Annotated in this window: 113 protein-coding genes and 3 pseudogenes (1 of these 116 cut by a window edge); 66 read left to right on the forward strand and 50 right to left on the reverse strand. The window is 61.5% G+C overall.

Annotation, left to right across the window (positions count from 1 at the left end; all coding sequences use genetic code 11):
- Nucleotides 1-327 (forward strand): hypothetical protein (locus HOP51_RS21075; RefSeq protein ID WP_455423588.1); only part of this gene is annotated, 327 nt, incomplete at its 5' end.
- 252 nt (nt 328-579) lie between these two features.
- Nucleotides 580-1995: a hypothetical protein gene (locus tag HOP51_RS15305; RefSeq protein ID WP_234274781.1), complete on the forward strand. Its 1416-nt coding sequence runs from the start codon at nt 580-582 to the stop codon at nt 1993-1995.
- Nucleotides 1996-2065: 70 nt separating this feature from the next.
- Here the strand turns inward: HOP51_RS15305 and cml are convergent.
- The 11 genes and pseudogenes from cml to HOP51_RS15360 form a co-directional block, all read right to left on the reverse strand.
- Nucleotides 2066-3258 (reverse strand): annotated as a pseudogene (gene cml, locus HOP51_RS15310) (CmlA/FloR family chloramphenicol efflux MFS transporter); the annotation flags it as partial.
- A gap of 377 nt (nt 3259-3635) precedes the next feature.
- Nucleotides 3636-4877, reverse strand: a complete 1242-nt coding sequence (locus HOP51_RS15315) for an NAD(P)/FAD-dependent oxidoreductase (protein WP_234274782.1) — start codon at nt 4875-4877, stop codon at nt 3636-3638.
- Between the two features lie 259 nt (nt 4878-5136).
- Complete coding sequence (locus tag HOP51_RS15320) at nt 5137-6402, reverse strand: type II toxin-antitoxin system HipA family toxin (RefSeq protein WP_234274783.1); 1266 nt, start codon at nt 6400-6402, stop codon at nt 5137-5139.
- Nucleotides 6392-6655 carry a helix-turn-helix transcriptional regulator gene (locus tag HOP51_RS15325; RefSeq protein ID WP_234274784.1) on the reverse strand — a complete coding sequence of 88 codons (264 nt, stop codon included), beginning with the start codon at nt 6653-6655 and terminating at the stop codon, nt 6392-6394. The genes HOP51_RS15320 and HOP51_RS15325 overlap by 11 nt, the downstream gene beginning before the upstream one ends.
- A 172-nt stretch (nt 6656-6827) precedes the next feature.
- A complete protein-coding gene (locus HOP51_RS15330; RefSeq protein WP_234274785.1) occupies nt 6828-7370 on the reverse strand; it encodes an HD domain-containing protein in 543 nt (180 codons plus the stop codon).
- A 456-nt stretch (nt 7371-7826) separates the two neighbouring features.
- Nucleotides 7827-9131 (reverse strand): TRAP transporter large permease, encoded by a 1305-nt coding sequence (locus HOP51_RS15335; protein ID WP_234274786.1) that lies wholly within the window; start codon nt 9129-9131, stop codon nt 7827-7829.
- Nucleotides 9124-9588 (reverse strand): annotated as a pseudogene (locus HOP51_RS15340) (TRAP transporter small permease subunit); the annotation flags it as partial. The gene HOP51_RS15335 and the pseudogene HOP51_RS15340, both read right to left, overlap by 8 nt.
- Before the next feature lie 177 nt (nt 9589-9765).
- A complete protein-coding gene (locus HOP51_RS15345; RefSeq protein WP_234274788.1) occupies nt 9766-10788 on the reverse strand; it encodes a C4-dicarboxylate TRAP transporter substrate-binding protein in 1023 nt (340 codons plus the stop codon).
- Nucleotides 10789-11227: 439 nt separating this feature from the next.
- Nucleotides 11228-12736: a tripartite tricarboxylate transporter permease gene (locus tag HOP51_RS15350; protein ID WP_234274789.1), complete on the reverse strand. Its 1509-nt coding sequence runs from the start codon at nt 12734-12736 to the stop codon at nt 11228-11230.
- A gap of 7 nt (nt 12737-12743) precedes the next feature.
- Nucleotides 12744-13184, reverse strand: coding sequence for a tripartite tricarboxylate transporter TctB family protein (locus tag HOP51_RS15355; protein ID WP_234274790.1), 441 nt, complete (start codon nt 13182-13184; stop codon nt 12744-12746).
- 61 nt (nt 13185-13245) lie between these two features.
- Nucleotides 13246-14178 (reverse strand): Bug family tripartite tricarboxylate transporter substrate binding protein, encoded by a 933-nt coding sequence (locus HOP51_RS15360; RefSeq protein ID WP_234274791.1) that lies wholly within the window; start codon nt 14176-14178, stop codon nt 13246-13248.
- Between the two features lie 310 nt (nt 14179-14488).
- On the opposite strand from HOP51_RS15360, the gene HOP51_RS15365 reads away from it, so the two are divergent.
- The 9 genes from HOP51_RS15365 to HOP51_RS15405 all read left to right on the forward strand — a co-directional run bounded on the left by HOP51_RS15365 (nt 14489) and on the right by HOP51_RS15405 (nt 21485).
- The gene (locus tag HOP51_RS15365) at nt 14489-15298 is read left to right on the forward strand and encodes an N-acyl homoserine lactonase family protein (protein ID WP_234274792.1); all 810 of its coding nucleotides are present in this window, start codon (nt 14489-14491) and stop codon (nt 15296-15298) included.
- Nucleotides 15299-15309: 11 nt separating this feature from the next.
- A complete protein-coding gene (locus tag HOP51_RS15370; RefSeq protein WP_234251474.1) occupies nt 15310-15636 on the forward strand; it encodes an NIPSNAP family protein in 327 nt (108 codons plus the stop codon).
- A gap of 40 nt (nt 15637-15676) precedes the next feature.
- Entirely contained in the window at nt 15677-16549 is an 873-nt protein-coding gene (locus HOP51_RS15375; RefSeq protein ID WP_234274793.1) for an NAD(P)-dependent oxidoreductase, read from the forward strand.
- A 4-nt stretch (nt 16550-16553) separates the two neighbouring features.
- Complete coding sequence (locus tag HOP51_RS15380) at nt 16554-18005, forward strand: aldehyde dehydrogenase family protein (protein WP_234274794.1); 1452 nt, start codon at nt 16554-16556, stop codon at nt 18003-18005.
- A gap of 41 nt (nt 18006-18046) precedes the next feature.
- Complete coding sequence (locus HOP51_RS15385; protein ID WP_234274795.1) at nt 18047-18460, forward strand: carboxymuconolactone decarboxylase family protein; 414 nt, start codon at nt 18047-18049, stop codon at nt 18458-18460.
- 172 nt (nt 18461-18632) lie between these two features.
- A complete protein-coding gene (locus HOP51_RS15390) occupies nt 18633-19526 on the forward strand; it encodes an NAD(P)-dependent oxidoreductase (protein ID WP_234274796.1) in 894 nt (297 codons plus the stop codon).
- 10 nt (nt 19527-19536) lie between these two features.
- The gene (locus HOP51_RS15395; RefSeq protein ID WP_234274797.1) at nt 19537-19926 is read left to right on the forward strand and encodes a cupin domain-containing protein; all 390 of its coding nucleotides are present in this window, start codon (nt 19537-19539) and stop codon (nt 19924-19926) included.
- Entirely contained in the window at nt 19923-20678 is a 756-nt protein-coding gene (locus tag HOP51_RS15400) for a carboxymuconolactone decarboxylase family protein (RefSeq protein WP_234274798.1), read from the forward strand. Before HOP51_RS15395 ends, HOP51_RS15400 begins: the two co-directional genes overlap by 4 nt.
- A 120-nt stretch (nt 20679-20798) precedes the next feature.
- The gene (locus HOP51_RS15405) at nt 20799-21485 is read left to right on the forward strand and encodes a GntR family transcriptional regulator (protein ID WP_234274799.1); all 687 of its coding nucleotides are present in this window, start codon (nt 20799-20801) and stop codon (nt 21483-21485) included.
- Between the two features lie 355 nt (nt 21486-21840).
- Here the strand turns inward: HOP51_RS15405 and HOP51_RS15410 are convergent, their stop codons facing one another.
- Both HOP51_RS15410 and HOP51_RS15415 read right to left on the reverse strand, forming a co-directional pair.
- A complete protein-coding gene (locus tag HOP51_RS15410) occupies nt 21841-22746 on the reverse strand; it encodes a LysR family transcriptional regulator (protein WP_234274800.1) in 906 nt (301 codons plus the stop codon).
- Nucleotides 22747-22810: 64 nt separating this feature from the next.
- Nucleotides 22811-23665: an aldo/keto reductase gene (locus HOP51_RS15415; RefSeq protein WP_234274801.1), complete on the reverse strand. Its 855-nt coding sequence runs from the start codon at nt 23663-23665 to the stop codon at nt 22811-22813.
- Nucleotides 23666-23928: 263 nt separating this feature from the next.
- Here HOP51_RS15415 and HOP51_RS15420 point away from each other — a divergent pair, with 263 nt between their 5' ends.
- On the forward strand, nt 23929-24864 hold the full coding sequence (locus HOP51_RS15420) for an aromatic alcohol reductase (protein ID WP_234274802.1): 936 nt from the start codon (nt 23929-23931) through the stop codon (nt 24862-24864).
- Nucleotides 24865-24968: 104 nt separating this feature from the next.
- Here the strand turns inward: HOP51_RS15420 and HOP51_RS15425 are convergent, their stop codons facing one another.
- The gene (locus tag HOP51_RS15425; protein ID WP_234274803.1) at nt 24969-25376 is read right to left on the reverse strand and encodes a VOC family protein; all 408 of its coding nucleotides are present in this window, start codon (nt 25374-25376) and stop codon (nt 24969-24971) included.
- A 30-nt stretch (nt 25377-25406) separates the two neighbouring features.
- Nucleotides 25407-26057 carry a glutathione S-transferase family protein gene (locus tag HOP51_RS15430; protein WP_234274804.1) on the reverse strand — a complete coding sequence of 217 codons (651 nt, stop codon included), beginning with the start codon at nt 26055-26057 and terminating at the stop codon, nt 25407-25409.
- A gap of 105 nt (nt 26058-26162) precedes the next feature.
- Here HOP51_RS15430 and HOP51_RS15435 point away from each other — a divergent pair, with 105 nt between their 5' ends.
- Entirely contained in the window at nt 26163-27050 is an 888-nt protein-coding gene (locus HOP51_RS15435) for a LysR family transcriptional regulator (protein WP_234274805.1), read from the forward strand.
- A gap of 50 nt (nt 27051-27100) precedes the next feature.
- On the opposite strand, the gene HOP51_RS15440 is transcribed toward HOP51_RS15435, so the two are convergent.
- Nucleotides 27101-27679, reverse strand: coding sequence for a tetratricopeptide repeat protein (locus HOP51_RS15440; protein ID WP_234274806.1), 579 nt, complete (start codon nt 27677-27679; stop codon nt 27101-27103).
- A gap of 210 nt (nt 27680-27889) precedes the next feature.
- Here HOP51_RS15440 and HOP51_RS15445 point away from each other — a divergent pair, with 210 nt between their 5' ends.
- Nucleotides 27890-28492, forward strand: coding sequence for a TetR/AcrR family transcriptional regulator (locus HOP51_RS15445; RefSeq protein WP_234274807.1), 603 nt, complete (start codon nt 27890-27892; stop codon nt 28490-28492).
- Between the two features lie 104 nt (nt 28493-28596).
- On the forward strand, nt 28597-29289 hold the full coding sequence (locus tag HOP51_RS15450; RefSeq protein ID WP_234274808.1) for a type 1 glutamine amidotransferase domain-containing protein: 693 nt from the start codon (nt 28597-28599) through the stop codon (nt 29287-29289).
- 277 nt (nt 29290-29566) lie between these two features.
- On the opposite strand, the gene HOP51_RS15455 is transcribed toward HOP51_RS15450, so the two are convergent.
- Both HOP51_RS15455 and HOP51_RS15460 read right to left on the reverse strand, forming a co-directional pair.
- Complete coding sequence (locus HOP51_RS15455) at nt 29567-29935, reverse strand: hypothetical protein (RefSeq protein WP_234274809.1); 369 nt, start codon at nt 29933-29935, stop codon at nt 29567-29569.
- A 24-nt stretch (nt 29936-29959) separates the two neighbouring features.
- On the reverse strand, nt 29960-30610 hold the full coding sequence (locus HOP51_RS15460) for a TetR/AcrR family transcriptional regulator C-terminal domain-containing protein (RefSeq protein ID WP_234274810.1): 651 nt from the start codon (nt 30608-30610) through the stop codon (nt 29960-29962).
- Nucleotides 30611-30695: 85 nt separating this feature from the next.
- Between HOP51_RS15460 and HOP51_RS15465 the strand changes: the two genes are divergently transcribed.
- From HOP51_RS15465 to HOP51_RS15475, 3 genes are read left to right on the forward strand one after another with little or no spacing between them, the layout of a single operon-like run.
- Nucleotides 30696-32120 carry an efflux transporter outer membrane subunit gene (locus HOP51_RS15465; protein WP_267957766.1) on the forward strand — a complete coding sequence of 475 codons (1425 nt, stop codon included), beginning with the start codon at nt 30696-30698 and terminating at the stop codon, nt 32118-32120.
- A gap of 6 nt (nt 32121-32126) precedes the next feature.
- A complete protein-coding gene (locus tag HOP51_RS15470) occupies nt 32127-33266 on the forward strand; it encodes an HlyD family secretion protein (RefSeq protein ID WP_234274811.1) in 1140 nt (379 codons plus the stop codon).
- Between the two features lie 11 nt (nt 33267-33277).
- On the forward strand, nt 33278-34801 hold the full coding sequence (locus HOP51_RS15475) for an MFS transporter (protein WP_234274812.1): 1524 nt from the start codon (nt 33278-33280) through the stop codon (nt 34799-34801).
- 32 nt (nt 34802-34833) lie between these two features.
- Here HOP51_RS15475 and HOP51_RS15480 read toward each other — a convergent pair whose 3' ends face one another.
- Nucleotides 34834-35790 carry an AraC family transcriptional regulator gene (locus HOP51_RS15480; RefSeq protein WP_234274813.1) on the reverse strand — a complete coding sequence of 319 codons (957 nt, stop codon included), beginning with the start codon at nt 35788-35790 and terminating at the stop codon, nt 34834-34836.
- Between the two features lie 182 nt (nt 35791-35972).
- Here HOP51_RS15480 and HOP51_RS15485 point away from each other — a divergent pair, with 182 nt between their 5' ends.
- The 4 genes from HOP51_RS15485 to HOP51_RS15500 are packed head-to-tail and all read left to right on the forward strand — an operon-like array spanning nt 35973 to nt 41000.
- Nucleotides 35973-36716 carry an SDR family oxidoreductase gene (locus HOP51_RS15485; RefSeq protein WP_234274814.1) on the forward strand — a complete coding sequence of 248 codons (744 nt, stop codon included), beginning with the start codon at nt 35973-35975 and terminating at the stop codon, nt 36714-36716.
- Between the two features lie 26 nt (nt 36717-36742).
- Nucleotides 36743-37192 carry a (2Fe-2S)-binding protein gene (locus HOP51_RS15490; RefSeq protein WP_234274815.1) on the forward strand — a complete coding sequence of 150 codons (450 nt, stop codon included), beginning with the start codon at nt 36743-36745 and terminating at the stop codon, nt 37190-37192.
- A 59-nt stretch (nt 37193-37251) separates the two neighbouring features.
- Nucleotides 37252-39417, forward strand: a complete 2166-nt coding sequence (locus HOP51_RS15495) for a xanthine dehydrogenase family protein molybdopterin-binding subunit (RefSeq protein ID WP_234274816.1) — start codon at nt 37252-37254, stop codon at nt 39415-39417.
- A gap of 32 nt (nt 39418-39449) precedes the next feature.
- On the forward strand, nt 39450-41000 hold the full coding sequence (locus tag HOP51_RS15500; RefSeq protein ID WP_234274817.1) for an NTP transferase domain-containing protein: 1551 nt from the start codon (nt 39450-39452) through the stop codon (nt 40998-41000).
- A gap of 188 nt (nt 41001-41188) precedes the next feature.
- Here HOP51_RS15500 and HOP51_RS15505 read toward each other — a convergent pair whose 3' ends face one another.
- Nucleotides 41189-41953 carry an SDR family NAD(P)-dependent oxidoreductase gene (locus tag HOP51_RS15505; RefSeq protein ID WP_234274818.1) on the reverse strand — a complete coding sequence of 255 codons (765 nt, stop codon included), beginning with the start codon at nt 41951-41953 and terminating at the stop codon, nt 41189-41191.
- 194 nt (nt 41954-42147) lie between these two features.
- Here HOP51_RS15505 and HOP51_RS15510 point away from each other — a divergent pair, with 194 nt between their 5' ends.
- Nucleotides 42148-43080 (forward strand): AraC family transcriptional regulator, encoded by a 933-nt coding sequence (locus HOP51_RS15510; RefSeq protein WP_234274819.1) that lies wholly within the window; start codon nt 42148-42150, stop codon nt 43078-43080.
- 408 nt (nt 43081-43488) lie between these two features.
- Here HOP51_RS15510 and HOP51_RS15515 read toward each other — a convergent pair whose 3' ends face one another.
- Nucleotides 43489-43869, reverse strand: a complete 381-nt coding sequence (locus tag HOP51_RS15515; RefSeq protein WP_234274820.1) for a winged helix-turn-helix transcriptional regulator — start codon at nt 43867-43869, stop codon at nt 43489-43491.
- A gap of 155 nt (nt 43870-44024) precedes the next feature.
- Here HOP51_RS15515 and HOP51_RS15520 point away from each other — a divergent pair, with 155 nt between their 5' ends.
- The 4 genes from HOP51_RS15520 to HOP51_RS15535 all read left to right on the forward strand — a co-directional run bounded on the left by HOP51_RS15520 (nt 44025) and on the right by HOP51_RS15535 (nt 46799).
- Nucleotides 44025-44636: an NAD(P)-dependent oxidoreductase gene (locus tag HOP51_RS15520; RefSeq protein WP_234274821.1), complete on the forward strand. Its 612-nt coding sequence runs from the start codon at nt 44025-44027 to the stop codon at nt 44634-44636.
- 24 nt (nt 44637-44660) lie between these two features.
- Entirely contained in the window at nt 44661-44813 is a 153-nt protein-coding gene (locus HOP51_RS15525; protein ID WP_234274822.1) for a hypothetical protein, read from the forward strand.
- A 161-nt stretch (nt 44814-44974) separates the two neighbouring features.
- Entirely contained in the window at nt 44975-45568 is a 594-nt protein-coding gene (locus HOP51_RS15530; protein WP_234274823.1) for a TetR/AcrR family transcriptional regulator, read from the forward strand.
- Nucleotides 45569-45572: 4 nt separating this feature from the next.
- Nucleotides 45573-46799: a multidrug effflux MFS transporter gene (locus HOP51_RS15535; RefSeq protein ID WP_234274824.1), complete on the forward strand. Its 1227-nt coding sequence runs from the start codon at nt 45573-45575 to the stop codon at nt 46797-46799.
- Nucleotides 46800-46994: 195 nt separating this feature from the next.
- On the opposite strand, the pseudogene HOP51_RS15540 reads toward HOP51_RS15535, so the two are convergent.
- From HOP51_RS15540 to HOP51_RS15555, 4 genes and pseudogenes are all read right to left on the reverse strand, one after another.
- Nucleotides 46995-48395, reverse strand: a pseudogene (locus tag HOP51_RS15540) (efflux RND transporter permease subunit).
- Nucleotides 48313-50055 carry an efflux RND transporter permease subunit gene (locus HOP51_RS15545; protein ID WP_234274825.1) on the reverse strand — a complete coding sequence of 581 codons (1743 nt, stop codon included), beginning with the start codon at nt 50053-50055 and terminating at the stop codon, nt 48313-48315. Before HOP51_RS15545 ends, HOP51_RS15540 begins: the two are co-directional and overlap by 83 nt.
- Complete coding sequence (locus HOP51_RS15550) at nt 50052-51209, reverse strand: efflux RND transporter periplasmic adaptor subunit (protein WP_234274826.1); 1158 nt, start codon at nt 51207-51209, stop codon at nt 50052-50054. The genes HOP51_RS15545 and HOP51_RS15550 overlap by 4 nt, the downstream gene beginning before the upstream one ends.
- Complete coding sequence (locus HOP51_RS15555) at nt 51202-52707, reverse strand: efflux transporter outer membrane subunit (protein ID WP_234274827.1); 1506 nt, start codon at nt 52705-52707, stop codon at nt 51202-51204. The genes HOP51_RS15550 and HOP51_RS15555 overlap by 8 nt, the downstream gene beginning before the upstream one ends.
- A 155-nt stretch (nt 52708-52862) precedes the next feature.
- On the opposite strand from HOP51_RS15555, the gene HOP51_RS15560 reads away from it, so the two are divergent.
- Genes HOP51_RS15560 through HOP51_RS15570 form a run of 3 tightly spaced genes read left to right on the forward strand, consistent with a single transcriptional unit; the run spans nt 52863 to nt 55715 of the window.
- A complete protein-coding gene (locus HOP51_RS15560; RefSeq protein WP_234274828.1) occupies nt 52863-53687 on the forward strand; it encodes a MipA/OmpV family protein in 825 nt (274 codons plus the stop codon).
- On the forward strand, nt 53687-54373 hold the full coding sequence (locus tag HOP51_RS15565) for a response regulator transcription factor (protein ID WP_234274829.1): 687 nt from the start codon (nt 53687-53689) through the stop codon (nt 54371-54373). The genes HOP51_RS15560 and HOP51_RS15565 overlap by 1 nt, the downstream gene beginning before the upstream one ends.
- A complete protein-coding gene (locus HOP51_RS15570; protein WP_234274830.1) occupies nt 54342-55715 on the forward strand; it encodes a sensor histidine kinase in 1374 nt (457 codons plus the stop codon). Before HOP51_RS15565 ends, HOP51_RS15570 begins: the two co-directional genes overlap by 32 nt.
- A gap of 141 nt (nt 55716-55856) precedes the next feature.
- On the opposite strand, the gene HOP51_RS15575 is transcribed toward HOP51_RS15570, so the two are convergent.
- Together HOP51_RS15575 and HOP51_RS15580 are read right to left on the reverse strand one after the other, a co-directional pair.
- Nucleotides 55857-56555, reverse strand: coding sequence for a ZinT/AdcA family metal-binding protein (locus HOP51_RS15575; protein WP_234274831.1), 699 nt, complete (start codon nt 56553-56555; stop codon nt 55857-55859).
- Between the two features lie 196 nt (nt 56556-56751).
- The gene (locus tag HOP51_RS15580) at nt 56752-57414 is read right to left on the reverse strand and encodes a GntR family transcriptional regulator (protein WP_234274832.1); all 663 of its coding nucleotides are present in this window, start codon (nt 57412-57414) and stop codon (nt 56752-56754) included.
- 318 nt (nt 57415-57732) lie between these two features.
- On the opposite strand from HOP51_RS15580, the gene HOP51_RS15585 reads away from it, so the two are divergent.
- The 6 genes from HOP51_RS15585 to otnC all read left to right on the forward strand — a co-directional run bounded on the left by HOP51_RS15585 (nt 57733) and on the right by otnC (nt 64256).
- Nucleotides 57733-59163 carry a flagellar biosynthesis protein FlgA gene (locus HOP51_RS15585; RefSeq protein ID WP_234274833.1) on the forward strand — a complete coding sequence of 477 codons (1431 nt, stop codon included), beginning with the start codon at nt 57733-57735 and terminating at the stop codon, nt 59161-59163.
- 56 nt (nt 59164-59219) lie between these two features.
- Entirely contained in the window at nt 59220-60188 is a 969-nt protein-coding gene (locus HOP51_RS15590; protein ID WP_234274834.1) for a Bug family tripartite tricarboxylate transporter substrate binding protein, read from the forward strand.
- 104 nt (nt 60189-60292) lie between these two features.
- A complete protein-coding gene (locus HOP51_RS15595; protein WP_234274835.1) occupies nt 60293-60775 on the forward strand; it encodes a tripartite tricarboxylate transporter TctB family protein in 483 nt (160 codons plus the stop codon).
- Nucleotides 60776-60820: 45 nt separating this feature from the next.
- Entirely contained in the window at nt 60821-62338 is a 1518-nt protein-coding gene (locus HOP51_RS15600) for a tripartite tricarboxylate transporter permease (protein ID WP_234274836.1), read from the forward strand.
- Nucleotides 62335-63615 (forward strand): 3-oxo-tetronate kinase, encoded by a 1281-nt coding sequence (otnK, locus tag HOP51_RS15605; protein WP_234274837.1) that lies wholly within the window; start codon nt 62335-62337, stop codon nt 63613-63615. The genes HOP51_RS15600 and otnK overlap by 4 nt, the downstream gene beginning before the upstream one ends.
- Complete coding sequence (otnC, locus tag HOP51_RS15610) at nt 63612-64256, forward strand: 3-oxo-tetronate 4-phosphate decarboxylase (RefSeq protein WP_234274838.1); 645 nt, start codon at nt 63612-63614, stop codon at nt 64254-64256. Before otnK ends, otnC begins: the two co-directional genes overlap by 4 nt.
- Nucleotides 64257-64334: 78 nt before the next feature.
- On the opposite strand, the gene HOP51_RS15615 is transcribed toward otnC, so the two are convergent.
- The 5 genes from HOP51_RS15615 to HOP51_RS15635 all read right to left on the reverse strand — a co-directional run bounded on the left by HOP51_RS15615 (nt 64335) and on the right by HOP51_RS15635 (nt 69388).
- A complete protein-coding gene (locus HOP51_RS15615; protein WP_234274839.1) occupies nt 64335-65351 on the reverse strand; it encodes a proline racemase family protein in 1017 nt (338 codons plus the stop codon).
- 67 nt (nt 65352-65418) lie between these two features.
- Nucleotides 65419-66699, reverse strand: coding sequence for a TRAP transporter large permease (locus HOP51_RS15620; RefSeq protein WP_234274840.1), 1281 nt, complete (start codon nt 66697-66699; stop codon nt 65419-65421).
- Nucleotides 66696-67193 (reverse strand): TRAP transporter small permease, encoded by a 498-nt coding sequence (locus tag HOP51_RS15625; protein ID WP_234274841.1) that lies wholly within the window; start codon nt 67191-67193, stop codon nt 66696-66698. The genes HOP51_RS15620 and HOP51_RS15625 overlap by 4 nt, the downstream gene beginning before the upstream one ends.
- 60 nt (nt 67194-67253) lie before the next feature.
- A complete protein-coding gene (locus HOP51_RS15630) occupies nt 67254-68237 on the reverse strand; it encodes a TRAP transporter substrate-binding protein (RefSeq protein WP_234274842.1) in 984 nt (327 codons plus the stop codon).
- 152 nt (nt 68238-68389) lie between these two features.
- Nucleotides 68390-69388, reverse strand: a complete 999-nt coding sequence (locus tag HOP51_RS15635; RefSeq protein ID WP_234274843.1) for a GlxA family transcriptional regulator — start codon at nt 69386-69388, stop codon at nt 68390-68392.
- Between the two features lie 194 nt (nt 69389-69582).
- Here HOP51_RS15635 and HOP51_RS15640 point away from each other — a divergent pair, with 194 nt between their 5' ends.
- The gene (locus HOP51_RS15640; protein WP_234274844.1) at nt 69583-71757 is read left to right on the forward strand and encodes a TonB-dependent siderophore receptor; all 2175 of its coding nucleotides are present in this window, start codon (nt 69583-69585) and stop codon (nt 71755-71757) included.
- Here the strand turns inward: HOP51_RS15640 and HOP51_RS15645 are convergent.
- Nucleotides 71676-72563, reverse strand: coding sequence for an AraC family transcriptional regulator (locus HOP51_RS15645; protein WP_234274845.1), 888 nt, complete (start codon nt 72561-72563; stop codon nt 71676-71678). The two genes, HOP51_RS15640 and HOP51_RS15645, sit on opposite strands and share 82 nt — an antisense overlap.
- Nucleotides 72564-72673: 110 nt before the next feature.
- Here HOP51_RS15645 and HOP51_RS15650 point away from each other — a divergent pair, with 110 nt between their 5' ends.
- Nucleotides 72674-73483 (forward strand): sulfite exporter TauE/SafE family protein, encoded by an 810-nt coding sequence (locus tag HOP51_RS15650; RefSeq protein ID WP_234274846.1) that lies wholly within the window; start codon nt 72674-72676, stop codon nt 73481-73483.
- 63 nt (nt 73484-73546) lie between these two features.
- Here the strand turns inward: HOP51_RS15650 and aztD are convergent, their stop codons facing one another.
- Nucleotides 73547-74848 carry a zinc metallochaperone AztD gene (gene aztD, locus HOP51_RS15655; protein ID WP_234274847.1) on the reverse strand — a complete coding sequence of 434 codons (1302 nt, stop codon included), beginning with the start codon at nt 74846-74848 and terminating at the stop codon, nt 73547-73549.
- 52 nt (nt 74849-74900) lie between these two features.
- Complete coding sequence (gene aztC, locus HOP51_RS15660; protein ID WP_234274848.1) at nt 74901-75839, reverse strand: zinc ABC transporter substrate-binding protein AztC; 939 nt, start codon at nt 75837-75839, stop codon at nt 74901-74903.
- Nucleotides 75840-76038: 199 nt separating this feature from the next.
- Here aztC and HOP51_RS15665 point away from each other — a divergent pair, with 199 nt between their 5' ends.
- From HOP51_RS15665 to HOP51_RS15745, 17 genes are all read left to right on the forward strand, one after another.
- Nucleotides 76039-77121, forward strand: coding sequence for a CobW family GTP-binding protein (locus HOP51_RS15665; RefSeq protein WP_234274849.1), 1083 nt, complete (start codon nt 76039-76041; stop codon nt 77119-77121).
- Nucleotides 77122-77199: 78 nt separating this feature from the next.
- A complete protein-coding gene (gene folE2, locus HOP51_RS15670; protein WP_234274850.1) occupies nt 77200-78108 on the forward strand; it encodes a GTP cyclohydrolase FolE2 in 909 nt (302 codons plus the stop codon).
- Nucleotides 78109-78196: 88 nt separating this feature from the next.
- Nucleotides 78197-78721 carry an S-ribosylhomocysteine lyase gene (luxS, locus tag HOP51_RS15675; protein ID WP_234274851.1) on the forward strand — a complete coding sequence of 175 codons (525 nt, stop codon included), beginning with the start codon at nt 78197-78199 and terminating at the stop codon, nt 78719-78721.
- 186 nt (nt 78722-78907) lie between these two features.
- Nucleotides 78908-79681 (forward strand): RsiV family protein, encoded by a 774-nt coding sequence (locus HOP51_RS15680; RefSeq protein WP_234274852.1) that lies wholly within the window; start codon nt 78908-78910, stop codon nt 79679-79681.
- Between the two features lie 38 nt (nt 79682-79719).
- Nucleotides 79720-80205, forward strand: coding sequence for a DUF523 domain-containing protein (locus tag HOP51_RS15685; protein WP_234274853.1), 486 nt, complete (start codon nt 79720-79722; stop codon nt 80203-80205).
- Nucleotides 80206-80287: 82 nt separating this feature from the next.
- Nucleotides 80288-81286: a DUF2157 domain-containing protein gene (locus tag HOP51_RS15690; RefSeq protein ID WP_234274854.1), complete on the forward strand. Its 999-nt coding sequence runs from the start codon at nt 80288-80290 to the stop codon at nt 81284-81286.
- Entirely contained in the window at nt 81283-82368 is a 1086-nt protein-coding gene (locus tag HOP51_RS15695; RefSeq protein WP_234274855.1) for a DUF4401 domain-containing protein, read from the forward strand. Before HOP51_RS15690 ends, HOP51_RS15695 begins: the two co-directional genes overlap by 4 nt.
- Nucleotides 82365-82901, forward strand: coding sequence for a GDYXXLXY domain-containing protein (locus tag HOP51_RS15700; RefSeq protein WP_234274856.1), 537 nt, complete (start codon nt 82365-82367; stop codon nt 82899-82901). Before HOP51_RS15695 ends, HOP51_RS15700 begins: the two co-directional genes overlap by 4 nt.
- Before the next feature lie 27 nt (nt 82902-82928).
- On the forward strand, nt 82929-83684 hold the full coding sequence (locus HOP51_RS15705) for an alpha/beta hydrolase family protein (RefSeq protein WP_234274857.1): 756 nt from the start codon (nt 82929-82931) through the stop codon (nt 83682-83684).
- A gap of 43 nt (nt 83685-83727) precedes the next feature.
- Nucleotides 83728-84168 carry a hypothetical protein gene (locus HOP51_RS15710; RefSeq protein ID WP_234274858.1) on the forward strand — a complete coding sequence of 147 codons (441 nt, stop codon included), beginning with the start codon at nt 83728-83730 and terminating at the stop codon, nt 84166-84168.
- A gap of 75 nt (nt 84169-84243) precedes the next feature.
- Complete coding sequence (locus HOP51_RS15715) at nt 84244-84876, forward strand: LysE family translocator (protein WP_234274859.1); 633 nt, start codon at nt 84244-84246, stop codon at nt 84874-84876.
- A 299-nt stretch (nt 84877-85175) separates the two neighbouring features.
- Nucleotides 85176-86039 (forward strand): glutathione-dependent disulfide-bond oxidoreductase, encoded by an 864-nt coding sequence (gene yghU / locus HOP51_RS15720; RefSeq protein ID WP_234274860.1) that lies wholly within the window; start codon nt 85176-85178, stop codon nt 86037-86039.
- 194 nt (nt 86040-86233) lie between these two features.
- The gene (locus HOP51_RS15725; RefSeq protein WP_234274861.1) at nt 86234-86575 is read left to right on the forward strand and encodes a zinc ribbon domain-containing protein YjdM; all 342 of its coding nucleotides are present in this window, start codon (nt 86234-86236) and stop codon (nt 86573-86575) included.
- Between the two features lie 81 nt (nt 86576-86656).
- Complete coding sequence (locus HOP51_RS15730) at nt 86657-87643, forward strand: ABC transporter substrate-binding protein (RefSeq protein ID WP_234274862.1); 987 nt, start codon at nt 86657-86659, stop codon at nt 87641-87643.
- 2 nt (nt 87644-87645) lie between these two features.
- On the forward strand, nt 87646-89346 hold the full coding sequence (locus tag HOP51_RS15735) for an ABC transporter permease (RefSeq protein ID WP_234274863.1): 1701 nt from the start codon (nt 87646-87648) through the stop codon (nt 89344-89346).
- Nucleotides 89334-90380: an ABC transporter ATP-binding protein gene (locus tag HOP51_RS15740; RefSeq protein WP_234274864.1), complete on the forward strand. Its 1047-nt coding sequence runs from the start codon at nt 89334-89336 to the stop codon at nt 90378-90380. Before HOP51_RS15735 ends, HOP51_RS15740 begins: the two co-directional genes overlap by 13 nt.
- A gap of 94 nt (nt 90381-90474) precedes the next feature.
- Nucleotides 90475-90615, forward strand: a complete 141-nt coding sequence (locus HOP51_RS15745; protein ID WP_234274865.1) for a hypothetical protein — start codon at nt 90475-90477, stop codon at nt 90613-90615.
- Nucleotides 90616-90676: 61 nt separating this feature from the next.
- Here HOP51_RS15745 and HOP51_RS15750 read toward each other — a convergent pair whose 3' ends face one another.
- The 3 genes from HOP51_RS15750 to HOP51_RS15760 form a co-directional block, all read right to left on the reverse strand.
- A complete protein-coding gene (locus tag HOP51_RS15750) occupies nt 90677-90901 on the reverse strand; it encodes a hypothetical protein (protein WP_234274866.1) in 225 nt (74 codons plus the stop codon).
- Nucleotides 90902-91071: 170 nt separating this feature from the next.
- Nucleotides 91072-91452, reverse strand: coding sequence for a septal ring lytic transglycosylase RlpA family protein (locus tag HOP51_RS15755; RefSeq protein ID WP_234274867.1), 381 nt, complete (start codon nt 91450-91452; stop codon nt 91072-91074).
- 173 nt (nt 91453-91625) lie between these two features.
- The gene (locus tag HOP51_RS15760; RefSeq protein WP_234274868.1) at nt 91626-92453 is read right to left on the reverse strand and encodes a diguanylate cyclase; all 828 of its coding nucleotides are present in this window, start codon (nt 92451-92453) and stop codon (nt 91626-91628) included.
- Between the two features lie 762 nt (nt 92454-93215).
- On the opposite strand from HOP51_RS15760, the gene HOP51_RS15765 reads away from it, so the two are divergent.
- Nucleotides 93216-93605, forward strand: coding sequence for an HIT family protein (locus tag HOP51_RS15765; RefSeq protein ID WP_234274869.1), 390 nt, complete (start codon nt 93216-93218; stop codon nt 93603-93605).
- A gap of 184 nt (nt 93606-93789) precedes the next feature.
- Nucleotides 93790-94173, forward strand: a complete 384-nt coding sequence (locus tag HOP51_RS15770) for a nuclear transport factor 2 family protein (RefSeq protein ID WP_234274870.1) — start codon at nt 93790-93792, stop codon at nt 94171-94173.
- A gap of 65 nt (nt 94174-94238) precedes the next feature.
- Here the strand turns inward: HOP51_RS15770 and HOP51_RS15775 are convergent, their stop codons facing one another.
- The 6 genes from HOP51_RS15775 to HOP51_RS15800 all read right to left on the reverse strand — a co-directional run bounded on the left by HOP51_RS15775 (nt 94239) and on the right by HOP51_RS15800 (nt 98595).
- A complete protein-coding gene (locus HOP51_RS15775; protein WP_234274871.1) occupies nt 94239-95555 on the reverse strand; it encodes a glycerophosphodiester phosphodiesterase family protein in 1317 nt (438 codons plus the stop codon).
- A gap of 92 nt (nt 95556-95647) precedes the next feature.
- Nucleotides 95648-96256, reverse strand: coding sequence for a LysE family translocator (locus HOP51_RS15780; protein WP_234274872.1), 609 nt, complete (start codon nt 96254-96256; stop codon nt 95648-95650).
- Between the two features lie 73 nt (nt 96257-96329).
- A complete protein-coding gene (locus HOP51_RS15785) occupies nt 96330-97142 on the reverse strand; it encodes an AraC family transcriptional regulator (RefSeq protein ID WP_234274873.1) in 813 nt (270 codons plus the stop codon).
- Between the two features lie 77 nt (nt 97143-97219).
- Nucleotides 97220-97381, reverse strand: coding sequence for a hypothetical protein (locus HOP51_RS15790; protein WP_234274874.1), 162 nt, complete (start codon nt 97379-97381; stop codon nt 97220-97222).
- A gap of 169 nt (nt 97382-97550) precedes the next feature.
- Nucleotides 97551-97862, reverse strand: a complete 312-nt coding sequence (locus tag HOP51_RS15795) for a hypothetical protein (protein ID WP_234274875.1) — start codon at nt 97860-97862, stop codon at nt 97551-97553.
- A 421-nt stretch (nt 97863-98283) separates the two neighbouring features.
- Nucleotides 98284-98595, reverse strand: coding sequence for a hypothetical protein (locus tag HOP51_RS15800; protein ID WP_234274876.1), 312 nt, complete (start codon nt 98593-98595; stop codon nt 98284-98286).
- Nucleotides 98596-98824: 229 nt separating this feature from the next.
- Between HOP51_RS15800 and HOP51_RS15805 the strand changes: the two genes are divergently transcribed.
- Nucleotides 98825-101485 carry an AsmA family protein gene (locus HOP51_RS15805; RefSeq protein ID WP_234274877.1) on the forward strand — a complete coding sequence of 887 codons (2661 nt, stop codon included), beginning with the start codon at nt 98825-98827 and terminating at the stop codon, nt 101483-101485.
- A gap of 34 nt (nt 101486-101519) precedes the next feature.
- On the opposite strand, the gene HOP51_RS15810 is transcribed toward HOP51_RS15805, so the two are convergent.
- The 3 genes from HOP51_RS15810 to HOP51_RS15820 form a co-directional block, all read right to left on the reverse strand.
- A complete protein-coding gene (locus HOP51_RS15810; RefSeq protein ID WP_234274878.1) occupies nt 101520-101864 on the reverse strand; it encodes a zinc ribbon domain-containing protein in 345 nt (114 codons plus the stop codon).
- Nucleotides 101865-102016: 152 nt separating this feature from the next.
- Nucleotides 102017-103486 (reverse strand): dihydrolipoyl dehydrogenase, encoded by a 1470-nt coding sequence (locus HOP51_RS15815; protein WP_234274879.1) that lies wholly within the window; start codon nt 103484-103486, stop codon nt 102017-102019.
- 92 nt (nt 103487-103578) lie between these two features.
- Nucleotides 103579-103767, reverse strand: coding sequence for a DUF3008 family protein (locus HOP51_RS15820; RefSeq protein WP_159549396.1), 189 nt, complete (start codon nt 103765-103767; stop codon nt 103579-103581).
- 273 nt (nt 103768-104040) lie between these two features.
- Between HOP51_RS15820 and HOP51_RS15825 the strand changes: the two genes are divergently transcribed.
- The 6 genes from HOP51_RS15825 to HOP51_RS15850 all read left to right on the forward strand — a co-directional run bounded on the left by HOP51_RS15825 (nt 104041) and on the right by HOP51_RS15850 (nt 108137).
- Nucleotides 104041-104238, forward strand: a complete 198-nt coding sequence (locus HOP51_RS15825) for a tautomerase family protein (RefSeq protein WP_159549401.1) — start codon at nt 104041-104043, stop codon at nt 104236-104238.
- Between the two features lie 15 nt (nt 104239-104253).
- Entirely contained in the window at nt 104254-105006 is a 753-nt protein-coding gene (locus HOP51_RS15830) for a creatininase family protein (protein WP_234274880.1), read from the forward strand.
- A gap of 21 nt (nt 105007-105027) precedes the next feature.
- Nucleotides 105028-105864, forward strand: a complete 837-nt coding sequence (locus tag HOP51_RS15835) for an alpha/beta hydrolase (RefSeq protein WP_234274881.1) — start codon at nt 105028-105030, stop codon at nt 105862-105864.
- 253 nt (nt 105865-106117) lie between these two features.
- Complete coding sequence (locus HOP51_RS15840; protein WP_234274882.1) at nt 106118-106573, forward strand: hypothetical protein; 456 nt, start codon at nt 106118-106120, stop codon at nt 106571-106573.
- Nucleotides 106574-106635: 62 nt separating this feature from the next.
- A complete protein-coding gene (locus tag HOP51_RS15845) occupies nt 106636-107073 on the forward strand; it encodes a phage holin family protein (RefSeq protein ID WP_234274883.1) in 438 nt (145 codons plus the stop codon).
- Complete coding sequence (locus HOP51_RS15850; protein WP_234274884.1) at nt 107070-108137, forward strand: DUF3618 domain-containing protein; 1068 nt, start codon at nt 107070-107072, stop codon at nt 108135-108137. The genes HOP51_RS15845 and HOP51_RS15850 overlap by 4 nt, the downstream gene beginning before the upstream one ends.
- A gap of 61 nt (nt 108138-108198) precedes the next feature.
- Here HOP51_RS15850 and HOP51_RS15855 read toward each other — a convergent pair whose 3' ends face one another.
- Nucleotides 108199-108921 (reverse strand): YebC/PmpR family DNA-binding transcriptional regulator, encoded by a 723-nt coding sequence (locus HOP51_RS15855; protein ID WP_234274885.1) that lies wholly within the window; start codon nt 108919-108921, stop codon nt 108199-108201.
- Nucleotides 108922-109064: 143 nt separating this feature from the next.
- Here HOP51_RS15855 and HOP51_RS15860 point away from each other — a divergent pair, with 143 nt between their 5' ends.
- Nucleotides 109065-110270: a M24 family metallopeptidase gene (locus HOP51_RS15860; RefSeq protein ID WP_234274886.1), complete on the forward strand. Its 1206-nt coding sequence runs from the start codon at nt 109065-109067 to the stop codon at nt 110268-110270.
- A gap of 148 nt (nt 110271-110418) precedes the next feature.
- Entirely contained in the window at nt 110419-110640 is a 222-nt protein-coding gene (locus HOP51_RS15865; RefSeq protein ID WP_234274887.1) for a hypothetical protein, read from the forward strand.
- Nucleotides 110641-110667: 27 nt separating this feature from the next.
- On the opposite strand, the gene HOP51_RS15870 is transcribed toward HOP51_RS15865, so the two are convergent.
- On the reverse strand, nt 110668-111288 hold the full coding sequence (locus HOP51_RS15870) for a glutathione S-transferase family protein (protein ID WP_234274888.1): 621 nt from the start codon (nt 111286-111288) through the stop codon (nt 110668-110670).
- A gap of 72 nt (nt 111289-111360) precedes the next feature.
- A protein-coding gene (gene soxR, locus HOP51_RS15875) for a redox-sensitive transcriptional activator SoxR (RefSeq protein ID WP_234274889.1) crosses the window boundary here: on the reverse strand, nt 111361-111607 show its 3' portion. The gene runs 203 nt beyond the window's last position; the window shows 247 of its 450 coding nt (coding positions 204-450); the start codon falls outside the window, past its right edge; its stop codon occupies nt 111361-111363.

Below are 111607 nucleotides of genomic sequence, written 5' to 3' on the forward strand. Positions count from 1 at the left end.
CCGCGGCGTCGTGTGATCAATACAGAGCTGGCCAGCAGGGTAAAGCTGGCCCTGGAGCGCTTTCCCACCTACGGCTATCGCCGTCTGGCGTGTGTCCTGGGTGAGAATCGCAAGCCGATACAGCGAATCCTACAGCTGAAGGGTTGGCAGGTGCGCAAGCGGCCTCAGGGCTTTCGGCCTCGCGCGAGGAGCCTGCCGTCAGTCGCCTCAAGGCCCTTTCTTGAAGACGGCATAGGGCGTTGCTCCCATCATGTTGCGGGCCTGATGCAGTCGTCTCGTGTCGTAGGTGACCAGATGGTCGTCCAGGTCCTGCTGCATCTCTTCTAAGGCCTCGTACCACTTTTCCCCAGAAGAAAATATTACTCCGCCGCATTCGATGAGTCGGGCTTGGGCCTGTATCTCTTCGACCGTTGAGCCTGAATGGTGAATTTTGATGAGTGCGGCTACGCTGAATGAGAGAGGAGTGCTGACACACTAAGAGCTGAGCTGCTTGAGACTAACGTCTGACAACAGCTCTTAGTGAGACGCTGTGCCGCAGCGGTGCCTAAAAGAACAATGACAATACGCAGGAGATAGCTCATGGAGCGTCCCGATTTCGTCAAGCGGGCTGATGTGGCCCGGCTCATACCCGTCGTCGCCGATACCAGCCGTGAGCAGCGAGCCGCTTCTGTCTTGCTGGCCGCCCTGCGGGGTGTGCATGAGTTTCGTCAGCAGATGCTGGCGTCGCTGGGTGTGCGTGTGGGCAGCCGCGCGGCATTGGGGGCTTGGACGGAGATCGTTCTGGAAGCCGAGCCGGACGCCGCCAAGAATGACCGACCGGACGGCTTGCTTGTGCTGAAATCGGGCCGCAAGACCTGGACGGCTCTGATCGAAGCCAAGATCGGCAACGCCGAAGTGGGGGAAGAGCAGCTGAAGCAGTACCTGCTGCAGGCCAAGAAGCACAAGGTCGATGCTGTCATCACCATTACCAATCAGTTCGTGGCCATGCCTTCCCACCATCCGGTGAAGGTGCCCAAGTCGATGCTGAAGGGCATCGAGCTATACCACTGGTCCTGGATGTACGCCGTCACTCAGGCGACGCTATTGCTGGAGTCAGGTGAAATCGCTTCCCCAGACCAACGCTTCCTGCTGGAGGAGGTGCTGCGCTACTTGAGCCACGATTCCAGTGGCATTACACGCTTCGACAGCATGAATCGAGAATGGAAAGAGGTCGTCGGCAAGGTCAAGAGCGGCGCTGTGCTGAGCAAGAATGCGGAAGAAGTCGAGAATACGGTTTCGAGCTGGCACCAGGAGCAGCGCGATTTGTGTCTGGTGATGAGTCGCCAGCTAGGCAGGCCCGTAAAGCTGAAGCTGCCGAAAGCGCATCGCATTGACCCGGTTGTTCGACTCAAGGAAGACTGTGATCTGCTTGCCAAGCAGAAGGTGCTCTGTTGCTGCCTTGAGGTGCCCGATGCTGCCGCAGATCTCAATGTCACCGCAGACCTGACCAAGCGGACCATTGTCTGCTCCATGCGCCTCGCAGCCCCTCAGGACAAGAAGCGTAGCTCAGCGAGGGTGAACTGGTTGGCGAAGCAGCTCACTCGTGCGGAGACGGAGAGCATGTTCGTCAAAGCAGTGCGGCCAGGACGAGCGGAAGAAACCCAAGAAACCCTGGCGCGTGTGCTGGAAGACGCAACCACCTTGGAGTCACCCGCTACCGATGTGGTGCCTAGCGCTTTCGAAATCTTCTATATGGCGGATCTTGGGCACCGTTTCGCCGGGAACAAGATATTCATCGAGGAACTGGAGAAGGCCGTGCCGCATTTCTATCAGCAGGTTGGCCAGCGGCTCAGAGCCTGGGTAGCACCGCCGCCGAAGCTTCATCGACGCGACCCTGCGGCGCAGATCGATGAGGAGATCGATGAGCCGGTTGAGTTGGCCGCGGCCGACTTTCAGCCGCCAGGCGATAAAGAACTAAACAAGGTCGGGCCCGGCTTTGCTTGGCCACAGCTATAGCGTAGCTGGTCCACAAGTTTGCTGAGTGCCTGACACGAGCGATCCGGCCCCACTGGGCCGGATCGTTTTTTGGTGCAGCGCTTTTTTCTACCGCCGCTGGCGACTAGTCAACCAGAAGAGTGAAGCCAAGGTGAACGCCGCCATGCCCGCCGTATAGGCGGTGAGGGGCCAAGCGGTGTCGCCACCCAGCCCTATCACGACGCCCGTTCCTATCACACCGACGATGAGGCTCTGAACGCAGAAATGCAGGGCGACGGCGGTGCCCGCCATTTCACTGAATTCCTGAAGTGCACCATTGGCAGTAACGGCAGTGGTGAACACGATGCCGACGGCAGCTAGCCACATCGGCAAGATGAAGGACCAAAAGGAGGGCGGTAGAAATATTTCGCCCAGCCCTAGCAGGCCGGCACTGAGTAGTAGCACCAGCATGCCGCGTAACACGCTGCCGGGGACACCCCAGCGTGCTACGAAGCTCTTGGCGAAGCGCGTCGTGGCGATCATGGAGAGGGCTACTGTGGCAAAGGCGAAGCTAAAGCCCAGTTCTGAGAAGCTGGCCCTGTCGATCAAGACACGTGGAGCTGTGGAAAAGAACACGAAGAACGAACCCATGGCCGTGCCGAAAGCCAGCGTATAGGTCCAGAAATTAGGGCTCCTCAACACGGTCCCGAAGCCGGCTCTACTGGTTTGTGTCCTGATTTGGCGTGTCTCATGCCACTTGGGTAGTACGAAGACGAGCATTATGAATGCCGGAATCCCGAGCGCAAGGAAGATGGCACGCCAGCCGAGAGCGCTCGCGATCAAGGCGCCCGCAATAGGGCCAAGCGCGGGCACGAAGGCGAGCATGGCGTTCAACAAGCTATAGATAACCGCACTTTCAGGCCTCTCGGCATAGACGTCTCGAACTGTGGCGAAGACTGCTACCAACATGGCGGCCGCCCCGGTTGCTTGCACCAGCCGTAGCAGAACGAAAAGCCAGGCCGAGGTCGTGGTCGCAAGGGCGAAGGAGGTCGCAGCAAAGGCCAGTGCGCCACCAAACAGAATCGGGCGCCGGCCGAAGCGGTCTGACAGTGGCCCGAAGAGGATCTGCCCCACGCCAAGCATAATCATGTAGAGAGTGAGGGTTAGCTGAACCACCTCGGGCGTGGTTGCGAGAATGCCCGGCATAGCGGGAACGATCGGCAGGTAAATATCCATACCGAGGGAAGCGAGAATGTTGAAGGGAGCCAGCAGCAGCAGGGCCGCCGGCAGGCTGTACGTCCACAGCCGAGGGTTTTGAGCAGGCACGATGAAATCTCCGCGCAAATCGAGGTATTTGGCGGCGGCCTACATGTAATGGGTCAGGTGGGCCAAGCAGGCTGCCGCAACAACGAGGAAGCAAGGTTGTTGCGGCTTAGCGGTCTGACTTCTTAGAGTCCATGCGTGCGTGCCTCTGTGAATTGGCCTAACGGCGCCATGGATACTACCAGCCAAGGGAAGAGACTGGCCAGTGTCTCGATCTATCGAGCCTTTGCGGTGCTCCCTGCGCTGAAATTTCGTCACGCGACACTTGGGAATAGGCATTCCTACGCTAATTCCAACCAGTACGTGAATCTACAAAAACGGGCGCCTCAAGGGCGCCCGCTTTCGTTATGACTTGGCTTTCAGAATCTATCGACGCGAAACGGTGCCATATCCACCGCGGGTTCTTCGCCATCCATCATCTGGGCGAGCAGTTCGCCGGTGGCCGGGCCGAGGGTAAAGCCCTGATGGCCGTGGCCGAAGGCGAGCCACAGCCCTTCCTTGTTGGGGGCGGGGCCGATCACCGGCTTCATGTCGGGCAGGCAGGGGCGGGCACCTTTCCAGGGCTGGCTGTCGCGACGCTTGCCCAGCGGGAACAGCTTGCGTGCCACCTTCTCGGCGGCGGCCAACTGCTTGTACTGGGGCGGCGATTCCAGGTCGGCCAGCTCGGCGCCGGTGGTCAGGCGAATGCCGGCGCGCATGGGTTCGAGCAGGAAGCCCTTCTCGGCGTCCATCACCCAGTGGTTGAGCTTGGCATCCCCTTCGGCGGAGTAGTGCATGTGGTAGCCGCGCTTCACGAACAGCGGCACTTTCATGCCCAGCCTGGCCAGCAGCTCTCCGGCCCAGGGGCCCAGGGCCACCACCACCTGCTCAGCTTCCAGGGGGCCTTCGCTGGTATCGACTCGCCAGCCGCCCTCGACCTGGAGCACGTCCTCGACGCTGGCCTTCATCACATGGCCGCCCTGTTCGGCAAAGCTGCGGGCGTAGGCCTGCACCAGGCCGCCCGGGTCCGAGACCATCCAGGGCTGCGTCCAGTGGATCGCCCCGACCAGCCCCTTGCCCAGGTGCGGCTCCTTGGCGTAGAGCGCCTCGGCGTCCAGCACCTCATACTCCACCCCGAAGCGCTCGTGGTTTTCCTGGGCTTCTTTCTGGCGCTCCTCCAACTCCTTTTGGGTGCGGTAAAGCTCCAGCCAGCCGCCCTTGCGCACCAGCGCCTCGGCGCCGGCGGCCTCGATCATCGGCGCGTGGGCATCCTGGCAGCGCATGATCAGCGAGGCCCACTCGGTCACGATGCGCTCGTAGCGCTTACCGCTCGAGTTCAGCCAGTAGTCCAGCAGTGGGCCCGCCGCGCTCAGCATGCCGGTGGGGCGGTAGCGGATGTCCACCTGGCGGTTGGGCACCACTCGCAGCAGGGTGGCGATATCGCGGGGGAAGGCGTAGGGGCGCACCGCCTCGCGCTGGATGATGCCGGCATTGCCGAAGGAGGTCTCGAGCCCCGGCTCGCGGCGGTCCACCAGCGTGACGCTATGGCCGCGACGCACCAGATGCCAGGCCACGGATACGCCGACCATGCCGGCACCAAGAACGATGATTTTGCGGGCCATGAAGGTCTCCCTGCCGATGGAAAATGGAAAGCTCCGCCGGGGCAGAGTCTGTCATTGCGCGGAGTTTATCAGTACTTCCCGGAAAATCGGCTACCTGCTGAGAATTAAGATAAAGACACCATATCTGCATGTAATGGCAGAATATTTGCCCGTGTTAACTGGGATGAATGGGGTTTTGTTTGTGGCTGGCTGTTGGGCCTGCTTGCGCCATTACCGATAGTGTAGGTGCTGCACTGAGCTGAGGGCCGCCATGGTCCACTCAACCGCTCCCAATTTCCCACCGCTCCGGCAGCTTGCGGCAGTTGCTCAACAGGCGCTGGTGTAGCCTCTCCAGTAGCGTTTGCTCGGTGCCTTGGTGCGTTTCGGAACTCAGGTTTGCGAGGGTAGCGTCGATGGCTGCCGGCATTCGTTCGGCGAGTTCGAGGCCTTGCTTGATGAAGTAGCGCGGCTGGAACCGCATCGAACGTGCCAGCGCTTTGAGGTGTGAGCGTTCGATGCTGCCGGGACGATCCTCACCATTGATGCGAAACGCGAAGCGGCGGGCGAGGCCGCTATAGAGCGTGGTGCTCATCAGGTCATAGAACGGTGCCAGCCGGGGGCCTTCCTCGGTGTAGAGAATGGCGAGGTTCTTGGCATGGCTATCGTTGTTGCCGATCAGCAGGTTGAAGAAGAACCAGGCGATCAGGCGCTGCAAGTCCTGGGCTGGCGCTCCCACCTGCTGCATGAGCTCACGACAGCGCGCCAGGCCCGGGCCGCCGTCGCTTTCGTACTTGATCAGCGAGGGTGTACCGGCAAGCTGGCAGAAGTCGAGCTGATGCAGGCGACGCAACCGGCCCTGTTCGTCGGGCACCCGATCGTAGCGGCGCACGAGGCAGGCGCGGGTGTCGGGTTGGTAGCTGGCTTCGGCGACTTCGAGCCCGAGTTCGGCGGCCAGCTGCATGCAGAAGGTCTCGTTGATGGCGCTGGCCCATACGCCTCTCAGGCCTTGAATATCCGGCTTGAGGATATGGCTGGAAGGGGCAGATCCTTCCGGGATGGCGGGGCTTCCGTCTGCCTGCACCATCAGCAGCAACTTGTTCTGGGCGCCGGCCAGCGAGATCCGCGCCTCTTCGCTCTGCTGCGAGAGCAGAGGCCCCCGCTCCTTGTGCCGTAGGTGTTCCGCTAGTGCTTGCCAACTGGTGGGCCGATAGTGCGGCGGAGCGGGTGTTTCTCCTGGCGGCAGCAGGGTGAAGCCGCTGGCCGTGTCTCCGCCGGTGGCCTTCAGCAGCCCGAATACGGTAGTGGTGTGGTGGCGAAGCTCGAGGTGATGGCGCAGGTCGCCTTCCGGCAGCAGGTTTTCGAAATAGGCCAGTACCACATCGCCTACGTGCACCTGCTGCGAGAGGGGCAGGGTGGGTGAGAGACTCACCGCTTCAGGGTGCGCCAGCCAAGCGGGGGCATACTCGAAGCGCAGCGGTTGGGCGTCATGCAGCCGGCCGACATGCCTGTCGCCGTGGTAAAGCTCCAGGGTATCGTCACTCGCCATGGCGGTTGCCACCCTTGCGCCGCACCACCACCTCGAGCCCCATCAGGTCGAGTACGTCCAGCACCTTCTGCAATTGCAGTGTCGGCTTGCCGCGCTCCAGGTCGACGATGAAGCGATTGCCGGTGCCGGCGAGGCCGGCTAGGTCGATCTGCAACAGCCCCTGCTCGGCGCGCAACTGACGCACCAGCTTGCCGAGGTCTTCGCTGTGACGAATGGTAGCGGCCTGGGTAGGCGGGGAGTCAGTGGTCGGCATGGCAAATCCGCTGGCAATTACCGTTCGGTAATTCTAGGCATGGATTTACTGATTCGCAATGAGAAAATTACCGATCGGTAATTATTAAGATGATCAAGGCTCGGTTTGCAGTGAAAGTTACCGATCGGTAATTTTTTCAAGGTCGCTCTTGCTTTATGCAGTATTTCCCGGGTTATCGCGCAAGGCCGCGGATCTTGGCCTCGCCTTCCGTCAATACGCTCCATGCCTGGCGTCTCAGCGCCTCGTCTCCTGCTGTCATCACTTCCAGCAGCCGGCGCTTCTCGGTCAGGTAGACCCGGGCGAAGCCGCGGTCTCGCGCGACGATGCTGATGGTGTTGTCGATCAGGTCGGCGTACTTGATGGTCTGCGCCTCCGGGGAAACCTGAGCCAGCCTGTCGCGCTCCAGCGCCTTGCGGTGAGCGCGGTTGCCGATTTCCGGATCGATGAATTGATCCGTCAGTTCCTGAACCAGGACGGCGACCCGCTGGCCGAAGCACTCTTCGATGTCCAGCGCCGTCACGGCGGTATCCTCGAGCACGTCGTGCAGGTGGGCGGCGGCGATCATCTCTGCTGTTGCCGCCTCCACGGCCGCCACCATTTCTGCCACGGTCGCCGGGTGCTGCCAGTAGGGCTCGCCGGTGTACTTGCGTCGCTGGCCCACGGCTTGATGGGCGGCCCCGCTGAACAGCGCCGCCCGTTCGGCTATGTCGTCCATCGTGGTAACTCTCTCCGCGCCACCTTCTACTCTCATCTTTTACTATCATGATGCCAGAGTTCGCTCGGCCTCGGGTTTCCACGTGGGTGCACGCAGGGGGAGGGACCGAGTTACCTATCCCCGCCCTGAGACTCTTGGGCAGATCGGTCGGACCGACCGCAGGCGCGGTATCGGCGGTGCCAAACGCCTGGCTGATGAGCAGGGTGTCTTCGTATAGCTGGAGAGGGGTGAACTTGCCGTCATCCACCTTCAGATGCAGAGCAACGGGGGTCGTGAAGTTTTGCCATTCTGCTCGATGGTGCGGGAGAAGGTGCACAGGATAGGATGACGGCATTCTTATCGTCCGAACATAGTACGGCTACATATACCAGCCGGACTGCAGCCTATCCGGCACCTCAGGTTGGGGTTAGAGAGGGGGGGGGGCTCCCCTCCTAAGCGATCTAACTCGGATGGTACTTACATTTTTCCTGGCAGCCACAGGGCGATATTCGGGAAAGCCAGCAGCAGCGCAAGCATTATGAAGGCCGTAAAGATGAAAGGCACCAGTCCTTTGAAGATCTCCTCCAGCTTGACGAGATTCCCCGCCGCGCCTTTAACCACGAAGCAATTCAGCCCGATAGGGGGAGTCACGGCGCCGATCTCTGCGAGAATGATCACATAGACACCGAACCAGATTGGATCAAAGCCAAGGCTCATCATGACCGGATGCGTGATGGGCAAGGAAATGGCGAGAAGCGAAGGGGCGTCCATCAACATGCCGATGAGCAGGTAGACTAAGGTAACGATTGTCACCACCATCCAAACGCTCAAGGTGCCGTTGACAAGTATGTCCTGAATGAAGGAAGACACTCCGCTGAGCGCGAGGAAGCGGGCGAAGATGAGGCCGCCAATAATAATGGCGAAGATCATTGCCGTAAGCACTACCGTTTCTGTCAAGCACTGCCCTAGCTTTATTTCACGAATGTTGCAACGAATGAGCGCCATGATAAAGGTCGAGAAAGCGCCCACTGCGCCAGATTCGGTGGGGGTGAAAACGCCACCGTACAGGCCTCCCAGCATGATCGTGATGACAAGAACCAAGGGGCCGATCATCCGAAGCGACCAGAGCTTTTCCTTCAAGGTATAGACGCTGTCATTCGCTGGGGCTTTTTCTGGAGAAATCAGAGAAATTGTCAGTACAGTCGCCGCAAGCAGGACGGCAAAGATGGCGCCGGGTATGATGCCAGCTATCAAGAGTTTGCCTATCGCAGCATTGGTCAGGATGCCATAGACGACAATCAGTGCACTAGGTGGAATGAGTACCGCGAGCGTTCCCGCGATTGCAATGGAGGCCGCGGCAAATCCACGATCATAACCGCGCTGTACCATTTCCGGCATCGCCAATTTCGTGAACAGGGTTGCGGTGCCGACACTGGAACCAGAGGCCGCACCAAAAGCTGCCGTGGCACCTGTACTAGCAAGCGCGAGGCCTCCCGGCAAACGACCAAACCATTTTGAACAGGCCTCGAAGAGGTCGTCACCGATTCCGGCGCGAATAGCGAAGAAACCCATGAGAAGAAACATTGGGATGGCGCTGAAGTGAAAGGCACTAACCACTGGGTAGATGATTGTGCCAAGCAGTGATATCGACGGTATCCATCCGCTCATCAAGAGTATGCCACCGAACCCTATACTGAATAGCGCGAGCATGATCGGCGCGCCACACAAAATGAGAACGAAGAGGAGACCGGTCCCCGCAAGGCCGATGAATAGATCAGACATGATTTACCCTCGAAGATTCGTTCGAGTTGGTGTCCAGGGAGTCGTTTTCGACAGGCATGAATTTCGAATCGAGAATCGTCCCGATCGCTTCGAGTGCGAACTGGATGGTCAGAAGGCCGCAGCCTACACTGACAGCGAGCTTGGAGGGCCAAAGCGGAAATTGAATCGCTGCCCCCCAGACCATTTCATTCACTTGGTAGGAGCGCATTCCGTATCGAAACGTCCCCAAGGTAGCTGCCGCAAAAACCAAGCAGCCGAGGACCATCCAAAGTGCGTAGATGGCCCTTTGTACGCCAGCCGGGAAACGATGTGAGAAAGCTACCGTTCTCACGTGTTCGCGTTTCATCAGCGTGTAACCTAAAGGGAATGTGATGCACAGGACCAGTAGGGCCTGACTGATTTCGACCGATGCCGGAATGGGAGCGTTAAATACGGTTCGCAGCAGGGCGCTCAGTGCAATTAGCCACATGATGATGAAGGTGGCGATTCCAGAGATCAGCGCTGCCAGAAACAGTATCTTCCCGTACAGCCGATAGACCGTTTTGAACGTGCGTGCTAGCATCTGGCGATATCCTCCGCCATTGAGAATATGGAGCGAAGCCCTCGGCCTCGCTCCACGTGGTAGTAGTGACAATCACTCGGTGATGTCGTCCACAACGCGTTGAGCATCCTCTGGGGACATTCCAGCTGCTATTGCACGCTGGACCCAGCTTTCCCTTGCGGCCTGAACGCCTTCGGCTTGAAGGGCCACCTCAAGAAATTCATCGTCTGGGAAGTCGATGATTTCAACCAAGTTTTCCTCTTCCCAATGTGCCTTTATGCGAGCCTCTTCTTCTTCAAAAAGGCGCAGAAGCTCATCCAGATGTTCATGCTTTATTTCTTCCAATATGGCTTTATGATCTTCGGGAAGTGCATTGTATTTATCGAGATTCATCGCAATGATCTGACCCCAGTTGGCACCGAGGGGAACGTCGATAAAGTAGGATGCCACTTCATGAAGCTGGAACGAGTCCACGAAGCCAATATCGGAAGTCGTACAGTCGAGAATGTTGTTGCTCATTGCCTCGTACATTTCGACATCAACGAAGCTGACTGGAACACCGCCTAAGGCCTCGACCAGAGCCGGCAGGGCCACGCCGTAGGTACGAATACGCTTGCCTCTGAAATCTTCGAGAGTTTCGATCGGTGTAGTGCAGAAGAATCCGTAATTCGAGAGTGGGCGCACTGTGATCAATTTTGCGTTATAGCGTGCCAACTCTTCGGAGAAGGCTGGTATCTCTTCGTGCCATTCAAGCCAAAGCTCTCCGACCTCTCTCTGATTCCGCGTGTTCGGGGTGAAAAAAGGCAGTGCGTTGTTGATCGGCATCTGTTCGGGGAAGTAGGGGACAACGATGTTGCCCATGTGGATCATGCCGGTTTCGATGGCGGTGGGGGTTTCCTGGACAGAAGCTAGTACTCCGCCGAACTGAATTCGGAACTGTAGCTCCCCCTCGGTTCGTTCGTTCACTTCCTCTGCCATCCACTCGGCAGCCTTGGTGTACATGTTACAGCATTCCGGGAAATGATCTCCCCAACGCAGGGTTTCGGCAATCACCGTATTGCTCATGGTTGCCGTGAGCATGGCTGCACCGAGGGTTGTCGATTTTATGATTTTCATTACCCCTCCTAAAGGAGAACTAAACGGATTTTCATTGCCCCGCCTATTACTGCCGACGATAGCGCTCTGCGCGTTTACCGAGGCTGTGCGCAGTTTCGCGCGATACGCAGCATGGGTGGGTGCCGTCACTACGTAGGATTCTGTTGTTTTGCCCGGGACTTTGAGCCCGTCCCTCTCCTACCTCTATATTTTTGTCATACTGTCCGACAATATGTCAATGTGAAATGTAGATCGTAATGCCGTACGGCGCTTGTACACTTCGCATCGCTTAATAATTCTTTGCGTTTTCAATGAGCTAGCCTCCAGTCTCCTCGCGATTGCGCTGCCTCGCCGACGCTGCCTGAGACGAATGCGCTGGGTGCCGGTAGTGCCGAAGGGAAGGAGACGGATGGAGGCTCTACATTCGGGGGCACGGAGCGGTTCGGGGACAAAGGGTTTCTCACCCCGAGCCGGAGGTTCGGGTTTTTGCGTTATATTTCTGGCGGATATTCGAGCTTAGGGCCAGGATAAGCAGACCCAGTGATAGCACCAGGACAGCTGCACTGATCGGGCGCTCGAAGAAGATGCTGTAGTCGCCTCGTGAGATGATCAATGCCCTGCGGAAATTTTCCTCAAGCAATGGACCAAGGACAAAACCGAGCAAGAGGGGAGCGGGCTGGAAATTGAGAAGCCGCATGCCATAGCCCATGATTCCCAGGATGAAGACCAGATAGACGTCGAAGACTGATCGATTGATGCTATAAACGCCGATGCAAATCAGCCCGATGACTGCGGGGTAGAGGAGGCGATAGGGTGTTTGAAGAACGGCGACCCAGAACCGGATGAGCGGAACGTTGAGTATCAGGAGAAAGACGTTGCCGATCCAGAAACTTGCGATCAGCCCCCAGAATACAACAGGCTCGTTGCTGATCATGGAGGGACCCGGGGTAATGCCGTGGATCATCATCGCACCCAGGATCAGGGCCATGGTCGCGGTGCCGGGGATGCCCAGCGTCAAAGTGGGGATGAAGGCGGTCTGGGCCGCTGCATTGTTGGAGGATTCCGGACCTGCGATTCCTTCTACGGCTCCTTTGCCAAAGCGTTCTGGATGGCGCGAGACGCGTTTTTCGATGGCATAGCTGATGAACGAGGCGACCGTTGCCCCTGTGCCCGGAAGGGCACCGAAAAGGCTACCGATGGAGGTGCCGCGCATGATCGGTAAAACGGACCGCCGAGTTTCGCTCCAGGTGGGTAGCATGTCTCGCATCGAAACCTTGATCCTGGGGTGTTGGCGAGATGCATAGCGGACTGAGGCGATGATTTCCGATACGCCGAACAGGCCCATGGCGACGGCGACGATGGAAATACCATCATAGAGTTCGCGCATGCCGAAGGTTAACCGAGGAATGCCGGTGTTCACGTCCATGCCGACCGTCCCAAGCCCAAGTCCAGTAAGCACCATGGCTATGCTCTTGATTTGAGATCCCTGCGATATGGTCGAGGCCGCGATCAGACCAAATACGATGACCGAAAAATATTCCGGAGCACTAAAATTGAGTGCCAGCGCAATAAAGGTTGGGGTAAGTGCGATCAGCAACACGATACCGATAGACCCGCCGATAAAGGAGGCGATGGCCGTAACGAAGAGCGCAACACCGGCCCGGTTGTTCTTGGCCATGGGATAACCGTCGAGGCACACGACAGCAGAGGAGGTGGTGCCTGGCAAATTGAGCAGGATAGCCGCGATTGACCCTCCGTATTCTGCACCATAGAAGATGCCCGCCAACATGATGAGAGCGGAAAGCGGTTCAAGATAGAAAGTTACCGGAAGGAGCAGTGAAACCGCTGCCAAGGCGCCAACACCTGGCAGAACGCCAATGAAGGTGCCTACGAATACACCGGTAAAGCAGTAAAAAAGGTTCTCGACCGTTAGCGCTTGTGAAAAGCCAAGGAGAAGGTTTTCGATCATTTGTGCCTCACAATGGCCAGCTGAATGGTGGCATGCGCAGCCCCAGGAGCAGCACAAAGATTATCCAGCTGAAAACCGACAGCATTGCTGCAACCAATATCGACTGCATCCAGTCGAACGCCCTGTCGCCCATGGCTGAAATCACAACCGCAGCCACCAGGGCGGGAATGAAACCGAAAATACGTACCAAGACGGCAAAGGCCAATATCGCTGCTGTGACGCTGAGGAAAGGTGCGAAATCTGCGCTCTCCGTTGCTGGGCGCCGATCTAAAAGAGCGATGAGTGCTGCGCTGCCTACGAGTAGATAGCCGATAAGTTGGGGAAAATACCCCGGCCCCATCGACCGGGCCGTACCAACGTCAAGGCCTGCCGACCCCAGTATGAAGCCTCCGCCCAAGAGGGCGACGGCCCCTGCCGAGAGATATGCGGAAAGGGCGTTGTCGGACATCTCGCCAGCCTCCTCCGTGTGATGAAAGGGGGCGCTGCTTGGCCGCAGCGCCTGCGATGCTTTAGTCCATGTCGGTGAGTACGGAGAGCCAGCGCTCGACGTCCGATTGGATCAGCGCTCCGAAAGCTTCGCGACCGCGTACCTCGGGGGACGGGGCTTGCATGGCAAGTTCGACATAGCGTTCGTTGAGCGCCTCGCTTTCAAGGGCATGGTTGACGGCCTCTTCGAGTCGCACGAGAACGTCTTCGGGGGTTCCGGCGGGAGCGACCAGGCCGTTCCACACGACCATGTCGAATTCAGGCATGCCTGCTTCGGCGAAGGTCGGCACGTCCGGCAACTGGTCGATCCGCTCCTCGCTCGTAATGGCGAGCGCCTTGGCCTGGCCTTCTGTATGCACCGGAATCATCGTGGCCGTCTGATCGATTTGGGCGTCCATGACACCTGCGAACAGATCGTTCAGGGCCGGTCCTGCGCCTTGGTAGGTGACCAGCTCGGCCTCGAGCTCAGCGAGGCTCAACAAGAGGCTGGGGGCAAGCCAGCCCGTTGATCCGGGCCCGGATGTGCCGAAGTTGGCAAGCCCGGGGTTCTCTTCCATGTAGGTAAGGAAGTCCTCGAGGGTCTCAAACCCGCTTTGGTTGCTCACCGTCAGCACCATGGGCACGTTGGCGACGTTCCCGATGGGTTCGAAATCCTCGATCGGATCGAAGGGCAGGTCGTCGTAGATGGCAACGTTGGCTGCCAGGTGCCCCATGTTGCCAAAGCTGAGCGTATATCCGTCGGGCTCGGCAGAAGCACCCTGTGTCATGCCGATGGTCGCGCCTGCGCCGGGCACGTTCTCGATGACGACGTTCGCGCCCAAGTACTCGCTCATTTCCCGCCCCATGAGGCGGGCGAGAAGGTCGGTCGCTCCGCCCGGTGCCGCTCCCACGATGATGGTAATGGGCTTGTTGGGAAATTCCTGGGCCATAGCGGTCATCGGGCCGGCCACCGTCATGGCAAGACCTATCGCTCCCACTGAGCCCTTGATCAATGCTTGGATCTTCCTCATGGCCATACTCCATTTTTGGTTGTTGGGTGCTCTATTCGTTTTTGTACGTCCAATGTGTTCGACCCCAAGGCGAACTTGTGGTGCAATGATTGACATATTGTCTTACAGTCTGTCAATCAGTCGATAGGCGAACGCCAGGAAGCGGAGTGTATTTGTCGTATTGACCTATTGTATGACAATATGCAAGGATCGTGATGTGTCGCTTAGGGTTGGAGTGTGGCCGAACGGGTCAAAGGAGACAGAGGGGGAGCCGAGCGTGAGTTCCGATACGTATGAGATCTATGCGATAAAATATGCGCAGCATGAGCGGCGTGCCCGGGAGAATTTCCTCGGGGGAGACATCCACGACGGCCCGATGGCCATGGATTACTTCATCTGGGTCATCCGCAACGCGGTGCATACCATTGTCGTGGACACCGGCTTCGATCAGGCGATGGCCGACAAGCGAAAGCGCAGGATCGTGCGTCCGGTCGAAGAGGGGTTGGCGAAACTGGGTATCGCCCCGGCGGAGGTTAAGGACGTCGTCCTGACCCACCTTCATTACGACCACGCGGGCAATCATCACCTTTTCCCCAATGCCCGCTTTCACGTTCAGGAGCGTGAGCTGGCCTTCTGCACCGGCCGGTGCATGTGCCACCCCGAAATCAATCATCCCTATGCCGTCGAAGACGTGAAGGTGATGATCGACCGTCTTTTCTCGGGGCGTCTGAGTTTTCGTGAGCCGGAAGACGTGCTGTTGCCGGGTATTACCTTGCATCGTGTCGGCGGGCATTCGGACGGCCTGCAAATCCTGCGTGTGCGCACGAAGCGGGGCTGGGTCGTTCTCGCCTCCGACGCGGCACATTACTTCGCCAATCTCGAGCTCAGGCTGGCCTATCCCGTCGTATTCAACCTGGGAGACATGTTCGAGGGCTACAAGAGGGTTCGCGAGCTGGCGGACTCCGAGGCCCACGTCATTCCGGGGCATGATCCCAAGGTGCTGTCCATTTATCCGCCCGCATATGCCGACAGCGACGGCTGGATTGCACGACTCGACTTGCCGCCGGTCAACCCACACGATCAATAAAGGAAAATAAGATGCTCGTTGAAATGCGTATTTATTACTGTGCCCCGACCAGGCTTCCGGCTCTGCTGGACCGATTCCGTTCGACGACTCTCGGTTTTTTCGATAAGTACGGGATCGAACAGATCGGATTCTGGACGACAGCGGTTGGTGCAGACAATCACGCGCTTACCTACTTGCTCAAGTGGGAAGACATGGCGCAACGCGAGGCGCGCTGGAATGCTTTTCAGCAGGATCCGGAATGGATCGCCCGCCGTGCGGAGACGGAGCGAGAGAAACCCATCGTCACTCGTATCGAAAACTCTTTTCTCATCCCCACCGACTTTTCCGCGCTGCGTTGACTTCCGAAGGGTCCACTGAAGTTTCACCATAGGAGGAGAAATGGATCAGGTTACGATTGGCTTCGTCGGACTCGGCATGATGGGAGCTCCGATGGCGCGCTGCCTGGCTCGCGCTGGCTACGTGCTGCTTTTGAAAGACGTGAATACCGAACGCACGGCGGAACTGTGCGCGGAATTGGGGGCGCGGGAGCTTACGGATGAAACGCTGGGGAATCTCGATGCTCTTATTACCATGCTACCCAATTCCGATAGCGTCGAGGACGTGCTGCTGACGCAGGGTTGGGTCGATAAGCTGGCGACTGGGGCCACCGTGATCGACATGAGTTCCTCCAGCCCGGTGCGGTCACGCGAGCTTGGGGATCGGCTGAAGGAAAAGGGGCTGGGCTACCTCGATGCGCCGGTTTCGGGCGGTGTGAAACGGGCGACCGAGGGTACGCTTGCGATCCTCGTCGGCGGTGCGGCGCCTTTGAGAAACAAGTGGCAGCCCGTACTCGAGGCCATGGGGGGATCAATTCTACACATCGGCGAAGCGGGGGCAGGACACGCGGCCAAGGCCTTGAACAATTTTGTCTCTGCCTCGGGGCTTCTTGCCACGGTCGAGGCGCTGCATGTGGCTGAGCGCTTCGGCATTGCCCCCGAAGTGATGACTCAAGTTTTGAATGCATCGTCTGGACGTACCAATACTTCGGAGAACAAGGTCGCACAGTTCATGCTGAGCGGCACGTATGCCTCGGGGTTCAGCTTGCGCCTGATGGACAAGGACCTGGGCATCGCACGCGATCTGGCCGCATCGTTGTCCTACCCGCTGCGGTTGGGCCAACACAGTATCGCGCTTTGGCATGAAATCGCCGTGAGCGTCGATGCCTCCACCGACCATACCCAAATGTATGCTCTGCTGGCCGAGGAGGAGTGAGCCGATGTCCCTTCCCGATCTGAGCCGCTTTTACATCGATGGAGCTTGGGTGGCGCCTGTTTCCCCTGCACGGTTCCCCCTGATCGACCCGGCAACCGAAGAGGAATTCGGTACGCTCGCTCTGGGCGGCGCCGAGGATGTGGAGCGTGCGGTCCAGGCCGCGCATGCGGCGCTTCCCGCCTTTTCCGAAACCACGCCGGAGGAACGGATTGCGCTTCTGCGCCGGATTCTTGCGCTTTACGAAGAGCGGCGGGAAGAGTTCGCCGAGGCGATGCGACAGGAAATGGGAGCCCCTATCGGTTTTTCGCGCAAGGCACAGGCGGCTCGTGGGGCGCTGCACCTGAATGCGTTGATCGAGGTAATGGAGCGGTTCTCCTTCGAGGAGAATGGCAGGAGTGGGACCACCCGGCTGCGCCATGAACCGGTCGGTGTGTGCGGTCTGATTACGCCGTGGAACTGGCCGATCAACCAAGTTGTGGTGAAGGTTGCGCCTGCCATCGCGGCGGGCTGCACCATGGTGCTGAAACCTAGCGAGTTTTCGGCGGTCAGCGCGATCCTTTTTGCGCAGGTTTTACATGAGGCTGGCGTTCCGCCCGGTGTGTTCAATCTGGTGAACGGAGACGGGCCGAATGTGGGCTCCGTCATCTCCTCGCATCCCCTGGTCGACATGGTTTCTTTCACCGGATCGACCGGGGCGGGCATCGAGGTGGCAAAGTCCGCCGCGCCGACCGTCAAGCGGGTTGCCCAGGAGCTTGGCGGCAAGTCGGCCAATATCCTGCTCGACGATGTCGATTTCACCGAGGCCGTGCAAAAGGGGGTGGCGGCTTGCTTTACTAACTCTGGCCAATCCTGCTCGATTCCTACCCGCATGATCGTGCCGCGCGCGAAAATGCCGGAGGTCGTCGAGCTGGCAGTTGCGGCTGCGGCTAAATTCCGGCTCGGCGATACCAAGGATCTGCAGACCGACCTGGGTCCCCTGGTGAACCGTGCCCAGTTCGAGCGGGTTCGCAAGCTCATCCAGAGAGGCATCGACGAAGGTGCAACGCTGCAGGTCGGTGGGCTGGAACGGCCCGAGGGGTTGGAAAAAGGCTACTACGTACGCCCCACGATTTTCACTGAAGTGACGCCGGAGATGACCATTGCACGAGAGGAAATCTTCGGGCCGGTGCTCTCGATCCTTGCCTACGATAGTGAAGAGGAAGCCATCGAGATCGCCAATAGTTCAAATTATGGCCTTGCTGCCTACGTGCAAAGCGGCAGTCTCGATCGTGCGCGGCAAGTCGCTCGTAAGCTGCGAGGTGGGCAGGTACATATCAACTACCCCTCGGCCGATTTCCATGCACCTTTCGGTGGGTTTCGGCAATCGGGGAATGGCCGAGAATGGGGCGAGGCCGGTTTGCGAGAATACCTTGAGACTAAAGCGATAGTTGGCTATCACCCCGAGCTATCTTATTAAAAACCATAATCGCCAAGAAAAGAAAATTGGAGACTGATGTTATGAGTGATGAGAGTGAAATGTTTTACGAAGGATTTGGAAATAGAAAGGCTGTTCTTGGTGATAAGCATGTCGAAAAATCTTGGGCTGCAGCTGACGATTTCAATCGCCCGGTGCAACGCCTCGTTACGAAGTACTGCTGGGGCGAAGTTTGGGGGGATGAGAGTTTATCGTTCAAGACGCGCAGCATGATCAACATTGCCATGTTGACCGCCATGAATCAGCAACACGAGCTGGCCGTGCATGTGAAAGGAGCGCTTACCAACGGAGTAAGTCGCAGCGAAATTCAGGGCGTCTTGTTACAGACTCTGGTTTATTGTGGCGCTCCGGCAGCGCTAGCCGCTTTCCGCACGGCAAGTCATGCGATCAGCGAGTGGGAGGCTGCTCAGGGGAATGATGCGACGGAAGTCTCTTGAATCGCAATGGACAGGCGGCTTGACCGAACGTCATGCGCGAAACCGTTCGGTTGAGTGCCCTTCGAAAGATCATATCCGTGTAAGGCGAAGCGTCACCTTTCGTCACTAATGGCGTTGGCCCCTCTCCGGACTTCGGATTACTGGCCGTTTCTTCTGAATTGGGAGGTACTTCATGAGTGAAAGGCTTATCGGCTTCATTGGGTTGGGTAATATGGGCGGACGAATGGCACGGCGCCTTGTCGATGCCGGAATCGGGGTTCTCGGTTTTGATCCGAATGCCCCCGCTGTAACAGCGGCGGGGGCAGAGCCTGTAGAGTCCATCGCGGAGGTTGTCGGCAAGACCGAAATCGTCCTTATGTCTCTGCCGGACAGCAAGGTAGTGACAAAGGTCGTCGAAGGTGAAGGTGGTGCCCTTGCCAATGCCCGGTCGGGGCAGATCATCGTCGATCTCAGCACGTCTTCGGCATCCACCACCCGTCGGTTGGCTGCACGCTTTGCTGAAAAGGGAGTGTCCTACCTGGATGCCGGTATTTCAGGCGGTGCCGCAGCTGCAGAGGTGGGGGCTCTGACCCTCATGGTCGGCGGTGAGGAGGCTGCCCTAGTCAGGTTGGACGATGTGTTCGCGCCTATCGCCAAGACGGTCGTCCTGATGGGCGGCAGCGGGGCGGGGCACACCACCAAACTGCTGAACAATTTCCTGAACGCCGTCAGTCTTTCCGCCACGGCTGAGGTAATGGTGGCCGGGAAGAAAGCGGGCCTCGATCTGCACCGGTTGCTCGAGGTGATCAATGCTTCCAGCGGTGTGAATTTCGCGACACTGAACCGCTTTCCAAGGATTGTCGATGGCGACTACCTCGAAGGCGGCCTGACCTCCAAACTCATGACCAAGGATGTGGTGCTGTACACCGACCTGCTACACGAACTCGGTGTCGCCTCCCTGAATACCTCCGGCCCTATGGCAAGCTTTGGTCTCGCGACCGCGCTTGGTTACGGAGATGTCATTTCCAATCGTGTCGTCGATGCCATCGGCGATGTTTCCGGTGGAATTCGCCTTCATCAGGCATAAGGAGAGAATCATGCAAATCTTTCATGGCCGAACTGAAAGTCTCCCATCCGAAATGCGAGGCGCTACCTTTTCGGGAGAGGTCTGGGCCGATCCGGTCATGCCCATGACCGACGGGGTGACGATCAACAATGTTTTCTTCCCTCCGAACGCCCGGACCCATTGGCATACCCATGAACAAGGCCAGATCCTGCAGGTCGTCGCCGGTAAGGGGTGGATCTGCCTTGCGGGGGAAAAGGCACGAGCCATTCGGACCGGCGATACCGTTTGGATCCCCGCGGGAGAGGTGCACTGGCATGGGGCCGCTTCGAACAGCTATCTTCTGCATACGGCGATTTCCCTTGGCAAAACGGACTGGCAGGATGAGGTGACTCCGGCGCAATTCGCGGAGGCGACAGAATGACTTCACACGCTGCCGACCTTCGTCGCAAGGTGGAGGGAGAACTTGGCTATTGGGATGAAGAGCAGGAGGCGCTTGCTGAACTCTCCCCTGGGTTCCTCGAAACATGGCGTCGGATGGCTTCCGTCCCGGTGCGAAAAAATTTCCTCGGAGCCAAGAACCGGGCGCTCGTGGGGTTGGCGGCCTCTGCCGCCGCCACCCATCTTTACGCCCCTGGAGTACGGCGGCAAGTTCGCAACGCAATCGAAGCGGGAGCCTCGGCGGAAGAGCTGGCGGAGGTGCTTGCCTTGACCGCTACGCTCGGTATCCATGCTTGCAATATCGGCGTTCCCCTGCTGCTGGAGGTGCTAGAGGAAACCGGTCGGCACGAGGCGTCCGGTCCGCTGACGGAACGGCAGGGTGAGCTGAAGGCGGATTTCACCCGCGACCGAGGGTATTGGCATGCTTTCTGGGACGGTTTGCTGGAATTGGACCCGGATTTTTTCGAAGGATACCTCGACTTCTCCGCTTATCCGTGGCGGCACGGCGTATTAGAGCCCAAAATGAAGGAGTTCATCTATTGTGCCTTTGATGCTGCCGCGACACACCTCTACGTCCCGGGGCTGAGGATGCACATGAAGAATGCCCTCGGCTACGGCGCAACCAAGGAGGAGTTGATGGAAGTGCTGGAGGTCGTGAGCCTTATCGGAATGCATGGTGCAGAGATGGCTGCGCCAATTCTGAGGGAGGAACTTGCACGGTATGGTAGCACCTGAGATGTGTTGGGAACGGACACGCGCCCAGGTGTGTCGAATGTCCAGGGATTTGATTCTGCGGCTCTCCTGGTGACATGTTAATATCTTCGAAAATTTGTCAGGTAACAGCGGTGAGACATGATGAAAATCGGGGTAATTCAACCAGATACGCTGCGTCAGAAGGTTGAGGACACCGTTCGTCGCGCGATCATGTCCGGTTTGTATCTCCCGGGCGAACGGTTGATCGAACGCGAACTTTGCGAAGATCTCGGGGTAAGCCGAGCTTCGGTTCGCGAAGCGTTACGGCGCTTGGAAGCGGAAAAACTCGTCGAGATTATCCCGTACAAAGGTCCTATCGTTGCCACTATTTCGCGAGAAGAGGCGCGCCAAATATATGCGCTTCGTGCAGTTTTGGAAGGCTATGCTGCGCGAGAGTTTGCACTTAAAGCTTCGGATGAGATGATCGAAGAGTTTTCGCAGGCAGCTCAAGAGTTGGGGCGTGCGGCACAGAACAACAGCCGTGAGGAGGTGCTTCAAGCCAAATCGCGACTGTATGACACCATGCTAGGAAATTGCGGTAACGAACTTGTCTGGGAAATCCTGCGGGGGCTGTACTCCCGGATCAACATGTTGCGTGCGACTTCCCTTATAAACCCAGACCGGCTTCCCAAGAGCCTAGAGGAAATTGACACTTTGGTTCAAGCTTTTCGGGATCGAGATGCGGAAAAGGCTCAAGAGACGGCTAGTATGCACGTCATGAATGCTTGTGAGGTTGCATTGCGGAATCTTGACTCTAAAGCAGGCTTAAGTGGCCAAAAATCTTCGTGATAGAAGCTATCGTGTGGTGATCGGTTACTAACTCATGCGTTTCGTCAACCCACTGCAATTTTTAAGAATCCAGTGGGAGCGTATGGAGAACCTTCCTTCTGGTCTGGGGCTGCTATCAATGTGAGGGACTTCTGCTTCGCGCATTGCTCGGCATATTCTACAGGTGGTAAATAGGCCAGCGAGCTATGCGGTCTGACGTGGCCCAACACCTGATAGCTCGGGCAGGGCAGGAGCGGTGGGCTATCTCTAGCCCCATACAGCGCCTAGCATGCCTTGCCGAGAGTGTCAGTATTCCTGATGCATCCCTGGTTTCTCCCCAGAGCGGTCATTTCGGTGCAGCGGGGCTGTCGACCTGTCACTGGCGCTCGGCATCTTGCATGAGATCGCCCATCCAATCCACGAAGGCCCGCACGATGGGCGACAAGTGGCGGTTGTGTGGGTACAAGACCGATATGGGCACGTTCGGCGCTTGGATGTGGCCTAACACTCGCTGCAGCTGGCCGCTGCGTAGGTGAGGCATCACCATGTAATTTGCCGCACGTATCAGCCCCAAGCCTTCCAAGCCGCAAGCGATGTAGGTCTCGGTGTCGTTGACGATCAGGTTCTCGCTCATCCGTATGACTTGCTCTTCATCGTTTACCACGAAGCGCCAATCCATGGAGCGGCCCTGGTGCCCGGAGAGAAAACCGACAGCATGGTGGTGTTTCAAATCTTCCACCGAGTGAGGCTCACCATGTTCTTTGAGGTACTCGGGCGAGGCGCATGTCACCCACTCGAAGCTGGCAATGCGACGCGCCACCAGGGTAGGGGAATCCTGGGGGACGCCGGCACGAATGACGCAGTCGATGCCCTCCGGAACCAGCTCCACGGTTCGGTCGCTCAAGATCAGGGTCAATTCCACATCGGGGTAACGGGCCTGAAATGGCTTGATGGCAGGCAGTACGAACAGCTTGGCCATCGAGGCAGTCATGCCGACTCGAAGCTTGCCGCTGAGCCGTTCATCACTGCCACGAAGGCCTGCCTCGACAGTCTCCAGTTCGGCCAGTAGTCGGTGGCAGTGCTCGTAGTAAAGACTTCCATCCTGGGTCAGGTTCAAATGCCGTGTGGTGCGCTGGAGCAGTTTCACGCCAAGGTGATTTTCCAACTCCTTGATGGCGCGAGTGACCGTCGAGGGAGGAAGGGCCAGGTTCTCCGCGGCTTTACTGAAGCCGTGCATCTCAACCACACGGACGAATATCTGCATGGCTTGAAGTCGATCCATGTATTAGGCTCCCTGGCTTCCTGTAGCCTATGCCCGAATGCTGGTTGCTTTCGGGCGTAGGGGGTCAAAACTCGGCTGTCTCCGGATCTGGCCCCAGTCGGCCATCCCGACGATCCAGCCCGGCCAGCTCATTCATTTCGCTTGGTGTCAGTGCAAAGTCGAATAGCTGGAAGTTCTCTATAATGCGTTCCGTTCGCACGGATTTCGAGATAGTGGCAAGGCCACTGTCGAGGTGCCAGCGCAGGATAATCTGAGCCGGACTTTTGCCATGTCGCTTGGCGAGCTCCCGGATTCGCGGATGCTCCAATGGAGATGCGGCGGGATCCGGATTCTGCCACCACAAGCCCAGTGGGCTCCAGGACTGGGTCACTATGCCTTGTTCACGATGAAACGCTCTTAGTGCTTTCTGCTGGAAATAGGGGTGCAGTTCGACTTGATTGACCACCGGAGTCACGGCTGTTTCTCTCATCAAGCGCTGCAGTTGGCCAATCGAGAAATTACAGACACCGATGGTACCGACCCGACCCTCATCGCGCAGGCGAATCATTGCCCGCCACGTTTCCACATAGGCATCGCGAGTGCGTGAAGGCCAATGCATCAGATACATGTCAATCCTCTCGAGGCCGAGCTGTTGCTGGCTGGCATCGAAGGCGCGTAGGGTTTGATTATAGCCATGATGTGTATTCCAGACCTTCGTGGTCACGAAGATATCTTCTCGCGCTACTCCGCTGTCGCGTATCCCTTTGCCGACCCCTTCTTCATTTTCATAAGCCTCTGCCGTGTCAATCAGGCGATATCCGGTTTGCAGGGCGTGACTGACCAGGGCGGCGCTATTTTCCTTCGGGACCTGCCACAAACCGTAGCCCAATGCAGGCATCCGTGTGCCATCGTGAAGCGTTAGGGAATAAGCTGTTTTCATGGGTCGACTCCGTATAAACACGATGGAAACTAGCATAGTCGATTACGCAGCGGCGTTTAATTCCGTTTCCTGAAAAATTGATTTTCAAAAAGTGAAATAGAGGTGTGAGTTATTTCTATTTTCGTGATTCTGTTTTTCAGAGAGAGCTGTTATAAATCCATGCGCCAGCGCATATCCTGCATGTGAGTCGTTTCGGGTGATTTTCGATTAAGTCATCCGATTTCACCGTAACTTGAAGATCTCATCGATCTCAGGAGAGGCACATGCCCATCAATGAAAAAACCAGTGTTGGAAACATCCTTATCCTTGGAGCCGGTCAGCTCGGCATGCAAGTGATCAAAAACATGGCATCCAGGGTCAGCCCTGACAGTGTCCGCGTCCTTGTAGAACCTGGCTTCACCACATCGCCGGATAAGTACAAGGAAGAAGCGACGGAAGAGCTCGGTAAGCTTGGGGTAGAGATCTTACCCTTCGATCTGTCCGACGGCACTGAGGCGAGCCTTGCCGAATTGTTTGCAGAGTTTCATACGGTCATCTGCTGTACGGGTTTCGCGGCAGGAGCCGGCACACAGATGAAGGTTACGCATGCGGTTTTAGCCGCTGGAGTCAATAGGTATTTCCCCTGGCAGTTCGGGGTCGATTACGACATCGTTGGAAAAGGAAGTGGCCAACCTGTATGGGATGAGCAATACGAGGTGAGGAAACTATTGCGCTCGCAGGAAGCAACCGAATGGGTCATCGTCTCGACAGGAATGTTTACGAGCTTCCTGTTCGAGCCTGACTTCGGTGTCGTTGACCTGGAAACCGGCACCGTCCGCGCACTCGGAAGCTGGGATACGCGTGTCACCGTCACGACTCCCAAAGATATCGGCCTTCTGACGACCGAGATATACCTTGAAGAGCCTCGCATTCGCAACGAAGTGGTCTTCGTGGCAGGAGATACCCTCTCATACGGCCAACTGGCTATGATCGTCGAAGAGGCAACGGGAAAGGCCGTCAAGCGCGTTGCGTTATCCCTTGAAGAGCTCGATGAGCAACTCTCTCAGTCGCCGGATGATGTCATGCTTCGCTACCGCAAGGCATTTGCTCTCGGTACAGGCATGTGGTGGGAAAAATCAAAAACGTATAATCATGCAAAAGGCATTTACACTGTCGATGTGAGAGCATGGCTCCATCGTCATTTGCGAGATAAGCGCTGACCATCATTTTGAAGCAACAGGAAACTTGCAACCGTATGGGGCCATCCGTGGCCCCATACGGCATTTAGCATGCCTTGCCGAGAGTGCCGAGAGTGTCAGTGCGGCTACGCCAGTATCTCGTTGAACTCCAGCACGTTGCGGTCGGGGTCGCGGATGAAGCAGACGCTGCGACGTCCGTGGCCCATGGTGACCGGTCCTTCGGTAATCTCGATCTCCTCGCGTGCCAGCCAGACTACCAGTTCGTCCATGCTCTCGACGATGAAAGCGGCGTGGGTGTAGCCAGGCCGTTTGATCGGCGCGTCCAGCAGCACGTTGCCTACTTCGGCGGGCTCGCCGTTGTAGATCAGGTGAATGCGCAGGCCGGTGGGGTGCACGAGCCCGCAGGCCTTGGCCTCGGGGGCGAACTCCTCGGGATCGCGCAGGAAACCCAGCTTGGCGTAGAAGGCTTCGGCGATGGCGAGATCGGTGACGCGAATACCGATATGGTCGAGGCGTAGGGTGTCGAAACGCATGGTGATGGCTCCTGGTGGAAAGGGGATGGTTCAGGCCTCGAGCCCGGCGCGGGTGCGCTGGAAGGGGACGAAACCGGGCAGGCTTTCGATCTGGCGCAGCCAGGCCCGCACGCTCGGGTAGCCGGAGAGGTCCACGTTGCCCTCGGGGGCACGTTCGACGTAGCTGTAGAGCGCGACGTCGGCGATGGTGGGCTGTGCCGTACCGGCGATCCAGCGCTGGCCTTCCAGCGTCTTTTCCATCACGGTGAGGGTGGCGTGGGCACGCTCGATCACCTCTTCGGCACGGAAGGGTGCGCCGAATACGGTGATCAGCCGGGCGGCGCAGGCGCCGTAGGCGATCTTGCCGGCCGCCACAGAGAGCCAGCGCTGCACCCGCGCCTCGTCGGCGGGCTCGGTCGGCAGCCAATGAGAAGGGCCGATCTTCCTGGCCACGTAGACGAGAATCGCCAGCGAATCGGCGATGACGGTGCCGTCGTCGTCGAGCACCGGCACTTCGCCGAAGGCGTTGAGGGCGAGAAATTCCGGCTGCTTGTGGGCGCCGGCGGCGAGATCGACTTCGATCAGCTCATGCTCGACCCCGGCGAGGGAGAGGAACAGCGCGGCGCGATGCGCGTGGCCTGAGAGTGGGAAATGGTAGAGCTTCATGGGATTGTCCTCGGGGTTCTTATCTGTCTTTCGCATTCTGGCTCTCGCCCTTGGTTGAGAGAATCCGTCAAAATCGCACTTTATCATTGCGGTTTTCGACGATAATGCTCGGTGGCGGGCTGGCGAGGGCGAGGAGGCGCGATGGACAGGCTGCGAACGCTGAGAACCTTCATCTGCGTCGCGGAGCAGCAGAGCTTTGCCGAGGCGGGGCGGCGGCTGAGCATGTCGCCCACCACCGTGACGCGGACCATCGCGGCGCTGGAGGCGAGCCTGGGGGCTCGGCTGCTGATGCGCACCACGCGCAGCGTCCGGCTGACCGAGGAGGGTGAGCTGTTTCTGGCGCGATGCCGGGCAGGGCTCGCCGAGATCGACGAGGCGGTCGACAGCGTTCGGGGCGGCCGCTCGACGCCGCGCGGCACCCTGACGGTAACGGCGCCGGTCATGTTCGGCCGGCGGCATGTGCTGCCGGTGGTGACCGAGTTGCTGCGGCAGTATCCCGAGCTGCAGGTCAGGCTGCTGTTGCTGGATCGGGTGGTGCGCTTGGTGGAGGAGGGGATCGATGTTGCCGTGCGTATCGCCGAACTGCCGGACAGCTCGCTGCACATGCTGAGAATCGGCCAGGTGCGGCGGGTACTGAGCGCAAGCCCGGCCTATCTCGCCGCGCGGGGCAGGCCGACATCCCTGTCCGATCTGCGCGAGCATGATCTGATTCTGATCGAGGATGAGGCCGTGTCGTATCGTGGGCTGGGCGTCGACGATGTTCGGCGTTCCGGGCGCTCCGCCAGGCTATCGGTCAACCACATGGACGCCGCCATCGCCGCTGCGGTCGCCGGGCTCGGCGTGGTGCGCACGCTCTCTTACCAGGTCGCCGAGGAGGTCGCGGCGGGGCGGCTCGAGACCCTCCTGAGCGACGACACCGCTCCCGCGTTGCCCATCTCACTGCTGTTCCAGAGCGGTCGCCGGGACCACCCGAACGTGCGCGCCTTCATCGATGCCGCTAGGCAGCACTTGCAGGGGGTATCGCTGTAGCGGTGCGGTGGCAATGCCGCGCGGATCACGGGCTGGACGAACAGCAAGCCTCAGGGCAGTAGCTTCCTGATCAACTCCTCCCGCTCCATCTCGAGCATTTCCCCCAGTATCGGGTCTTCCGCCGGGGCCTCACTGGCCTGCCATTCCAGCAATAGCGCTTCGGCCTGGGGCGAGCCGGCCAGACGGGCTGCCAGGATGTGGTTGGCCTTCGGGCGGTCATCCGGCTCGCCGGCCATCACGTAGGCGGCTTCCACCTCCGCATAGCACGCCAAGGCATCGTCCGTGGCTCCTTCCAGACGCTCGTGCACCATGCAGCGCAGCAGCATGCCTCCCTTGTGCAATCCCTCTTCGTGAAGTTCATCCAGGTCGCGCCTGGCTTCCTCGTAGCGGCCCAGGCCGGAAAGCAGGTTGGCGCGGTGACTGCGCAGTTCGGTGTTGTCGGGGTGGCGCTCCAGTCCCTCGTTGTAGATCGCCAGCGCGTTTTCGAGCCGCTGCGTATCGCCACTGGCTTCCATCAGCGCGGCACCGGCTCGCTCCAGATAGTGCGCCGGCGGCTCGCCGCTGGCTGGCGAGCAGGCGGCAAGCAGTAGGGTGACGAATACGACCCTGCCAGTCTTCGGTAAGCTCATCCTCAATCCCTCGGTCGTTCTCCCTATTGAAATTCATTATTGTTCGCCTGGAGCGCTGGGTCATGAATGAGCGAGGGGTTGAGATATGGCTTACAACAATTTCAGCCAAGGCTTACAAGGGCCCGTTCGCGATGGCCGCGGCTTATCTCAAGCGATGTACGAGCAAAGATAGAGCTAGACGACTGGTCTAATTGGATGTATGGTTGCCTCATGAGCGCTTCCACGACCGAAACCAACGATGTCCGCGAGAGCATTCTTGCCAATGGCCAGCGAATCATGGCCGGTAAGGGCTTTTCCGCCGTTGGCATCAACGAGATTCTGACTGCTTCTGGTGTTCCGAAGGGGTCGTTCTATCACTACTTCGGCTCGAAGGACGCCTTTGGGGAAGCTCTGCTCGAAAGTTACTTCGAGGACTATCTGGCCGATCTGGATGCCACGTTGAGCGCGCCGGGCCTGAATATGGCCCAGCGGCTGATGGGCTACTGGCAAAACTGGCAGGAGATGCAGTCCTCTCTGGACTGTCAGGGCAAGTGTCTGACGGTGAAGCTGGGCGCGGAAGTTGCCGACCTGTCGGAAACCATGCGTCTGGCGCTCAAGCGTGGAACGGCCGGTATCATCGATCGCCTGGCACGTGCTATCGAAGCCGGTGTGGTAGAAGGCTCGCTGTCCGTCGATGATACGCCCGATGCCGCAGCACAGAGCCTCTACCATTTATGGCTAGGTGCCAGCGTGATGGTAAAGGTCGCCCGCAATACCCAGCCTTTCGAGATGGCCATGCGGACCACTCGGCAGATTCTGCATCTTCCCTACTGACCGGAAGGAAGGATGCAGCCGCACTTCTCAGGAGGTGCATTTCTATGTTCACTTTATAGACGACCGGTCTAATTTATTTCTTATTCTCGGCTTGGAGAAACAGCATGAAAGTTCTGATGGTTTTGACCTCGCATGATCAACTCGGCAACACTGGCCGCAAGACCGGCTTCTGGCTTGAGGAACTGGCCGCTCCTTATTATGTCTTCAAGAATGCCGGTGCCGAGATCGTACTGGCCTCGCCCAAGGGTGGCCAACCGCCGCTCGATCCCAAGAGCAACGAGCCGGATTTCCAGAGCGACGACACCCGCCGCTTCGAGGCCGATGCGCAGGCGATGGCTCAACTGGCTGAGACCGTGCGCCTGGATAGCGTGAATCAAGCCGACTTCGATGCGGTGTTCTATCCGGGCGGCCACGGTCCGCTATGGGATTTGGCCGAGGACGGGCACTCGATCGCATTGATCGAATCCTTCCTCGTCGCGTGCAAGCCGGTAGCGCTGGTTTGCCATGCGCCGGGCGTGTTGCGTCATGTCAAGAAGCCCGATGGCCGACCGCTGGTAGAAGGCAAGCAAGTCACCGGCTTCACCAACACCGAGGAAGCGGCGGTAGAGCTTACCGAGGTGGTGCCGTTCCTGGTCGAAGACGAACTCAAGGCCAAGGGCGGCAATTTCTCCCGCGGAGATGACTGGGCACCCTATGTCGTCAGCGACGATCTGCTGATTACTGGCCAGAACCCGGCGTCTTCGACCCCGGTTGCGGAACTGCTGCTCGAGCAGCTGGGCGCGAGAAACTCCCCTTGAGTGACTAGGCGGTGATAACCGCGGGCGTGTGGCCAACCCGGCGAGATGAATATCTACGCCTGGTTGGCACGCTCGCATGCGAAGGACGCGACATCGGATGTCTGGCCTTCGCATCCTCTTCGATGATGCCCCGTGGGCGCAACGCGTCGCGCTTCGGCGGCGCCTGGAACAGGCGGCCGTATTCCCGCGTGAAGGATGCTATGGGAAATGAAGGCGCGGGCGCGTGGGCAACGGCTCGCCAGTGGTCAGGTGCGAACCACTGTCAGAAGAATTCGGCTCAAGAACACTCTAGTAAACTATTGATCTCAATATCGATAGAGTTCTCTGCTACGACCCGGACGGGATAGCCGAATGCCTTGCCCAGTGGGGCCAAGGCGACACGCAGGGATAGCGCAACGGTTGGGTTCGTAACGACGACGATGCTACCTGCGCACACTTGCTTGAGTCGTTCACGGTTACGTTTGAGCCACAAGACGGCGCGCTTTCTCTCTTCTTGAGCGGCTTCCTGCCCCTTGCCCGGTACCTCGCGCGTCAGCAGGACGAAACGGTCGCCTTGGTGCAGTAAGCCATCCAGTTCCGATTCCCAGTTGGAAGATCCAACAGAAGATACCCAAACCCTTGGAAAGTGGCTGGTGTCGATATGCATATGACCCCCTCTGGAGGATTGCAGTCAAGGATGAGCTGCGGCGATTCGTTGCTTGATTCCTGCGATGAGCAAGTCTAGGCCAGTCTCAAAACGAGCATTGAAATTCTCTGAAAAGATCGCTTCGCGTGCGGCCCAGCTGTATGGGTATTTTTCTCGCGCCGAGTCGAGGAAAGCTTGCTTGCGTGCAGCCAGGTCCAGAGTGCTTTCGGGACCCAGTGCTTGCTCCTCCATCACGAGGCCCAGCACATAGTAGGTCACGGTGAAACTGGAGGTGGCGGCGAGTTCCGCATCTGCCCCCGCTTGCATAAAGGCGGAGATCATGGCTTCGCCAGTGCGCAACACGTTGTCGGTAACGACATAGGTGCCGGCGAATACTCGTGCGCCATCGCGGTGCTGCAACAGAGCGAGTCGAAGTTCTACGGCGACTTGTCGAACGCGTTCCTCCCATGGCTGTCCTTCAGGTAGATCCCGTGCCACAGCGTCAACCAGGGCATCGGCCATTCCATTGATAAGCGACTGTTTATTCTCGAAGTGCCAATACAACGAAGGGGCTTGTATCTGGAGCGCTTGTGCCAGCTTGCGCATCGTCAGTCCTTCAATCCCATACCGATCGAGCAGCGCCAGTGCGGTCCCAATGACCTTGGTGCGTTCGATTCTAGGTGCCTTTGTCGCCATGTTCTTTCTCTTCGAGGGTTGACATCTAACACTGTTAGTTTAGCATGTAGCCTGTCGACTAACAATGTTAGATTGGTGCTGATAAATGAGATACCTCTGGAGCCTGGTATTCGTAGTTGCGCTTTCGGGCTGCGCCAGCATGGGGGATGTAGGTAATCCTCGAGCCACTTTGCATACCCCCGAATCACTTGGGGCCATGGATACGGGGTGGCATCGGCCATCACCGCATTGGTGGGGGCGTTATCATGATCCCGGGCTGAATGCGTTGATTGATCAGGCGCTTTCCCAGAGCCCTGACATACGGTTGGCTCAAATACGCGTGTCACAAGCGGCTGCGGTCGTTGATCAAGCCGGTGCGGAACGTGGTCCCAAGGTGGATGGAAGTGCCCGTGCAACGCGGAAACGCTATGCAGAGCAATACGATGCCGACGCGCCTTTGGCGGGGCACTATGGATCGGCTTATGTCCTTGGAGCTGAAGCCCGCTATACCTTCGATTTCTGGGGACGCCAGCGCGCGGCCTTGAACGTAGCGCTGGGCGAAACGGCAGCACGGCTGGCCGAGGCGCAAGATGCCAAGGTTTTGCTCACCAGCCAGATTGTCAAAAGTTGGCTTGAACTATCCAGGCTGCTGGAGTTGAGGACGTTAACCGAGGACGCACTCGAGATGCGCACTCGGGCTCTTCGTATTGTCGAGTCCCGAGTTCGGGAAGGGCTCGACACGGAGGTTGAACGCTGGCAAGCCGAGGGCGAACTGCTCGCTACGGAACGCGACATCGCCGAGCTTGATGAATGGATCGGCTTGCAGCGAAATACGTTGGCAACCTTGGCGGGGTTGCCGATGGATGCGTTGGTCGATGCGGTGCCAAACGTTGAGCCAACACGGCACTCCCTGCCATCGTCAATACCTGCTGAATTGATTGGCCAGCGTGCCGATGTGGTGGCGGCGCGTTGGCGAGTGGAGGTTGCCACTCAGGGCGTTGAAGCGGCCAAAGCCAATTTTTATCCCAATATCAACTTGCGCGCTTTCGCCGGCTTGGCTCGACAAGGCCTATCCGTGGGCCTGTCCGACTGGTTGGATGCAGGTAGCCGCACTTACAGCATTGAGCCCGCCATCAGCCTGCCTATTTTCGACGCTGGCCGGTTGCGTGCACAACTAAAAGCGCAAGCGTCGGAGCTTGATGCCGCAGTTGAAACCTACAACCAAGCGTTGCTGACGGCTATCCGTGATGTGTCGAATCAGTTGGTCTCGTTGGGTGCGCTGGAACCACAAGCTCGAGCTCAGGAGCGAACCCTGACTGCCAGGCTCGCCGCATTCGATCTCGCCGAGCGGCAGTACGCGTCTGGCTTGACTGACTATCTGACCGTGCTGAATGCCCGAAACGCCTTACTTCAGGCACGTAAGAAGCAAGCGGATATAAGGTCGCGAGCCTTGGTGCTTGACGCCGAACTCCACCGCGCTCTGGGCGGCGGTTTCGATACCTCGAACGCAAACATGAATTTCACGGGGTGAGTCATCATGAATACGCCTGAAGTGAGTAAGCGGCAGTCCTTGGTTCTTCGCTTGGCGCCATGGGTAGGATGTGTTGCCATTATTGTATTAGTGGTGATGGCCACGACGAACTGGCGTTACTGGACAAGCAATCGAACTGTTCAAACGACTCAGAATGCCTTTGTAAAGTCCGATTTCGTGACATTAAGTGCCAAGGTTTCTGGGTATGTCAAGGCATTGCCAGTAGGCGACTACCAAGCCGTCCAGGCTGGTGACCTCATTGCGCAGATCGATGATACCGATATCCGACTCAGGATTTCTGCCAGAGAAGCGGCCCAAGCCAAGGCTCAGGCCGATCTGGATAACCTTGATAGAGAGGTTGCCCAGCAGCGTGCTCGCATTGAACAGGCGCGGGCCAAAGTACGCGCGGCCGAGGTAAGGGTAAATCAGTATCGCACTAGCCCAGAACGCCAGTCTGAACTTGTCCGGGAGGGGGCGCTTTCCCGCCAAGTGTTCGAAAGAGCACAGGCGGACTTGGACCACGCCGAAAGTCAACATGATGAGGCGATTGCAGAATTGGAATTGGCAAACGCTTCGCTGGATGTTCTAGAGGGGCAGAGGGTCGTTCGTCGCGCTGAATTGGATGCGGCCACCGCCGATCTCGAAGCTGCTCGACATGACCTTGACTATACGCGAATCGTAGCATCCTTCGATGGCGTCATTGGGAAAAAGCAAATACAGCTTGGCAGTCTGGTTACCTCTGGAACACAGGTCGTTTCTCTCGTTCCATCAGCGCGGCCTTACATCATCGCCAATTACAAGGAGACGCAGCTCGCCCGTGTGATGGCCGGTCAGCCGGTTGAACTGACTGTCGATGCATTGCCCGGAATAAAGCTCCATGGCCGTGTTGCGGAAATCTCGCCCATGAGTGGTGCTGAAACCTCGTTGTTGCCGGCTGATAATGCTTCGGGGAATTTTACCAAGGTTGTGCAGAGAATACCTGTTCGTATTGAACTGGATCCAGGGCAGGAAGCTATTTCTAAGCTGCTTCCGGGAATGTCAGTTAAAACTGATATCAATACCAAAGGAGAACCGATAACACCCTATCCGCCCATCTTGTCAGAGGCGGTAAGTCTTGCATCGCACGAGGGAGCGGAATACCCATGAGGCTCTTAGGCATGCTTTCCAATCCCAACCGACCTCGGCCCGTTATGACGGTGATGGCAATTTTTCTGGGAGCGGTGCTGACAACCCTGCAGGGGCGGTTGTTTTCCATGGCGTTACCCGACCTGCGTGGTCAGTTTGGATTGGATGTGCTGGAGGCTGCGTGGCTGGGCACGGCACTCAATGGTGCTCAGTTGGTGACGATGCCAGTGGTGCCTTGGCTTGCCATGGTGATTGGTCCGACTCGCGTACTGGTGGCCCCCAGCATGCTTCTAGGCTTGGCCACCTTGCTAATCCCCGCGTTCGCGCAGAACTATCCGATGCTGCTGATCCTGCATTCTATCGTAGGGTTGTGCTTGGGTATTTACCTCCCTCTGACGATTTCTTTGGCGCTACGCAATCTACAGCCACAATTCTGGCTCATGGTCATGGCAGCCTATAGCCTGCGTGTCTCAACGGGTATGGATGCGGGGGTCGGCGTCTCGGGGTTTTTCGTGGAAGAGATCAGTTGGCACTGGGTCTACTGGACAGCGAGTATTGTCGCACCGGTGATTGCTCTGCTGACGTGGAAAGCGATACCGCTGACGCCCGTCGAACGTGAAAAATGGCATCAAGTGGATTGGGGAGGCATGGTGCTATTCAGCAGTGGATTGGTGCTGATTTTTATTGGTCTTGAATCCGCCGAGCGCTTGGGGTGGTGGGGCTCAGGGCTCGTCGTTTCCGCTTTGGCAGGTGGGGGTGTGCTTTTTTTCTCTGCCGTTATGCGTGCAGTAATAACCAAGGGAAACAGGTTTGGCGATCTTATCGGGCTGAGCAACTGGAATGTCAGAATCTGCATGGTGATTGCCTGCTTATTTGGTGTTCTGATGACACCTACGTCACTGCTTATTCCGACTTTTCTTCAAGAAATGGGGAGCCTCAAACCACTGCAGGTCAGTACTGCTACTTTCATTGCATTCGGCGCTTATCTGGCCTCGATACCGTTGGCTATCTTCCTGGCTAGGCGGATAGAGGCACGGCTGCTAATTATTCTGGGACTGACGATGATTGCCATCGTCGCATGGATGGGGGGCTTCATCAACCACAATTGGAGAACGGACCAGTTTATCTACATGCTCATTTTCCAAGCCCTGGGTGAAAGCATTATGCTGATTGGCTTGATTGCTGCTTTCGTCACGAATATTAATCCGCAGCATACGGTAGCGCTGGGTGCTTATATCCCGATCGCCCGTGTAATGACCCCGGTCGTGGCAGGCACCGTGATGTCAACCTGGTTACGGATGGCAGGGGATGCGAGCCGTACATCACTGAGCCTGTATTTGCAGGCGGGCGATCCTGCCGTTGTTGAGAATCTCTCGAATATGGGGTTTACGGGGATCGCCCATGTGCTGACGCGTGAAGCGCTGGTGCTTGCGCATATAAGCGGGTTCCATTTGGTGTTCTGGGTCAGTGTTTTTGCACTGGTTCTGGCTACCCTGCTGCGTTCATCACCTCCTAACCCAGTCACGCCGCCTGTAGCTACTTTGGAAAAGGCCTAGTGGTTGATTGCCAAGACATGGAATCGCAGTTATTAACTCGGCGATACGGCTTTCGCTGGCAATACTGGGGATGGCTGGGAGTGCGAGCATGGGCTGTGAACACTCGATTGTTCTCGAACCCGCTGAGCATCACGCTTCGGCGGCGCCTGGAACAGGCGGCCGTATTCGCGGGTGAACTGCGAGACGCTCTCGTAGCCCACCTCGAAGGCGGTCTTGCTTGCCGAGAAACCTTCGTCGAGCATCAGCCGGCGTGCTTCGATCAGGCGCAGTCGTTTCTGATATTGCCCCGGCGTCAGCGTGGTCATGTGCTTGAAGTGCTTGTGAAACGAGGTGAGGCTCATGCCGGCTTCCGCCGCCAGTCGTTCCACAGGCACGCGTGAGCGGTACTCGGCCCTGAGGATGGCGATGGCGGTGGCGAGGCGGCCGGCGTGGCTGTCCGGATCCGCCAGTGTGCACAAGACGGTGCTGTGAGGTCCCGACAGCAGCCAGTAGTGCAGCTCCCGCATGATGCCCGGGCTCAGCAGCGGTGCCGCTTCGGGGCGGTCCAGCAGTTGCATCAGTCGTGATGCACAGTTGAGCAGCGCGGCTTCGGTGTCTACGGCGAACAGCGTGGGCATCTCGGATGAGCGCTGCGGGCGGGGGCTACCGAGATGGGCGGTGAGTTCGCGCAGGATCGCCATGTCCAGCTCGACTGCGATCGCCAGGTAGGGCTCGTTTCGGCTTGCTTGAACAATCCGGCCAACGACCGGCATGTCGGCGCTCACCATCGCGGATTGCCCGGCATGGAAAACTCGCTCTTCCTTCCCGACGGTCAAGTGCTTCGCCCCCTGCAGCACCAGGCATACCAGCGGCTTGTAAACCGAATGCAGTTCACCGGACGGCGCCTCGATGCACATCATGCGCAAGCCTGGCAGTGGGGTCAGGGCCAGTCCCCTGTCGTTGGCGTGGCGGTGGGTATAAGCCCGGACAGCTTGCTTGAGCGAATCCATACCTGTCTCCCGTGATTCCTGCTAGAACCTACCATGGCGGCGCCGCGATGGCACCGACTCGACAGGATCGGGCAAGTTTTACGCAGGTGTCGGCAAGTCTTGGTACCGCCAAGCCGTCAAAATCACTATGACGCGGCCAAGGTCTCAGTGCCTTCGGCCACCACCCGAGAGAGGACGACATAGTGAAAACATCGGAAAACACAATTCTCATCACCGGGGGCGGTTCCGGGATCGGCCGGGAACTTGCCCGGCGCTTCAACGAACTGGGTAACGTCGTGATCGTCGCCGGGCGGCGCAAGGAGACGCTGGAGGAAACCATTGCCGGCCGACGCGACATGCACGCCATGGTGGTTGACGTCGAGGACCCGGAGGCCATCGCTGACTTTGCCGAGCATGTCGTCGCCGAGCATCCCGGCCTCAACGTGTTGATCAACAACGCCGGCATCATGCGGCGCGAGGCGTTGTCCAGGACCCGTGACCTGCGCGATGCGGAGCGGACGATCACCACCAACCTGCTTGGCCCCATCCGGCTGACGAATGCGTTGACCGATCATCTGGTCGGTCAGTCGGACGCGGCGATCATGAACGTATCGTCCGGTCTGGCCTTCGTACCGCTGAGCGCCACACCGACCTACAACGCCACCAAGGCCGCCATCCACTCCTATACGGTCTCCCTGCGGGAACAGCTCAAGGGCAAGGTCGAGGTCATCGAACTTGCCCCTCCGGCGGTGCAGACCGAGCTCACCCCTGGCCAGTCGACCCGGGAAGGCTACATGCCGCTGGCCGATTTCATCGAGGAGACCATGGCGCTGTTCCGCCAACAACCAACGCCCAGAGAAATCCTGGTGAAGCGGGTCGACTTTCTGCGCTGGGCGGAGCGTGACGGACACTTCGACCAAGCGGTCGAAATGCTCAACGCCTACTAGGGTGCCACGGTTCAAGGAGCCGCATCATGACAGCATTCACGCTCAACGGGCGTGCGGTAGAGGTTGCCGCCGCGCCGGATACGCCACTGCTCTGGGTGATCCGGGAGCAACTGAAGCTTACCGGCACCAAGTACGGTTGCGGCATTGCGCAGTGCGGTGCTTGCACGCTGCATGTCGATGACGAGCCGGTACGTGCTTGTGTCTTCCCACTATCTGCCGCCGAGGGCCGGTCCGTCACGACCATCGAGGGGCTGTCCGAGGAGGGGGCTCATCCCGTCCAGCAGGCCTGGGTGGAGCTGGACGTACCGCAGTGCGGCTACTGCCAGTCGGGGCAGATCATGAGCGCGGCCGCTCTGTTGGCGCGCAATCCGAGCCCCTCCGATGCGGAGATCGATACGGCGATGGCCGGCAATCTGTGCCGCTGCGGTACTTACGTGCGTATCCGGGCGGCCATTCACCGTGCCTCCGAGGCTTGACGAGCACCGCATTCCATCGATTGCTTTCCATCCCTCTCACCCGAGGCGCAGGTAGAACGATGAAACTCCAAGATGTCTCCCTTACCCGCCGATCCTTCCTGGCCGGAGCCGTCGCCGCCGGCGTCGCCCTCGTCGTTCCCCTTCGGCTGCCGATATGGGCAGGGCAGGGCGAGGCGGCAGGCCTCTCGCAGGCCTTCATCCGCATCGATACGAGCGGCCAGGTGACCTTCCTGCTGCCTACCAGCGAAATGGGCCAAGGAACCCACACGGGGCAGGCTCAGATCCTAGCCGATGAGCTGGGCGCCGACTGGTCGAGTATCGTAGTGGGCATGCCGAACCAGCCGACGCCCGACTACCGGATTCCCTTCATCGGCCAGATGCGCTCCGTAGGCTCGTTCGGCATCCGTTTCTGGCACGACCCGTTGCGCCTCGCGGCCGCCCAGGCACGGGAGATGCTGACACAGGCGGCGGCCGAGCGGCTCGGGGTGGCGCCCGCGGCCTTGCATGCCGAGAACGGCTTCATCGTCCATTCCGGAAGCGGCCGGCGGATTCCCTTCGGCGAGCTGGTGGAAGACGCCTCGTCGCTGCCGGTGCCGGAGGAACCGACTCTGCGCCCCGAAGACCAGCGAACGCTGAGCGGACGCCGGGTGCCGCGCCTCGATACGCCGGAGAAGGTAACGGGAAAGGCGGTGTACGCGGTGGACGTCGAGCGCGAAGGCATGCTGTATGGCGCCGTCCGGCTCGCCCCTGTCTTTTCCGCCGACATCGAGGCGTTCGACGAGAGCAGCGTCGCCGGTATGCCGGGCGTGGTCGCGGTGGTGCGCGTGCCGCGCGGCGCGGTGGTGGTCGCCGATTCCTGGTGGCAGGCCAAGCGGGCCGCCGATGCGCTCGGCATCACTTTCACCGCCACGGATGCTGACGCACTCTCCACCGAGGCGATCGACACGATGCTGCGCGAGGCGCTGGACCGGCCCGACGTTCCCGTCTCCACCCTGCGCGGCGATGCGGAGGCGACGCTCTCGACCGCCGGCCAGGTCGTCGAAGCCGAGTACTCGGTGCCGCTTCTCACCCACATGAGCATGGAGCCGATCAACTGCACCGCCGAATCCACCGAGGAGCGGACGGAGCTGTGGATCGGTACCCAGGGCCAGGATGTCGTTCGCATGACGCTCGAGAACGCGTTGCAGCTGCCGGCCGAACGGCTCTTCATCAACACCACCTATCTGGGGGGCGGCTTCGGTCGCAAGACCCATGGCGAGATCGCCCTTCAGGCGGCGCTCGCCAGCCGCGCCGTCAATGGCCGGCCGGTCAAAGTGCTCTGGGCGCGCGAGGACGACGTTCGGCAGGGCCAGTACCGCCAGACGATGAGGTGCCGCTTCCGGGCGGCCCTGGACGATGCCGGCAACATCACCGGCATGCGCATCCGACTCGCCGGGCCGCAGATGGGCCGCGAATATGGCATGGATCCCGAGCAGATGGCGCAGGCGACAGGCAACCTTGCCAATTTCGATCCCTTCTCGCTCGGCGGGCTGTCGGATATGCGCTATGTCATCCCCAACTTCGTCGTGGAGCACGCCGTGGTCGATCTGCCGATCCCGCTCTGCCCCTGGCGTTCGATTGCCCACTCCTTCAACGGCTTCTTCTTCGAAAGCTTCATGGACGAATGCGCGTCGGCAGCGGGCCGCGATCCGCTGGAATTTCGCCGCCGCCATAGCGAAGGGCAGGAAAGAATGCTCGCCGTTCTGGATCGGGTCGCCGAGATGTCGCGATGGGACGAGCCGGCTCCGGAGGGAGTCGCACGCGGCCTGGCGGTGGTCGAGAGCTACGGCTCCTACGTCGCTCAGGTGGTCGAGGCTCGCGTCGACGACGATGACATCAATGTGGAGCGAGTCCATGTGGCTATCGACTGCGGGCATGCGATCAATCCGGACCAGGTGGAGGCGCAAATGCAGGGCTCTGTCATCGATGCGCTCGGTGCGGCATTGCGACAGCGAGTGACGATCCGCGACGGCCGTGCCGAACAGTCGAACTTCCACGATTACCCGCTGCTGCGCATCGGGGAGGCGCCGGCGGTGGTGGTGAGTATCGTCGAAATCGGCTCTCCCTTGGGAGGCGTGGGAGAACCGGGCGTTCCCCCACTCGCGCCGGCGCTGGCCAACGCGCTGTTCGCCGCCACGCAGCAACGGATCCGCCACCTGCCATTGGCCGATCACATCCAGGTCTAGCGTTGGCGAATGCCGACCTGTCGAGGCCCGCTATGAATCTTGAACATGTGTATCTGGAACATGCACAGGACGTCCTTTGCCAATGGCTCGCCTGGTGCAGGGCGGGTGAGGTCGCACTCGTCGTCGTGACGGCGACGCAAGGCGGCGCGGTGCGCATGCCGGGTGCCCTGATGGCCGTGTCCGCCACTGGCCAACGATGCGGCTATATCTCGGGCGGCTGCATCGATGCGGATGTGGTGAATCATGCTCGGCAAGCGCTTCGCTCGGGGCGGGTCGAACGCCTGCGATACGGCAATGGCTCGCCTTTCATCGATATGCCGCTTCCCTGCGGTGGGGCGATAGAGATTTGCGTCCTTCCCAAGGCAGAGGCCGGTATCCTGCGGGCGTGCCACGAGCGGCTTGCTTCGCGTCAGCCGGTGACGCTCAATCTTTTGCCATCCGGCGATCTCTGGTTGGGACACTCGACCGTGGCAAGCGCGTCGTCCTTCCGCTATACGCCCAAGCTCCGCTTGCGCATCGCCGGGCGCGGAGCCGACAGCCTGGCGCTTGTCCGGCTCGCCATGGCAAGCGGTATCGAAACCGAGCTGCAACTCCGCGAGGATGCCGAAGCCCACGAGGCTCGGCGTTTGGGAATCGATAACGTCACGCAGCTGACGCTGCCCTCGACGCTTCCGGCGCTGAACGACGACCCCTGGACTGCCTTTCTCCTCGCCTTTCATGACGTCGATTGGGAGGAGCGACTTCTTGCCCAGGCCCTTGAAGGCCCCGCCTTCTACATCGGTGCCGTTGGCAGCAAGACGACTCATGCCCGACGTTGCGAAAGGCTTCGTGCGGTTGGTTTCACCCAGAGACAGATCGGACGAATCCACGGCCCTGTTGGCCTGCTTCCCTCAATGCGCGAGGCGTCGACGCTTGCCGTATCCGTTTTTGCGGAGATCGTCGAAGCCTATCAGCGCAAGGTGCGATGCCCCTTTGCCTCGACGGCACTCGTACTGTTGGCCGCAGGGCAGTCCCGTCGCTTTGAAGAGGGCGACAAGCTCCTGGCGCGGTTGCGCGGGCAGCGCGTCATCCAGCGTGCCGCAGCAGCACTCCAGGGGCATGATCTTGCCGCTCGTATCGCGGTCGTCGGCCCTGATCAGGCCACGCGAGCGGTGGAGCTGCGCGCCGCGGGTTGGACCGTCGTGGTCAATGCACAAACGGAGAAGGGCTTGTCGACCTCCCTGGCCGCCGGCATCCGTGAAGCCGGCCAATGCCAGGGCGTCGATGCGGCCCTGGTCTTGCTCGCCGACATGCCGAACGTGCCCGACGCCCATCTCGTCGACCTGCGCGATGCCCTGACGCCGGAGCGCAGCGCGGTCATGTCGCTGTCGGGAGCGGTCCATTCGCCACCGGCGCTCTTCGATCGAGCGGTCTTCGACAGCTTGACCGGCCTGGCGGGCGATGCCGGTGCCGGCCAGCTATTTCAGTCACTGGCGCATACGGCCACCGTGGCCATTCCCGCGGATTGGGCGCTTGACGTCGATACACGGGAGGACCTGATGAAGGTACAGGCGGAATCGGACCGCTTTGCCGAAACCACTTGAATGGGCCGTGGGCAGGACCCTGGACCACTTCGGCCAGATCGATGGCGTCTTCAACAATGCCGGAATTCAGGGCAAGGGAGGCCCGCGGCCTGATAAAGGAGGCCTGGATCCACTGGACTCTTTCTCAATGCAGAGCGGGGCAGCCCAACCGCCAGCGCCTCCAGCGCCACAGTTGGGCGACCCCTCGCTCAGCCTGCCATGACGGTCATGCCGCCGTCGGCCATGACGACAGAGCCGACCATGAAGCTGGCGCGCTCCGATGCCAGGAAGGCGACCACTTCGGCGATCTCGTCCGGCTGTGCTGCGCGACCAATGGGCGCACCCTCACCGTGTTGGGCCAGAAAGCCAGGGCCGTCTTCCATGACATTGTTGAGGATGTTGGTGACGACATCGCCCACTCCGATGGCGTTTACGCGGATACCGTGCTCGATGACTTCAAGCGCCAGCGTGCGGGTCAACTGGGCCAGAGCACCCTTCGATGCGGTGTATGCCGCAATGGTCGGGAAGGCAAAGTACGAGGCATAAGAGGCGATATTGACGATCGCGCCCGACTTGTTCGGCTTCATCGCTTTCACGGCTTCGCGGCAATGCAGAAACGCCGCCGTCGCGTTCACGGCCTGAACGCGCTCCCAGTCCTCCCGCGTCATGTCCTGCACCAGCTTGTTGATGATGATGCCTGCGCAGTTCACGAGAATGTCGAGCCGGCCGAACTTCTCGACCGCCAGGGCAACCGCATGTTCAGCGGCGCCGTCCTGGGTGATGTCGGCTACAAGGGGCACCAGCCCCGGCCGGGCCAGTTCTTCGACGGCGGGGTTGAAATCTTCTGCGACGACCATCGCGCCACGTGCGTTCAGCAGCAATGCGATGGCTTTACCGATGCCGCTGGCAGCGCCCGTTACCAAGGCGACCTTGCCTTCAACTTCCTGTGGAACAGTGTCTATGATACCAGTCATATTGTCTCTCCATAGTCGGGGCCGAGCGAGACACTCGCCGGCCAGCACCCAACGGGGTGCGGTCGTTGATGACGGTTTTACTGTCGCGCAGGCAGGCGGGAGCGGCTTTGGGAGGCTTGCGCAGGCTATCGCAGTTTTGCGCCCAACTGCATCGGGACTGTCGTCTTTACCGGAGCATTGCGGATGGACAGATCGTGAATGAGGCCGAGCCTACTCCTGAGGACGCTTTGCGAATCCCAGCCGAGGCCATGTGGCAATGCATGCCGAGCGAGCACCTTGCACTGCCGCAACGCTCTGAGCTACAGGACGTTGTGCTGCAACTCTTCACGCATCACAGCATCACTGAACCCGTACTGATTCCGGCCGTGGCTGAACCGCTGCTCGTGATGGTGCTGTCCGGATCGGCCATCGTCGAGGAACGCACCCTGGGCGGTGAGTGGGAAGTGGCGCAGGTGCAGGTGGGGGACTTCTATTTGACCAGCACGGCGTTGCCGTATGAGATGCGCTGGCAGGCCAGAGGGGGCGACACCTTCGAGGTGATGCATCTGTATCTGGCCCATTCGCTGATCGACCAAGCCACCCGCCACCTGCTGGGTAGTCAGGCCGGCCCGATCAGCTTCTTCGATATCTCCGGCGGACAAGACGATCTGGTGCGAATGCTGCTCGAGCAGATACGGCTGGAGCTGGTCAAACAGCACGAGCCCAGCCCACTGTTCGTCCGCAGCCTGGCCCAGGCATTGTCCGTCCACCTCGTTCGGACTTACCGCAACCCGGAACTCATGGGCAGGCGCAGCAACGCGCTGCAAGCCTACAAACTGCGTCGGGTCATCGACTTGATGGATCAGCACCTGGCCGAGCCCTTTTCTCTGGCGGACTTGGCTGAAGCTGCGCAATTGAGCGAATACCACTTCAGCCGGCTGTTCAAGCAGGCGACCGGGCTATCGCCGTCGCAATACTTCATTCGTCTGCGCATGGACCGGGCCCGTCAGCTGCTGCTGGAAACCGACTGCAGCATCATTGATATCGGAATGGAGGTAGGCTATTCGAGCCCTAGTCATTTCTCGCAGGTATTCCGCCACCAAGTTGGCATCTCTCCAAGCGCTTATCGCAACCCGGAGCGCGGCTAGGCTAATGACGATGCTCTCATGGGGCATCCTTCTCTTCGTCCAGGTGGCCCAGGTAATCTCCTCACCCGCTGCAACTATCCCCACTCCGAAAGCAGTCAGTCCATACCCTCCTCCCAGCATGACCAGAACATCAGTCAGGGGCACCAGCAGCATCCCGGCGAAGAGCAGGCCATGCCCAGCTTTTACCAGCTTGGTGGCCGGGCTCTGCCGTGGGCGCTGCCGGCGCTGGCTCATTACCCAGAAAATGCGCAGCACAATCAATCCGGTCAGCAAGGTACCGATGGGCTACCGCTAAGGCGCGATAGACCATATCCGGCAGACAGTCTGAGTGGCCAAAATGCACCGGCGCGAGTACGCGTCTTTCGGGAATTGGTCCGTACGGAGCTGAACGCAGTGCAGAAAGAAGCTTCAGGTCTGCTCCTGTAGGGCCTGATACCGTGTGCGGGCAGCCACAATGTCGCCGTGATGCGTATCTGCCCAGGCCACCAGTTGCTGCATCGGCTCGAGAAAGGAGCGGCCCAGAGGGGTCAGGGTATATTCCACCCGAGGGGGAACCTCGGGATAGAGCGTGCGCGTGATGAAGCCATCCCGTTCCAACTGCTTGAGCGTGCGGGAGAGCATCTGCTTCGAGATATCGTCAATCTCGCGCATCAGGGCATTAAAGCGCAGGGTGCCGGGAGCCAGAGCTTCAAGGATCAGCAGGCTCCACTGATTACCAATGCGGTCGAGCACGTCGCGAATCGGGCAGGGCTGTTCGAGCATCTCTTCGCCGTCAGGAACCATTGTCATTGTTTCTCCATGAATGAATGGTGGTGCATGGTCGCATTGTCGTGACCCGGTCAGGTAAAGGTGACTTCTTGCGCGGTCACGGTATCTCCTTTAAGTTTACCTCACGGTCTGAAAATTAGACCAAGTATAAAAAACTGAACTTATAGGAGTGTCTCATGGCAAATGTTGCGCTTATCGGGGCGTCGGGTGATGCCGGCTCACGTATTCTCGCAGAACTGTCCGATCGGGGGCATCGGGTGACAGCCATTGCTCGCCATACGGACAGAATCGCCTCATTGCCTGGCGTCACGCCGAGGCAGGGCGATGCCAACGACCAGCAGGTGCTGAGCGCCTTGCTCAAGGGGCATGATGCGGTCATCAGTGCCGTGCCCTTTACGGCCAGCAACGTCAAGATACTGGTGGGCGCGGTACGCGATAGTGGGGTGACGCGCTATCTGGTGGTGGGCGGGGCAGGCAGCCTTGAGGTGTCACCCGGCGAGAAGGTCATCGATCAGCCGGATTTCCCCGAAGCCTACAAGCCCGAAGCGCGCGCTGGCAGTGAGTTTCTGGACTTCCTTCGCGGCGTTGATGATCTCTACTGGACGTTCCTGTCGCCTTCGGCAGAGTTCGTTCCCGGCGAACGTACCGGAAGGTTTCGTCTTGGACAGGATACGCTGCTGACCCATGCGGAAGGCTCCAGTATCTCCTTTGAAGACTACGCCATCGCACTGGTAGATGAGTTGGAAAAACCCGCTCATGTACGTCAGCGCTTCACGGTTGGCTACTGATGATGTCACGAAGGAAACAAGTTCATGCCGATCGCCAAAGCCCTTGGTGTTGTCTCCACGGCCCTGCTTACCGTACCCACCTTATCGTTTGCCCAGCCGGAGCGGGACGCTGGGTCGGATCGAGCGGTGTTTGAGACCTCGAAGGTTGGTTTCGAAGGTCAGACGCTGACCTGGTAGCGACCCGGATTGATGGCGATAGAAAATGGCCCTCGTGGCCATTTCTTTTAACTATCAGAACTACCTACCGGTCGGTAGCTTTTTGAGTTAGGATGCGCTGCACGGTGTTCGAAATCTTGTGGCGAGCGTCACCGGGTTTACCACTTCCTAGAGTACAGATAATGCCATCCACCACGACACCCGCGCTCAAGCGAGTGCTCAATGCAGCAGTGGTTCAGTTCGCCCGGCATGGCTATGAAGGGGCATCGCTGTCGGGTATTGCCGCTGACGCCGGGATTCGCAAGGCGTCGCTCTATTCGCATGTCAAAAACAAGAACGCGCTGTTTCTGGCGGTCTTTGAAGATGCGCTGCACAGCGAAGCGCGTTTTGCCCGTGACTGCTTTGCTCGTCCCGATCCCAAGTGGCCAGGGCAGAATTATTGCGAGTCCCTGCTGGCGCGCTACGCCGATTCCGAGCATTTCCGCTTTTTGCTGCGTACTGCCTATATCCCGCCTGAGCCGCTCTTTCACGAGCTTCAGGAGGGCTACGAGACCTACATGCAGCAACTGCTGGCGGACTTTACGACAGCGCTGCGCCGCCATGTCGGAGGTGTCCTTTCCGATCGGGACGCTGACATCATGGGGCACGCCTGGATGGGCATGGTCGATAGCCTGCACGTGGCACTGATTTATATCGGTCAGGCGCGTTTCGAGGCACGCCTCAATGCACTTGAACATCTCATGGGCGACAGCATCGCAAGGCTTGTTAAAGGTTAACGTCATGATTGAACAGACTGCTCGCGCGAGCACCTACCAGAGCACTGTGGGCATGGCGCTGGTGATCTTGCTGGCCCTGCTGACCGCACTCGATGCCATGGCCATCGACATGTACCTGCCCGGCATGCCGATGATTGCGCAGACCTATGACGTCTCGGCCGGCAGTGTGCAGCAAACGCTTTCCGTTTTTCTGGCCGGGCTGGCGCTGGGGCAGTGCCTGTATGGTCCGCTACTGGAGCGCTTTGGGCGGCGCATGCCACTCATGGTGGGGCTCGTGATCTTTGTGGCAGGCTCGGTGGTCGCGGCCCTCGCGCCAACGCTCGAGTGGCTGCTGGCCGCGCGCTTTCTACAGGCTATCGGGGCTGCGGCCGGGCTGGTCGCCCCGCGTGCCATCGTGGCCGATCTCTGCGACGTGAACAGTTCTGCCCGAATCTTTTCGCTGCTGATGCAAGTCATGATGATTGCCCCGGTCGTGGCCCCCATGATGGGCGGTTTTCTGCTCGAGCACGGCGGTTGGCGCGGTATCTTCTGGACGCTGGCGTTGTTCGGAGGCATTGGTCTGGTGTGGAGTCTGAAGGCCATTCCTGAGTCACTCGACCCCGAGCATCGCGTGGCGTTGAGCGTGGGCAGCGTGGTGCAGGGCTACCTTGCCCAGTCACGCCGCCGGGTTTTCATGGCCTATACGGCGGCCGGCGGTTTTGTACTGGGGTCGCTGTTTACCTACATCAGTGCCGCCGCCTTCGTGTTTACCGAGCATTTCGGTATGACGCCGACTCATTTCAGCTATCTGTTTGCCGCCAACTCGGTCGGGCTGATTCTGGGCGGGGCGTTGGCCAATTGGCTGTCCGTGAGCGGCATGACGCCAGCACGCGTTACCTATATCGGGCTTGGTGTGCACGCCCTGGCCGGCGCGCTGTTAACTCTAGCCGTCACGTCCGGCCTGGCCACTTTCGAGGTCTATGTGGGATTGCTGGCGGTTGCGATCGGGGCGCTCGGACTGGTGTTTGGCAACCTGACGGCGCTGACCATGAACCATGGCGGCCGGCAGGCGGGCGTGGCCTCGGCACTGATGGGCACACTACATTACCTGCTGGCGGCCGGTGTGGGCTACGTCGTCAGTCTGGCCACGCAGGGACCAGCGCTGATGCCTTTGACTATCGCCCTCTGCGGGGCCACGGCCATTGCGCTGTGTGCACTGGCGACTCGATTGATGTACCGCGAAGAAGACTAGCTGCGGCGTGAGCGGGATAGCGGGTAGCTGCCCTTCGCCTCTTCGTTGATGACCCAACACATACCCAGACGTAAATTTCGCGAGCCATAACGCCGGCGAGCCCTTTCGATTCCGCTTACGCCGGCGCTCGACAGGATCAGGCAAGTTTTACGCAAGGTATGGCAAGCGCTTATCGAAACTCGGAGTACGACTAGGCTAATCCGCTGGGTAATGAGGCGCAGGTATCAATCGCCCGAAGCGCCTGGCAGCCCAGCCCACAGCATCGTCCACACAGCTGTACACCACCGGAATGACGAGCAGGCTCAGCAGCGTCGAGGTCATCAGCCCACCGATCACGACGAAGGCCATGGGCGCTCGGAAGCTGGGGTCGCCAGCCCAACCCAAGGCGACGGGCATCATGCCTGCCCCCATGGCGATCGTTGTCATCACGATGGGACGGACACGCTTGCGGCAGGCATCGAGAATGGCGTCCCGGCGGTCGAGGCCGTGCTCCTGGCGGGCGATGATGATGTAGTCCACCAGCAGGATCGAGTTCTTCGTGGCAATGCCCATCAGCATGACCAGCCCGATCAGTGCGGGAAGCGACAGCGCCGACTGAGTGACGAACAGCGCAAGGAAAGCCCCGGGAACGGAGAGCACCAGCGCCACGAGGATGGTGACCGGCTGCATGAAACTCCTGAATAGCAGTACCAGCACCATGTAGATGCACAGCACGCCGGTCAGCATCGCGATAGCGAAGCCCGCTGCCACCTCGGCCATCTCTTCCGCATCGCCAGCCGCCGCCTGGTGTATGCCCGGCGGCAGTTGGCGCACGCTGGGCAGCTCCTGAACGATCTGCTCGATTTCCCCTAGCGGGCGCCCCTGCAGCACTACCTCGAAGTTGATGTTGCGCAGGCGGTCGTACCGGGTGATTTCCGCCGGCCCGCTGCTCTATTCGAGAGACGCCACGTTTTCGAGCGGCACCATCCCCCTCGCACCGGGGACGGGCAGGCGCCGGAGGGTCGCGATGTCCTGCCGGGCGGCATCCGCCAGGCGCACCATGATCGGCACCTGGCGCTCACTGAGGTTCAGCTTCGGCAAATCCTCCGTATCGTCACCCATCGTGGCGATACGCAGCGTGTCAGCGATGGCCGAGGCCGACACGCCAAGATCGGCGGCGCGGACGAAATCGGGGCGTACGATGAGCTCGGGCCTGACCAGGCTGGCCGTCGAACTCACGGCGCCGAGGCCAGGAATGGCGCGAAGATCCTGCTCTATTTGCCGGGCATGCTGCTCGAGAAGCCGGCTATCCTCTCCGGCCAGTACCAGTTCGTAGATGTCGTCGTCGCCCACGCTGGTTCGCACGCCGGGAAGGGTGGCGAGCGCATCGCGCAGCTGCTGCTCGATCGTCTGCCTCGTGATGCCGGCACGGTTTGTGCGATCCACCAGACCTACGGTCAGCATCACGCTGGTAACATCGGCATCGTTACCAGCCGATGCGTCCCCGATGGCGGTAAAGACACGGGTGACCATTTCATGCTCCTCCAACCTTGCGCGTGCCTGCTCGGCAAGCTTTGTCGCTTCCGACAAGGTGCTCCCGGGCGGCAAAGTCAGCATCGCTTGCGTCTGGGAATTGTCCTCGGGGGGGGAGGAACGCGCCCGGCAGGGTCGTTGCCAGCCATAGGCCACCGGCGAAGCAGGCGGCCGCTGCGACGAGCGTCGTCTTGCGCTGGCGCAGGCACCAACTGGCACCGGCCAGGTAGTAGGCAATCCACTTCGGTTCGCGATGGCCTTGGCCGGGTTTGCGCAGCAGGTAGGCGGCCATCGTTGGCGTGAGCAGGCGTGCCACCACCAGCGAGAACAGTACCGCCACGGAGGCCGTCCAGCCGAACTGGAAGAAGAAGCGTCCCACCGTGCCGCTCATGAAGGCCGTAGGGAGAAAAACGGCGATCAGCGTAAAGGTGGTGGCGACTACCGCCAGGCCGATTTCCGCCGCCGCATCCATCGCCGCCCGGCGCGGAGGCTTACCCATCAGCAGATGGCGTTCGATGTTCTCGATTTCGACGATGGCATCGTCCACCAGCACGCCGATCACCAGCGAGATCGCCAGCAGCGTCACGATGTTGAGCGAGAAGCCCATCAGGTGCATGAGGCCGAAGGTCGGAATGATCGACAGCGGTAGCGTCACGGCGGCGATCAGCGTCGCCCTCCAGTCGCGCAGGAAGAAGAACACGACCAGCACGGCAAGCAGCATGCCCTCGTACAGGATGCGCATGGAGCCCCGGTAGTTCTCCCGTACAGGCTCGACGAAGTCGAAGGCTTGCTGGATCTCGACATGAGGGTGTTGCGCCTGCAAGGCGGCGAGGGCGGACTTGACGCCTTCGGCCACGTCGACCTCGCCGTACCCGCGTGCTCGCGTCATCTCGAAGCCGACGACAGGCACTCCATCGAGAAACGCCGCCGAACGCCGCTCGGCCACGGTATCGGTGACGCTCGCGACCTGGCCGAGGCGAATGCGGCGGCCGTCGCTGAGCGCCAGCTCCATCGCCGCCAGTTCGGCCGCCGACCCGGTATTGGCGAGGATGCGCACGACCTGTTCGGCGCCTCCGACATTCGCGCGTCCACCGGGCGCTTCCCGCTGTGCCTGGCGTAACTGCCGTGAGATGTCGAGTGCCGTCGTGTTCAATGCCTGCAGGCGGTTCGGGTGCAGCGCCACGAGGACCTCGCGGTCGACACCGCCGATCCGCCGTATCGAGTCCACACCGGGCACGGCCAGAACGGCCCTGGCGATCCTGTCATCCACGAACCAGGACAGCGCCTCCTCGTCCAGATGAGAGGAGGCCACCGTGTAGAGCAGAAGCGGGTCTTCGGAGAAGCCTCGCTTCCGGATCACCGGGTCGCGTAGCTCGGCAGGCAGCTCCGAGCGTATACGCGAGACGGCGTCGCGCACGTCATCGACCGCTTCCTGCACCGGTTTTTCCAGCCGGAACTCGGTGCCGATCTCGGCGTGCCCATCGGTCAGCGTGGTAGTGATGTGCTTGACGCCGTCCACCGTGGCAATGGCGTTCTCGATCTTGCGCGCGACTTCGTTCTCCATCAGGGCCGGGGCTGCACCGGGCAGCGAGGCGGAGACGACTACCCGGGGTATGTCCACATCCGGTAAGTCCTGGATGACCATTTCCCGGAAAGACATCAGCCCTAACGACGTCAACAGTACGAAGAGCAGAACGACCGGGATGGGGTTTCGAATCGCCCAGGAGGAGGTGTTGAGCGTCATGGCTGCCTCACATTCAGCGCTGTTGCCAAACTTTCTGCGCTCTCGCCAAGCCCCTCGATCACTTCTACCTGGTCGCCGTCGCCCAGGAAGGCGCCGCCCGAAGCGACGACCGTGGCGTCGGGCTCCAGCCCGGAGAGAATTTCGATACGGTCATCCGTGTGCTGGCCCAGTAGCACCTTCAACTCCGTTATCCGGCCGTTACCATCGACACGGTGCACGTAGCCAAAGCCGTCGCGTAGCTGCACGGCGGATCGCGGCAAGGTCAAGGCCTGGCGCGTCCCCAGCTCGAACTCGCCACGTGCGAACATGCCCGCCCGGGCGACGTCGCTTATCGGTAGATCGACATAGACCAGCCCATTGCGGGTGGCGCTATCCACCAGTGGCGCGATCGTGCGCACGCGACCTTCCAGCTCGCGGCCTCCCGGCAAGATGACCCTGGCGCTCAGGCCGGGCTGCAGCCGCTCCAGCTCGGAAGCGGTAACCTCGGCCCGCCATTCCAGTCGCCCGTGCCGGATCAGGCGGAACAGTTCCTGGCCCGCGGGAAGTACGGCGCCAACCGTGGCACTGCGGGACGAGATCACGCCATCGTCGGGGGCGTGCACCTGGGTCTGGGCCAGGCGGAGTTGCTGCACGCGCTCGACGGCTCGAGTCGCTTCCAGGCGCGCCCGCGCCGTGCGCGCCGCCGTGCTGTACTGAAGGATCTGTTGGGTCGCCATCGCGCCTGTCGCCCGTAGTTCTTGGGCACGCTGCGCGTTGTCCTCGGCTTCGGCGAGTGCCGCTTCGGCCTCGGCGACGGCAGCGCGGCTCTGCGCGAGTTCGGCGCTCACCGTATCGGAGGCGAACGTGGCAAGTACCTGACCGCGCTGCACGACGTCGCCCACGTTGACCTCGACGCTGGCCAGGCGCAGGCCGTTCGCCTCGGTGCCTATGCTGGCTTCCTGCCAAGCCGTGACGTTCCCGTGCGCGGCGATCCTGGTGGGCAGCATGGCGGGCCGTGGTGTGGTCACTGCCACGCTCAGTGCGGGCTGGGCGATCGCCGCGGCGTCGCTGTCCCTGGCAGCGCTGCCCGAGGTGCCGCGGGAGGCGTGCATGACCCAGGCGACTGCTACGGTAACGATCACCGCAATGACCGCCAGTGAACGTAATTTACTCATTGTCATGTTCCTTGTCTTCGTCAGCGGGCCAGCTACCGCCGAGCGCGCGATACAGTCGGATCCAGGTGGCGATTCGCTCGCGCTGCAATTCGATCACGGCGCTCTGTGCGGCAACCATGCTGCGACGTGCATCCTCAAGTTCGAACAGGCTGGCGGTACCGGCGTGGTAGCTGGCTTCGGTGGCTTGGTAGGAGCGCTCGAATCCAGTGGCGGCGATGGCTGCATCCCCGCTGCGTTTCGCCGTGCTGTCCAGCATGACGAGAGCGTCCTCGACGTCGCGGGTCGCTTCCCGCAGGCGGGCGGCATAGACGGTGGTGGCGGCCTCGTAGCGAGCGCGTGCCGCTTCTGCATTGGCACGTCGCGTCCCGCCGTCGAACAGCGGCAGCGTTACCGTTACGGGGCCGATGCTCCATACGCTGCCATTGGTGCTGATGCCTCCGCTGACGATGCGTGTCGTGCCGATGCTTCCGGTCAGCGCAATGCGGGGCCAGCGCTGTGCCTGCGCCTGGTCCGAATCGGCACTTGCCGCCACCACGTCATGCGCTGCCGCGATGATATCCGGGCGCTGCGCCAGCACCTCGGCCGGCATTGCCGTGACGGCGAGCTCGGCTGGCTGTGGCAGCCGGCCGGTTGCGGTGGAGAGTTCGCGCCGCAGCGCCGCTTCGTCCTGCGCCGCCAGGGCGCTCAGTGCCTTGATCAGAAGTTCGCATTGCGTCCTTTGCTCGATCAGCGTTACGTTGCCTTGCGCTGCGCTGGCATTCGCCAGGTTCTCTTCGGCGGGAGCCCGGAAACCGCTAGCCGTGGCCAAGCGGGTAACCTGTGCCGTCCGTGCCCGCGATCGGGCATCGATTTCGGCCTGTTCGGCCAAGGCCTCGCAGGCGCGTAGCTCGACGTAGGTCGTCGCGATTTCGGCAGCGATCGAGACCCGGGCGTCGTGCCAGCCGGATTGGCTGGACGCGAGCCGGGCACGCGCGGCATCAGCGGCGGCACGTCCTGCGCCGAACAGGTCCAGCTCCCAGCCGAGCTGCAAGCCTGCCGAGGTTTCGGTGCCGACCGGCGTCTCCAGGTCAGGTCGTCCCCGGCTCGCGCTGACGCTGGCATCCAGCGAGGGCAGTAGGGCGGCGTTCTGCGCCACGCGAGCGGCCTGGGCATCGGCGATGCGCGCAGCTGCCTGCGCCACTGTCGGGCTAGCGTGTTGTCCTTCCTCGATGAGGCGCAGCATCAAGGGGTCGTCGAATTGCGCCCACCAGCGGCTCAGGTTCCCCAACTGCCCGCCGTGAGGCAACGGAGCGTGCCATTGCGCGGCAACGGGCGCTGCGGTGCTGCCGGGCATGGTTTCGGGCTGAGTCGATGCACAGCCGGCGAGCAGCGCGGCGGCTGCGATGGTGAGCCCGGTCGCAAGCCACTGCGGCTTGCGGCCGGGAAGCGCCCCGATTCCTGCCGCACGTCGTCGGCGGGGCATGAAGGCAACGGGAATGACATCGGTGGGTGGGAGCATGCGGTGTCCTCGTCTCTCATGGGACGGGACTTTCCGGCAATGCGCCTTTCAGAAGCCTTACTGATGGTTCGGAGCGATCGAGTGTTTTCAGTAAGTTTTCCGTAAGTAGGCGACTGAGAAAGTGGGCTTCTTTCAACAACTCGCGAGAAACCGTCATGACATTATCGTCCTCGTTTGCCTTGACCTTCCTTGGTTCCGCCTCGCGTATGGCAGCCGCTTCAATGCTCGCCGTTGGACTCTTCGCCTCGGCCACGGCCACGGCCCAAGAGCCGACTGACGCTGAGTCGTCCTCCACCACCTGGGGGCTTGGCCTCGGCGTTATGAGTGAGCAGGAGCCCTACGCGGGTATCGACCGCGATAACACGCCAGTACCGTTGCTCCAGTTCGAGAACCGGTACCTTCACCTCTTTGGCCCCCAAATCGAATTCAAGCTGCCGAGTCTCGACATCAGCGACTCTCAACGGCTCAACTTTGGTATCGTCGGTAAGTACGACGGTAGCGGCTACAAGGAAGACGACGCGCCGATCCTCAATGGCATGAGCGAGCGCAAGGGTGGCTTCTGGGTGGGCGGCAAGGTGGAATGGAGCAGCGACCTGGTTGACCTCAGCGCCGAATGGCTTGCCGACGCGTCGGGTAACAGCAACGGCCAGGTCGTCAATCTCGGCGTGGAGAGAACGTGGCGCTTCGGCAATCATGTTCTGCTCACCCCGCATGTAGGAGCGAGCTGGCAGAACGAAAAGACCGTCGATTACTATTTCGGCGTGCGCGACAATGAGGTGCGTCTCGGTCGTCCCGCCTACGCGGGGGAAGCCGCCACCAACATCGAGGCGGGAGTGCGAGGCGTCTACATGTTCAACAAGCAGCATTCCATACTGATGGGAGTCGAGGTGACGAGCCTGGCGGACGAGATCAAGGACAGCCCGCTGGTGGATCGCTCGACGACGAATAGTGTCTTCCTTGGCTATATCTACCGCTTCTGATGAGCCGGATACTTCTGGTCGAGGACCACGACCGGCTGGCCCGGCTGATGTGCAGGGGGCTGGAAGCCGCCGGCATTGCCGCCGATGTGGCTGGCCGCATTGACAGTGCATGGGCGGCCGTCCAGCAAGTTTCCTACCAGTCCCTGGTGCTCGACCGGGGGCTGCCGGACGGGGATGGCCTCGTCTTGCTGCAGAAAATGCGTAACGCCGGTCTCGGTGTGCCTTGCCTGGTGTTGACGGCGCGCGATGCGCTGCATGACCGGGTACAGGGGCTCGAAGCCGGCGCCGACGACTACCTGCCCAAGCCGTTCGCCATGGACGAGATGGTGGCGCGCGTGCGGGCACTGCTGCGCCGTCCCGTGGCGTTCCACCCGCTCGACCCCAGCCATGGTGATCTCACTCTGCGCCCCGCAGCCGGCGTGCTATGCCGCGGCGACGAAAGCGTCGCCCTCGCCCCGGCGGAGCTGCACATCATGCAACTGCTCCTGCATAAGCCCAAGGAGGTCGTGCGTCGCAGTGCGCTGGAAGCAGCGGCCTGGGGACTGAGCGAGGCGGTGACGCCGAATGCTCTGGATGTGGCCCTGCACCGCCTGCGCCGCAAGCTGCTCGCCATCGGTTCGCGCCAGCGGATCGTCAACGTCAGGGGGGTGGGCTATGCGCTTCGTGAAGCTGATGCCGCTGAATAGCATTAGCCTGAAGGTGCTGCTGGCCTATGTGGCAGGGATGATACTCAGCCTCACGCTGCTCGTGATCGCTGCGGTGGTGGTGCTTCAGACCAACGTCCTGGCCCGGATGGAACTGGTCAATGCCGCAGAGGGACTGTCGGACGATATCGAATTCGACAGTAATGGTAGGCCAGTGGGAATCGACTCGCACCGCTTGAACGAGCTCGCCTGGTTGTTCGAAGGCCCGCAGCGAGAAACGGCCTATCGGATTCTGGATGACGCCGGGAACGGCGCTTTTTTCTCTAGCGCCGGAGAGGCATTCTGGCCGGCCGGAGGTGACCTTCTTTGGCTGGAGCGTGGCAATTTCGCCTTCGAGCACGAGGGAACCACCTTTTTCGGCGCCACGGACCCCCTCGAACATGCTGGGCGAACGTGGTACCTGCAGTTCGCGGCCAGCGCCAGGTTCGTGGATCTCCTTCATCGCGCTGCCTATCCGCACGTGGTGGCTGGCATCGTGGTCTTCGGCGTCGTCCTGTTCGTCGCCTTCGGCTTGTGTGCCTACATCACCTTGCGCTACACCCTCAAGCCGCTACGCGACGTGTCGGAGTCCGCCGCGGCCATCTCGCCGCGCTTCATCAGTGCCCGGCTGAAGACGGAAGCGGTGCCCGCGGAGATCGCCCCTCTCGTGGACAGCTTCAATCGGGCCTTGGAGCGTCTCGAACGAGGCTATCGCGTACAGCAGGAGTTCCTCGGCAATGCGGCACATGAGTTGAAGACGCCGCTGGCGCTGATCCGTGCCCAGATAGAGCTATTAGACGCTGGCAAGAACGATCGCGACTCGCTATTGAGCGACGTCGAATACATGACGCGACAGGTGCAGCAGTTGCTGCTCTTGGCGGAAGCCAGCGAAGCGCACAACTATCACTTCACCACCGTCGGGATGCAGGAGGTTGCCCACGATGCCGCTTCCTATTTGCAGCGCATGGCGGAATCCGCCGACGTGCACCTGGCGGTGCGTGCTGTCGGCGACGTGAAGTGGAAAGCGGACCGCTCGGCCTGTTTCACCTTGATGAAGAATCTACTGGAGAATGCCATCCAGCATGCACCCGCACAGACCTCCGTCAGCGTGGAGGTTCAGGGCGATATGGTGACCGTGCGGGACAGAGGCCCCGGCGTCGATGCGGAACAACTGCCCCGGCTGTTTGAACGCTTCTGGCGTGCTGCACATCGACGCGACCATGGAGCGGGCCTCGGCCTGGCCATCTGCCAGGAGATCGCCCTGGCGCATGGCTGGCGCCTCACGGCCGAGCAGGCCGAACCGGGGCTAAGGTTTCGGTTGTCGAATGGGGAGGGAGCGAGTTGACCGCTTCGAGCCCCCATACCTCGACGCCGCCGCCATTGCCCTGGTCAACAAGCGCGTGCGTCCCGCCCATGTGCGCCAGCCGCTCGGTTCGGCTGGCATGAGCGCAACAGGGCCCGCTCGCATGGGTAGGCCCTGGTCCATTTAGTGGGCCATCATCTCATGGACGATTTCATGCCCACCCAATGCGGATGGGTAGTAGGTCGGCCAGTTCGTGACTTCCTCCAGTAGGGCTTCACGATCATCTCCCCAATACAGGTGAAAGTGATCGGCGTCTGTCGGAGAGATGGCGTGATCGCTGAACTGAATATACTGGGGCAGACCGTCAGCCTCTTCGGCGAGTTCGAAGACGTATCTGACACCTCGATTGCCTGCTGCGTAGGTCAGGATTTCGTACCCATCATAGGCGTACTCGCCAGAACGTCCTTCGTTGCCTTCCTCATAGAAGGTGACGGTGTCACCCTCAATGACGATACGATCTACGTCCGTCTGGTACCCTGTCGCATAGTAGGCCTTGTACGCTTCGGCTGTCTTTTCGCCATTCTGTTCTGCCTTGTGGGCAAAGACCTCGTCAAGGGTGCCGTCTTCCAGATAGGGGAATACGGATTGCCAGTCACCTTCCCAATCCGAAAGCGAGCGATCCTCTACCTGGCTGTCTTCGAAGTAGCCGGCATAGATGTCCTCGTCATGATCATGGCTGTGGTCGTGGTCGTGGTCGTGGTCGTGGTCATGGCTGTGGTCGTGTTTATGTCCGCTGTGTGATGCCACCGCACTTTGCACACCCCCCAATACCAGTAAGCCGACTGCTAGTAGGCTGACTCCTTGTGTCAATGCTCTTTTCACCGCCAATGCTCCTTTGTTCAGAAAGGGGGGAGTTGATCCAGATCTGAAAAGTTACGTTATAACATGTCATATGGCAATGACTGGAAGGACCCGAAAACAGGTCTCGCGCACGGGTGGTTCTCGACAGGAAGTGGTATCGAGGCGTGCGGTTTGTGTGCGATCTGTCTACGTCAGGGTGATGACAGGCTGGGGGGCTTCATTCGACGGGCTCACCATGGGCGTATTTCACCCAGGTCTTGCCCAGGTGGTTGCGTAGCTCGCGTCCCACCCGTTCAGTATCCCTCGCTTCCAGCGCTGCCATGATGGCTTCGTGCTCTTCCATGGCGGTCGCCCATTTCTCGTTCTTCTGGTTCGACAAATAGCGCACCCGATAGAGCTGGCGGCTCAGGTTGGCATGCATGTCGATCAAGGTGGAGTTGCCCGATAAGGCAACGATGCGGTTGTGGATTTCCTGGTTCAGGCGGAAGTAGTTCTGACGATCACGGCGTAGAAAGCAGGCTTTCATCTCATAGTGAAGTGCTTGCAGTTCTGCGATGTCGTCGTCGCTGGCGTTGATGCAGGTGAGCTCGGCGGCGGCCTGTTCCAGCACGCTCAGGACGTAGGACTTCTCCTTGATGTCGGCTGGGCTTACCTCGGCGACCACCGCCCCACGGTGAGGAGAGATGACGACCAGCCCCTCGGTGGCCAGGATCTTGAGCGCCTCGCGTAGCGGGGTACGCGAGACCTGGAGTTCCACGGCCAGGGTGCGCTCGGGCAGGCGCTGACCGGGCTGGAAGTGATCCATCACGATATGTTCACGCAGGTAGTTGGCCACTTTCTCGACGAGTCCTGCGTGGCTTGACTGAGCGACTTCTTCCATTGGCTTGCCTCACTCCGAGTGCGAGCGCCAAGAATGGCATACCATTTTCGCTCTTTCAAACCGTTACCTTCTGCCTTTCTGGTTTTTTATAATGCAATTTTCAATGAGTTACGTTCATTCTGGCCAGGCAAAAGACTAAAGTCGTACTTTGGGGTTGTTGACCCTAAAAATGGCATACCATTACATTTCACTTAGATTACGCTTCGTCTGACCACCGTCCGTGACCGGGCAGGTAGGCCTTAGACAGGTGAAACGAAATGGCCGGCCCTAGGAAGGCGCAGCCCCTTAAAGATGACCGGCACGGGAAGAAAATTACTCATGAACTACTTGCAACATTTTGAATATGAAAGAATTGTCGAGGCCTGTGTGGCAGGCGCCGGTGACTTCGGGCGAGGTGTTCTGCGCCAGGCTCGCAGCATGCCGGGGCTGGCGGCGCGGGTTGCCATCGACGTCACGCCGGAGAGAGCCGCTGAGGCACTGCGGTTTGCCGGCGTACCCGATGCCGAAATAATGGTATGCCATTCTCCCGATGAGGCGAAGAAGGCTTGGCAGTCAGGGGCGTACGTTGCCGCGGGCGCTTTCGAGGATGTGCAGGAACTGCCTTTCGACATTCTGGTGGAGTCGACCGGTATCCCCGAGGTGGGCGCTTGCTATGCCGAAGCGGCCCTGCTGGCGGGCAAGCATGTTGGCATTGCCACGAAAGAGACCGAATCCGTGGTAGGGCCGTACCTGACCCAACTGGCCTATCGCCAGGGTCGCCTGTTCACGCCGCTGGATGGCGATCAGCCCAGCCTGCTGATCGGCCTCGTCACCTGGGCCAGGACACTGGGGTTCGAAATCATCGCGGCTGGCAAGAGCAGCGAATATGACTTCATCTGGGACGAGGCGGCGGGCAGCGTGCAGTGCAACGGTGTTTCCTTCCCGGCGCCCGGTTTGGCCGAGCTGTGGGAACTGCCCAAGGGCGCGGAGCGTGAGACCGTCGAGGCGCGCGGCAAGGCCCTCGCCGCCATTCCGCAGATTTCCGTGCCCGACCTGTGTGAGATGGTCAACGTGGCCAATGCCACCGGGCTCGGCCCCGACCGCCCCGAGTTCCATGCCATGGTGCTGCGGATCGGTGAGGTGCCGACCTTGCTGGATCTCGAGACACATGGTGGCGCGCTGCAGGGTAGTGATCGCCTGGAAGTGTTCAACTGCCTGCGCCGTCCGGATGAGATCAGCTTCGCCGGCGGGGTGTTCATCGTCGTGCGTTGCGAGGATCCGCACGTGTGGTCGCTGCTGCGCGACAAGGGACACATTCTCAGCCGCAGCGGTAACTGCGCAATGGTCTACCTGCCGCGCCATTTGCTTGGTTTGGAAGCGCCGATCTCGTTGCTCGATGCCGTGCTCAATGGTCTGCCTTCCGGCGGTGGCCGGGCAACTGCGCCGAAATTCGACCTGACCGCCCGCGCCACCCAGGCGATCCGTGCCGGGCAGCGGCTGGAGATGCGCGGTCATCACCGCCATATCGAGGGTCTGCGCCCCGAGGTGCACCCGGGTGCTCCACTTTCGTCCGAGGCCATGGTGCCTTTCTATCTGCTTCCCGGGGCGGAGGTCATTCGCGACATCGCCCCCAACCAGCCGATCACGCTGGCGGACGTTGCCTTACCCGATTCGCGACTCCACCAACTGCGGCAGGAGCAGGACCGTCTGTTCCACGGGCAGGACGCCCCATCATCGCTTCGCCAGAACGCCGACAATGCGATCGGCTGACTCACCCACCCACCCAGCCAGAACGGCACGCATAACAATTAGGATAGGAGAACGACATGCTCACCAAGAAAACACTGAAAGCCGCTACCCTGGGCCTGGCCCTGGTCGGCGTGGCCATGGGCGCCAGCGCCAATGAAGTAGCCGACTACCCCAGCAAGCCGATCCAGTTCCTGGTGGCAGCGGGCGCCGGCGGGGGCGTCGATAACTTCGCGCGCGTGGTGCGCCCGATGTTCGAAGAGGCGGTAGGCGGGGCGCGCATTACCGTCGTCAATCTGCCCTCGGCCTCGGGAGCCCTGGCTCACCAGCGTACTGCCAACGGGGCGCCGGACGGTCATACTCTGGACTTTGCTTCGACCACCTACGTGACCTCTCTGGCTGCCGGGCAGAACCCGATCGGCCTGGATCAGCTCACGCCCGTTGCCCGCATGCAGTCGGATGTCATGGCGCTATTCGTCAATCCGGAGCGCTATCCAGATTTCGAGTCGTTCCTGGAGTATGCCAAAGAGAACCCGGGTAAGGTGACGGTGGGCGGCACGCACACGGCCAGTCCGGATCATGTGGCTTTCCTGTCGCTGCGTGATGCATCCGGCCTGGACATGAACTTCATTCCTTACGACAGCACCGGCAACGCCACGGCCAACGTGCTGGGCGGCAACATCGATGCCACCACGACTTCGCTCAGCCCGCTGTTGAGCTATATCGAGGCGGGCCAGATGGCGCCGATCCTGATCTTCAGTGAGGAGCGTCTCGACCACTATCCCGACGTACCCACCACCGTGGAGCATGGCTGGGACCTGACCGATGGCAACGACCGGGCGGTTTTCGTCCATGCGGATACCCCGACTGAGCTCGTCCAGCACCTCGAAGGTGTATTCCAGGAGATCTTCGCTTCAGAGGAATACCAGGCTTATGCCGAGCGTGTGAATCTCGATTATCGCGAGGGTTGGATGGGCGGTGAAGAGTACCGCCAGCGGCTCGAGAACAACTACGAGCTCTATTCGCGCCTGCTGCAGAACGGCAACTGACGCGTCCCGAGCAAGCACCGGTGGGAGCGTAGTCCGCTCCCACCTACACCCACCGCATGGGCCGGTCCGTAGCCGGTCATGCGACGTTCCCTTCGGGGGCCAACATGCAAGTCAGGATTTATCTCTTTGCGCTGGCGATCATCCTGCTCGCCCTGGTCAGTCTGGTACCCACGCTGCAATTTCCCAGTTCCGCGCAGGTTTCCACCTTCATCGGGCCCCGGGTGTGGCCGCTGAGCCTGATTGCCATGCTCTTTCTGCTTGGCTGCGCGCTGCTGGCGATGACCTGGCGCGATAGTCGTCGCAGTGCTCATGACACGAGCGATTCCGAACCGGAAGAAGGCGGCACGGCGCCGGCGCAGAAGCTCTCGTTTGCCAGCACACGGCACTGGTGGCTGATGGCGGCCACGGTGGGTTACACCGTGCTGATGCAAGCCGTCGGCTTCCTGGCCGCCAGTGTCATGTTCACGCTGTTATGCACGCTGTTGCTGGGGGCGCGTTCGTGGCTGGCCATCGTCGTGACCATGGTGGTGGCGGTGGCCCTCATGCAGGGAGTATTCGTCATCCTGCTTGGCATCCCCCTTCCGTGAGGCCACCCCGATGACACTCTTATCGACTTGCTCCGGGAGTTGACGATGCTGGAACATTTTCTCGGCGGGTTGGCCGTGGTGCTGCAGCCACTCAACCTGTTATTGCTGACCTCTGCGGTTTTCATCGGCTTCATCGGTGGCGCGCTGCCGGGCATCAGCGGTGTGATCCTGGTGGTGATTCTGCTGCCGGTCACTTACGGCATGGAGCCCACCACGGCCTTCATGCTGCTCACGGCCATTTATGGGGCCACGGTATTTTCAGGCCTGATCACGGCGATCCTGTACCGCGCGCCAGGCACGCCCGAAGCGGTGATGACTGCCTTCGACGGCTACCCGATGACTCAGCAGGGCCAGGCCGGCAAGGCGCTGGGCATCGGCGTGCTGAGTTCCGCCATCGGCGGTCTCGTCGGCACCGTGGCGCTGATCGTGTTCACGCCGATTCTCGCTTCCATGGCGCTGCGCTTCTCGTCGCCGGAATACTTCGCCCTGGCCATCCTCGGCTTGACGGTGGTGGCCTCGTTGGGTGGTCGCCTGATCTACGGCCTTATCGGGGCGACGCTAGGTCTGCTGATCGCCACGGTGGGGATCGATCCGCTCACCGGCACCAGCCGTTATACCTTCGACAACCTCAATCTCGCCGAGGGCGTTGGCCTGATCCCGATGATCGTGGGACTGTTCGCCATCTCCGAGGTAATGAAACGCGCACTCGACCAGGACAGCCACCAGCCGCTGAAGAAGGTCAGGATCAAGATCTTCGACCTGCCGATCCTGCGCCAGATCGGTGGTACGCTGACCCGCTCTTCACTGATCGGCGTGATCACCGGCATTCTGCCCGGCATCGGCGCCAGCACGGCGGCCATGGTCAGCTATAGCGAGGCAGTGCGCTGGTCCAAGCATCCGGAGAAATTCGGCAAGGGCGCACCGGAGGGTGTAGCCGCGCCGGAGTCGGCCAACAATGCCGCGGCCATGGGAGCGCTGGTACCGCTGTTCGCTCTTGGCATACCGGGCAGCGGTACCACCGCCGTGATCCTCGGCGCCTTCATCATGCATGGGCTGCAACCTGGCCCGATGTTCATGATTACCAGCAGCGATCTGATCTATGCCGTATTCGCCGGCCTGTTCATCGTCAACTTCATGATCTTGCTGTTCTCCAAGCCGTTCATTGCGCTGTTCACCAAGCTGCTCAACGTGCCCTATTCGGCGCTGGGCCCGCTGATCGTCATGTGTTGCATCGTGGGGACCTACTCGGTGCGCAACTCGATGTTCGATGTCTGGTTGATGCTCGGCTTCGGCGTGCTTGGCTATCTGCTCGAGAAGCTGAAGTTTCCGTTGGTGTCGATCATCCTCGGCCTGGTACTCGGCCCGATCGCCGAGAGCGAACTGCGCCGTACGCTCTCCATGTCCCAGGGCGACCTGTCGATCCTCTTCACGCGGCCGATCAGCGCCACCCTGCTGATCGTCGCCTTCCTGCTGCTCGCCGTTGCCATCGTCACACCTATGGTGAAGCGCCTGCGCAACAGGCCTGCCGCTTCCTCGTCGTCCGAACAGCGGAGTAATCCATGACCATCGTATTGGGTGCCATCGCCGATGACTTCACCGGCGCCACGGACCTCGCCAACAACCTGGTACGCAGCGGCATGCGCTGCCTGCAGGTGATCGGTGTGCCCGGACCGGAGATCGAGGTGAGCGATGTCGATGCCGTGGTGGTGGCGCTGAAGTCTCGCTCCTGCCCGGCGGACGAGGCCGTGGCCGATTCGCTGGCCGCCCTGGCGTGGCTGCAGGCGCAAGGCGCCCGCCAGTTCTTCTTCAAGTACTGCTCCACCTTCGATTCCACCGAGCGTGGCAACATCGGCCCGGTGGCCGACGCATTGCTGGAGCGGTTGGGCGTGGCGCAGACGGTAATGGTGCCGGCATTCCCGGTGAACGGCCGCACCGTCTACCAGGGCCACTTGTTCGTCGCTGACCGGCTGCTCAACGACAGCGGCATGCAGCATCACCCGCTCACGCCCATGACGGATGCCGACCTGGTGCGCGTGCTCGCCTCGCAGACTCCGCACCCCGTCGGCCTGGCGGCGCGTCCGGTACTCGCACAGGGCGTCGAGGCGACCCGACGGCACCTGGCGGAGTTGGCCGAACAGGGGGTGCGACACGTGATCTGTGACACCCTCGACGAGCGAGACCTGGATGTGCTGGCGGAGGCCTGCGAGGCGATGCCACTGGTAACTGGCGGTTCGGGGCTGGGGCAGGCGCTGCCTGTCCGCTATCGCCAGCTTGGCTGGCTGGCCGAGATCGCGGAACCAGGCCTCCTGCAGCCGGGTGGCGGCGGTGCGCTGGTACTGTCCGGTAGCTGCTCCCGGGCCACGCTGGGGCAGGTAGCGCACTTTCTAAAGCACCATCCCGGCTTTGCCCTCGATCCGTTGGCTCTGGCCGAGAGCGATGCACAATGGGAGGCGGCGCTCGACTTCGCACGAAACGCCCTGGAGAGCGGCGGACCGGTATTGGTCTACGCTTCGGCCGATCCGGAAAAGGTGAAAGCCGCCCAGGCCAGACTCGGCGTCGAATATGCGGGGCAGCTCGTCGAGCGTGCGCTGAGCCAACTGGCGGCGACACTGGTGAGCGAGGGCGTGGGCCGGCTGGTGGTGGCAGGTGGCGAGACCTCGGGTGCGGTGGTGTCGGCGCTGGGCATCGAGACCCTGCGCATCGGCGAGCAGATCGACCCCGGCGTGCCCTGGACCCAGGCTCCACTGGCAGGTCGCGAGGCGCCGCTGTCGCTGGCGCTGAAATCAGGCAACTTTGGTGGTGTCGACTTCTTTACCCGAGCCTTTGAGGTGCTGCCATGAGCGTTCATGACGAGAACACATTGCGCGAACAGATCGCTACCCTGGGCAAGTCGCTGTTCGATCGTAGCCTGACCATGGGCTCCAGCGGCAACATCAGCGTGCGCCTGGACGATGGCGGTTGGCTGATGACGCCGACCAATGCCTGCTTGGGACGTCTCGATCCAGCCTGCATTTCCCGGCTCGATGGGCAGGGCCAATGGCTCGACGGTGACAAGCCCACCAAGGAGCAGTTCCTGCACATGGCGATGTACGCCGAGCGTCCCCAGTCCGGCGCCATCGTGCACCTGCACTCCACTCACTCGGTGGCGGTTTCGTGCCTGCCGGGTGTCGATCCCTGCGATTGTATTCCGCCGCTCACCGCCTACTACGTGATGCGGGTCGGCAAGCTGCCGCTGGTGCCCTATCACGTACCGGGCGACCCCAAGTTGGGCGATGCCGTGCGCGGTCTGGCAGGCAAGCACAGCGCCGTGCTGCTGGCCAATCACGGACCGGTTGTGGCGGGCAAGGACCTGGAGGCAGCGGTATACGCCACCGAGGAGCTGGAGGAGACGGCAAAATTGTTCTTGTTGCTGCGAGGGGAGAATCCGCGCGTCCTCACCGAAGAGCAGGTGGCCGAGTTGCAGCGGCGCTTTCCCGCCTGAGTCCGGGCTCGTCCCGTCATGACAACGCCGCCCCTGGCCTGCCGGGGGCGGCGTCTTTCGTCGTTGCGAATCGCTGGGTCAGCGGATTACGAAGCCGCGGCCGACGGGGTCACGTGCGTCGATCAGCCACTTGGCGTAGCCGATCAGCTCGGCGGTGCCCTGTACGCTGGGGCGGATGGCCCGATAGCCGCCAATTTCCGTCTCGCCAAGAATCTCTCCGGTGAAGCGGCCGCTGCCGAGCAGGCCCTCGGAGTGGATAGGACGGCCCACTTCCAGCTCGTTGCGGGCATGGAACATGGCCATCATCGCACTGGTGCCGGTGCCGCCGGGCGAGCGGTCGAGCTTGCCGTCGGAGAACACGTGCACGTTGCGGTAGAGCGAATCTGGCTGCGAGCCCTCGTGCCAGAAGGTGACGAAGTTCAAGCCGTTGATGTGCGGATGGGTCGGGTGACGAATCTCCATCCGGGCGTTGAGTTCGGCCTTCACGGCCTGGCCGGCGCGGGAGAAGTAGCTGCCGTTGTCGGGGCAGATGGGCTGCTTGTCGGCGGGCACCCGGATGATGGCGAAGAAGTTGCCGCCGAAGACCAGATCGGCCTTGAGGATGCCGAGGCCGGGTACGTTGATGGGGATGTCCTGCTCCATGACGAAGGCGGGCACGTTCTCGAAACGGGTCCAGTGCACCTTGTCGGCGTCGGCTTTCACCTCGGAAACCACGGTGCCGGCGGTGGTTTCGAAGCGGATGCGGGTGAGGCCATTCTCCTGCGGAGGGGGCGCCAGGCGATGGGCGACCATGGCCATGGAGAGGGCGATGGTGCCGTGGCCGCACATGTCGACGAACTGCTCGCCGTCGATCCACAGCATGCCGGCGTCGTGATCGTCATCGGAGGGCGGGGTGAGAAACACGCCGAACATGTGCTGGTGGCCGCGCGGTTCGCGCATCAGGCTGGTCCGCACATGGTCGTGATGTTGCTGGAGATAACGCCGCTTGTCGAGGATGTCACCGCCGAAGGGATAGGGGATACCGCCATGGACGATGCAGGTCGGCTCGCCTTCGGTATGGGTATAGATTACGTCGAGAAACTGCTGATTGTTCATTGGGTCTTCCTGTGGCTTTGGCTTTGGCTTTGGCTTTGGCGTTGAGGATTGGGTACGCAGTGCACGGCTAGAGGCCGAGCCAGCGGGGTACGCTCATGACGATGCCTTCCGGCCAGACGATCACGGCGAGCAACACGAACAGCATTACGGCGATGAAGGGCAAGTTGGCGTAGGTGATGCGAATCACATCAACCCTGGAGATCACACTGGTGATGAATAGCGCAGCGCCGACGGGTGGTGTTTGCTGGCCGATGCCCCAGCACAGGATTACCACCATGGCGAACTGCAGCGGATCGATGCCGAGCAGCTGCACGCTGGGCAGGAACAGCGGCACCACGATGAACATCATGGCGATGCCATCGAGGAAGGTGCCGGCAATGATCAGTACCAGGCTGAGGATCAGCAGGAAGCCGATCGGACCCATGTCGAGGGCCGCGATGGGGCCGAGAATCAACTGACCCAGGCTCTGGTAGGTGAAGGTGTAGCCCAGGGTATGCGCCGCAGCGGTCACGAACATCACCGCCCCGGTGAGCACGGCACTTTCCACCAGCGCGAGATAGAGGGCGCGAAGCGAAAGCGAGCGGTAGAGCAGCATGCCGGCCAGCACGCCGTAGGCGACCGCTACCGCAGAGGCTTCGGTGGGCGTAAAGATGCCGCCCAGGATGCCGCCCAGGATGATGATCGGCATCATCAGGGCTGGCAGGGCGCCGATGAAGGTGCGACCCAGCTCGCTCAGCGAGAAGGCGGACTCGATGGGATACTGTCGTTTCACCGAGATCCACCAAGCCATCAGAATCAGGCCGAGGGCGGTGAGCGCACCTGCGATCAGGCCGGCGGCGAACAGCGCGCCGGTCGAAAGACCCATATAGGCGCTGAGCAGGACCATGGGCACACTGGGCGGAATGATGATGCCGATGGTGGAGGACGACGCCGTTACTGCGGCTGTGAAGGGTGCCGAGTAACCGCGTTTGATCATTTGTGGAATCATCACGCCGCCCACGGCCGCGGTATCGGACATCGAGGTGCCGCTCATGCCGGCAAAGAACATTGAGGTCAGAATGTTCACCGCCGCCAGGCCGCCACGAATGGCACCGACCAGGGCGCGGGCCAGATCGATCAGGCGCGCCGAGATGCCGCTGTGATTCATGATCTGTCCGGCCAGGATGAACAGTGGGACCGCCAGCAATGGAAATGACTCGGTGCCACGATAGAGGCGCTGCACCAGGACCAACATATCGACACCGGAGAAGGCCAGGACGGCGATCGAGACCAGGGTCAGCGCAAAGGCAATGGGCATGGCCAGGCCGATCAGGGCCAGCAGGGCGAGAAGGATGGCAAGCAGGATCATGAGGCACTCTCCTCCAGCGCGGCTTGCCGGGCGGCTTCATAAGGAGGTACCTCGGCCTTGACGGCGGCAATGCACTGGCGAATCAGTTCCAACAACATACCCACGCCGGAGATGGGCACGGCGGCGTAGAACAGCCACTGGGGGGCGCCCAACATCAGGGTGGTGCGGTGGGAGAAGGTCAGGGTCTGTTCCAGCCCCCACACCACCATGACCACGCAAACCACGCCGATGAGCGCCTGGTTGAGGAAGAACAGAATCCATTGGCCGCGGGCGGGAAGGCAGGCGGCCACCACGTCGATACGCAGATGTGCCCCTTTGCGCAGCGCCAGGTAACCGCAAAAGAAGGTCACGTAGACCAGCAGACCCACCAGCACCTCGGCGCTCCAGGACAGCGAGGCATTGAGTAGGTAGCGCGCAACCACGGCCGCCAGGGCGAGCAGGGTGATGGCAGACAACAGCAGTGCCGCGACCGCTTCGAAAAAACGATCAAGCATGGGAGGCTCCTGCAGGGAAGTGGCGGGCCGGGGCGGCCCGCCGGGCTGACACGGTGAGGCTCAGGGATGCTCGGCGATGCGCTGTACCAGCTCGCGCGCTTCATCCGACATGTCCTGGGTAAAGCGTTCCCACAGCGGCTGGGACGCTTCGATGAAAGCATCGAGATCGACTTCGTTGACCTGCATGCCGTTCTGCTCGACCAGGTCGATGACACTCTGGTCGGCACGCTCGCCGAAGTCGGCGGTGGCGTCGAAGGCCTTCGGTCCGCCTTCCAGCAACGCCTGCTGCACCTCGTCGGGAAGGTCCTGGAAGCGCGCTTCGTTCATCAGCAGGAAGCCCACGGTATAGACGTGACCTGAAAGCGAGAGGTAATCCTGCACTTCGTAGAAGCGGCTGGCCTCGACCTCGACCAGCGGGTTCTCCTGGCCGTCGAAGACGCCGGTCTGCAGCGCCGAGTAGAGCTCCGGGTAGGGCAGCGGCGAAGCGTTGGCACCGTAGGCGTTGAACATCTCCACCCGCTGGCGGCTGCCCGGGGTGCGGATGCGCAGGCCGCTCAGGTCGTCCGGCGTTTCGATGGCGCGGCGGTTGTTGGTGATGTGCCGGAAGCCGCCCTCGTAGAAGCCGATGACCCGGTAACCCTGCTCCTGCAGCCGCTGCTTCAGGGCATCGCCGATCTCGCCACCGAGCACACTGGCGACATGGTCGCGATCGCGGAACAGGTAGGGCAGCGAGAGAATGCCCATGTCCTCGTCAATGGTGGTGATCGGCGTTTCGATGGTGGCGATATCGAGCGTGCGGGTGTCCAGGGATTCGATGTTGCTGACCTGGTCGCCCAGGGCGCCGGAGTGGAACAGCCGGACTTCGACGCCTTCTGCGGTGGCTTCGGCCACGTGACTGGCGAGCGCATTGAGGCCGGCCATCTGGATGCCCTGCTGGCTGCCGATCGTGGCGGCGCGCAGTTCAAGCTCGGCGGCCGTCGCGGAACCGGCAATGCCGAGGCCCACTGCCACGGCGGTCAGGAGACGCGGGAGTTTGCACTTCATGGTGACGCTCCATGGGTTGTTGTTTAGAGGGGAGTCGTGTCACTGGGTGAACGAACACGTGTCTCTAGGGTAGGGCCGTGCGGTGGCCGCTTATAGAAGAAAACAGACAAGAAAGGGGAGATATTGGACATGCGCCGCTCGGGTCGCTGTGCTCAGGAGGCCTCGGCGCTCGCTTGGTTGCGTAGCCCCTTGCGGCGCGACTGCCTGGGGCTGTAGGTGTAGTGGGCCTGAAAATCACGCGCCAGGTGGGAGGCATCGGAAAAGCCGCACTCGGCGGCGATCTCTGCGATCGAGCCGTCGGTATGTTGCAGCAACCATTCGGCGTAGCGCAGGCGCATGGTCTTGAAGTAACGCATGGGCGTGGTGCCCATTTCCTGCTGGAACAACCTGTCAAGCTGGCGCGGACTGAGGTTGATGCGCTCGGCCAGGGCCTGGCTGTCCAGGCGTGTGTTGAGTGACTGCTCCATGGTCAACACGGCGACCCTGACCCGCTCGTCGCGTATGTCCTGGATGGCCTCGAAGAAGTGGGTCTGCGGCGAGTTGGAGGTACGCATCCCGTTGAGAATCATGTGGCGAATGGCCTGCTGGGCCTTGTCCGGCCCGCATTCTCGACGTATCAGGTGTAGCGCCATGTCGGTGGCTCCCGATGAACCAGCGCAGGTGATGACGCGTACCGATTCGAGAAACAGCCGGTCGGGCGTGGCGTCGATCTGGGGGAATTGGCGGCGGAAGTCGTTGATCACGTTCCAGTGAACGCATACCCGCTGGCCCTTGAGCAGTCCGGCGCGGGCGATGGCAAAGGTCCCGGTGCAGACCCCGACCAGCTTGACACCCTGCTTGCAGGCCTCCCTCAGATACTCGCTGAGCGCCTTGTCCTCATGCGGATCGAGGTAGTTGTTGCCACCGCACACGGCGATATGAGTGAAGTGGCTCGGATCGTGATAGGAGGTCTGCGGCGTCGCCTCCAGGCCGCAACTGGACGTAACCGGCCCGGGGCCCATGATCTGCCAACTGCAGTGAATCTGCCGGCTGCGTCCGCCCTTGTCGGCGGCCAGGCGTAGCGAATCAATGAAGCCGGCGAAGGCATTCAGCGTGAACAGGGGCAATAGGATGAAGCCGACACGCAGCGGCGGTTGTTGGGACTGGGACATTCAGGCCTCGTCTCGATGGCGCGACGATTCGTGCCAACAGAGTATGCTCCGCTGCCCGGCGATCTTCGAGCCTCTCGGTGCCGTTCGTCAATGAGGCGGAAGGGAGAATAGGTGGGCAACGTGTTTTTTGCGAATTGTAGTGGTAATGTTATCTCATAACATTGTTGATAACCTTCCCTTCGCAAGGAACCGTCGTGAACACAGCCCCACCTTCCCTTCGCCCTGGCACCGTTGCCACGCGCATTGGTCCTGTTTGCCTGATCGCCTCGTGTGTGCTTTTGGCCGGCTTGCCCATAGCGGGCCTTGGTGCCGAGGAACTGGCGAGCGGTTCCGAGTACGAGCTTGAAGAGATCACGGTCCTGGGTACGCGCGAGAGGGCCTATCGCGATGTGGTGGCACCCACGGCCAACAAGAGCGATACCCTGGTCAAGGAAACGCCTTTTTCCATCCAGACCGTGACCCGTGAGCTGATCGAGGATCGTGGCGTTACTACCTTCGGCGAGGCGGTGCGTACCGTGCCCGGCGTTACGCCGCAGGTCGGCTGGGGTGGCAGTAATGACCGCTTTCGCCTGCGCGGCTTTGCCACCACAGCGAACCTGAAGAACGGTTTTCGCCGCAGCGTATTCGCGCCGGTCGACGAGTTGGTGAACATCGAGCAGATCGAGGTACTGAAGGGACCTGCTTCGGCGCTGTATGGGCGCTTCGAACCAGGCGGGGTGGTCAACCTGGTGACCAAGCAGCCCCAGGAGGAGGCACAAACGCGCTTAGACCTGACCGGCGGTCGTTACGACTTCTATCGAGGTACTTTCGACAGTACGGGGCCATTGAGCGATACCGTCAGCTACCGGGTCACGGGGGCGTGGCAGGACAACCGCAGCTTTCGCGACTTCGTGAATGCCGAAAGCCAGTTCATCTCGCCGGTCGTGCAGTGGCAGCCTTCGCCACAAACCACGCTGACCGCTGAGCTGGAATTGGGGCGGCGCGATTCTGCATTCGACCGGGGTTTCGGCAATAGTCCGTTGTTCCTCGAGGTGCCGATTCACCGCAACTATGCCGAGCCCGACACCCGCCTGGAGAATGAGAGTGCGCTGGCTTCCGTGGTGCTGGAGCATGGTTTCGAGAACGGCTGGGAGCTGCGCAGCGGGATGCAGGCGTCGTGGGCGCGCACCGATGCGCTGTGGTATCCCTACGGCTTCAACCCGATCAGCGGCGCCGATACGGACGACCCGCAGGTCAATCGTCGCCGACAGCGCAGCGTCGACGAGCAGACCGACGCCTCGCTGATGGCGGAGGTGTCGCGCCGTTTCGACATGGGGGCAGTGGAACACCGCGTGCTGCTGGGCGCCGACTACAACTACGATGAGTGGGACTTCGAGGCCTACGCTTTCCTCGGCCCAGGGGGCTTCCCGGTCAACCTGCCGATCAGCCTGTACGCCCCGGTGCATGGCCAGGCGCCGGGCGGCCCGCTGGAGCCCTACGATGCATCGAGTTATGACAGCCACAACGTAGGCTTGTACCTGCAGGACGAGTTGCAGCTCGGCAGCCATTGGCGGCTGCTGCTGGGCGGTCGCTTCGACCGTTCGCGCAGCGGCGCCCGGGCCGAGTACCTGCCGGTGGAGGGGCGCCTGACGCGCACCGACGAGGCGTTCTCGCCGCGCGTGGGCCTGACCTGGACACCCAGCGAGGAGGTCTCGCTGTACGCGAGCTGGGCGCAATCCTTCCTTACCGAGCCCTTCAACGGCATGCTGCGCGAAGGCAGCCTGCCCTCACCCTCAAGAGGGCGGCAAACCGAGGTGGGTGCCAAGTTCAGCCTGCTCGATGGGCGCCTGGAGCCCACCCTGGCGCTGTTCGACCTCCGCCGTCGCAACGGTGTGGTCTCCGACCCGGACGACTTCAATTACGTGATCCAGGTTGGCGAGCAGCGCAGCCGCGGATGGGAACTGGACGTACCCTACGCCGTAACGTCGCAGTGGCGGCTGCTGGCCAGCTATACGGAGCTCAAGGCCGAGATCAGCGAGGACAGCGATCCTGAGCTTGTCGGCAATCTGATCGCCAATGCACCGCGCAGCTCCGCCAGCTTATGGTCCACCTACGATTTTGCCGGGCAGGCCTCGGGGCTCAGCGTGGGCCTTGGTGCCATCTACGTGGGAGCGCGCCAGGCCAACACCGCCAACAGCTTCGAGCTGCCTTCCTACACGCGCTGGGATGCCAATGCGATCTATCGCTTCGGTGAGCAGCAGCGTTACCGGGTGCAACTGATGGTTCAGAACCTAGGCGACAAGCGCTACTACGATTCCGGTGGCTCGTTCGTGCCCACCTTCCCCGGTGCGCCGCGCAGCGTTTTCGCCACCTTCGGCATGACGTTCTGATTGCTGGCGGCGTTAACCGCTTGGCTGGGTATCGGCGTGCGGGATGAGGCCACGAATATGGAGGGTGGCTGCCCTAGTGCTTTGCGAAACATGGTGGAGAAGGCGCTGGGGCTGTCGTAGCCCAGCTCCAGAGCGACGGCAGTGATCGAGACACCCGCGGTGAGCTTGGGCAGTGCCGCCAGCAGACAGGCCTGCTGGCGCCAGGCACTGAATGACAGCCCCGTCTGCTGTTTGAAAAAGCGGGAGAAGCTGCGCGGGCTCTTGTTCAGACGTTGCGACCATTCGGCGGAGGATGCCTGGATGCTCGGCTGTTGTAGAAACATCGTGCACAGTCGTGCCAACCCAGGATCGCAGGGCAAGGGGGCAAAGAGCGGCAGGGTAGCTGCGTCGCGTAGCTCGTGCAGAATGAGCCGTATCAGGGCACCGTCGCGGCCGGTTTCATCGTAGCCGGCGGGCACCTCGGCGGAAGCGAGCAGCAACTGATGGAGCAGTGGACCTACCACCAGGACCTCGCAGTGCTGGACGAGACGCGGTGCGGCCTGTGGTTCGATATAGAGGCTGCGTGTGCTGACACCCAGCATGCGCACACGATGCGGTTTTTCGGCGGGAATCCACACTCCGCTGTAGGGTGGCACGACCCAGGTGCCGTCGTTGGTGCTGACCTCCATCAGCCCCGTCATGCCGTAGAGAAACTGGGCGCGCCGATGGGTATGGGTGTCGAGCAGGGTGCCGTGCGGGTAATCGGTGCCAATGGCGAGTACTTCACGGGGTGTGGCATCCACGCTGCTCAGGGCAATGTTGCGCATGGCGACTCCATGGTGGCCAACTTACGAGCATTATTGGCATATCCGCGAAAGTTGGCCAGCGGCATCACGGCTTATCCTGCGCTCTCGTTCGTTCTGCCGGGAGCTCCTTCATGTATCTCTTGCTGTTCCTGTTCGGCGGGCTGGCGGGGGTGACTACCATCCTGTTCGGGTTTGGTGGTGGCTTCGTCGTCGTGCCCTTGCTGTACGCTTTGCTGACCGCTGCCCATGGTGCGGACAGCCCCGTTGGGCTGGTAGCCATGCAGATCGCCGTGGCGACCTCAACCGGTGTCATGGTTATCGCCGCCTCGTTGGCCACGTGGCGCCACCATCGGGCCCGAGCGCTCGAATGGAGACCGCTGTGGCCCTTGGCCGGTTACGTTGCCGTGGGAGCCATCATCGGTGCTTCTGCCGCTATCTCGCTGCGCGGTGACTGGGTGCGCTGGGCCTTCGTCATGTATCTGGCGATCACGATTCTCGATGGTGTCTTTCGGCCCGGGTTCTTGTCTGGCCAGAACGGTAGGGCCAGAGCCATGTCGCGAGGCGTGACGGCTGGAGCGGGTCTGCTGATAGGTAGCGTGGCGGCTTTTCTTGGCGTTGGAGGGAGTGTCATGACGGTGCCGTTGTTGCGACGCCGGGGCACAACCATGGTGCAGGCGACCGGTCTGGCCAATCCCCTTACGCTGCCGATGGCACTGGTCGGCACGGCGACCTATGTGCTGCTGGCCTGGGACAGGAGCGAGACCCTGGGACCTTGGCACGCGGGCTACATCGATCTGCGGGCTTTTCTGGTTCTGGTGATCGGCTCATGGTTAGGTATCAGGCTGGCAGCTCCCCTCATTGGCCGCATCCCGGACCGCCTGCACGCCAAGGCCTATCTCGTCCTGCTGGCCTGCGCTCTGATAGTGATGGTGGTGGTATAGGTATGCTGCCATTCAGCAAGAGGGAAAGCGGGCCGGCGCTTGCCGGCCCGCCCTAGGCAGCCTTCAATGGCTGTGGTCGTGGTCGTGGTCGTGGTCGTGGTCGTGGTCGTGGTCGTGGTCGTGGTCGTGGTCGTGGTCGTGCCCATGTCCATGATCATGGTCATGCACCACACCGGTACCGCCCACGGCGACGATGCTGAAAGGCGTGTCTTCGACTTCCAGCTCACCCGTCTTCTCGAAGCTCGCCGCATCCACCAGGTGCAGCTTGCCTTCGAGCGGGTCGGTCACGACGACGCTCTCACCGGCTACCGTCACACGCGGACGCGGATCCCTCCAGTGGCCATCCATGGAGTAGGGGCCGGTGAGCCGCAGCGATTGGGTGATTTCGCCCCCGAGCACGTCAAGCTGGTGGAGTTGGCCATCCTCGGTGAACACGTAGGCGTAGCGTGCGCGGATCGGGTCGACGGCGAAGTGCACGCGGCGGGTGGGCAGCTGGATCAGGCGGAAGGCCTCCTCTTCGCTCGGGTCGATCAGCACGACGCTACTGGGACCGTAGTTACCCAAGAAATATTGCAGCCCGCGACCGCCGACCAGCGTGGTTGCCTTGCCTTCAGGGAGGGTGTCGGCATAGGGCAGATGTTCAATGGCAGGCTCACCCTCCGAGGAACGCACGATCAGCAGACCCGTGGCACAGGCAAAGGCCATCAGATTGCCCGTGGCGGCCTCGCCATGCAGGTCGGGACATTCGGCCAGGTCGCCGACCTGATTGCCGTCACGATCCTGCACCCGGATGCCGATGGGCAGGTTCGAAGGATCCTCGGGGTGAGGTTCGGAAACGAGGTCGTAATCGCCATAGGGCACGACCACGCCGTGATGGGGGACGCCGGCATCCACTTCGCGAATCTCGACGCTTCCCGCCAACGCATCGCGTTCGCGGAAGATTCTGGCGACGCCTTCCTTGTCGAAGAATGCGGCCCAGTGGCCTTGGTGCTCCACGAAGTGCACCGGGTATTCGCCCTCGATCTCGGTGCCTGTCAGCCGGGGCTCCCCGATCTCGATGTCGGCGTGGTCGCCGTGGTCGTGAAAGGCGATGCCCGTGGCCATGGCCGTGACGACATCGGACGAGCCCTGCACCGCAAACACGGCTTCGCCGTTGTGGCTGCGATAGAGCGATGCCGGGCCGTGGATGTCGAACGAGGCCAATGGCTTGCCTTCCACTGCATCGAAGACGTGGACTACCGGCTCGCTGTGGTCGGCGATGAACAGCCGCCAGGCCGTGGCTTCGTCGTCGTGGGCTTGGGCGCTGCCGGAGGCTAGCCCGGCGACCAGCAGTGAGATGGTGAGGCTAAGTGGTTTTCTTCCCATTCTTGAACTCCTTGGTTTGGGTGACGAAATGCAGGCTGACGGGGCGACGGTTTTAATCGGAAGCCAGAACTCTGCTGAGCGTGGTGGCGTTGTGGCGCATCAGCTCTACGTAGGTGGAGGCAGGGCCGTCCGGCGCGGACAGCGCATCCGAGTAGAGCGTGCCGCCGAGAGTCAGGCCGGCTTCGTCGGCGATCTGCTCGACCAGGCGCGGGTTGGAGATGTTCTCGGCGAAGACTCCGGCGGCGCGCTGTTCGCGAATGCCATCGATGAGGCTGGCAACGTCCGCGGCGGTGGCTTCGGCCTCAGTGGAAAGCCCCTGCGGAGCAAGGAACACCACACCGTATTCGTCTTCGAAGTAGCGGAAGGCGTGGTGTGACACCACGGCCACGCGACGCCCCTCGGGTATGGCGGCGATGGCCTGGCCGACCTCCTTGTGGAGGTCATCCAGTATCGCCAGGTAGGCGATGGCATTCTGGGTGTAAAGAGGACAGCCGTTTTCGTCCGCTTCGCAGAAGGCGCTGGCAATGTTCTCTACATACACCTTGGCGTTGGCCACCGACTGCCAGGCATGGGGATCGAAGGGAGCTTCGTGGAAGACGGCGTGATCGCCATAGAAGTGATAATGACCACCCTCCGGGTCGCGCAGGATGTCGGCACCCTCGGTCAGTGCGATGGTTTTCCCCGTGGTGCCGCTTGCCTCGATGAGCCGCGTGAGAAAGCCTTCGAACATCAGGCCATTGGTCAGCACGACATCGGCGCGGGCCAGTGCCATGGCGTCGGCGGGCCTGGGCTCGTAGACATGTGCGTCGGCATTTGGGCCTACTATGGTATGCAGCTCGATCCGCTCGCCGCCGACCTGCTGGGCAAAGTCGCCGATGATCGAGAAGGTCGCCACGACCTTGAGTCTCTCCTCGGCTTGCACTGTGAAAAGTAGCTGAAGCCACAGTAGGGTCAGGCCTGCAACAAGGGCGAGCTTCCTCGCTCTGGACATGCGTAATCCTCCATCAAGCGGCACTATGAGTCGTCTCGGGTCAGCGACTGAAAGCAAGGTGCTAAGGACGGCACGGTGGTTGGCAACCATCGCAAATCAAGATTTGTTATGTTATATCATTGTTTGTATGAGAACAACGCGATCGCATCCCACGTGGGGCGGTCTCGTTGGTTCGCTCCCCCCCGATACGGTGTTGCCCATGAGTCCAGATACCCACGACTTGATACCCGTTACCGTGCTGACCGGCTTTCTCGGTAGCGGCAAGACCACGTTGCTCAATCGTCTTGTCCAACAGCCCGTCATGAAGGATGCGCTGGTGGTGATCAACGAGTTCGGCGACATCGGGCTCGATCACCGCCTGGTAGCCGAAGGTGATGAACATACCGTGGTGGAGATGAGCAGCGGTTGCCTGTGCTGCACCATTCGTGGTGATCTGAGCCGCACCATACAGCGGACTTTCGATGCGATAGAGCGCGCAGGTGGTGAGCCCTTTTCGCGCGTCATCATCGAAACCACTGGGCTCGCCGATCCGGCCCCCATTCTTCACACCCTGATGACCGACTATTGGCTGGCACATCGCTTGGTGCTGGATGGTGTGATCTGCCTGGTGGATGCCGCCAGCGGCATCTCGACGCTCAATGCCCATCGTGAGTCACAGCGTCAGGCGGCCATCGCCGACCGGCTGTTGATCACCAAGGCCGATCTAGTGGATGGGGCGCGGCTGTCACGGCTTGCCAGCCATTTGGCCCGGATCAATCCGGCTGCCGAGCAATTGCAGGTGAGTCATGGCGAGATTGCGGCCGAACAGCTCACCGGGAAGGGCCTCTCGGCACAGGGCCGGCAGGCGAACCATTGGTTGAGCGCGGCCTCCTATGCCCAGGTCGCGCCTGTTATGGACACGATACAAGCGACTCCCGGCTCGCTGGTGTCGATGCTGTCGCCTCAATCCGGGCCGGTTCTCAGCCGTCATGGAGAACAGGTCCGCTCGTTCTGCTTCACCGTGGAGGAGCCCATCGCGCCAGAAGTCCTCGAGGACTGGCTGGACCTGCTGATGTCATTGCTGGGCGAGAAAATCCTGCGGGTGAAGGCCATCGTGAAGGTCGCTGGACGAGAGCAGCCGCTCGCACTGCATGGCGTGCAGCATATCTTCCATCCGCCAGAGCCGCTGCCGGTCGAGGCGTGCGCTGACGGCGTCTCGCGCTTCGTGTTCATCACGACCGGCGTGGCGCCGGAGGCAGTCTCGCGTCTGTTCGACTACTTCCAGCCTGCCCAGGCGCCCTGAAGTCTGGCGCGGAAGACCCCTCGGCAAATTTTGTTGTGTTGTATCAATTCGACCTTCAACGCGTAAAGAGTCCCCCCGATGAATCGGTTAGCACTGGAAGATATCGCCACGGCTCCCGCCTCTCGTCTCGGCACCTTGAGCTGGGTAGGGATGGAGAATATCGCCCTGCCGTTGCAGGTCGCCGGCCAAGGTGTCACCGGCTACGCCTCGGCGGGGGTCAGCCTGGACGATCCCACCGCGCGTGGCATTCATATGTCTCGCCTCTACCTGGCCCTGGCCGAACTCGAATCGCGCGAGCTTTCACTGGTACGCGTGGCGACGGTGCTGGATGCCTTTCTCGACAGTCATCAGGGCCTCTCGCATAGCGCCTTCCTCGATCTCAGCGGTGAGGCGATGCTCAAGCGTCCCGCGCTGATCAGCCCTCTGGCGGGCTGGAAGCGCTATCCCTTCGCCGTGCGCTGCCGGCGCGACGAGAAAGGCTTTCACGCCACGCTTGATCTCACGGTGGGTTACTCCTCCACCTGCCCTTGCTCGGCCGCCCTGGCGCGTCAGCTGATTCAACAGGCCTTCGACGAGGACTTCACCGACATGCCGGTCAGCCGCGAGGCGGTGCGGGCTTGGCTCGGCAGTGAGCAGGGCATCCTGGCCACGCCCCACAGTCAGCGCAGTCAGGCGCACCTTTCGCTGCGCCTGGCAGACGGCCAGGACGAGCTGCCGCTGCTCGCGCTGGTGGATCGTGCGGAGCGTGCCTTGGGTACCGCACTGCAAACGGCGGTGAAACGGATCGACGAGCAAGCCTTTGCCCTGGCCAACGGCCAGAACCTGATGTTCTGCGAGGACGCTGCGCGCCGCCTGCACCATGCCCTGCGCGAGCAGCCCGGTATCGATGGCTTTCGGCTGCGCGTGGTGCATGCCGAAAGCCTGCATGCTCACGACGCCGTGGCGCGCAGCGAGTGGAACTGGGGCGACGCAACAGAGGGCGTGTGACGGAGCGCTCAGCGTTGGTTCCGGGCCGGTGGGCAACCCATGCTACCATGGGCGTTTCGGCGAACCTGACCGGCAAGAAGGATTGAACATGCCTTTACTCGATAGCTTTACCGTTGACCACACGATCATGGCCGCCCCGGCCGTGCGCGTCGCCAAGACCATGCAGTCGCCTTCCGGCGACACCATCACGGTGTTCGATCTGCGCTTCAACAAGCCGAACGAAGACATGATGGGTGAGAAGGGCATTCACACCCTGGAGCACCTGTTTGCAGGATTCATGCGCAATCACCTGAACGGCAAGGATGTCGAAATCATCGATATTTCACCGATGGGCTGTCGCACAGGGTTCTACATGAGCCTGCTGGGCAACCCCAGCGAGGAGCGTGTGAGTGAAGCATGGCTCGCGGCGATGCAGGACGTCTTGAACGTCAAGCGGATGGAAGACATCCCGGAGCTGAACGAGTACCAGTGCGGCACCTTCGTGATGCACTCCCTGGAAGAGGCGCAGGAGATCGCGCGGAGCATCATCGAGCGCGGTGTCGGGGTCAACAGGAACGAAGATCTTGCGCTGAGCGCCGAACGGTTGAAAGCGCTGGGCAACCCTGACGCATAGGTCTGGATTCATGGAATACCAGCAACGCCATTGGGCCATGCGGGCCCCCTCGCTGCGATAATGCATTCTCGTCGCGGCGAGGGTGCGGTGGTGAGTGTCGGCCCAGGTTTCTCGTTACCCGCCTAATACGGCGCTACAGTAAACAACAGGAAGGCAACGAGGCGTCACGTAACGGGAGGGAGCAGGATGGCATACCGCAACGTCGTACTAATCGCCTTGGCATTGGCTACTCTGGCCGGGTGTCGGGCCGAGGAGGTGCCGCTTCAGGCGAGCCAGCTGGATTACGAGGCCGTAGAGGCAAGTTTCATGGAGACGGATTGTCCAACGGAACACTGTGCCAAGGTGGAGGTGAGTGCACTGCACTTCCCCGCCTCGCCGGAGCTGAGCGAAGCGCTGCGCACACGGCTGCTGGTCATGGGACAGGGAATGACCGACAGCGAGACCGAGTGGCCGACTGACTCTTGGGAAGACTACTCTCAGGCTTTCTTCGAGCAGGCCAGGGAAGCGCGCCGGTTTTCTCCACATGGCGCCAGTCAGGCTCTGCTCGAGGCAAAAGTCATCTCCCGCCATGACGATCTGCTGATCATCGAACTGAATACTCATGTCTACCAGGCGGGCCAGGCCCACGGTATGCCGCTGACCGAGTTCATGGTAATTGACGAGAGTCTGGGGCAGGTCGTGACCCTCGATGACATGCTGCTCGACGATCAATACGAGGCCTTTCAGGCAGCGGTTGCCCGGGCCCATGTGCGCTGGCTCCGGGAGCAGGAACTGGGGGACGATTTCGCCGCCGACTGGCCACTGAGCGAGAATCGCAACGTGGCGCCACTCGAGACGGCTTGGGCGGTCAAGTATAACGTCTATGAGATCGCTCCCTATGCCGCTGGCCAGCCGGAGCTGCGCATTCCTCACGAGGAACTTGAAGGCGTCGCCGTGCCGCGCTATCTCGGTGGTCAATAGAGCTGAGAAGTGACGATCCGGGCGAATGAGGAGATCCAATGGAGAAGGTGCTGGTCAGCGCGTGCCTGCTGGGCAGGCGGGTGCGCTACGATGGCGCTGCCAAGAGCCTGGTCTCGGAGATCCTCGCGCAGTGGCAGGCTGAGGGACGGGTGGTTGCGGTATGTCCAGAGGTCGATGCCGGCTTGCCCACGCCCAGGGCTCCCGCCGAGATCGTGACGGGCGATGGGCACGGGGTGCTGGCTGGATCTGCGCGGGTCGTCGACCGCTGCGGTGTCGATCTCACCAGGGTATTTCTGAAGGGAGCCTCGCTGGCACTTCAACTGTGCCGGAAGCATGACATCAAGGTGGCGGTACTGACTGAGCACAGCCCCTCCTGCGGCAGCATGCAGATCTACGACGGCAGTTTCTCGGGAGAGAAAAGGGCTGGCGCCGGGGTCACCTCAGCGCTGCTGCGTCAACACGGCGTGCAAGTCTTTGGCCAGCAGGACATCGTCGAGGCGGGGCGGGTAGTGGAGGCGCTCTAGCAAGTGCTGAATGGCAGGCGACTCTCGCGATGCGCTGTACTCTGCTATCAGCCACGTTACGAAAAGGCACGAAGGACACGATATGGCTTCCATTCGCCGTGAGCTGGTGGGGTTGATCGATCAGGGCGCCATACCGCGCGAGGAAGTGACGCGGACGGTTGCGCTTTCAGGACTCCATCCCACGGGGCGGGCCTGGCGCGTGTTCCTGGATCGGTTGTTGTTGTGGCTGGGCACGCTGGCGCTGACCTGTGGGCTGCTGTTTCTTATCGCCTACAACTGGACCGAGATGGGGCGCTGGCTGCGCTTCGGGCTGGTGCAGGCGGCATTGTTGGTGGCTATCGGCGTCTATTGGTGGGCTGCCGGGCGCGGCGGAGCGGATGACAGTGTAAAAGCAACCATAGTGACGCGTGTGGCACTCATGGCGGCCTCGTTGCTGCTGGGCGTGCTGTTGGCCCTGTTCGGCCAGGTGTACCAGACTGGGGCCGACCCTTGGCAGCTGTTCTTCTTCTGGGCCGTACTGATGCTGCCCTGGACCCTGGTGGCGCGTTTCGATGCGCTCTGGGTGCTGTGGCTGGGGTTGCTCAATCTTTCCCTCGTGCTCTATTTCCGCACCTGGGGCGGTGCGTTCGATGCGTTGTTCGTCAGCGACACTGCCGCCCTGTGGGGGCTGTTCGCACTCAATACCGCAGCGTTGGCCCTGTGGGAGCTGGGCGCACGACGCTGGCGCTGGCTATCAACCGGATGGGCCACGTGCCTGCTGGCGCTGGGCAGCGGCATTCCACTGACCTTGCTGGTGATGGTCTTCATCTTCGACGGGCGGACCGACTTCTCGCCTGCCGTGCTGACATACTCGTTCTGGCTGGCGGCGCTCTACGCGATCTATCGCCATTGGCGGCCGGATCTGTTCATGCTGGCGGGGGGCTGTTTGTCGGTCATTGCCGTGGTCACCCTGTTTCTGGCCCGGCACCTGCTGTGGCAGGCCGACGCCGGCGGCTTCCTGCTGCTGGCTGTGGTGGTGCTGGCGCTAGGAGGTGCGGCGGTGGTCTGGCTCAAGCGGCTTCACGTGGAGATGTCGGCATGACGCTCAGGGACAGACTTGTCCAGGCCGGTATCGAGGTTACGCCAGGCGAAGGCTCGCCAGAGCTCGATACGCCCTGGTTCGTGCGGGCGCTGCAGGCCTTCTCGGGGTGGCTTGCCGCCCTGTTCCTGCTCGGTTTTCTCGCCATGGGGGCGGTGTTCGTGCTCGACAATAGCGCTGCCGCCGCCGCCCTGGGACTGGTCATGATCGCCGGTGCCTTCATGGCGCTGCAGATGGCCAAGGGAGATTTCCTGGAGCACCTGGCGCTGGCCGCGAGCCTGGCGGGGCAACTGCTGGTGGCCTGGGCAATCGCCTCCCTGCTGGAGGGTACGACCGTCGGCCTGTGGTGGTCGCTGCTGGTGCTGCAGGTTGCGCTCGCCCTGGCGATGCCGAGCCTCACGCATCGTGCATTTTCCGCCTTTGCCGCCAGCCTGGCGCTCTATCTGGCCTTGGCCGAAGGCATCGCCGTACCCTCCATGGCCGTTGGCCTGGTGCTGCTGGCGCTGGTCGTACTCTTCCTCAACGAGTTTCGCTGGCCGGCCCGAGTGCGGGCAATGGAGGCGCTAGGCCTCGGCCTGCTGCTTGGCCTGGTGGCCATCCAGGCCATGGCGTACCTTGGCCAGCCGCTGCTCAACTGGCGTTACGATTCCGGCGCCAGCCTGGCCTGGCTGGAACCCTGGGCCGGAAATGTCCTGGGCGCGCTGGCGCTCTTGCTGCTGCTCCGGCAGCTCTTCAAGCGTCACGCCCAGGCCACAGTACCGAGCGTTCGCCTGGCCGCCTATGGTGCCATGATGCTTCTGTTGCTGCTTTCGCTGCAGGCCCATGGCTTGATCCAGGGCGCCGTGGTGGTGATGTTGGGCTTTGCCATTGGCCACCGGCTGGTGATGGGGGGCGGAGTGCTGCTGTTGCTGTTCTCCATCGCCAATTACTATTACTGGCTCGAGGTGACCCTGCTGAGCAAGGCCTTGACCCTGTTCGCCCTGGGCGGGCTGCTGTTGGCGATTCGCTGGGCGCTGCGCCGCTGGTGGCCAATCGAAGGAAAGGACGATGGCAGGGCCGATGCGGGGGAGGGGGCAAGCCGATGATCGCGACAGCCAAGCTCGACAGGGTCGTGGTGGTAGTCGCCACCGTGCTGATCCTGACGCTGGTCAACTGGAGCATCCGGGCCAAGGAGCGCCACCTGGCCGAGGGCGAGATGGTTTACCTGGAGCTGGCGCCGGTGGACCCGCGCTCGCTGATGCAGGGCGATTACATGGCGCTGAACTTCGAGATCGGCAACCAGATCCAGGACGCACTGCATGAAAGGCGCTGGCAGAGCGGTGAACTGAACGCCGCCGATGGGCATGTCGTCGTCCGCCTGGACGCAGAGCGCGTGGCCCATTTCCAGCGCCTGGGCGCGAGCCACGCTTCCCTCGCCGCCGACGAAATGCGCCTGCGCTACCGGGTGCGCAATGGCCGCGTGCGGTTCGCTACCGATGCCTTCTTCTTCCAGGAAGGCCACGCCGAGCGCTACGAACCCGCACGCTATGGGCAGTTTCGCGTCAACGAGCGCGGCGAGCCGCTGCTCGTGTCACTGCACGATGCTGAGTTGGAACTGCTCGGGGAGATGGAGCGCTGAAAGCGGGTACAACGACAGGAGTCATCCATGGAGCTGCGCATCGTCAGACGCCTCATTCCCGAATGGGGTACCACTTATGGCCCCCCTGGAGAAGGGCCTTTCCCCGCCGTCATGATCCTGCATGGCTCGGAAGGAGCCTGGTCAGGATGGAGCCATCGCAACGCCGTGATACTGGCTGCCCACGGCTTTCTGACCTTTCCTTTGGGCTATTCCAGCGGTGGTAATGCCTGGAACGCTGGAAGCATCGTCGATTATTCACTTGAGCGCAGCGTGGAAGCCTTGGCTGCACTGCGTGCCTTTTCGTATGCCGGTACGCGAGTCGGCCTTTATGGTGTCTCGCGTGGAGCCGAGCATGCGTTGCTTCTCGCTGCATTGATGGCCAAGGAGAAGATGACGGGACTTCCCGAAGCCGTTGCAGTGCACAGCCCTCCCGATGTGGTCTGCGGAGCCTTCGACTCTCCCAGCTATCGTGACTCCGGTGACCCTGGCTGGCAGGCCTGGGATGCGAGCAGGCGAGCCTGGACATGGCGGAACGAGGGACTACTGCCCACGACACCGATCGAAGTGGAGCAATATCCCGGGCCGCTATTCCTCTCCCATGGTACGAAAGATAGGATGTGGTCGGTGGAAATGACGAGACGCCTGGAGAAGCGACTCCAGGCGCATGGGCGCACACCCGAAGTGCATTACTACGAGGGAGAAGATCACATACCGGGTAGTGCCGGCGAAAATCTCCATCATGAGTATCTGATTGATTTTCTCAAGAAGTACCTTGGTGGTTGAGTTCGGCAACCATAACCGCACGGCGTAAGAGACAGGAAAGAGCATGAATAGGGAGTTGCGCCACAAGATTCTGATCGTTGCCGAGATGCTCCTGCTGGCACTGCCGGTTAGTGTGTTCTGCCTGTTTTTCGGCTTGGCCCTGCTCATGACGGTGGGATTTCCCTGGGGGCTGGAAGAACTCGCGATCATGCTCTTCGCATTGGTCGGCATGCTGGGTATCGTCGGGCTGTGGTGTTCGGCAATCACTTACCTGACACGACGAGCACGGCTCCTCTGGTGGTGGCGAGCCGCCTGCATGGGCGCCGGGTTGATAACCGTCTCCTTGATGCTGTTTTGCCTGGTCGCCTTCGGTTGGGAGCTACCGGAGTGGGGGATCATCATTGCTTTGGGCATATTTGCCAGCCCGCTGTTGGTGCCTTTTCTCCACCTGGCCTATCTGCAGAGGACACCCCGGGAGCCTCTGTCTCTTCAGGCGCAACAATAGCCTTTGCGGTAAGCTCGAACTTTGCTGTCGACCGCCTGCCCGCAGGTGACATGGTGATCTACAAGGAGATGGCTCGTGGAGTGGTGGACCTGGATAACCTACGTGGGCGTGATTACGGCCCTGATCATCTTTCCCGGGCCGGTGGCGCTGCTATGCACCACGCATGGCCTGCGTTTCGGCCGGCACCGGGCTTTCGCCACGGTGCTGGGGGGCGGTGTGGCTTCACTGGTGTTGATGACACTGTCCGCATTGGGGCTTGGTGCCGTGCTGGCCACCTCGGAAACCGCCTTCTTCGTGTTGAAGTTGCTGGGTGGCGCCTACCTGATCTATCTGGGATTGCAGGCCTGGTTGGCCAGGCCCCAATCGCCGCTGAATGATGCACCAGCGGCGGTGAAGGGCCAATCGGTTCCCGCCATGTTCCGTCAGGGATTTCTCGTGGGTATCGGCAATCCCAAGGACTTGCTGTTCTTCGCTGCCCTGTTTCCCAACTTCATCACCATCGGCGAACCGCAGTTGATTCAGTTCGTCATCCTGGCGCTGACCTGGCTGGTCATCGACACGACCTTGATGACGCTCTACGCCACTCTGGGTTCGGGGCTGGGCCGCTGGTTCGATAGCCCCGGCAGGATGCGGGCGTTTCATCGCACTACCGGGGGCTTGTTCCTGGGCGCCGGCGGCACGTTGATCGTCTCGAGCGCCAATCGCTGAGCCGGACATCGCCCAATTGCCAACTCGTCCGTTAGGGCATCGGCCTGGGGAATGTCAGCACCCCTCTAGAACGATCCTGCCTTGGGTTCGGCCGCCCTCGACCAATCAGTGGCGATGCCGATGTGATCCGGCGCTGGGTCCGTTCCGCATGGCATGGGCCTTTGGGCGGTGCGCGCGCCTGAACGGGTCAGGCTGTGGCTCGATGTCAGACCATTAACAGGCTATCTTTCTTCTACTGCACGCGTCCTTCATCCCGTCGGGAAGCGGGACGCTTCGACACTCTGCGTTCTGGAGCACTCATGAGCCAAGAAAACGAGTACGTACCGCCGAAGGTGTGGAAATGGGAGAAAGCGAGCGGTGGTCAGTTTGCCAACATCAACCGGCCCATCGCCGGCCCCACCCACGATAAGGTACTGCCGGTCGGCAAGCATCCATTCCAGCTCTATTCGCTGGCCACGCCCAACGGGGTGAAGGTCACGATCATGTTCGAGGAATTGCTGGCGAGAGGCCATAAGGATGCCGAGTACGATGCCTGGCTGATTCGTATTGGCGAGGGTGAACAGTTCGGTAGCGGCTTCGTCGAGGTCAACCCGAACTCCAAGATTCCGGCCTTGATGGACCATGGCACCACACCGCCCACCCGGGTGTTCGAGTCGGGGTCGATCCTGCTTTATCTGGCCGAGAAGTTTGGCGAGTTCCTGTCCCAGGAACCGGCCGGGCGCACCGAGACGCTGAACTGGCTGTTCTGGCAAATGGGCAGCGCACCCTATCTGGGCGGCGGCTTCGGCCACTTCTACGCCTACGCGCCGATCAAGATCGAGTACGCCATCGACCGCTTCGCCATGGAGGCCAAGCGGCAGCTCGATGTGCTGGACCGGCGCCTGGCCGAGAGCCGCTACTTGGGTGGCAATGAGTACACCATCGCCGATATCGCCAATTGGGCCTGGTACGGGCAACTGGCGCTGGACCGCGCCTACGATGCCGGCGAATTCCTGCAGGTGCAGGAGTACGAGCACGTGCAGCGCTGGGCCAGGGAGATCGATGCCCGCCCGGCGGTGAAGCGCGGGCGCATGGTCAACCGTACCTTCGGTCCACAGGAGATGCAGTTGCATGAGCGCCACGATGCCAGCGACTTCGAGCACAACACCCAGGACAAGCGCTAGGAGAAGGCATGAATGAGCCAGCCAGGCCGCCGGGTTCTACCAGGGGCTCGGATTTCGCTGTAGCGAGGGGATGGCGTTCTATGCCAAGGGGCTGAAGGGCTAGGGGATAGAGGCTTGTGCCGGGGATGTCATTGGACACCCTATGGACGCTCTGGCATGCTTCGCGCTCTGCGAAACCTGTCCAAGAGAAGCCCATGAGCTCACTGCCGAACTGTCCCGCCTGCCATTCTCAATACACCTACGAAGTTGCCGACATGTACGCCTGTCCCGAGTGCGGCCACGAGTGGTCGAGCGTGGCGGATGAATCGGAGTCTGGCGACGAGAAGGTGGTGCGCGACGCCAATGGCAACGTGCTGCAGGATGGCGACAGTGTCACCGTGATCAAGGATCTCAAGGTCAAGGGCACCTCGTCGGTGGTCAAGGTGGGCACCAAGGTGAAGGGCATTCGCCTGGTGGAAGGCGACCACGACATCGACTGCAAGATCGACGGCTTCGGGCCGATGAAGTTGAAGTCGGAGTTCGTCAAGAAGGTATAAGCATCGGGGAACACTGGCTGTCACCGAGCTGTAAGCTAACGGCAGTACTTTGGATGAGACTCACTCATCGGAGGTTTTCTCATGCACAAGCGCTCCTTGGTAACGGCCTTTTCCGCATCCGTGCTGCTTGCCGGTCTGACCCTCCCGGCATTCGCCAACGAGAAGCTGGTGCTCTACACCAGCCAGCCCAACAGCGACGCCCAACAGACCGTCGATGCCTTTCGAGCCGCTCATCCCGAAGTCGAGGTGGAATGGGTGCGCGACGGTACCACGCAACTGATGACCCGCCTGCGTTCTGAACTCTCCGCTGGCGTCAGCAATCCCGACGTGCTGCTGATCGCCGACAGCATGACCATGGAGTCGCTCAAGCAGGAGGGGCACCTGCAGGGCTACCTGAGCCCCGAGCGCGAGCCCTACGCTGCCGAGCTGTACGATTCTGAGGGCTACTACTACGGCACCAAGCTGATCACTACGGGCATCGTCTACAACACCGGCGCCGAGCGTCAGCCGCAGAGCTGGCAGGAACTCACCCAACCCGAATACGCCGGGCAGGTCACCATGCCGAGCCCGCTATACTCCGGCGCCGCGCTGATCCACATGGCATCGGTCGAGGCCCATCCCGAACTGGGCGAGGGTTACTACGAGGCACTGCAGGCCAACCGCACCGAGGCCCAGGGCGGCAACGGCGGCGTGTTCAATGCGGTGGCGGCGGGCAGCAAACCCTACGGCATCGTGGTGGACTTCCTGCCGATTCGCGAGGCTGCCAAGGGCTCACCGGTGGCGTTCGTGTTCCCCGAAGAGGGAGTGAGCGCCGTGACCGAGCCGGTCGCCATCATGCAGGGTGCCAAGAACCTCGAAGCGGCGCAGAAGTTCGTCGACTTCGTCCTCTCGCAGGAGGGGCAGGAGCTGGTTAGCGAGCAGGGCTATCTGCCTGCGCACCCCGAGGTGACGCCGCCCGAGGGCTTCCCCCCGCGTGACGAGATCGCCTTGATGCCGCTGGATACCCAGAGTGTCCTGGCCAGGGAAGCCGAGCTCAAGCAGCGCTTTGGCGACCTGTTCGGCAGTTGATCATGGCACCGAGCCTGACCGAAGGCAGCCAGCAACGCTGGCTGCTTACCCTGTTGACGATCGCTATCGTGGCGCTCAGCCTCGTGCCCAGTCTGCGCCTGCTGTTCGAAGCGCTGGGCGACCTGGCCCAAGGCAGCGAGGCTCCGCTGTGGCGCGTGCTTCAGGCCGAGAGTACTTGGCGGGCGCTGTGGCGCAGCCTCTACACCTCGGGACTGGGCATGCTGATCGCCCTGGCGCTGGGCAGCCTGTTCGCCTTCGTGATCACGCTGACGGACATTCGCGGCAAAGCCTGGCTGGTGTTCTGCTTCATGCTGCCGATGATGATTCCGCCCCAGGTCACGGCGTTGAGCTGGCTGCAGCTGTTCGGGCCCGCCAGCCCGCTGCTGAAGAGCATCGGTATGGCGCCGCCGTTGGGCAGCCCTCAGCCGCTCTATTCCGCCGAGGGGATCGCCCTGCTGCTGGGCATCCAGAGTGCGCCGCTGGTGTTCCTGGCACTGCGTACCTCGTTGCTTTCTCTGCCTCGTGAGTTGGTCGAGGCGGCTCGTATCAGCGGCGCCCGCCAGGCTCAGGTATGGGGGCAGATCATCCTGCCGGTATCCCGCGGTGGCCTGATTGCAGGCGGCGCCATGGCGTTCATCTCCAGCCTGGGCAACTTCGGCATCCCGGCCATGCTGGGCATTCCCGCCGGCTACTATGTACTGCCGACCCTGATCTATCAGCGCATGGCCAGCTTTGGTACCGGCGTGCTGGCCGAAATGGCCTCGCTGTCGCTGTTGATCGGCGTGCTGGCACTGGCTGGCGTGGCGCTGCAACAAGCGTGGATGAAGCGCAGCCGCTTCGGCCTGGTGGGCCATTCGGGGCGTGCCCACGACTTTTCGCTGGGGCGCTGGCGCGGCGGCGTGACCGTACTACTGGTGACGGTACTGCTGGCGATACTCGTCGCCCCTCTGGCTGCGCTGGTGGTGAGTTCGCTGGTGCCTGCCATGGGCGTGGCGCTCACTTGGGAGACCGCCACGTTGAATGCCTATCACGAGGTGATCGGCCGCCAGGGGGCGACCTGGCGCGCGGTGCGCAACAGCCTGTGGCTGGCGGGCGGTGCCGCCGTGGTGCTGATGCTCTGCAGCCTGCCGCTGGCCTACCGCCTACAGCGCTTGCCGCAGCGCTGGCAGAGCCTGGCGCTCAGTGCCATCGAGCTGCCCTACGCACTGCCGGGCGTGGTACTGGCAGTGGCCTGCATCCTGCTTTTCGTGCGTCCCATTCCCGTGGTTAACGTGGCGCTCTACGGCACCCTGGGGCTGATTTTCGTCGCCTACCTGGCGCGCTTCCTGGTGGTGTGCCTCAAACCGGTGGCAGCCGGCCTTGCTCAGCTCGATCCCTCGCTGGAGGAGGCCGCACAGCTTGCTGGTGCCGGACCCTGGCGGCGACTGGGTGGCATCGTGTTGCCGCTGGTGGCGCCGGCGCTGTTCGCCGGTGGACTGCTGGTGTTCTTGCTGGCGGTAAATGAGCTGACTGTCTCGGCGCTGTTGTGGAGTGCCGGCAACGAAACCCTGGGGGTACTGATCTTCAACCTCGACGAGGGGGGCGAGAGCGTACTGGCCGCCGCGGTTTCGGTACTGGTGGTCATGATGGTGGCGACGCTGATGCTGGCGCTCAGTCTGCTGGCGCCGCGCTTGCCCAAGGGAGTCGTGCCATGGCAGGGTTGACGATAGATCGTGTCACCAAACGCTTCGGCGAGCAGTGTGCCGTCGATGCGCTCTCGCTGGATGTCGCACCGGGCGAGTTCGTCGCTCTGCTCGGCCCCAGCGGCTGCGGCAAGACCACCATGCTGCGCATGCTGGCCGGCTTCGAGCCGCTTAGCGAGGGCGAGATTCGCTTGGGCGATCGCACCCTGGCCAGCCGTGAGTGCCACGTACCGCCCGAGCGCCGCAACATGGCGATGGTGTTCCAGTCCTATGCCCTGTGGCCGCACATGAGCGTGGCCGACAATGTCGGCTACCCGCTCAAGCTGCGCCGTCTGGAGGGTGATGCCTACCGGCGCCGGGTGGCCCAGGCATTGGCCCTGGTGGATCTTGCCGCCTACGCCGCGCGTTCGCCGCAGGAGCTGAGCGGCGGGCAACGTCAGCGCGTGGCGCTGGCTCGCTGCCTGGTTACCGACCCCGAAGTGGTGCTGCTAGACGAGCCCTTGGCCAACCTGGACCGCCACCTGCGTGCGACCATGGAGCAGAGCTTCCGCGAGTTTCATCGTCGCACCCGGGCCACCATGATCTACGTGACCCACGACCAGAGCGAGGCGATGTCGCTGGCGGATCGCATTGCGGTGATGCGTGGCGGCCGGCTGGAGCAGTGGGCCACGCCAGAGGCGCTTTACCGCCGACCGCGCAGCGCCTGGGTGGCGAGTTTCATCGGCCAGGGCAGTCTGCTCGAGGTGGCTGCGGGGCGGCCGGGGCTGCACCTGGAAGAGGCTGCATTGATGCGTGGACTCACCGCCGTCGCCACCGAGCGCACCCAGCCGGTGCTGGTGCGTCCCGAGCATGTCACGGTGCTGCCCGAGTCGGCTTCCCAGCGCGGCCTGCGAGCGCGGGTGGAGAGCGCGACCTTTCGCGGCGAGCGCCACGAGCTGCACCTGCGCCTGGAAAGCGGCGAGACGCTGCTGGCTTATCATCACACTGCGCTGGCCGAAGGGCAGGGGGTGGCGCTGCTGCTGCACGAGGGTTGGTGTCTAGAGCCCGACGCATGAGCCTGCGCATCGAGGTTCTCAGCGGCCTGGGAGAGAAGGCCCTCGTTGCCATCCTGGTCGAGGCCGAGGGCAAGCGGATGCCTTGGAGCGAGTCGTGACCAGCACGCTGCAGCGCGCCTGGCACACGGCAGAACTGGCGGTCCCTGGCCAGCAGGCCATTCGCTTGAGTGGACTCGATGAGCACGATTGGGAGCGGTTAGACCAACTGCGTCTGATGCCCTTGCCATCGAAGTAGAGCCCGGTAGCACGACTCGCGGTGCCAATGTCGACCCGCCTGACAGTGATATGGCGCAAAACTAGGTTGTCATTTCCTCCTGTGCGATGAGAGCGTCGGCCAATGCCCGCGAAGCAAGAGCGAACTCCACGCGGGCCGCGCTGAGCGCGCTCAGATCCTTGCTGGTCGTATCGCGCACCAGCCGGTCCAGCTGCATCTTGGCCATGACTAGGCGCTTGCATAGCGTCCGATTATCGAGAGATTCCGATTCTGGCTCGGTCAATCTCGGCACGTTCATTGTGTTCATCGTTATGTTCCCCCTGCGTCGCTTGAAACCGTGCGAGCTGCATGGCGCTCCCTGCCATGCGCTCATCAGGTATATCGACCCGGGTGGGGGGAACTGTAATATTGACAGGAACGACTCGGCGATACTCGGTTATCGCCCGGGCGATGGAGCCTGGAAGAACTGGCTGTCGGCTACTGTATGGCAGTGACCATGACCGGTACGGTGCCGCGATGGAGCATGCCGAGTTCGCGCGCCGCGCGCTTGGAGAGGTCGATGATGCGTCCCTTGACGAAGGGGCCGCGATCGTTGATCCGAACCTCGACTTCCTGTCCGGTATCCGCCCGTGTGACGACCACCTTGGTGCCGAGGGGAAGACTGGGGTGGGCGGCGGTCAGGGCTTGCTGATCGAAGGGTTCGCCACTGGCGGTAGTGGCGCCCTGGAAGCGGTCGCTATAGTAGGAGGCAATGCCTTCTTCCTGAGCGTCGACTTCATGAGCCCAGGCGTTGGCTGCGAATACCGTGAACCATCCTGCCAGGCAAAATGCGAGCAACTTTTTGGGTTGGGCTCCCATGGTTTTACCTCAGGTTATCGTGTGGCGGTTATCGCTTTCATCGATGAGGTGCCGGTGAGCGTTATGGATAGTACCCGCCAAGTATGCATGGGGCAACTTTAAAAGCCGACGAAGGCAGCATGATGGGAGACGCTTGGCGACGTTGGCAGCACGGTTCATCTCGCTGCTGGCATTCAGGCGCCCTGGGCGCGGCTGGCGGATCGCAAGGGGGCTGCCTCTTCGGGAGCGATGAGCCGCAGGTTTGGCACGGCCTCCGTGCGATTGCGTCCACCCTCCTTCGCCGCGTAGAGCCCTTCGTCGGCCTGGCTGATCAGGACGGAACGATTGGCGTGGCGTACCGGCAGCATCGAGGAGACGCCGATACTGACCGTGACATGCTTAGCCACGGGAGAAGCGGAAAAGGGCAGGGCGCGATCCTCCAGCATGGTATGGATTCGCTCGGCCATGCGTAGGGCGCCTTCCATACCGGTATGCGGTATCAGCAGTGCCATTTCCTCACCGCCATAGCGAGCAACGAGGTCGCCTGGCCGGGCGGCGGCGGCGCGCAGCACCTTGGCCACTTCGCGCAGGCAAGTGTCGCCGGCCTGGTGACCGTAGGTATCGTTGAAGCATTTGAAGCAGTCGATGTCGATCATCAGTAGGCTCAGGGGCTGACGCTCACGCGCCGCGCGGAGCCACTCCAGCTTAAATACACGTTCGAATTCGCGGCGGTTGGCGATACCCAGCAGGCCATCGCTGGCAGCCTGGCGAACGAGCTTCGCGTTGTGGGCCGCAAGGCGCTCGCGTTCTTGTAGCAGGCGTACTTCGCGGGTGCGGTAGACATGGTGTATCGGCAGCAACAACAGCAACATCAGAGCGATGCCGCTGGCGAAGCCGGCGATAACGGTAGGCTCGGCTGCCAGTGAATCCAGAAAAGCGGTAGCGTTGGGAAAGAGTGCGGCCCTCTCGGGTACCAGGCCGTTGATGGCAAGTGCGGCGTCGAGCACCAGGGCGACAGCCAAGGCACATCCTGCAAGACCGGTTCTGCTGCTCGGTGTAGATTTGGACTTCGTCTGCATGGCATTCGTCTCTTTCCTGGGCCGTACGGGCCTTTGGCCCGGGGCAAGGTGACGACTTTGGCCAGCTTCCTCTCACGTATCCCTGCGATGTCTTGCTGTACCTTGGGCTAAAAAAAGGGCCGCAGAGCGGCCCAAGTACGCAGGGAACTAAAGGATAGTGCTAACTCATCGCAAGAGCGTGCCTTTGGCCGGTGAAAACAGGAGAAACATCTTGCCTGGCTTCATCCTGGATGCGTCGATTCATGACGAAACAGACGTTTCTGGTCACGGATGACGCTGTATCGCATTTGCGCTACTCGCCGTACCTTCTATTGCAAGGACATAAGCGAAAAGGATGCCAAGATTTTTCATACTCTTATAGAAACAGTGGCTTAGTTCCGCATTTGGCGGATGAGACTCCGTCTGCAGCCGCTTGGAAAGGCCAAAGCCAGGTTGTCTCGTTGCTGTTTGGAGACACAATTTTGGCATTTTTAAGAATTTATAGAGAAACCAATAAGTTAAGTGTTCCCTTTTGGAGACAGGGGTGGTGGCATGGCTGAGTCTGAACGACAGTCGATGGGGTTCAGGCGGAATGATGCATTTGACTCAAGTTCCGTCCTGGTAGTGGTTGCTGACCTCATGGGAGGGTAGACCGCAAGCGTCGCTCAGGCGAGACTGCCTTCGTCGTCCATTCCTACTCGGCCTCTTCAGACAGGGAGAATCGAAATGGCAAGTGTCTTTACCCGTATCATTCACGGCGAGCTGCCCGGTGAATTCGTCTGGTCAGACGCGCAATGCGTCGCCATCATGACCCTCAACCCCATGAAGCCCGGCCATTTGTTGGTGATTCCACGTGAGGAGATCGACCATTGGGATGACATGCCGGTGGAGCTGAGCGCTCATCTCATGACGGTATCGCAAAAGCTGGCCAAGGCCCTCAAGCGAGCTTTCCCCTGCGAGCGCGTGGGAATGATGATCGTCGGGCTCGAGGTTCCTCACGTGCACCTGCATCTGGTTCCGATCGATGCGATGCAGGACATCCGGCTCGAAGGCTTGCCCCAGGCCCGGCCGGAACAGCTGGCGGAGCATGCCGACCGCATTCGTGGCGTGCTCTAGTCCGACACTGGATTGTCTCGGTGATTGCGTAAGCTATGGCCGCCACGTACGACATGGCTTACACACTTCAGGGGCAATGTCTGATAGTACTTCTGTGTCTCTAGGCTAGTATGGATGTCTTCCTAAGCCTGCTGTCGTCACGGCAGGCAGTATCGTCCAGGCGCTGGGCTTATTGGAGGGCACGGTGCACGAGAAATTGCTAGAGACACGTCGGCAATGGTATGCCGCCTATATCGATGGCAACGTTGGTCGGCTCGATCACATCGAGAGCGACGGCTTCATGGTGATCAATGCGGCAGGCCTGCAGGGCAAGCTGGATCAGCTAGGCAGTATTGCCGAGGCCGTGGCGGCCGGCCAATGGTTCGCCCGCGGCAGTCGCGCCGAGGACGCCATCCTCAAGGTCCTGGCGCTGGGCAATGTGGTGTCGATCTATGGGCAGGGCCGCATCGTCGGTGACGAGCGATCCCGACCCTGGCTGCATTTCAGCGAGCTATGGCACAAGGAGGATGGAGAGTGGCGTGTGCTGACATTGCACTTCACGATGGCTTCCTCCCCGGCCGCTACATGACCGTGAAGCAGCCCCAAACGCGGCATTGACCAGCCGACGATCGCAACCATCGGCTGGCTAGTTCCTCAACTGCGCGGCTGGACGCAATTGGCGTAGAAGCTCACGGTGGCGGGCCAGTCGCTGAATATGCCAATGACACCGACATCCTGAACCAGCGTATCGAGGGTGATCAGCTTATCGCCTTCGCGGCGTATCACCTCCTCGGTGGTGTGATGATACCACTGCCCACCTTCGGCCAACGGGCCCGAGCGCTCGAGCGTCCAAGTGATCAGCGCCAACCCCGCTTCGCGGGCCCGTTCGGCATACTCGGATGGCACGATACGCTTGTCGCCCTCACCGAACCCCGGGTTGGCGGCCAGCAGCATCCAGGTGGGCGGGGCCAGAATGCGAACGCCCCGTTCGGCCAACTCTTCCATGCTCGGCGACCAGGTGTCGGGGACGGTGTGGTCGAAGCCCTCATCGTCGTAGCGGCCGTCCAGATACACCGCCTGCTGGCCGAACTCAGGTTCGTTCTCGATCCAGTGGAGCACATCGTCGAGATTGAAGGATTGAGCGAAGACATCGCTGGGCGACACGCCCGCTGACTTGTATTCGTCGATCATCTTCTGCGCGTAATCCTCCTGGCTCATGCTGTTGAAGGGCATCTCGACGTCGGGCGCCTTGAGTTCGGGGGTCATCTTCACACCGAGTTCCTGAAACAGTGCGATGGTGTCGGCATGGCTCATCAGGGTGCCGCGCGTGGCGTAGAGGTTGGTGCGCCAGCCGGGAGTCCCAGCCAGGTACTCCTCGAGGCTGTGCGCCTCTCGGTTGGCGCCTTCCATGGTGCCGCGCAGGGTGCGGAATTCGGCCAGGGTGATGTCGCTGGTACAACAGCGGATCTCGGCGGCATTGGTCAGCTCGCCGCTTTCGCTATTGATTTCCGGCGGCACGCTGCACTTCTGGGCCAGCTCGGTTGCCACGATATTGGTGGTGTAGTGCAGGTCGCACTGGGAGTGGCGACACACCAGCTCATTGTCGCTGGTGAAGGTGACGTCGCACTCGACGATACCGGCACCGCCTTGAACGCCGGCCAGGTAGGATTCGAGGGTGTGCTCGGGGAACTGCAGCGGTGCACCGCGATGGGCGATGGCAAGATTGGTAGCCTGCCAGTCCGTGTGCTGGGCGGCGCATTCGAGCAACTCGGCCTTGAGTTCACGTTCACGCTCGGTCTCTTCGCTCATGTCGTTGAGCAGAAACAGGGGGCGCGGGCCGAGCGTTACCTGGCGTGCGGCATCGAGCAGGGCATCGTTCCACTCGGGGGCGCTCCCGGCTGTTTCATGAGCGAATGCCGGTATGGCGATCAGTGCTCCCAGACAGGCCAGGATGGGAAGTGCTTTTTTCATGGCGTGTCTCGCTTTCTTCCTTGTTGGCGTGGGCCGCGGCAGGCGCCTGTGGCCAGACTTGAGCGTAGCCATAGGCGGCCACGGCGGCCAGGCTAGCGCTCGGTCAGGGCCAGACGCGCCGCCATGGCGAGAAAACCCGCGGCGAAACCGCGCCGCAGCCAGGTCAGCATGGACGGGCGAGTCAGGATCCGCTGACGTGCAGTGGCCGCACCGACGCCGTAGACGATAAATACGACAAATGTCATTAGCATGAAAGCGAGACTCAGCTGGATCATGGACATGAGCGGGGCGGTGCCGGCGTCGACGAATTGCGGCAGGAAGGCGAAGAAGAACAGGGTGAGTTTGGGGTTGAGCAGATTGAGCAGCACGCCGGTGCCGATCAATTGCCTGGCGGGAAGAGGGGCGAGGGCGGCGGTGGGTAGCGTTTCCTCCCGCGAGTTCAGCATGCTAAGGGCGATGTAGAGAAGGTAGGCGATGCCCAGCAGCTTGAGCAGTTGGAACGCTGTCTCGCTTGCCTGCAGCAGCGAAGCCAGGCCGGTGATGGCCGCGAGCATGTGCGGCACGATGCCGAGAGTGCAGCCGAGCGCCGCGATGGTGCTGGCGCGCGTGCCATGCGTGATCCCGGTGGCGAGGGTGTAGAACACACCGGTGCCGGGTGCGGCGACGACGACCAGCGAGGTCAACAGGTAGTCCAGTGTCATGGTAGGGCTCCGATAACGATTCGACGCTATCGTGGCGTTGCCATGGGGGCCGTTTCTTGAACGAAATTGCAGGTCACGCAGGAAGGAGCGCGCGGCGGTAGCGGCCCGGAGGGAGACCGAGCTGGCGGGTAAAGGCTCGGCTCATATGGCTCTGGTCGGAGAAGCCCGCTGCCAGGGCCGCCTGGCTCAGCGAATGTCCGTCGGCGATCAGGCTCCTGGCCATCAGTACCCGTCGCTGCAGTAGGTAGGCATGGGGCGTGGTCCCCAGCGTGCGGGAAAAGCTGCGCAGCAACTGGTAGCGGCTCAGGCCCGCCATGGCGGAAAGCTCGCCCAAGGTGGTGGGGGCGTGAGGGGCGTCGTCGAGACGCTGGCGTACTCTAGCGATAGCGTTCGGTACGCTATGGGAAGCCGAGGGACGCCTCGAGCCATGGCGCGAGAAGGCTGCCCCTAGCAGCGCTTGGCAATGTTCTTCCAGGGCCAGGGAGTCGCCCGGCGCTGCGGCGAGATGCTGAAACAGCCGCTCCATGAGCCTGCGTAGCAGGGGATCGTCCAGAGCCGGGCGGGCCAGTTCGGCCGACGCATCGTCGCCGTCGAAGATTTCCCGGATCAGGTCGGGATCGAAATAGAGCATGTGCCAGGCACGCGAAGCGCCGCCTAGCGGGGCACCGTCGTGCATCTCACCCGGGTTGACCGTGATGATGTCGCCCGTCACGGCATCGACCCGGCCGGCACCGCTCCAGGAGCGATGTCCGCCGGCACAGATGAGCCCAATGCCGTACTGGTCATGGGAATGGCGGGGAAAGGCACGGTTCGAGACCAGGCTCATGGCCGTGAACCCGGCGACTCCGGTGGCAAACGCGGTAACGCGATGTCGCTCATCCGCCATATTGCTCAGCAGGCTCCCGCATCGTTGGTCTCTCTATCGTCAGCCATTTTGGCCAGCCAGTCGAGACGCTTCTCGACCTAGTCGAGCTCGGACTGCTGCCTGGGTGTCGACCCGCATGGGAAGCTTTCGAGATAGATTTGCCAGGCTTCGTGGGCTGCCTGCCATTGGCAGGAGTGGCGAATCCAGTAGCGAACGATCTCGTCGTCGAGAGGGGGACGGTATGACGGTGCTTGGTTCATGGCTTGGCCCTCTTTGCAGGACTTCTGCCAGCTTAGCCTGCTTTTTGCTGCACCGCAGCATAAGATTTGTTACCGTCGGTCTTGCGCCCTCTTGTTTCAGGTGTCTGACGTAAAAACGCCCCATACGGAGAAAGGCCGTATGGGGCGTGGGGAAGTCGCTGAAAGTCACTCAGCGCTGCGGATGCTCCTCGAACAGCTCCGCCTTGGCTTCGCGCATGACGTTCTCACAGGCGGCCTGGTGGGCTAACTGGGTCAGCAGGCTCTGGGTAACCGCGAAGCCTTTGCCGAGACAGTTATCCACCTCCTCACGATTGATATGGGGAGTTACGTCGTAGTCGATCTTGATCGTTCTGCCGCTACCGTCCAGCCTGTCGGCCAGGCTACGAATGAACCAGGCAAGGCGCTCACGCCAGCCGCTCGTCTCTTCCATGCCTTCGTATACGCTGAACGTGCACCGCCACTCAGGTTTGTAGACTCGCATGAGTACCTCCTGCACTGGCTTGGTTATGAATGATCGATCGTGATGTTTCGCTCCACTTCTTTGACGAAAACTACTTTTCCAGAATAACAAACTTGTACCGGACTTTCACGAAGTGTGCCGTTTCGCTACGTCAGTAGGCTCGTGGCGGAAGCCTCTATCGATGACACGCGACCAGAGCACGTCACTTGTCCTATCGGCGCCGTAGGAAGGAACTTGAGCGGCAATGGGTCCAGGGTAAGGAGAATCAGACGAAGAGAAGGCTAGGGGGAGGAGAAAAGCCAAGTGGGCGCGGGTAACCAATGAAATCGCTTTATGTACCGCGAGCGAACCCACGGCGCCGCTGGCGGCGCTTACCAGCACGTTTGGCGATACGTATATCGGTTCCTTGACGTGCGTCGTTCCCGGCTCGAACCAGGCAATGTCAGCGTGGCGGCCCCTGCTCGAACAAATCGGCCTTGGCATCCCGCATCACGTCCTCGCAGGCAGCCTGCTGAGCCAACTGGTTGAGCAGCGAGTGAGTGACTTCGAATCCCTTGACCAGGCAGGTATCGATCTCTTCCGCGGTCACGGCAGGCTCGACTTGGCATTCAATCGTGACGGTACGGCCCTTGCGGTCGAGCTTGTCGGCCCAGCGGCGAATGTGCCAGGCAAGCCTCTCACGCCAACTCGACGATGCGCCGGCGGCTTCGTTCACAGTGAAGGTACAGTGCCATTCCGGTTTGTAGATTTTCATACGAACCTCCCGTTCCGGCTGGGAACATCCCGCAGTCTCTCCTTGTTTACCGTGTGCAACGGTCGAGACGTCATGTTTCCAGCATAGAAGCTTTACGTGCCCCGGGCAGGTTAGCGAGTGTGAAGTCTTGCCAGGAAAGCGCGCAGAACGGTTGGCTGCGGGATTGGACCTACGCCTTCTCTCTGTCCATGGTAAGGGTGTCGATCAATCACAACCCATGGACGGAACGGTGAACAAGGTAGCTCGGCGAATCGTCATCGCGATGGGGGCTGTGCTGCTGTTGCTGGCGGCGGTCGCCCTGTTCCTCGAATCCTCCTGGTTCCGCGGCTGGCTGGCAGGCCAGGCCAGCGAACAGCTGGGGCGCGAGGTGGAGATTGGCGATCACGGCATCGATTGGGGCCTACCGCTGACGCTGAGGCTCGACGAGGTGCGCATCGCCAACGCGCCGTGGGCCGAGGATCCCATGGCACGCCTCGGCGAACTGACGGTGACCTTGGACGTAGGCGTCCTGCTGCAAGGGAAGATCGAATTGGAGCGGCTCGCTATCGAGCGACCCGAGGTGGTGGTGCTGCGTCGAGAAGATGGCACCACCAATCTCGATGACCTGTTGGCAGAGGAGCCGACCGAGGCGCAGGAGATCCCCCTCTGGCCTAAGGCCTTTCATATCGACCGAGGCCGGCTGGTCTATCGGGATACGGGCCAGGACATCGATCTCGATATCGCCTTCGCAACTCCCGGAGAAAGCGTCCAGGAGCTGAGCTTGGAACTGCTCGGAGAAGGTCGGCTACAGGACGATCCACTCGAGTTTCAGGGCCTGTTGCACCTCGACGTGGAGGAACGCCGTGGCGTCATCGAGGCGTTCCAGGGGAGTATCGGCGACAGCCAATTGAGCGGTGACCTGGCGCTGGACATGGGGCGTGACGTGCCACGCCTGATGGCCGAACTGCAAGCCGACGAACTCGATCTGGACCGCTGGGGGCTCTTCGATGAAACTGCGGCGGAAGAAGAGGCGCAGGAAGAGGCAGAGTGGGATCGGCACGTGGCACGGCTTCTGGAGGGGCTCAAGGCATTCGAGGCCGATGTCGACCTGTCTCTTGGCCGGCTGCATTATGCCGGTCAGAGCCTGCATGACCTGGCCGTGAGAACGACCCTGGAAGAAGGTCGGCTCACCATCTCCCGGTTACAGGCCCAGCAGCAGCTCGAGGAGGAGTCGCCCCGTTCGTTGAACGTCCAGGGCTGGCTCGAGAGCGAGGACCAGCGCCTGCTGGCCGAGCTGCAAGCGGAGTTGGATCGCATCGACTTGACGGCGGCGCTCGCTCCGTTCGGGTTTGGACCGCTGGGCACGCTGAATGGCAGTCTCAATACCCGCGTGGTCGACGGCGGACTGCTGTTCGAGGATACGGCCCTCGATTACCAGGCCCAGCATTGGGGGCTGTCGCTGTCGTTCACTGCCGATACCCGCACCGAGGGCGTGGAAGGGCAGCGGATACACTTGGTGGGCGAGGGCAGTTACGAGGAGGAACCCTTCGAGTTCGACCTGTTGATCGGGTCACTGCTCGATCTCGCCGATCCTGAAGCGCCCTATCCGGTATCCGGCGAGTTGGCCAGCGGCGAGACCCTATTGTGGATCGATGGCAGTGCGGTGCAGCCTTTCGCCCTCGAGTCGCTAGAGGGCAGTGCTCGACTGGAGGGGCCGAGCCTGGCTGAACTCACCGAGCTGACCGGAATCAACCTGCCGGAACTGCCGCCCTATCATGTCAGCGGCTACGTGAGCTTCCGCGAGAACCTGCTCAGTGTCGATGGTCTCGAGGGCACCTTCGGTGACAGCGATGTGGCCGGAGATGTGAGCATTCGCTTCGGTGAGCGACCCAAGCTATGGGCGACCCTGGTGTCCCGGCAACTGGAAGCGGATGACCTACTGCCGATGCTGGGCATCTCGCCGGGAACCGGCCCGGGCGAGACGGCCACGCCCGAACAGCAGCAATGGGAAGCGCAGGAACGGCGCGCCGCAATGCTGTTCCCCGATCGTGATTGGGATCTGGAAGCTCTGCGCAATACCGATATCGTTCTGGACTACGAGGCGGCCAACGTGCAGGCGGAGCATGTGCCGTTCGAGGATCTGGCCCTGGCTCTCGAGCTCGAGCAGGGCGTAATGATCGTCGAGCCCCTGCAAGTTGGGCTCGGCGGGGGAGAGGTGCGTGCCTCCTGGATCATGGACTCACGCCAGGCTGCCATCGAGGGCGATCTGCAGCTGGCTCTGGACCAAGTCAACCTGGCGGCTTTGCTGGACGAGGCCGGCCTGCCCGAAGTGGCCCGCGACACCCTCGGCAGGATCGGCGGGCGCGGCGATTTCCGTTATCGCGGGCGCTCCATGCATGAGGTCATGGCCGGGCTCGATGGCGAGCTGGAGCTGGCCATGTCCCAGGGCTGGCTGGACATCATCGCTGCCGAACTACTGCCGCTCAACGTGGCCAATGCGCTGGTGGCGGCGCTCACGGGAGAGGATCAGGTACAGCTGGAATGTACCTACGTGCGTTTTGCCATCGACCGGGGCCTGGCCGACCTGACTCGGTTCTTCATGGCGACGGAGATCGCCCACTTCGAGGGGGCCGGAGCTGTCGACCTGGAAACGGAGAGAATGGACCTGGCCTTCCAGGGCCACAATATCGATCCCACCTTGTTTACCGGTAATTCGCCGGTGGAATTGCAGGGCTCGCTGCGTGACCCCGAGGTAAACGTCATCACCGAGGAACTGATTGCGCGCGGGGCGTTGTCGCTGCTGGGAGCCATCGTGGCACCGCCCCTGGCGATCCTGCCATGGGTCGATCCGGGCGGCGGCGAGCAGGTCGGCATGGGCTGCGAGCGAGCGTTCTCGGAGTTCGAGGAGTGAAACTGGTGAACGGCTCGGGCGGAGGGCTTCCCGCTTACGCTTCGTGCCATGCCTCGTGGCCGCAGCTCAGGCAGTGGTAGAGCGCCTCGAAACCGGATTCGGTTTCGTCCGAGCGGCGCATGGTGCCCTTCTGGTAGGTAAAGGAGCGTAGCGAGCAGATCGGGCAGCGGATCTCCACGTGGCGCGGGTTGCGTGGCAGATTAGCCGAGGTTGAAGGTTCCTGCGGTCCGCCGCTCGCCTCGGCGATGGCGTCGTCAAGCTCCCCTTTCAGCTTCTGTACCAGGCGACTCGCGGCATCGGCCTGGTCGGGAGCGGCAAGCTCGGCCAAGCGCTCGATGCCTTCCTGTACGGCTTTCAGCCGTGAGGCGATATCGGCCATCGGAGTCTCCTGCATCAAGGTATCTCATACTCTTATCCATCAGCATAACCCGGACTTGCCGATATGCCATGCCGGGATTCTCGCGCAGGCTCATCCCCCATGTATCGATCACAGGCCTATACTGCCGACAGCGTTCACCAGTCGAGCAGGGGCTAGCCTCCCGGGCCATACTCGAGGCAGCGTTCGGTCATGGCGGGACCCTGCAGCAGTGTGCTGTTGAGATCACGCAGGGCGCTGCGCAGGCCCTCCTCCAGCACCGGATGGTAGAAGGGCATCTCCAGCATGCGCTCGATGCCCATCTTCTGCTCCAGGGCCCAGGCCAGCAGATGGGCGATATGCTCCACTCTCGGTCCGAACAGTTCTGCGCCGAGGAACTGCCCCGAGCCATGCTCGGCGTACAGGCGCATCAGCCCCCGATTCTGGCGCATCACCACGGCACGCCCCTGGTCCTCGAAAGAGGCGCCGCCCTCGGCAACGCCGTCGCAGCCGAAGCGGTCAGCCGCTTCATCGCGGCTCAGACCGACCGTGGCCATCTGCGGATCGGTGAAGGCGATCGACAGCGGCGTACTGCGACGACCCGCACGCCGCTCGGGGTAGCGCCCGGCATTGTGCCCGGCGATGCGCCCCTGCTGGTTCGCTTCGTGCAGCAGCGGTAGTTCCTGACTGGCATCCCCGGCGATGAAGATATGGCCGTCGTCGCCCTCGCCATCGGCGCGGCGGCACTGCATGGTGAAGCGGTTGTAGAAGGGCACGCCCTTGTCGTCCAGCGCCAGCCCGGCGTTTTCCAGATCGAGACGGTCGAGGTTGGGGCGCCGTCCGGTGGCCGCCAGCAGGTAGTCGAAGCGCTCGGTCAGACGCTGGCCGCTGTCGCGTTCGATGAAGGTGATCGCCACCTGGTCTCCGTCACGTGCGATGGTCTCGATCTGGGCGGCTGGATCGAGGTAGAACTCGTCGTTGAAGGCGCGTTCGGCATAGTCGCGCAGCGCCTGATCCCCGAACGGACCGAGCGAACCGCTCTTGCCGAACATACGCAGGCGCACGCCCAGGCGGGCAAGGGCTTGGCCGAGCTCCAGACCGACGATGCCCGGGCCGAAGACGGCGACCGATTCGGGCAGGTCTTCCCACTCGAATACGCCGTCGCTGTCGACCAAGCGATCGCCGGCCGGGTGCAAGGCGTCGGGCCGGTGGGGGCGTGAACCGGTGGCGATGATGATGGTACGGGCATGCAGGCGCAGATCGTCGCCCACGCGCAAGGTGTGGGGCGCCTCGAAGCGGGCGTGGCCCTTGATACGGTTGCGAGGCTCGATACGCTGCATGGAATCGAGCACGCTCTCGACGAAGGCGTCGCGCTGGCGCCTGACGCGGGCCATGACCGCCTTGCCGTCGATACCGAGATCGCCGATTCGAATGCCGAACCCTACCGCCTCACGCGCTTGGTGGGCCGACTCGGCCGCGGCGATTAGCAGCTTGGAAGGCATGCAGCCTACCCGCGCACAGGTAGTGCCGGGCTCGCCGGCTTCGATCAGCACCACTTCGTCACTGTACTGCCTGGCGGTTTGCCAGGCGCTCAGGCCAGCCGTGCCGGCCCCGATGATGGCAACATCGACGTCGCGCTCCTGCATGTCTCGTCTCCCTGGCACCGATGTGACAATACATCTGCTAGGCATTTCAAAGCCTAGTCGCTATGTGCCGAGAGGGGACAGCAGGCGATGTCTCACGACTTGCGGTTGTGAGTGGGCTTGTCCTTCTGGCTGGTCGAAGCCATTTTTTCGAGTTCCTTTTCATCCATGGACTCGTACATCTGCTTCGATGCCCCTTCCAGTTCACTGACTTTCTTCTCACCACGCTTGGCGGCAAGGGCGGCACCGGCCGCCATCTGCTGAGCTTCCGACTTAGCTGGCATGGTGCTTCTCCATTCGGGTTCGTTCGTTGCTCCTCGGCGGCGTTCGTGCCGCTGATTAAAATCTAGCCTGTGAAGGGGAGGTGCGCCGTTTCAACATGTTACGTGGCATTTTGTCTTGGTAAGTGACGATGTGGACCCATGTGTTGGTCTGAAACGGGTCTGACGGGCTCCGCCCAGCCCACCGGGGCAACGTCATGATCGGGTTGCGGCAAGGCCGCTTTCGGCCGACCATGAAGCCTTGTCCATCATGACCCTGCCCAAACGGGAGCCGACATGCCCATCGTGACCATTCAGCAGTTTCCCCGCGAGCTGGCGCAGAAGCGCGAGCTGGCACGCCGTATCACCCAAGCCTTCGTCGAGGTCTACGGTACCCCCGAGGAGAGCGTGCAGGTGTTCTTCAGCGAAGTGGACGGCGAAAACTGGGCCAAGGCGGGCACGATGGGCTGCGACCGTAGCGGCGGACAGGGCTGACCACGAGGAGGCGACATGCGGCTGCAGCATGCTACCTGGCAGGAGGTCGAAGCCTACCTGCAACGCAAGACCGGCATCATCGTGCCGATCGGCTCCACCGAACAGCATGGGCCCAACGGCCTGGTGGGCACCGATGCCATCTGTCCCGAAACCATCGCCTGGGAACTCGGCGAGCGTCATGGCGTGCTGGTGGCCCCGACCCAGAACCTGGGCATGGCCCAGCACCACCTGGCCTTTCCCGGTACCGTCAGCCTGCGTCCCAGTACCTTGATCGCCGTGCTGCGGGATACCGTCACGTCGCTCTCGCGTCACGGCTTCACGCACATCTTCTTTCTCAACGGTCATGGCGGCAACATCGGCACCATGAGTGCGGCCTTCGCCGAGATCTACAGTGAGCGCAGCCTGGGATACGGCTCCCAGCCAGCCACCGAGCTGCACCTCACCACCAGTAACTGGTTCGCCGGCCCGCGAGTTCGCGAGCTGGCCGAATCGCTCTACGGCGATGCCGAAGGCACCCACGCCACCGCCTCGGAGGTTGCGCTCTCCTGGTTCGCGCGACCCGAGGCCGTCAAGCAGGTGGACATGTCGCCGCGCATCGCATCTCGCGGCAGTGCCCAATGCGACGCCGACGAGTTTCGGCGGCGCTTCCCCGACGGTCGCATGGGCTCGGATCCCGCGCTTGCCAGCGTGGAGCATGGTCAGCGCTTCCTCGAGGCCGGCGTGGCCGATGCGTGGGAGGCCTATCGGGCCTTTACCCAGGCCGGCTAGCGAGCCGGCGGAGCCGGGAACATGCTGCGCGTGATCGCCTCCCTGGCCGGTATCTATGCCCTCGTGGTGCTGCTGGCCTGGACCTTTCAGGATCGGCTGCTCTATCTGCCGCATATGGGGCGTGAGCATATCGCCACTCCCGCCGACCTCGGCCTGGCATGGCAGCAAGTCGATCTTGCGACCGAAGACGGCCTGACCCTGGACGCCTGGTGGATTCCCGTCGAGAACGCCCGCGGCAGCCTGCTGTTCCTGCATGGCAATGCGGGCAACATTTCCCATCGCCTCGATTCGATCCGGCAGTTTCATCGCCTGGGCCTGTCGGTGCTGATTCTCGACTACCGTGGCTACGGCCGCAGCGAGGGGCGTCCCTCCGAAGCGGGAACGGCGCAGGATGCCCGGGCCGGCTGGCGCTGGCTGATCGAGCAGGAGGTTCCTGCCGACCGGATCGTGCTGTTCGGGCGCTCGCTGGGGGCCGCCGTGGCCGCGGAGCTGGCTGCAGCATTGCCCTCCCGGGAGCAACCGGCGGCGATCATCCTAGAATCGCCATTTCGCTCGGTGCCGGCGCTGGGGCAGCGGCTCTACCCCTTCCTGCCGGTGCGTTGGCTGGCGACGCTGGATTATCCCACCGAGCGTTACGTCAGGCAGATCGAGGCGCCTTTGCTGATCATCCATAGCCGCGACGATGAGATCATTCCCTATGGCGAGGGAGAGGCGGTCTTCGCCGCTGCCAACGAACCCAAGGCGATGCTCACCATTCGCGGCGGTCACAATACCGGCTTTGTCGAAAGCGAGCCGGAGTATTCTGCCTCGATAGACGACTTTCTCTCTCGCCATGCCCGCTTGCCCCGACAGCCCTGACCCAAGTTGCGGGGGTGTGCCCGCGAGGTAAGTGCCGTTTCGCCATGGTGAGTTACCGGGGCAGAGAGTAACGATCGTTATCCGCTCATTGCGCCATTGTGTTCCACGTTTCCCCTTTCCCCAGCGAAATTGACAGGCCCTCCACGAGTACTATTTTGCGAGTGTCAGCCAGGCTGCGAGCCTGGTCAGCACAGGATTGCATGAAGCCCCTGCGGGGGCGTAGTGATACTTGGCAAAAACATGGAGGTGGCGAATGAGCGATACCCATAGCCGCGCGAGCCGGGAAGCTGGTGCCGACAACGACAGTGACCGGCACGGCCTCGATCGCGAAGAGATCCGCCAGCAGGCCGAGGAGACCCGGGACGAATTGCGCGATGCCGCCCGGCAGCAGGCCGAAGGACTCATCGACCGTCAGAAGACGGCAGCGGCCGAACAGGCGGAGAAGGTCTCGACGGTGCTGCACAAGATGGCCGATGAATTCGAGCGTCAGGAGCAGCCCTATTTTTCCGGTTGCGTCAATGAGTTGGCCAAGCGCTCCGATGCCTTCTCGCGCACCCTTCGCGAGCGTGACCTGGAAACCCTGCTGGATCAGACACGTCAGTACAACCGGCAGCATCCTGCGTTGTTCATGGGCGGGGCGATCGCGGCAGGCTTCATGCTGTCTCGCTTCCTGCGTAGCTCCAGCCAGGACGGCGCCCAGGGCTACTGAGTCAGGCCGCGCGAAGCGATGTCATTCGCCGTTACCGCCTAATGGAAGGGAGGTATGACCTCATGGAAGCGGAAAACAGAATCCGGACGGAGAGCTCTACGATCGGGACTCTTTTCTCGAACCTGGCTTACGAAGTCACCGCTCTGGTGCGCAAGGAGTCCGAGCTGGCCAAGGCCGAAATGAGCGAAAAGACCAGCCAGGCGATGAGAGCCCTTGCCTCGATTGCCATCGCCGGCGCGGTATTGATGTGTGGTTTTCTGGTGCTCCTTGCCGCTGCGGTCTTCGGCCTCAATACCGTGCTGCCGCCTGAAACCACCCCTTGGCTCTCTGCCCTCATCGTGGGTGGCGCGGTGGTGGTGATCGGTCTCGTCATGCTGCAGGCGGGGCGCAAGAAGCTCAAGCGGGAAAGCCTGATGCCTACCCGCACCATGGCGAGCTTGCGCCGCGACAGGACACTGACCCAGCAGCATGGAGAGGCGGTCAAGGAGGAGCTGAAATGAGCCAGGACGGTCGGCGCCGTTCCGAAGAGATCGAGAACGAGATCTACCAGGCGCGGGCGCGCCTGGATGAGACCCTACATCAAATCGAAGAGAAACTTTCTCCCGAGCAGCTTATGAACATGACCTACGATTACCTGCGTCACGGCGGGGCCGAGCGGATCGCCTCCCGCCTGGGAAGAACGATCAAGGAAAATCCGCTGCCCGTGATGGTGACCGGCATCGGCCTGGGTTGGCTGGTACTGGCACAGCGAAACTCGCATCACGACCGCTACGAAGCATTGCCTCGTCCTGCTGGCTACCCCGGCAGCGCCATGCCGCAAACCCGCATGCCCAACGGTGACGACATGCCCGTCAGCGGCAGCCATGAAACCGTCAGCGGGGCAGGCACCACCACGTTGGGGCACGACCCGGCGGCGATGGGAGCCACTCCTCAGCACGGTGCCGGGGCGCATGCCCATGGTGGCGGCATGACACGCAAGGCGCAGCAGATGGCCCAGGGCATCCGCGACCGCGCCGAGAATCTGAGTGGGCAGGTCCGCGAGCGTGCCTCACATCTTGGCGAGCAGCGCCAAGCGGCCATGCACGCCGCGTCGCACCGGGTCCAGGATGTCGGCAGCCAGACCACCCACTTCGTGCAGGAACATCCGCTGGTGGCTGGTGCGTTGGGCGTGGCCGTCGGTGCGGTGTTGGGTAGCCTGTTCTCACCGACACGCGTCGAGAACCGCCACTTGGGTGAGGTCCGCGATCGGGCCATGCATCGTGCCGAGGCGCTTGGCCAGGAGCAACTGGAACGAGCGGAGGAAAAGATTCACGAGACCGCCGAACGGGTCAAGGAAGAGGCGCGCTCGGCCCAGTCGTCGAACTCGGCCAGCTACGTGGAGAATGCCTCCAGCGAAGAGCGCTTCGCCAAGGCCGGCGCTGGGGGCGCTGGGCGTACTGGCAGCACGGAAAACGCTTCCCAAAGCCCCGAGCGCCCTCGAGACGAAGCTGCGAAGAAGGGCGGATCCAGTGCGCCCGACGTCAAGCCGCACGACGGCGGTTCATCACCCTCGAAGGGTAGCTGAAATCTCGCCGAAGCATAGCGGCAGATGCCGCGCCGGACCGTCAGCCCGGCGCGGCATTGCGTCAGGAAGCCACTTTGGCGTTGTGGAAGACGTTTTGTACGTCGTCCAGGTCGTTGAGCGTGTCGAGCAGCTTCTCGAACAAGGCGATGTCGTCGCCCTCAATCGTCGTGGTGGTCTGCGGCACGAACTGGATTTCGTCGACCTCGAACTCGATCTCGCCGAGAGCGTCGATCAAGGCCTGCTTGGCCTTGGCGTACTCGGTATGCGGGGCGAAGACGGTGATCCGGCCTTCCTCGTTCTCGATGTCGGTCACGTCGACATCGGCCTCCATCAAGGCTTCAAGCGCCGCTTCCTCGTCGCTGCCGACGAAGGCGAGGATGGCACAATGGTCGAACATGTGGCTGACGCTGCCCGGCGTGCCGAGCTTGCTCTTGGCCTTGTTGAAGCAGGCGCGCACGTCGCCGAAGGTACGGTTGGGGTTGTCGGTCAGGCAGTCGACGATGACCATGCAATTGCCCGGGCCGAAGCCCTCGTAGCGCGCCGGTGAGTAGTCTTCGCCCCCCACGCCGCTGGCCTTGTCGAGCGCCTTCTCGATCACGTGGCTGGGCACCTGGTCCTTCTTGGCGCGCTCCATCAGCCCGCGCAGTGCCAGGTTGCCGTTGGGATCGGTGCCGCCCTGCTTGGCGCAGACATAGATCTCGCGCCCGTACTTGCTGTACACCTTGGTCTTGGCGGCGGCCGTCTTGGCCATGGATTCCTTGCGGTTCTGAAAGGCCCTGCCCATAACGTTGTCCTGTTGCATCGGATACGAGGCTGGATTCTACGAAACCGGCCAGCCCTGGAACAGCCCTATTTCGCCCTGATGCGGCTGGCGTGCTGCGGGTCATGGCTACACTGTCCGATACACCCATCACTGCGGAGCCCGTCATGGATCACCTTCAGTACCGCCACGCCTTGGCGGCGCAGCTCGAAGCCAGTGAACTGGCCTTTCCGGTGAGCGAGTTCGACACTCGCCTGGCCAGGGTACGCGACGCCATGCGCGAGGCGGGGCTGGACGCCCTGCTGCTGACCGACCCCGCCGATATCTACTATCTGACCGGCTACAACACCTTCGAGGTCTCGGTGCATACCTGCCTCGTCTGCTCGGCCGAGCGGTTGGTGCTGCAGGTACCCTCCATCGAGACCGGGCCGGCGGTGGTCACTGCTCGGGTCGATGAGCTGCTGGGTTATCGTTGGGAGGGCCTCGGTGAGGTGATCGAGCCCTTGGCCGAGACCTTGGCGTCTTTTCAGGCCATTGGCCTGGATCTATACGGGGCAGGGCTGCGCCATGGCGTGCTGCGCGAACTGCAATCGCGCCTGGGCGTCGAGCGCTTCCGTGACGATGGCGGCGAGCTGCTCGACCGCATTCGCATCGTCAAGAGCGAGGCGGAGCTCGCCTGCCTGCGGCAGAGTGCCCGGATCACTTCCCTGGGACTCGCAGCTGCCGCGCAGGTCATTGCCCCCGGCATGGCGGATGGCGACGTAGCGGCCGAAGGTGCACGGGCCATGTTGGCGGCCGGCAGCGAGTTCATGAGCATGCAGCCCATCGTCACCAGCGGCCAGCGCATCAGCGTGATCCACCTCAATCATCAGCGTCAACAGATCGCCCGGGACGAGCCGGTATTCCTGGAGTTTGGCTCCGCCTACCGGCGCTACACCGCGCCGATGATGAAGACCGTCGTGGCGGGGGGCGCCAGCCGTGAGATGCTGGTGCTGCGCGATGTGTGTCGCGACCTCTTCGAGGCTCTCGTCGCCACGATGCGACCCGGGAGTACCTTCGACGATGCCGCCCGGGCCGCCGAGGCGGTGCTTCGGCCCCATGCCGAGCGGGTGTTCTTCTCGGGGGTGTTCGGCTATGCCGTGGGTGCGCAGTTTCCGCCCAGTTGGGTCGAAGGCAGCGGCTACATCGCCCGTGGCCAGATGCATGAATTCGAGGGCGACATGGTCTTCCACTTGCCGCTCTGCTTGCGCGTGCCGGGGCAGTGGGGCATCGGCCTCAGCGATACCGTGCGAGTGACGCCACGGGGAGGCGAACCCCTTACCGACAACGATTGGATGCTCGGCGAGGTCGAGACTGCAGGAGGGACTGAATAATCGAAGCCAGCGGAAGCCTGGTCCACGGTGGTGGGCCGGGTGCGTCAGTCCCGGCTGAGCCACGAACAGCCACTATACTGAAGGCACTCGGCGAACCTGTACTGACGGTTTGCCAGACGCCACCACAGCCAAGCAGTGGGAGGAAGCCATGACGCAGACCGTAACGGCGACCTATCATGACCTGATGAAAGCTACCAATGCCTACGACGAGCTCATTTCCGAGGGCTTTCCGCGCGAAAAGCTCTATTTCGACAAGGAGGCAAGGCAGGTCAAGGTGATCGTGCCGGATACCGCGAAATCCGGCGCGGAGCAGATCCTCAGCCGTCATCAGCCGGACGATCTATGGGTTCGCCCCTACGAGACCCAGTGATTCGTGCTGGGGCCATGGGAGCACGGCTCAGCCGTGGTGGTGCATGGCCTCATCATCGAGTGAGTTGGCGCGGCGATAGGCCTCGCGGTCACTGACCCGCGCCCAATAATCGACGAAGGCGGGGCACGACTCCAGGCTGCCGAACTGTAGCCCCCAGCCGATGTGCGAGCCGAGATAGACATCGGCCGCAGAGAAATGGGGACCGGCAATGTACTCGTGCGCGCTGACGGCTATCTCCAGGGTTTCCAATACCGCCTCGATGCTGCCATAGCCGACACGGCCCTGTTGCGTGATGTTGGGCTCCATGCCTAGGTCGCGATCCGTGATCGCGGCTTCCAGCGGGCCGGCGGCGAAGAACAGCCAGCGATAGTAGGCGCCGCGCTCGGTGAGCGGCGGCGCCAAGTCGGCTTCGGGAAAGGCATCGGCCAGGTAGGCGCAGATGGCGGCACATTCGGTCACCACCGTTTCGCCGTGTCGTATGGCAGGCACCTTGCCCATGGGATTGATGGCGAGGTATTCGGGCGCCTTCATGGTAGGGCCGAATTCCACGATCTCGGTGCGATAGGGGGCACCGATCTCTTCGAGCATCCAGCGGGCGATACGTCCACGGGACATGGGGTTCGTATAAAGGGTGAGGGACTCATGCATGGCGGCTCTCCTGAGGCTCCCCCGAAGATAGCAGCTTCCGAAGGGAATGTAGCCAAGCAGTTAAACGCAAGCTCAGTCGGGATCGAGCAGTCGCGGTCCCGAACCCTCCTCGGCCAGCTCATCCTCGGGGTTGCGCAGCGGGCACTCCTGCATCGACAGGCAGCCGCAACCAATGCAGTGGTCGAGCTGGTCGCGTAGCTGAGTGAGCCGGGCGATCCTGTCATCCAGGGCATGCTGCCAGCTCGCCGAGAGGCGCTGCCAGTCGGTGGCGGTCGGCGCCCGGAAGTCCGGCAAGGTATCGAAGGCGGCACGAATTTCG

Source organism: Billgrantia zhangzhouensis (assembly GCF_021404465.1).
In the GTDB taxonomy this organism is placed as follows: domain Bacteria; phylum Pseudomonadota; class Gammaproteobacteria; order Pseudomonadales; family Halomonadaceae; genus Halomonas; species Halomonas zhangzhouensis.

Bases quoted from the DNA above. Each gene is read 5' to 3' on its own strand.
- HOP51_RS15305 (WP_234274781.1), top strand. From the start codon at position 580: ATGGAGCGTCCCGATTTCGTCAAGCGGGCTGATGTGGCCCGGCTCATA.
- HOP51_RS15315 (WP_234274782.1), bottom strand. From the start codon at position 4,877: ATGGCCCGCAAAATCATCGTTCTTGGTGCCGGCATGGTCGGCGTATCC.
- HOP51_RS15320 (WP_234274783.1), bottom strand. From the start codon at position 6,402: ATGGCGAGTGACGATACCCTGGAGCTTTACCACGGCGACAGGCATGTC.
- HOP51_RS15325 (WP_234274784.1), bottom strand. From the start codon at position 6,655: ATGCCGACCACTGACTCCCCGCCTACCCAGGCCGCTACCATTCGTCAC.
- HOP51_RS15330 (WP_234274785.1), bottom strand. From the start codon at position 7,370: ATGGACGACATAGCCGAACGGGCGGCGCTGTTCAGCGGGGCCGCCCAT.
- HOP51_RS15335 (WP_234274786.1), bottom strand. From the start codon at position 9,131: ATGTCTGATCTATTCATCGGCCTTGCGGGGACCGGTCTCCTCTTCGTT.
- HOP51_RS15345 (WP_234274788.1), bottom strand. From the start codon at position 10,788: ATGAAAATCATAAAATCGACAACCCTCGGTGCAGCCATGCTCACGGCA.
- HOP51_RS15350 (WP_234274789.1), bottom strand. From the start codon at position 12,736: ATGATCGAAAACCTTCTCCTTGGCTTTTCACAAGCGCTAACGGTCGAG.
- HOP51_RS15355 (WP_234274790.1), bottom strand. From the start codon at position 13,184: ATGTCCGACAACGCCCTTTCCGCATATCTCTCGGCAGGGGCCGTCGCC.
- HOP51_RS15360 (WP_234274791.1), bottom strand. From the start codon at position 14,178: ATGACGGTGGCCGGCCCGATGACCGCTATGGCCCAGGAATTTCCCAAC.
- HOP51_RS15370 (WP_234251474.1), top strand. From the start codon at position 15,310: ATGCTCGTTGAAATGCGTATTTATTACTGTGCCCCGACCAGGCTTCCG.
- HOP51_RS15375 (WP_234274793.1), top strand. From the start codon at position 15,677: ATGGATCAGGTTACGATTGGCTTCGTCGGACTCGGCATGATGGGAGCT.
- HOP51_RS15380 (WP_234274794.1), top strand. From the start codon at position 16,554: ATGTCCCTTCCCGATCTGAGCCGCTTTTACATCGATGGAGCTTGGGTG.
- HOP51_RS15385 (WP_234274795.1), top strand. From the start codon at position 18,047: ATGAGTGATGAGAGTGAAATGTTTTACGAAGGATTTGGAAATAGAAAG.
- HOP51_RS15390 (WP_234274796.1), top strand. From the start codon at position 18,633: ATGAGTGAAAGGCTTATCGGCTTCATTGGGTTGGGTAATATGGGCGGA.
- HOP51_RS15395 (WP_234274797.1), top strand. From the start codon at position 19,537: ATGCAAATCTTTCATGGCCGAACTGAAAGTCTCCCATCCGAAATGCGA.
- HOP51_RS15400 (WP_234274798.1), top strand. From the start codon at position 19,923: ATGACTTCACACGCTGCCGACCTTCGTCGCAAGGTGGAGGGAGAACTT.
- HOP51_RS15405 (WP_234274799.1), top strand. From the start codon at position 20,799: ATGAAAATCGGGGTAATTCAACCAGATACGCTGCGTCAGAAGGTTGAG.
- HOP51_RS15410 (WP_234274800.1), bottom strand. From the start codon at position 22,746: ATGGATCGACTTCAAGCCATGCAGATATTCGTCCGTGTGGTTGAGATG.
- HOP51_RS15415 (WP_234274801.1), bottom strand. From the start codon at position 23,665: ATGAAAACAGCTTATTCCCTAACGCTTCACGATGGCACACGGATGCCT.
- HOP51_RS15420 (WP_234274802.1), top strand. From the start codon at position 23,929: ATGCCCATCAATGAAAAAACCAGTGTTGGAAACATCCTTATCCTTGGA.
- HOP51_RS15425 (WP_234274803.1), bottom strand. From the start codon at position 25,376: ATGCGTTTCGACACCCTACGCCTCGACCATATCGGTATTCGCGTCACC.
- HOP51_RS15430 (WP_234274804.1), bottom strand. From the start codon at position 26,057: ATGCGAAAGACAGATAAGAACCCCGAGGACAATCCCATGAAGCTCTAC.
- HOP51_RS15435 (WP_234274805.1), top strand. From the start codon at position 26,163: ATGGACAGGCTGCGAACGCTGAGAACCTTCATCTGCGTCGCGGAGCAG.
- HOP51_RS15440 (WP_234274806.1), bottom strand. From the start codon at position 27,679: ATGAGCTTACCGAAGACTGGCAGGGTCGTATTCGTCACCCTACTGCTT.
- HOP51_RS15445 (WP_234274807.1), top strand. From the start codon at position 27,890: ATGAGCGCTTCCACGACCGAAACCAACGATGTCCGCGAGAGCATTCTT.
- HOP51_RS15450 (WP_234274808.1), top strand. From the start codon at position 28,597: ATGAAAGTTCTGATGGTTTTGACCTCGCATGATCAACTCGGCAACACT.
- HOP51_RS15455 (WP_234274809.1), bottom strand. From the start codon at position 29,935: ATGCATATCGACACCAGCCACTTTCCAAGGGTTTGGGTATCTTCTGTT.
- HOP51_RS15460 (WP_234274810.1), bottom strand. From the start codon at position 30,610: ATGGCGACAAAGGCACCTAGAATCGAACGCACCAAGGTCATTGGGACC.
- HOP51_RS15465 (WP_267957766.1), top strand. From the start codon at position 30,696: ATGAGATACCTCTGGAGCCTGGTATTCGTAGTTGCGCTTTCGGGCTGC.
- HOP51_RS15470 (WP_234274811.1), top strand. From the start codon at position 32,127: ATGAATACGCCTGAAGTGAGTAAGCGGCAGTCCTTGGTTCTTCGCTTG.
- HOP51_RS15475 (WP_234274812.1), top strand. From the start codon at position 33,278: ATGCTTTCCAATCCCAACCGACCTCGGCCCGTTATGACGGTGATGGCA.
- HOP51_RS15480 (WP_234274813.1), bottom strand. From the start codon at position 35,790: ATGGATTCGCTCAAGCAAGCTGTCCGGGCTTATACCCACCGCCACGCC.
- HOP51_RS15490 (WP_234274815.1), top strand. From the start codon at position 36,743: ATGACAGCATTCACGCTCAACGGGCGTGCGGTAGAGGTTGCCGCCGCG.
- HOP51_RS15495 (WP_234274816.1), top strand. From the start codon at position 37,252: ATGAAACTCCAAGATGTCTCCCTTACCCGCCGATCCTTCCTGGCCGGA.
- HOP51_RS15500 (WP_234274817.1), top strand. From the start codon at position 39,450: ATGAATCTTGAACATGTGTATCTGGAACATGCACAGGACGTCCTTTGC.
- HOP51_RS15505 (WP_234274818.1), bottom strand. From the start codon at position 41,953: ATGACTGGTATCATAGACACTGTTCCACAGGAAGTTGAAGGCAAGGTC.
- HOP51_RS15515 (WP_234274820.1), bottom strand. From the start codon at position 43,869: ATGACAATGGTTCCTGACGGCGAAGAGATGCTCGAACAGCCCTGCCCG.
- HOP51_RS15520 (WP_234274821.1), top strand. From the start codon at position 44,025: ATGGCAAATGTTGCGCTTATCGGGGCGTCGGGTGATGCCGGCTCACGT.
- HOP51_RS15525 (WP_234274822.1), top strand. From the start codon at position 44,661: ATGCCGATCGCCAAAGCCCTTGGTGTTGTCTCCACGGCCCTGCTTACC.
- HOP51_RS15530 (WP_234274823.1), top strand. From the start codon at position 44,975: ATGCCATCCACCACGACACCCGCGCTCAAGCGAGTGCTCAATGCAGCA.
- HOP51_RS15535 (WP_234274824.1), top strand. From the start codon at position 45,573: ATGATTGAACAGACTGCTCGCGCGAGCACCTACCAGAGCACTGTGGGC.
- HOP51_RS15545 (WP_234274825.1), bottom strand. From the start codon at position 50,055: ATGACGCTCAACACCTCCTCCTGGGCGATTCGAAACCCCATCCCGGTC.
- HOP51_RS15550 (WP_234274826.1), bottom strand. From the start codon at position 51,209: ATGAGTAAATTACGTTCACTGGCGGTCATTGCGGTGATCGTTACCGTA.
- HOP51_RS15555 (WP_234274827.1), bottom strand. From the start codon at position 52,707: ATGCTCCCACCCACCGATGTCATTCCCGTTGCCTTCATGCCCCGCCGA.
- HOP51_RS15560 (WP_234274828.1), top strand. From the start codon at position 52,863: ATGACATTATCGTCCTCGTTTGCCTTGACCTTCCTTGGTTCCGCCTCG.
- HOP51_RS15565 (WP_234274829.1), top strand. From the start codon at position 53,687: ATGAGCCGGATACTTCTGGTCGAGGACCACGACCGGCTGGCCCGGCTG.
- HOP51_RS15570 (WP_234274830.1), top strand. From the start codon at position 54,342: ATGCGCTTCGTGAAGCTGATGCCGCTGAATAGCATTAGCCTGAAGGTG.
- HOP51_RS15580 (WP_234274832.1), bottom strand. From the start codon at position 57,414: ATGGAAGAAGTCGCTCAGTCAAGCCACGCAGGACTCGTCGAGAAAGTG.
- HOP51_RS15585 (WP_234274833.1), top strand. From the start codon at position 57,733: ATGAACTACTTGCAACATTTTGAATATGAAAGAATTGTCGAGGCCTGT.
- HOP51_RS15590 (WP_234274834.1), top strand. From the start codon at position 59,220: ATGCTCACCAAGAAAACACTGAAAGCCGCTACCCTGGGCCTGGCCCTG.
- HOP51_RS15595 (WP_234274835.1), top strand. From the start codon at position 60,293: ATGCAAGTCAGGATTTATCTCTTTGCGCTGGCGATCATCCTGCTCGCC.
- HOP51_RS15600 (WP_234274836.1), top strand. From the start codon at position 60,821: ATGCTGGAACATTTTCTCGGCGGGTTGGCCGTGGTGCTGCAGCCACTC.
- otnK (WP_234274837.1), top strand. From the start codon at position 62,335: ATGACCATCGTATTGGGTGCCATCGCCGATGACTTCACCGGCGCCACG.
- otnC (WP_234274838.1), top strand. From the start codon at position 63,612: ATGAGCGTTCATGACGAGAACACATTGCGCGAACAGATCGCTACCCTG.
- HOP51_RS15615 (WP_234274839.1), bottom strand. From the start codon at position 65,351: ATGAACAATCAGCAGTTTCTCGACGTAATCTATACCCATACCGAAGGC.
- HOP51_RS15620 (WP_234274840.1), bottom strand. From the start codon at position 66,699: ATGATCCTGCTTGCCATCCTTCTCGCCCTGCTGGCCCTGATCGGCCTG.
- HOP51_RS15625 (WP_234274841.1), bottom strand. From the start codon at position 67,193: ATGCTTGATCGTTTTTTCGAAGCGGTCGCGGCACTGCTGTTGTCTGCC.
- HOP51_RS15630 (WP_234274842.1), bottom strand. From the start codon at position 68,237: ATGAAGTGCAAACTCCCGCGTCTCCTGACCGCCGTGGCAGTGGGCCTC.
- HOP51_RS15635 (WP_234274843.1), bottom strand. From the start codon at position 69,388: ATGTCCCAGTCCCAACAACCGCCGCTGCGTGTCGGCTTCATCCTATTG.
- HOP51_RS15645 (WP_234274845.1), bottom strand. From the start codon at position 72,563: ATGCGCAACATTGCCCTGAGCAGCGTGGATGCCACACCCCGTGAAGTA.
- HOP51_RS15650 (WP_234274846.1), top strand. From the start codon at position 72,674: ATGTATCTCTTGCTGTTCCTGTTCGGCGGGCTGGCGGGGGTGACTACC.
- aztD (WP_234274847.1), bottom strand. From the start codon at position 74,848: ATGGGAAGAAAACCACTTAGCCTCACCATCTCACTGCTGGTCGCCGGG.
- aztC (WP_234274848.1), bottom strand. From the start codon at position 75,839: ATGTCCAGAGCGAGGAAGCTCGCCCTTGTTGCAGGCCTGACCCTACTG.
- HOP51_RS15665 (WP_234274849.1), top strand. From the start codon at position 76,039: ATGAGTCCAGATACCCACGACTTGATACCCGTTACCGTGCTGACCGGC.
- folE2 (WP_234274850.1), top strand. From the start codon at position 77,200: ATGAATCGGTTAGCACTGGAAGATATCGCCACGGCTCCCGCCTCTCGT.
- luxS (WP_234274851.1), top strand. From the start codon at position 78,197: ATGCCTTTACTCGATAGCTTTACCGTTGACCACACGATCATGGCCGCC.
- HOP51_RS15680 (WP_234274852.1), top strand. From the start codon at position 78,908: ATGGCATACCGCAACGTCGTACTAATCGCCTTGGCATTGGCTACTCTG.
- HOP51_RS15685 (WP_234274853.1), top strand. From the start codon at position 79,720: ATGGAGAAGGTGCTGGTCAGCGCGTGCCTGCTGGGCAGGCGGGTGCGC.
- HOP51_RS15690 (WP_234274854.1), top strand. From the start codon at position 80,288: ATGGCTTCCATTCGCCGTGAGCTGGTGGGGTTGATCGATCAGGGCGCC.
- HOP51_RS15695 (WP_234274855.1), top strand. From the start codon at position 81,283: ATGACGCTCAGGGACAGACTTGTCCAGGCCGGTATCGAGGTTACGCCA.
- HOP51_RS15700 (WP_234274856.1), top strand. From the start codon at position 82,365: ATGATCGCGACAGCCAAGCTCGACAGGGTCGTGGTGGTAGTCGCCACC.
- HOP51_RS15705 (WP_234274857.1), top strand. From the start codon at position 82,929: ATGGAGCTGCGCATCGTCAGACGCCTCATTCCCGAATGGGGTACCACT.
- HOP51_RS15710 (WP_234274858.1), top strand. From the start codon at position 83,728: ATGAATAGGGAGTTGCGCCACAAGATTCTGATCGTTGCCGAGATGCTC.
- yghU (WP_234274860.1), top strand. From the start codon at position 85,176: ATGAGCCAAGAAAACGAGTACGTACCGCCGAAGGTGTGGAAATGGGAG.
- HOP51_RS15725 (WP_234274861.1), top strand. From the start codon at position 86,234: ATGAGCTCACTGCCGAACTGTCCCGCCTGCCATTCTCAATACACCTAC.
- HOP51_RS15730 (WP_234274862.1), top strand. From the start codon at position 86,657: ATGCACAAGCGCTCCTTGGTAACGGCCTTTTCCGCATCCGTGCTGCTT.
- HOP51_RS15735 (WP_234274863.1), top strand. From the start codon at position 87,646: ATGGCACCGAGCCTGACCGAAGGCAGCCAGCAACGCTGGCTGCTTACC.
- HOP51_RS15740 (WP_234274864.1), top strand. From the start codon at position 89,334: ATGGCAGGGTTGACGATAGATCGTGTCACCAAACGCTTCGGCGAGCAG.
- HOP51_RS15750 (WP_234274866.1), bottom strand. From the start codon at position 90,901: ATGAACACAATGAACGTGCCGAGATTGACCGAGCCAGAATCGGAATCT.
- HOP51_RS15755 (WP_234274867.1), bottom strand. From the start codon at position 91,452: ATGGGAGCCCAACCCAAAAAGTTGCTCGCATTTTGCCTGGCAGGATGG.
- HOP51_RS15765 (WP_234274869.1), top strand. From the start codon at position 93,216: ATGGCAAGTGTCTTTACCCGTATCATTCACGGCGAGCTGCCCGGTGAA.
- HOP51_RS15775 (WP_234274871.1), bottom strand. From the start codon at position 95,555: ATGAAAAAAGCACTTCCCATCCTGGCCTGTCTGGGAGCACTGATCGCC.
- HOP51_RS15780 (WP_234274872.1), bottom strand. From the start codon at position 96,256: ATGACACTGGACTACCTGTTGACCTCGCTGGTCGTCGTCGCCGCACCC.
- HOP51_RS15785 (WP_234274873.1), bottom strand. From the start codon at position 97,142: ATGGCGGATGAGCGACATCGCGTTACCGCGTTTGCCACCGGAGTCGCC.
- HOP51_RS15790 (WP_234274874.1), bottom strand. From the start codon at position 97,381: ATGAACCAAGCACCGTCATACCGTCCCCCTCTCGACGACGAGATCGTT.
- HOP51_RS15795 (WP_234274875.1), bottom strand. From the start codon at position 97,862: ATGCGAGTCTACAAACCTGAGTGGCGGTGCACGTTCAGCGTATACGAA.
- HOP51_RS15800 (WP_234274876.1), bottom strand. From the start codon at position 98,595: ATGAAAATCTACAAACCGGAATGGCACTGTACCTTCACTGTGAACGAA.
- HOP51_RS15810 (WP_234274878.1), bottom strand. From the start codon at position 101,864: ATGGCCGATATCGCCTCACGGCTGAAAGCCGTACAGGAAGGCATCGAG.
- HOP51_RS15815 (WP_234274879.1), bottom strand. From the start codon at position 103,486: ATGCAGGAGCGCGACGTCGATGTTGCCATCATCGGGGCCGGCACGGCT.
- HOP51_RS15820 (WP_159549396.1), bottom strand. From the start codon at position 103,767: ATGCCAGCTAAGTCGGAAGCTCAGCAGATGGCGGCCGGTGCCGCCCTT.
- HOP51_RS15825 (WP_159549401.1), top strand. From the start codon at position 104,041: ATGCCCATCGTGACCATTCAGCAGTTTCCCCGCGAGCTGGCGCAGAAG.
- HOP51_RS15830 (WP_234274880.1), top strand. From the start codon at position 104,254: ATGCGGCTGCAGCATGCTACCTGGCAGGAGGTCGAAGCCTACCTGCAA.
- HOP51_RS15835 (WP_234274881.1), top strand. From the start codon at position 105,028: ATGCTGCGCGTGATCGCCTCCCTGGCCGGTATCTATGCCCTCGTGGTG.
- HOP51_RS15840 (WP_234274882.1), top strand. From the start codon at position 106,118: ATGAGCGATACCCATAGCCGCGCGAGCCGGGAAGCTGGTGCCGACAAC.
- HOP51_RS15845 (WP_234274883.1), top strand. From the start codon at position 106,636: ATGGAAGCGGAAAACAGAATCCGGACGGAGAGCTCTACGATCGGGACT.
- HOP51_RS15850 (WP_234274884.1), top strand. From the start codon at position 107,070: ATGAGCCAGGACGGTCGGCGCCGTTCCGAAGAGATCGAGAACGAGATC.
- HOP51_RS15855 (WP_234274885.1), bottom strand. From the start codon at position 108,921: ATGGGCAGGGCCTTTCAGAACCGCAAGGAATCCATGGCCAAGACGGCC.
- HOP51_RS15860 (WP_234274886.1), top strand. From the start codon at position 109,065: ATGGATCACCTTCAGTACCGCCACGCCTTGGCGGCGCAGCTCGAAGCC.
- HOP51_RS15865 (WP_234274887.1), top strand. From the start codon at position 110,419: ATGACGCAGACCGTAACGGCGACCTATCATGACCTGATGAAAGCTACC.
- HOP51_RS15870 (WP_234274888.1), bottom strand. From the start codon at position 111,288: ATGCATGAGTCCCTCACCCTTTATACGAACCCCATGTCCCGTGGACGT.